We start from the raw sequence: 114,579 nt of genomic DNA, 5'->3' as shown, positions 1-114,579 counted from the left end.
GTTGGCGAAGGCGTTGACGGCGCGGGTCGAGAAGTCGACTGCCTGGTCTGCCTCGTTGGGTAGCCATGCGAGGGCGTCGGCGGCGTAGTAGAGCGTGCGAGGCTGGTTGAACGTGCAGATGCCGCCCAGCTCATCGACCTCGTCCGGCTCGACACGGTTCCACGCCTCTTCGGCTGCCCGAATCGCGCTGAGGGCCTTGGCGCTGTTGCCGAGTGCGGCATATCCACGGGCGGCGCTCACCGGCAACCACACGGAGGTCGTGCCGGCGGTGCCGGCGGCGATGTTCGTGCCCGCTTCGGCGAACCGAACGGCCTCGGCGTACCGGCCCGCCCAGTAGGCGACCATGGATTGAAGACCACGAAGCCAGGCTCTCAGCCCGTTGTGGTCGGCCTGATCGGCGCAGAGGACGGCGGTGCGGGCTTGCAGCATCGCGGCGTGTGGGTCGGCAAGGTCGTGAGAAGCCTTGGCGAGCAGTCCGCTCGTAACAGCGGTGAGGAAGTGCAGTTGCCGGGCCTGCTGCGGCGTCTGCCTCCGCTCCAGCAGGGCGAACAAGGTGTCTTGGGTTTCGACCATGTCGCCGAGCAGTTCGGTGAGTGGGCGCTGTGGATAAGCCAGCGCCAGCCGCTGGACGTCGTCGCGGAGTTGCTCGACCGCCTCCGGGGTAGTGCTCTCGGCGGCGAGGAGGGTGAAGCGACGGGCTCGTTCGGCTGCCATTCTGATCAGACTCCTTTCGTTGCCGGGTGACGGCAGCACCAATGAGCCGTCGTCGGTAGCCGGCTGGGCTATGGCAAGTTCCGGAGTCCAGGGCCGGAGAAGATCATCAAGCGGCATGCCGAACATCGCCTGTAGCGCTCGCCTCGTGGCCGGCGTCGCACCGGCAGAACCTCGCTCGCCTCTGGCTAGTCGACCAAGGTGACGAGCGCTGATCGCGGCGGGTTCGTCCAAGCGGAGGAAGGCGTCGGCCATCTCCTCGTAGGTGCGATCGCGCTGCTGGATGAAGTACTCCAGCATCGTTCGGGGTGTGCGGCGTGTGCTTGCCACCTGTTCCCCTCCTCGCTCTGGGCTCCTACGTCGACGGTCGCGCACTGCTATGGCTTCCTCAACGGATGTCCGCCAGTTGTCCGTCAGTTGTCCGTCAGAGGTCCCGGCCTGGACCTCGATAGGTCCTGGTCGATGACGCCACTCTCAGTGTGAGCCAAACAGGCACACCGTGACGAGCGAGTAGCGACGGGGAGGGCAGCGCCATGGCAAATTCTCTGCTGATGCCAGCGATCGCCATGATTGTCGGCACGACACTGCTGAGCTTGCAGATCTACATCATGATCCGCATCAACCACGGCGCTTCCCGCAATCGGCAGCAGCAGGTCCGGAGGCCGAGCGGCAGCGGGGCGAGGGGCAGTATTCGCTACAGCGCGGGTGCTGCCCCGTCCCGTATCCTCACCCGTGATGACACAGATGACGAACCCGCCCGCGCTGCCCAACGACTGGTGGACAGCGGCGGAATGCGCCGCCTATCTCGGAATCGCGCGGGGCACCTGGGCGGCCTACGTGGCCCGCGAGCAGGCTCCCGCTCCGGAGCGGATGTTCGGTCGATCGCCGGCTTGGCGGCCCCAGACGGTCAAGAGCTGGGCGGAGTCACGCCCCCGCCACGGCAAGTAGCTTCGATCCTTCCCTCTACAGCATCGGTGCTGTAAAGTCGGCCTCAATACAGCACCGGCGCTGTAGAGCACTCCAGTAGATGGCCCCAGCGGGCTGCCACCCGCTGAGGCCGGGCGCATCGGTCTACCTCGCGAAAGGACCACACGATGCTCTATCAGCCTACCCGCGTCCCTGCCCCATCGACCTCGGGTCTTCACCCCGTGGCGCGTGCCGCCGTCTCGCTCGTCTCCGAGCTTCCTGGCTTGCTCGCTGCTTCGACCCCTACTGAGGTTTCTGGACTGCCGCCCGCTGTCAACTCCGTCTCCTACCCCGAACCCGTCATCCGCGCCGACGCCTGCCCGAACCCCGCCAACCCGTACTGCTGCTGTGACTCGTGCTGCCCGCCTGAGCCTGTGCCGACCCCGCGTCGTAAGACGTGGCGTGGCGTTGCCGTCTGGGACGACGGCAGTCTCGCGGACCTGATGGTCCACCAGGCCCTGATGAACAGGCCATCGACCCAGCGGGACGCGCGATGATCGCGACGACGGTGCCGACCGCGAAGGTGCTGCACCTGCCGACCTCGACCCGCCCGGTGGAGTCGGCACCGACCGATCTCGGTTCTCTGACCGAGTGGGAGCTACAGGCGGTGTTCTTCGCCGCCGGTGCCCGCTGGGCCACCCACGGAAACCTGCCCTACGAGGACATGGCCCGTCTCGTGACGGACCAAATCACCACCCTCGGCTGGAACACGGTGCGGGACATCGGTGCCCGCATCCGGAACGCCCTGGACCGCTGCCAGTGGCGGGACTGGGAGGCGCTGCTTCCCGGCCTCGACAGCCGTGGTGACGCCATGTCGATCGCGGCCAAGTTCGTGCGGATGCACCGCCGGGCCACCCGCCCGGACGCCGCGTTGACCACGTGGCAGCAGGCCACCGCTTCGGAGGTGGCGGCATGAGTCCGCTGCGCCTGGCGCGTCTGTCCCGAGGTTGGGAACCTGTTCAGCTCATCGGCCGGATGAAGATCCTCGCCGAGCGCGACGGCATGACCCTGCCCAAGGTGTACCTGCTCGTGCGGCTGGTCTTCCTCTGGGAGAACCACCGCGCCCAGGTGCCCGGCTACTACGCCGCACTGCTCACCCGCATCTACGGTGAGCTACCCACGACCACCACGCGAGTCACCGCGTGACGGTCACCATCGAACCTGTGACCCCGGGCGGCATCCGTCGCCCGGGACCACAGCCGTTCGTCTCGGGTCGCCGTGCCGTTGACGCCGCCGACTTCGGCCGGCTCCGCGCCCAGGACCCGAACTACTTCGCGTGGCTGCACCACGTCCGCCCCGCCGCCGGCTGCACCCGACCCGTGCGCCTGACCGGCGAGTCGGCCACCATCAACCCCGCCACCGGGGAACTCCTCGCCTTGGCCTCGACCGAGGACATGCCCGACGGGCAGATCTACAAGCCGTGCGGCAACCGCCGCGCCGCCGTCTGCCCGTCCTGCGCCGAGGTCTACCGCCGCGACGCCTTCCACCTCATCCGCGCCGGCCTCATCGGCGGCAAAGGCATCCCCACCGCCGTCACCGCCCACCCCGCCGTCTTCGTGACGCTGACCGCTCCGAGCTTCGGCGCGGTCCACACCCGGCGCACCAGCAAGACCGGGCAGGCCATTCCGTGCCGTCCGCGCCGTGCTGAGGTGCTGTGCCCGCACGGGGTGGACCTGCGCTGCCAACGGCTGCACGCCGCCGATGAGAAGGCTCTCGGGACGCCGCTGTGCTTGGACTGCTACGACCACCACGCCCAGGTCGTGTTCAACAACCAGGCCGGGGAGCTGTGGCGGCGCACCACCATCGCGATCCGTCGCGAGCTGGCCAAGACCGCCCGAGCGTTCGGCCTCACCGCGGGCTCCTTGCGCCTGTCCTACGGCAAGGTCGCCGAGATGCAACGACGCGGCGTCGTGCACTACCACGTCATCATCCGCCTCGACGGCAACGAACCCGACTGCCCCGGCGCGATCGTCGCGCCCCCGGCTCCGCTCGGGCTGCTGGACCTGGTCGCCGCCGTCGAGCAGGCTGCCGCCTCCACCGCGTTCACCACCGACCCCCACCCCCACCAGCCCGCCGGCTGGTCGATCGGGTGGGGCGATGAGGGCAAGGGCCGTTACGCCGACATCCGCCCGGTCCGGCTGGCTGGCGACGGTGAGATCACCGATGGCATGGTTGCTGCCTACCTGGCGAAGTACGCCACGAAGAGCACCGAGGCCACCGGCCACGCCTCCGGCCGGCTCAACGGCGACATCATCGACCTGTATGCCAACCCCGACGGCACCCACACCGAACGACTCATCGACGCCGCCTGGACCCTCGGCGGCGCACCCGACTGGACCGGGCTGCGGCGGTGGGCACACATGCTCGGCTTCGGCGGCCACTTCCTCACCAAAAGCCGCCGCTACTCCGTCACCTTCCGCATCCTGCGCGACGCCCGCGTCATATGGCGCCGCACCGTCGAGCACGACCAGGACGCCGCCGAACACGACAGCGAAACCACCGTCGTCATCAACACCCTCGCCTACACCGGCTCCGGCTGGCTCACCACCGGCGACGCACTCCTAGCGAACACCGCCGCAGCCATGGCCCGCGAACGAGCAGAAGCCGGCCGCGAAGCGATGCGCGAACTCGTCGGCTGACACGTACGTGTCAACCAACCCACACGCCCTTGACACGTACGTGTCAAAAAACCGCCGCCCCAAGTAGGAAGGACCACCCCGTTTGACCGCACCCACGATCGACGCGCCGGGCAAGGCTCTCTACCGGATCACTGAGGCCATGCGACTGCTCAGCCTGTCGCGGACCGTGATCTACGAACAGATCCGCGCCGGCCGACTGCGCACCGTCCGACAGGGCCGGTCCCGTCTCGTCCCCGCCGCCGCGATTACCGCCTACGTCGACCTGCTCGAACACGAAGCCCAGAAAGGAGGCACCCGATGACCACACGCCGCGCCCGAGGTGAAGGCGGCCTGCACTGGGATGAGTCCCGGCAACGCTGGATCGCCACCATCACCGTCGGCTACACCCCGGCCGGCAAACGCATCGTGCGCAAAGGCAGCGGCAAGACCAAGACCGAAGCCCGCGCGAAACTGCGGGAGAAGATCCGCGACTACGAAGACGGGCTCGCCATCGCCGAGCACCACTACACCGTCACCGAAGCCGTCACCGACTGGCTGACCTACGGACTCAACGGCCGATCAGACCGCACCAAGACCAAGTGCGAGATCCTGTGCCGTACCCACATCATTCCGGCGTTGGGCGCTCGGAAGCTCCGCGAGCTTCGCGCCCAGGACGTCGACCGCTGGCTAGCCGACAAGGCCACCACCCTCAGCACTCGCACCCTTCGTGACCTCTACGGATGCCTCAACCGCTCGGTGAACCGAGCCATGGCCCGGGACAAGGTGAAGCGCAACGTCGTCGCGCTGTGCACCGTCCCGCGCGGCCAGGAGGGTCGCGCCTCCAAGTCCCTCACTTTGGACCAGGCGAAGGCCGTCCTCGGCGCGTCCGAGGGAACTCGCCTGCACGCCTATGTCGTGCTCTCGTTGCTGACCGGCGCGCGCACCGAAGAACTCCGCGCCCTGCGCTGGGGCCACGTTGACCTTGACGGCCAACTCGACATGGATCCGCCGCTACCGCCTTCGATCCAGGTGTGGCGCTCTGACCGGGACGGCGGCGATACCAAGACCCGCAAGTCCCGACGCACCCTCGCTCTACCTGCCCGGTGCGTCACCGCCTTGACTCATCACCGGGAACGCCAGGAACAGGAGCGCAAGACTGCCGGCAAGGACTGGCAGCCGCTTGGGGTGGTCTTCGCCTCGACTGTCGGCACTGCCCTCGATGCGGCCAACGTCCGCCGGGCCTTCCGCCGAGTTCTCGCCCTGGCTGGCCTTGATCCGGCTGCCTGGACACCTCGTGAGCTGCGGCACAGCTTTGTGTCGCTGCTGTCCGACAGCGGGGTGAGCCTGGAGGACATCGCCGACCTGTGCGGGCACTCCGGCACCACCGTCACCGAGCTGGTCTACCGTCACCAGCTTCGGCCGGTGCTGCTGCAAGGGGCGGCGGTCATGGATCGCATCTTCGCGCCGTCTGCTGAGGCGTAGTCACTCAGTTGGTCACCCAGGAAGCACTAGAGGGCACATCCATGGATCGGATGTGCCCTCTGACCTGGTCGGGGTGGCCGGATTCGAACCGACGACCTCTTCGTCCCGAACGAAGCGCGCTACCAAGCTGCGCCACACCCCGAGGCGTGCCGACAAATAGTAGCCCACCCGCCCGGATGGTCAAACTCGGTACCCCCGCCGCCCTGGCCCCGCCCGGGGTAGCCAAGATCCGCACAACTTCCGGGATGTTGCTGCCTCACGACGGGCCGAGGCAGCAACATCCCTGATGCTGCCCGGATCTTGAAGCGGAGCGGCGGCGGAGCGGCGGCGGGGTGGCGGTCAGGTGGCGGCGGGGTGGCGGTCAGCGGGGGATGAGGGTGAGGATGCTGGCTTCCGGGGGGCAGGCGAAGCGGACCGGGGCGGTCGGGTGGGTGCCGAGGCCGGCGGAGACGTGCAGCCAGGAGTCCGAGCCCGGCCACCGGTGCAGACCGCGCGCCATCGAGCGGGGCAGGCCACAGTTGGTCACCAGCGCCCCGAAGCCCGGTACGCAGACCTGACCACCGTGGGTGTGCCCTGCCAGCAGCAGCCCGAAGCCGTCCGCCGCCATCTGGTCGAGCACCCGTGGTTCGGGTGAGTGCGTCAGCGCGATGGATAGGTCCGCCGAGGACGACACCGCGCCGGCCACTGACGGGTAGTCGTCCCGGTCGATGTGCGGGTCGTCCACGCCGACCAGGTCGAGTTGTCGGCCGCCAGCCTTCAGCGTGGTCCGGGCGTTGTTGAGGTCCGCCCAGCCGGCGCCGGTGAAGACCTGACGCAGTTCCTCGTAGGGCAGCTCGACGCCTTCGGTGTACTCCCGGTCGGGCAGGAAGTAGGTGAAGGGGTTCTTCAGCACCGGCCCGGTGTAGTCGTTGGAGCCGAACACGAACGCGCCCGGGTAGTCCAGCAGCGGTTGCAGGGCCCGCAGCACCCCGGGCACCGCGCCCGGGTGCGCCATGTTGTCGCCGGTCACCACCACCAGGTCGGGGTCGAGGGCGGCCAGCGACGCCACCCAGCGCTGCTTGCGCGCCTGGTCGGGCATCATGTGCAGGTCCGACAGGTGCAGCACGCGCAGCGGCTCCGCGTCGGCCGGGAGCACCGGCACGTCGTACCGCCGCAGGGTGAACATGTTGCGCTCGACGAGCGACGCGTACGCGAGGGTGGCCGCGCCGATCGTGGCGGTTCCGGCGGCGAGCCGGAATAGTGTGCGCTTTCGCATGGCGTTCAGGGTAGTTTGACCGTCCATGAGCACGCTGAAGGACCGCCTCACTGCCGACATGCGTTCCGCGCTCAAGGCGCGCGACGAGCTGACCACCTCCACGCTGCGGATGGCCCTGGCCGCCGTTGGCACCGCCGAGGTCGCCGGCAAGGCCAAGCGCGAGCTCACCGATGACGAGGTGCTCGCGGTGCTGACCAAGGAAGCCAAGAAGCGTCGGGAGGCGGCGACCGCCTTCGCCGACGCCGGCCGCGCCGAGCAGGCCGCGAAGGAGAGCGCCGAGGGTGAGGTGCTGGACCGCTACCTGCCCAAGCAGCTCTCGGACGCCGAGCTGACCGAACTGGTGTCGGGGGCGCTCGCCGCGGGCGGCTTCACCGGCAAGGCCCAGATGGGCCCGGCGATGAAGGCGGCCCAGGCTGCGGTGGCGGGCCAGGCCGAGGGTGGCCGGGTGGCCGCCGAGGTACGCCGACAGCTCGGTCTCTGACTCAGCGGGTCAGCGGCGCGCAGGACGTTGCGCTGCCGCTCGCTGGTCCCGGACAGACGAAACGGGCGGGCACCCGAGGAGGGTGCCCGCCCGTTGTGTCCTACCGGTCGGCTCAGCCGTTCGGACGGCCGTTGCCGGGTCGTCCGGGTTGGTTGCCGGGTTGGCCGCCCGGAGTGCCGTTGGTGTTGCCCGGCGTACCGCCGCCGCTGCTGACCTGGATGGTGACCACGCCACCCTTGATGGTGCGTCCGTCCGGGCTGGTGCCGGCCGCCTCGCCCGCCTTGCAGGAGGACGGCACCTTGGCGCTGGAGACGACGGGCTCGAAGCCGGCGCCCTTGAGTCGGGACTTCGCGGCGTCCACCGAAACGCACTTCACGTTGGGGATGCTGCGCTGGTCACCCTCGGAGATCTTCTGGCCCGGCGGCTCGAACTTGATCCGCGGTTTGCCCTTCATGGCATCCCGCAGCGTCTCGTACACCGGCGGGTTGATGCCGTCCTTCTCCTTGTGCTTCATCTTGACGTTCGTCTGCGGCCAGTCCGGGTCGGCCATGATGCCGGCCACCGAGTACTGCTTGGTCATGGCGACCAGGGCGGCCGTCTTCTCCGAGTCGGTGGTGCCGGACTTACCGGCCACCGGCGCGTCGACGATGCTCTTCACGACGCCGGCCGTGCGGCTGCCACCGCACTTGCTGGTGCTGGAGTTGTCGCCGACCGGGCAGCGGGCGGCGTCGACGGCGGCCCGGGCCACCTCGGTGCTGAACCGCTTCTCACACCGCGGGTTGGCGATGTCCAGCTTGTTGCCCTCCGGGTCCCGGATCTCCTGCACCGGGATCGGCTCGCAGTACTTGCCGTCCGCCGCGAGGGTCGCGTACGCGTTGGCCAGGTCGAGCGGCGTGGTGGAGGAGACACCCAGGGTGAAGGCGCCCCACTGGTGGGCGGCTTCCTTGGTCGCGGCGAACTTGGCGTCGTTGCTCGCCCGGAACTGGATGCCGGCGCGTCGGGCGGCGTCGACGACGTTCTCCGCACCGACCTGCTGCTGGAGCGGCACGAAGTAGGTGTTTACCGACTGGGCGAAAGCGCTCCACATGTTCTGCACGCCGCCGGGCTTCAGGTTCGAGTTGGTCGGGCAGTAGAAGTGGGTGCCCTTGCAGGCCGCCGGGCTGCTGCTGTCGATGATGTATTCCGACTTGAACTGCTGCGGAGCGTTCATCGAGTAGCTGAGCGGGATGCCCTTCTCCAGCGCGGCGACGATGCTGAAGATCTTGAACGTCGAGCCGGCCTGGTAGCCGGTGATGCCGTTGCCGCCGGTGAGCAACGGGTTGACCGTCGCCGGGTAGTTGCCCCGGATCTTCTTCCTGCTCTTCGCGGGATCGCTGGAGATCTTGTTCTTCGGGTTCTTCGGGTCGTCGAGCTTGAACTGCCGGTTGACCGCGAGCGCCCGCACCCGGCCGGTGCCCGGCTCGACCACGGCGACCATTGCCGCTTCCTTGCTGTTGATGCTCTTGGCCTTACGGACCGCCTTGTCCGCGCCGCGCTGTGCCTGGACGTCGATCGAGGTCACGACGGTGTATCCGCCGCTCTTCAGCCGGCGCTCCCGGTCGTACGTGGTCTTGCCGAACGTCTCCTGCTCCATCCACCAGCGGTAGAAGTAGTCGCAGAAGAAGCCCCACTCGTTGACGTTGGCGGCGACGCAGCCGTTCGGGGTGCGCTTGTCCTTCACCACCAGCTTGGTCGCCTTGGCGGCGTCCGCCTCCTGCTGGGTGATGGCCTTGATGTCGACCATGTTCTGGATGACGTAGTCGCGACGGTCCTTGGCGAGCGGGTAACCGGCCTCGGTGGTCGGGTCGTTCGTCGTCGGCGCCTTGACCATGCCGGCCAGCAACGCCGCTTCCTCGATCTTCAGCTTGCTCGGCGGCTTACCGAAGTAGACCTGGCTGGCGGCGTAGATGCCGTACGCGCCGTTGCCGAACGAGGCGAGGTTGAGGTAGCGGGTGAGGATCTCGTCCTTGGAGAATTCCTTGTCGACCTGGAGGGCCAGCCGCATCTCGCGGAGCTTGCGGGCGCTGGTGTCCTCGGTCGCCGCGACGACGTCGGCCGGGTGGGTGGCCGAGTAGGCGATGGCCAGCCGGACGTACTGCATGGTCAGCGTCGAGGCGCCCTGCCGGCCGGAGCCTTCGCTCTGGTTGTTGACGAACGCGCGGGCGACACCGTTGATGTCGACGCCGTTGTGCTTGTAGAAGTCATGGTCCTCGGCCGCGATGATGGCCTTCTGCATGGGCACCGAGATGTCGGCGAGCTTCACGTCCCGTCGGTTCTCGTCGTACATCGTCGCGAGCGGTGTCTTGCCGTCCGATGCCAGCAGGTAGCTGATCTGTGGCGCGCGGGCCACCGTCAGCTCCGTGGGCAGGGCACCGAATGTCTCGGCGCCGGCCTTCGCGGCCAGGCCGGACATCGCTACCGCGGGGAAGGCCGCCGCAGCGACCACCACGCCGGCCAGCAGGCCACACACGAGTAGCGATGCGGCGTTGGTCAGCACATTGTGGTCACGTTTCCGCATCCAGGTCACCTCGACAGGGTACGCGAGTAGGGAACGAGGGGCGCTGGGGCGTTCTTTCCCCATTTCCTGCGCGCGCTGCCCTCGTTGTGCTAAACGCACGACCCCCGGTACTTGGTTGCGTGTGACCCGGCGTGAGTCTCCTCCGATTTGGTGAGGCGGCGCAGCGTTATCGCCGAGCTCGGCGGGGTAACCGGCGGTCGAAGGCCCGGGAAGCCGGGAGTGTCCGGAATGATGGATTTCGTCGACAACGTTGCGTAATCAGTCGACTACAGAGCATGATGGGGGCGGCGACAGCGCCACATGTCGTCCGCGCCGCCTTGGGGAAGGCAGGCCGGGCGATCGGGGGGAATTGCCGGCTGGCGTGCATCGACGAGGTCGGTAGGTACTGCAAGGGGGGACGTGTACACATGGGCATGATCACTGACTGGCCGTCGCAGGCGGCATGTCAGAACGGGGACCCGGACGCGTTGTTCGTACAGGGCGCCGAACAGAACGTGGCGAAGCGGATCTGCCGGAGCTGCCCAGTTCGGTACGAGTGCCTGGCCGACGCGCTGGACAACCGGATCGAGTTCGGTGTGTGGGGCGGCATGACCGAACGCGAACGGCGGGCGCTCCTGCGTCGTCACCCGCAGGTGACGAGCTGGCGCAAGATGTTCGAGGCCGCGATGAAGAAGAACAGCAAGGACAAGGCTGGCAAGGACAAGATTCTCGTCAGCGCGGCCAACTGACGCCGGTCACTGCCGGCTGATCGCCGCGCCGATCGTCCGTAGCCCGTCGACGTCGTGCACGTCGGCGGGCTGCGCCGTAACCGAAACCGCCGGCACGGCCGGGAACGCCTCGGTGAAGCGCGCGGCGACCTGCTGCTCGCGTACCGCCTGGCGGGCCAGCGTCGCGTGCGCCCGCAGCACGTCGGCGGTGGCCTCATGCCCACCCAGCTCGGTCAGCCGCTCGGCGGCGACCCGGCTCTGCTCGGCGTCCAGCTCCGGAACCGCCGGGCGGTGCACCCGGTTGAGCACCAGGCCGGCCAGCGGCATCCGCTCGTCCCGCAGCCGGCCCGCGAAGTAGGCGGCCTCCCGGACCGCGTCCGGCTCCGGCGTCGCGACCAGCAGGAAGGCCGTCTCCCGCGCCTGCAGGATGCGGTACGTCTGCTCGGCGCGCTGCCGGAAACCACCGAACATCGAGTCCAGTGCCGCCACGAAGCCGGACAGGTCGGTGAGCAGTTGCGCGCCGAGCACCTTCTGCACCACCTTCGAGAACATCCCGAACGAGGCCGTGACCAGGCTGAACATGCTCCGGCCGCCACTGCGCGCCGGGGCCAGCAGCAGTCGCAGCATCCGGCCGTCGAGGAAACGGGAGAGTCGAGCCGGCGCGTCCAGGAAGTCCAGTGCCGAGCGGGACGGTGGCGTGTCCACCACGATCAGGTCCCACTCGCCCCGGGCATGCAGCTGACCCAGCTTCTCCATCGCCATGTATTCCTGTGTGCCGGCGAAGGTCGAGCTCATCGCCTGGTAGAACGGGTTCGCGAAGATCTCCGCGGCCTTCGTCGGGTCGGTGTGCTGCAACACCACGTCGTCGAAGGTGCGCTTCATGTCCAGCATCATGGCGTGCAACTCGCCGCCGCTGCTCTCGACGTCGATGCCCTTGACCTGGCGAGGCGTGTTGTCCAGCTCGGTCAGGCCCAGCGACTGGGCCAGCCGGCGGGCCGGGTCGATGGTGAGCACCACAGTTCGCCGACCGTGGTGCTCGGCGGCCCGCAGCGCCAGCGCCGCGGCCGTGGTCGTCTTTCCCACTCCGCCGGCACCGCAGCACACGACGATCCGCACGCCTGGGTCGGCGAGGATCTGGTCGACGTCCAGCTGCGGCGCCGCGTCTTCGGAAGGCACCAATCGAGCGTATCGGGCCGGTGGGTCCGCGCGCCCGTGCTGCGCTCAGGTGTGAGTCATTCGGCGCGAACGAGGGCCTGGGCCAGCGCCGAGAGCCCCGCCCGGTCCACCCCGTCGGGCAGCAACGGCAGCTCGATCATCGGCAGCCCCAACTCCACCAGGTCGGCGCGGAGCGAATCCTCCAGTTCGCGCCGGATGAGCTGGTCACGTGCCTCGTCGTGCAACCCGGCCACGATGTCCCGATCGGCCGGCAGCCCGGCCGCGACCAGCCCGCGCTCCAACTCAGCGGTGGTGACCGCCGGTCCGGCGGGCAGCGGGGCTCGGACCCCGTTGACGAGCACCTTCCCGACGCCGAAGCCGAGGGCGGTCAGGTCGGCGATCGCGTCCACCGTCTCCTGGATCGGCATCTCCTCCAGCAGCGTCACCACGTGCACAGCAGTCATCGGGGACCGCAGCAACGCGGCGACCCCCTCGCTCTGGGTCTTGATCGGGCCGACCTTGGCCAGCCGGGCGGTCTCCGCAGTCACGTTGAGGAACCGGCCGATCCGCCCGGTCGGCGGGGCGTCCAGCACCACAGCGTCGTACGCGCGCCGCTGCCCGGTGGTGCGGGTGGTGGCCTCCTTCACCTTGCCGGTGAGCAGGACGTCCCGCAGGCCGGGGGCGATGGTGGTGGCGAAGTCGATGGCACCCAGCTTGCGCAGTGCCCGGCCCGCCGCGCCCAGTTTGTAGAACATGTCCAGGTACTCGAGCAGCGCCTCCTCAGCGTCCACCGCGAGCGCGCGCACCTCACCGCCGTCCGGCGCGTCGGCGAGGTGCCGTTCCTCGTAGGGCAGCGGGTCGATGCCGAACAGTTGGGCGATGCCCTGCCGCCCCTCGACCTCGACCAGCAGGGTGCGCCGGCCACCGGCGGCGAGCGCCAGGGCCAGCGCCGCCGCCACGCTGGTCTTACCGGTGCCGCCCTTGCCGGTCACCACGTGGAGACGGGCGGGCCATCCGGTACCGGCCGGGTCGATCGGGCGCTCAGCTGCACACACCCGTCGAGCCTATCCAGGCGTGGCGGTCAGGCGACCTCGCAGACCCACCAACCCGTCTTCTGCACCACAGTGAATCGCAACTCCTGGTCGGCGACCTTCTCGTCGGCGGTGGTCATGGTGAGCCGGGTGGAGACGGTGGCCCGGTCCCCGGTCTGGTTGTCCACCTTCGGGGTGGTCCACCGGAAACGCGGGTTCTGGTACGTGGAGGCGTACTTCCCCACCTCGGCCACCTTCGCGGCGATCTTGTCGTCGTCGCGGGAGGCGGCGCAGACCCTACCGGCCGCCGCCGTCGCGTCGCGGTCCTTGTAGACCGCTGTGAGGAACTCGTCGACGGCGATCGCCGGCTCCTTGGCGCCCTGGCCGGTCTCGGCGTCGCGCAGGGTCAGGAAGGCCACCACACCGCCACCCACGCAGAGCACCATGATCACGATCAGGGCGATCGCCGCGATCAGCAGGCCGCGCTTCTTCTTCGGTTCGGGGGAGCCCTGGTAGGGCGGGTAGGCCGGCGGGGCCGGAGGGATCGACGAGGGGTTCGGGGCGCCCGGCTGCGTCGGCGTGGCGGCCGAGGTGCTGCCGCCGGACCCTTCCGGCTGCCCGGCACCGCCGGGCTGCCCGGGAAACGCCGACTGCCCGGGGCCGGTCGACTGCCCGGGGAAGGCCGGTGGGCTGGGGGCGGCGGGGAGCGCCGGCTGGGCGGGGGAGGCGGGAAGAGCGAGCTGCCCGGGCGGCGGGGCGGGGGTTGGCTGGCTGGGGATGGCCGGCACGCCGGACTGGCCCGCGGGATCCGGGTGGGCCGGCGGGTGAGCGGGTGTGCCGGCCTGGTCGCCGCTGGGCGGGTGGGTCATGTCGTTCCCCCAGGGGTGCGGCGCCCGCCGCCACCCCTGGCGCCGAGCGTGATCGAGCGGGCGGCCGGGCGCAGCGCGACCGTCCGACCGGAAGGGTAGCGGTCGATGACCGGGTAGGTATCGCCCCTGCCGGCCGGGAGGCCCGGCGATCCGGTGAGTGGTACCGGCGTCGGTTCCGGTGTCGGGCCCCCGACCTGCGGTGTGTCGCATATGTGACTGTTGGTGACCTGTTGTGCGCGTCCTGTTGGCGGGACTGCGGCCACAGACCTACCTTCGTCCCGGTGCGGGGGCCGGAACGGACGAATGGGTCCGGGCCGGAAGCATGGTCCGAGAGGTACGACCGGAGGCAGTGCATGCGCGACGCGGACAACATCCCTCGCACCCAGTTCCCGACGAACGACCGGCCCCGCCGGCCCGGGTCCGTGGTCGAGCCCGGCGGGCAGGTCACCAACCAGCCGATCAACGAACGGTCGTACCGCCGGATGCCGGAGCAGTCGGAGACGGCCCGGGTGCCGAGCCAGCCCGCCGAGCGGACCCGCGAGGACGACGAGCCGGGCTTCGTGATCCACCTGCCGATCCGGGTGCCGAATCTGGCGGCGGCGACAGTGCTGGCCGGGCGGGTGGCGGTGTCCCTGGGCTTCCTGCCCGAGTTGGACGCCGGCGAGACCACCGTGTCCGACGCCGACGACCAGAACAACCGGCACCGGGTCTTCTGTGACCTGCTGCTGCCCGACCGGTCCCGCTGCCCCCAGGGGTACGAGCACGAAGGGCGCTGCGGGGAGCTGCCGGCCGCGCCGGAGCAGCGTCCCGTACCTCGTCCGGGCAGCGGACCGTAGGCTGTCCCTCGAACAATTCCGCACCGAGAGGGAGCCCTTCAGCGATGCAGAAGTGGGAATACTCCACGGTCCCGCTGCTGGTCCACGCGACCAAGCAGATCCTCGACAACTGGGGCGAGGACGGGTGGGAGCTCGTCGCCGTGGTCCCCGGCCCGAATCCGGACCAGCTGGTCGCCTACCTGAAGCGGCCGAAGGCGTGAGCGCGAGGAGTGCAGCGAAGCGGAGCCCCGCAGTCGCGAACCACGAGGTGGCGCGGTGAGCAACGGTCCGCACGCGAAACTCGCCGAGCTCGGTCTCGACCTGCCCGAGGTCGTACCGCCGGTGGCCAGCTACGTCCCGGCCGTGCAGTCCGGGCAACACGTGTACGTTTCCGGCCAGCTGCCGATGGCCGAGGGCAAGCTGCTCGCGACCGGCAAGGTCGGCGCCGGGATCTCCGCCGACCAGGCGAAGGATCTGGCCCAGCGCTGCGCGCTCAACGCGCTGGCCGCTGTCGACTCGCTGGTCGGCCTGGAGAACGTGGTCAAGGTGGTCAAGGTGACCGGTTTCGTGGCCTCCGCGCCCGGCTTCACCGGTCAGCCCGCCGTGATCAACGGTGCCTCCGACCTCTTCGGCACCGTCTTCGGGGAGGCCGGCCGCCACGCGCGCAGCGCGGTGGGCGTGGCCGAGTTGCCCCTCGACGCCCCGGTGGAGATCGAGCTGATCGTCGAGGTCGCCTGACCCGTCCCCATCGCCCCGCGATCTTGCACTTCCGCCCCGGACGAAAGCCCTGAACGGGGATGAATCAGGGGCCGCAAGTGCAAGATCGTGGGGTGTGGCGGGCGGGGTCGTACGATCGCAGCCATGAGCGGGCACGTAACGGGGGCGGTGGCGGCGCTTGCCGACGAGTTACCCCGCTGGGTTTCACTGCTGCGTGCGCCGAACCCGGGGCCGATGACCCTCGACGGCACCAACACCTGGGTACTGCGCGCCCCGGCAGCCGAGTACGCCATCGTGGTCGACCCGGGGCCGGCGGACGAGGGGCACCTGACCCGGATCGCCGAGCACGGCCCGATCGGGCTGATCCTGATCACCCACGGCCACCCCGACCACACCAAGGGCGCCGCCCGCCTGAGCGAGCTGCTCGGCGGGACGCCCGTCCGCGCCGTCGACCCGGCGCACACCATCGGTGCCGAGCCGCTGACCGGGCCGGGCGAGGGCTTCGGTGACCTCGGTCTGCACATCAGTCTGTTGCCAACGCCGGGGCACACCGCCGACTCCGTCTGCTTCCTGGTCGGGCACGACGACGAGCGGGTGGTGCTCACCGGTGACACCATCCTCGGCCGGGGCACCACAGTCGTCGCCCACCCCGACGGGCACCTGGGTGACTACCTGACCAGCCTCGAGCTGCTGTCCGCGTACCGGGGGATTCCGGCGCTGCCCGGACACGGCCCGGCGCTGGCCGACTGCGCCGCCGCCGCCGATTTCTACCTCGCCCACCGCCGGGCCCGGCTCGACCAGGTCCGGGCGGCGGTCGCCGCCGGCGCCCACACCCCCGCCGACGTGGTGGCGACGGTCTACGCGGACGTGGACCGCTCACTCTGGTGGGCGGCGGAATGGTCGGTCCGTGCCCAGCTCGAGTATCTGGGCGTCGACACCGGGGAATCCGCGCCCGGGGTCAGTGGGTTGGAGCACATGTGACCTGCCCCGTGTGTGGAACCGTTGCCGTTCCCGGCGCGCGGTTCTGCCACAACTGTGGCGCCGCGCTGCCGGCCGCCGCCACGTTGCCGGCGGCCGAGCGCCGGGTGGTCACCGTGCTCTTCGGTGACCTCTCCGAGTTCACCTCCTGGTCGGAGGACCTCGACCCGGAACGCGTCGGCGCGGTCACCGACCGGGTGCTCGCCGCCCTCGCCGGTGCGGTGAAGACGTTCGGCGGGCACGTCGACAAGCTGACCGGTGACGGCATCATGGCGGTCTTCGGCGCCCCGGTTGCGCACGAGGACGACGCCGAACGCGCCGTCCGGGCCGCCCTGTCCATGCAGCGGGCCGTCCGCCGGGTGCTCGACGACGAGCGGGGCGGCGGCGCGCCGCTCGGGCTGCGGGTCGGGCTGAACACCGGCGACGTCATCGCGGGCATCCAGGCCGCCATCGAATACACGGTCATCGGCGACACTGTGAACACCGCGGCCCGACTGGCCGACGCCGCCGCGGTCGGGGCCGTCTACGCCGGGGGGCGCACCGCCGCGGCCACGCGGCACGTCTCCTCCTGGCGGGCGCTGCGCCCGCTGCGGCTCAAGGGCAAGCGTGAACCGGTCGAGGCGTACGAGCTGCTGGGTCTGCTGGACGCGCCGGGCACCCGCTCGGGGCTCGGCGACGAGGCGCCGTACGTCGGCCGGGAGACGGAGATCGGTCGGGTCGCCGGCCGGCTCGCCGAGGTGATCGACCAGGGCGACCCGCGGGTGCTGCTGATGACCGCCGAGGCGGGCATCGGCAAGTCCCGGTTCGCCGCCGAGGTGGAACGCCTCGCCGCCGGGTACGACGTCGGCGCTGGCCGGTACGCGGCGCACACCGGGGCCCGGGTGCTCTCGGTGCGCTGTGCCGCGTTCGGTGAGCGGCGACGGCTCGCGCCCCTGGCCGACCTGGTGCGGGCCGCCGTCGGGCTGCCCAGCGACGCGTCCACCGCGCTGACCCGCCCGGCGGTGGAGGAGCGGCTGCGCCGGCTCGGGCAGCGGCTCGCCCGCTCGGGTGCGGAGACCGCGCCGATCGCCACGGAACAGCTGCTCGCCCTGCTCGGCTACGCCGAACTCCCGGCGCACGGCGGCACCGACAGCGGCGAGTGGGGCGGCTCGGGCACTCCGGCCGCGGATGCCGAGGTGGTGCCGAACGCGGTCGCCGACCTGCTCAGCGGGCTCGCCTCGGAGGCGCCGCTGGTGATCGTGGTGGACGACCTGCACGATGCCACCGCCGAGACGATCAGTGCCCTCGGATTGACCCTGTCCAGGCTCACCGGCCCGGTGCTGGTGCTGCTGCTCGGCCGCCCCGAGTTGGTGCGTACCGCTGGCGCGCTGACCCGGGTCGCGGACGCCGAGGTGCATTCGCTGCCGCCGCTGCGCGGTGCCGACGCGGCCCGGCTGCTCACGAGTTACCTCGGCGGCGGCAAGCTGCCGCAGGCCGACACCGACCGGTTGCTCGCGACCGCGCAGGGCAATCCGTTCTACCTGGCTGAGCTGGTCACCCTGCTTATCGAACGCGGGGCGCTCACCACCGAATCAGTGCGCGGTGCCGCCTCGACCCGTGGTGCCGCGGTGGATCGGTCCGGCTCCGCCGAGCGGGAGCAGAGCGGGCAGGCCGGTTGGCGGTTGGTACCGGGTTCGCTGGGAAGCCGGCTGCTCTCCCGGGACCTCGCCGCCGTGCTGGCGGCCCGCATCGACGCCCTGCCGCCGGACGCCCGGTCGGTGCTGCGCGACGCGGCGGTCACCGGAGACACGGTGCCGATCGGCGCGCTGGAGGCGATGCGGGAGCAGCGGAGCGGTCGTGACGGCCGGCCGTCCGCAGTGGTCGCCGTCGAGCTCGACCGGGCGGTCGAGGAGTTGCTGCAACGCCGCATGCTGCACCGTTCGCGTGCCGGCTACTCGTTCGCGACACCGCTCATGCGGGAGGCCGCGTACGCCGGGGTGAGCAAGGCCGAGTTGGCCGAGCGGCACGCCGCGTTGGCCCGCTGGGCGGCGCCGGTGGACGAGACCACGGCCGGCACTGTGGGCGGGTTCACCGACGAGGCCCGGGACGACTTCGTGGCGACGCACGTCGAGCGGGCCGCCAGGCTCGCCGACGCGGTGAAGCTGCGCCCGGACGCGCCGGCCCGGGCGGTGGTTCCGCTGGGCGTCGCCGCGCTCGGCCGGGCCGCCCGCCGGTCGCTCTCCGCCGGCGAGCCGGCGATGGCCGTGGAGTACGCCGAGCGCGCCACCGAACTGGCCCGCGACGGGGTGCCGGCAGCCGATCGGGTGGTGCACGCGCGGGCGTTGCTCCAGGTCGGCCGGGTCACCGACGCGTTGGCGTACGCCGAGAAGATCGCCGCGAACGCGGGGGACGAGGTCACCCGGGTCAGCGCCCTGCTGCTGGCGGGGCAGGCCCAGGAGACCCTCGGCGACCAGGGTCGGGCGGTGACCGCCTGGCAGGAGGCGTTGCAGGTGGCCACCGAGGGGCGGCTGCCCACGCAGCGCGCCACGGCGATGCGCCGGCTTGGCATGGCCGACTTCGTGGCGGGGCGGCTGAGTCAGGCGAGCAGCCGGTTGGCGGCCGCGTACCAGGTCAGCCTCGGCGCGCAGGACCGACGCGGGCAGGCGTGGTCCCTGCAGAACCTGGCCTGGGTGACCACCACCCGGGGCGACTTCGCCGGCACCGACGCGGTGCTCGGCCGGGCGGCCCGGCTCTTCGCCGAGTTGAAGGACCCGTACGGCCGGGCCTGGCTGCGCGGCACCACGGCGTTCGCCCGGCTGCTCGCCGGCCGACTGCGCGAGGCGTGTCGGATGGCGCAGGTGTTCCTGCCGTTCGGCGAGCGGGTCGGTGAGGCGTGGGCGGTGGGAACGTTGCGCGCGGTGGCGGCGTTCGCCACCGCCGAACTGGGTGACCTGGCCGAGGCGGACCGGGAGGCCAGGCGGGCGTACCGGGAGTTCGCCGCCGCCTCCGACGACTGGGGCCGCGGGTTCGCCCTGGTGGTCCGGGCGGTGGTGGCGCGCGGGTTGGGCGAGCCGGAGCACGCGGCGGACCTGCTCACCGACGCCCTGGCGTACGCGGAGCGCACCTCGCATCCGCTGCTCACCGGGATGGCCGGCACACTGCGCGGCTTCGTCGCGTTGGACATGGGTGACTGCGAGACGGCCGAGCGGGTGGCCCGCGCGGTGCTGACCGCTGTGGAGCCGCACAATCCGCAGGCCCCGGCGCAGGTGGCGCCCCGGGTGTTGCTGGCGACGGCCCGTCTCGCCGCCGGCGACTCGGCGACAGCGGTCGGGCTGCTCGCCCCAGTGGCGACGGCCGCCGCGAACGCGCCGTCGCTGCTCTTCTCCCGCCGCCAGACAATGGCCCAGTACGCTGCGGCGCTGCTCGCGCACGGTCAGCGGGAGCAGGCGTTGGACTGGGCCCGCCGAGCGGTCACCGCACCGGCCGAGGACGTGCGCAGCCAGGTGATCGCGGCGAGTGTGCTGGCCGAGGCGTTGGCCGCCTGTGGGCGTCCGGCGGAGGCGGTGTCCTGCGCGGAGGAGGCGGTCCGTCTGGCGTACGCCACCGAGCAGCGCAGCGAACGCGCGGCAGCCGACGCCCTCCGCGCCCGCCTGACCGCCCTGGTCTAACGTCCAGGTTTTGCCGGTTCTGGGGATGTGGTGGTCGGGGTGAGCGGCTAGCGTGTCACCACCGCGTACGGGTCCACAGTGGTGACCGTCGCCGTGCCTGGGGAGGCCGTTCATGAAGCTGCCGCGATCCATCGCGGGCTGGACCATCGCGGTCTTCGGCGTGTTGGCGCTGGTGATGGGCGCGGTCGGGCTGCTCTGGCCGGAGGCGCAGCTGCGCATGCTCGGGTTCGAGGTGCCGGAGACGCGGGCCGTCGGTGACCACACCGGGACGTTCCTGCTGGCGTCCTCGATGGCGGCCTTCAACATGGGCGTGTACTACCTGCTCGCCACCGTGACCGAGTGGCGGGTGTTCTACCGGTTCACAGTGGTCTTCCGACTGGTCACGTTCACCGTCTTCACTATCGCGGTGCTGGCCGACATCGCTCCCGACCGGTTCTTCGGGGTGGCGGCGTGGGAAGGGCTGGGGGCAGTGGCCACCGCCATCGGTCTGCGTCTGGATGCCCGCCGGGGCATCCCGGCCGGCCGGGTCGGATCGTCCGACGGTGCCGGGACGACTGCGGTCGCCGAGGAGGGTACCGGTCCCACCGGTGCGGCTCCGGCGGACGCGGTGCGCTGAGCCATCGGTCGGGTTGGGTATTTTCGAGCGGTGACCGACACCCCGACCGGCGGCCTTCCAGTGCCGATCGTGCCCGGTCTGACTGATTTGCGGGTCTTTGCCCGGGGCGGGTACGCGACCGTCTACCAGGCCACCCAGATCTCCGTGGGCCGCGAGGTCGCCGTCAAGGTGGAGAACCGGACGCTGGACAGCGAGCGGGACCAGGCCCGCTTCCTGCGCGAGGCGCGGGCGGCCGGACGGATGTCGTCACACCCGCACGTGGTGGACCTCTTCGACGTGGGCGTCACCGTCGACCAGCACCCCTACCTGATCATGGAGCTCTGCGACGGCTCGTACGCCGAACGGATGCGCACCTCGCCGCTGGGCCCGGTGGAGGCCCGCGACCTCGGCATCAAGATCGCGGACGCGCTGGCCCACTCGCACGCCGCAGGGGTGCTGCACCGGGACGTGAAGCCCGCCAACATCCTCCACTCACACTTCAACTCGGCGGTGCTCGCCGACTTCGGGCTCGCCGTCCTCGCCGAGCACCGGGACGCCTCGGTCACCCTGGAGGTGCTCACCCCGGCGTACGCGCCGCCGGAGATGTTCAGCCACAGCCCACCGTCGCCGGCCGTCGACGTGTACGCGCTCTGCGCCACCCTCTACGCAGTGATGCACGGCCGGCCGCCGCGCTGGCAGTCCGAGCGCAACCCGAGCCTGGTCACCGTGCTGGAGATGTTCAACCAGCCGCTCCCTGCCCTTCCAGGGGTGCCGGACGAGCTGATCGACGTGCTGCGCGCCGGCATGGCCAACGACCCGGCCGAGCGTCCCTCCGCGCTGGAGTTGCGCGACCTGCTCACCAACCTGCCACTCGGCTCGCCGGCGACACCGGTGAGCGGCGCTCCGGTCAGCGGTGGCGCGACGCTCTCCGGCCCGTACGCGGCCAGCCAGCCGGTGCCCCGCCCGCCCATCGAGGACACTCAGCGGACTCTCCCCGTCGGTCGGCGTTGGCGGCGCTGGCTCTTCGGCGGCGCCGGGGTGCTCGCGCTCGCCGCCTCCGCGACCGCCGGGGCCTGGGTCGCCGACCGGGCGCCGCCACCTGCCCCGTACCCGTCGGCCACCCAGATCGCCGCACCGGCGACCGGGCCGCTGCCCGGCTGCGCGACGGGCACCGGTGCGCCCACCGCCCTGCCCGAGGGCGCCCGGTGCCTGCCCGAGCTGGAGTGCTTCGGCCCGATGCGGATCCGGGGCAGCCGCGCCGAGGCGGTTCGACTGTCCTGCGCCGGCCGACACACCTGGGAGACGTACGCGGAGGGAATCCTGCCGGTGTCACTGGTCGGCGCCGACTACGACGAGGTGGCCGCCGCTGAGCCGGTGCGGCAGGTGTGCAGCGCAAAGACGTTCCGCCTGACCACCGGGATCGCCGAGTCGACCGGCTGGCACCTTGAGGTACTACCGCCGGTCGACGGGAGTATCGACCGGGCCTACCGGTGTCTGGCGGGGCGCGGCGTGGACGCGCTCACCGCGCCGACGCTCACCGGCCGCTGAGCCCGTTCGACCCGCGTCGGCGGTCACGCACCGCACGCAACGCGTCCCGGCTGTCCAGGGCATCGAGGGTGTCCGCGTCGATCCCGTACGGCATCAACTCGGGCGGCCCGACGGCTGCCGACCGGTCCGCCGGCTCCGGGTCGTCGACCTGCCGAGCGGCGGAGACCGCGACCCCGGCGACCATCGTCATGAGCACGCAGAGCAGCGCGAGAACCACGCCGAGTAGATCCTGTCGGCGCCACACCACCAGCATGACCAGCGGCGCAAGGGCTCCCAGCGCCGCGAGCACCGCCACCGTGCGCGCATCGGGTCTGGACAGTCGGCTCACCCGTCCAGCATGTCGCGACGGAGCCCGCTGTCAACCGCAGAGCCGACCGCCGCGCCGATCGACATCGATCCGAGCGACCCGCCCGACAAGGTCCACGGCACCCACACAGATTGGACGGGAACGGCTACTCTCGGTATCCCGCAGGCTCATCCGGCAGCGAGGTCGCCCATGAACTCAGGCAGTTCGCAGTCTCGGCTCCGCTCGGTCGCATCGACGCTGGCGGTCGCCCTCACCCTCGTGCTCGCCGCCGCCGCCGGTTGCGACAGCCGCAAGGAACCTGACCTGCCCACCGTGCAGGAGAAGATGCGCGAGACGCACATCTACGGCCAGTCGAAGCTGCGGGTCGGTGTCGCCACCAACGAGCCGTTGATGAGTGAGTTGCGCAACGGCAAGCCGGTCGGCTTCGACGTCGAGATCGCCCGGTACATCGCGGCCTCGCTCGGCTACGAGGGGGACCAGCGGCTGGAGTTCGTCCCGGTGGCCACCGAGGAACGGATCCCCGCGCTACAGGGCGGGACTGTCGACCTCGTGGTGTCCAGCTTCTCCATCACAGAGGAGCGCAAGAAGGTGGTGAGCTTCGCCGGGCCGTACTTCGTCACCACCCAGGAGGTGATGGTGCCGACCCGGTTGAAGGGGAAGATCAGCACCATTGAGGACCTGCGCAACCCGGATTACAAGATCTGTACCAGCGGTGGTTCCACCTCCGAGGCCGAGTTGGGCAGTCACCAGGTCAAGGCGCTGGTCGTGAAGACCGTCGGGGACTGCGTCGCAGGCATCCGGACGGGCCGCTACGACGCGGTGAGCTCTGACGAGACGATCCTCGCCGGCTTCCTGGCCCGCCACCCGAAGGAGTTCGAGATCGTCGACATGCCCTTCGGCACCAGCGAGTTGCTGGGCATCGGAGTGCCGATCGGTGATCCCGCGCTGCGCGACCTGGTCGCGTTCTTCCTGCAGAAGAGCTACCAGCAGGGGCGCGATGACCAGGCGACCCCCTGGCAGACCGCGTACAACCGGACCCTGGGCCCGTGGCTGAAGGCCGAGAAGCGCCAGCCGCAGCCGCTGGAGGTGCCGAAGCTCGTCGACTTCGACGACAAGGCGCCCGCGAAGTGAGCGCGGCGCCGACCGCCACCGGCGGCGACGGGCCGGTCCCGCCGCCCCGCACGTCAGTGCCCGGCGGCGCCGCCCCGAGAGTCGACGGTACGACCACGGCGCCGCCGACCGGCGACGGTCCAGTGGCCGGCGTGGGGAGTGAGATTTCCTGGCCGGCCGCCGTGCCGGTCGCCGAACCGGCCGAGCCGGTCGTCGTCGACGTCGAGCCCGCGCGGGTCCGCTGGGATCCGGCCGAGCGGCGTGCCCGGGCCAGCCAGTCGTTCTGGACAGCCGTGGTGGGCGTACCCGCGATCTTCTCGGTGCTCCGCCTCGGCGTGGAGGCCGGCGGTGAACTCCAGACCACGCTGCTGCTGGTGGCCAACGTCGGGCCGGTGAACCTGCTCGCCGGCTTCCTGACCACAGCGGCCCGGCTGCTCTCCACCGGCCTGGTCGCCGTCTTCGCGCTGGGCGCGGTGCTGGCCGTCAGCGCGGACCGACTTCCGCCGGGCACGCGTCGCCGGCCGCTCTTCGCCCGCTGGGCCGACATCACCCCGGCCTGGGTGGTGCTGGCCAGCTTCCTGCTCGCACTGATCACCTGGCCGTTGCTCTATCTTCCGCTGCTGCTGCCGGCGTTCGTGGCCGCGTTCCAACTGCACCCCGGGCGGCTGCACGAGCGGGTCGTGCCTCGGCTGCTGCTGATCGGCGCGCTTCTCGCCGGGTACGGCTGGCTGATGCTGCCCACGATGCGCGACGCGATGCGGCAGGGCGACGAGTGGCTGGTGCTGGCGCTCATCGTGGTGCCCCCGCTGCTGGCGCTGTTCATCGCAGGGCCGCTGCCGGGCATGGTGATCCGGCCGCTGGCGTCGGTGACCGAGGTGGCGGTGCTGGCCACCCTGGTCTGGGCGGCGGTGCCGGTGATCAGCACCCCGGTGTTGCCGCTGACCGTCACCACCGTCGGCCCGGAGAGTGGGCCCACCGAGGACGTACGCGGGCACGTGGTCACCACCGACGACGTCAACATGGTGATCCTCCAGGAACGGGGTGGCGTCCGTTACGTCCCGGTCGATCTGGTCCGCGCCCAGGTGCTCTGCCCGAGCGAGGAGGAGTTGCCCCGCCACCAACTGCGCATTCACGACTTCCACGTCGAGGATTCCCTGTTGGAGGGCATGGGGCGTCGGGTCCGCCCGGTCCACCGCATCGACGCCGCCTGCCGCACCCCAGCCTGACCGCCGCCCGCACGTGATCGACTCGGTTTCAGGAAGTCGGGGCATCGCTGGCGCTTGGACACCGCAGGTTCAAGGAAACCGAGTCGATCATGCAGCTCGGGCGCGCGCGGCCACGACCCGCCACGCCCGAGCGGACGCGGCCCGGGTCAGTAGGACTTGTCCTGACCCAGGACGTGTTGGGCCACGAAGTTGAGGATCATCTCGCGGCTGACCGGTGCGATCCGGCCGGCCCGGACCGCGCCGAGCAGGGTCGCCACCCCGTACTCGGTGGTCATGCCGGCCCCACCGAGCACCTGGACGGCGGTGTCTACGGCGAGCGCGGCGGCCTCCCCGGCCGCGTACTTGGCCATGTTTCCGGACACCCCGGCCTCCAGGTCACGGCCGGCGTCGTACAGGGTGGCCGCCTTCTGAATCATGAGGCGGGCCAGCTCCACCTGCACCGCCGCATGGGCCAGCGGATGCGACACCCCCTGGTGTGAGCCGATGGTCCGGCCACCCCAGACCTTGCGGGTGGCGGTGTACTCACTGGCCCGCTCGATGGCGTACCGGCCGGTGCCGGCGCCCATCGCGGCCACCGTGATCCGCTCCGGGTTGAGCCCGGCGAAGAGCGCCGGCAGCCCGGCGTCCAGCGACTCGCCGAGCAGTGCGTCGGCGGGCACCCGCACGTCGTCCAGGTAGAGCAGGAACTGGTTCTCCGGAGACACGATCTCCATGTCCAGCTTGGACCGGGTCAGCCCGGCCGCGTCGGTCGGCACGAGGAACAGCGCCGGCTTGAGCCGCTGCGGAGACGTATCCCCTGAGCCGGCTGGGCCGTCATCGACGGCGACACGGGCCACCACCAGCACGTGACCGGCCTCGTCGACGCCGGAGATGTAGCATTTGCGGCCGTTCAGCAGCCAGCCGTCGCCGTCGCGGCGAGCCACAGTGCCGAGCCGGTGGAAGTTGGAACCGGCCTCCGGCTCGGTGATCGCGAAGACGATCTTCTGTGAGCCGTCGGCGAGGCCCGGCAGGTGCCGCTTGCGCTGCTCCTCGGTGCCGTGCCGGCTGAGGACGGTCGCCGCGATGGCGGGGGAGACCACCAGCAGCAGGAGCGGGCAACCCGCCGCCGCCAACTCCTCGCAGACGATGGCGAGCTCGGTGATGCCGCCGCCCCCGCCGCCGTACTCGGTGGGGATGTTGACCCCCAGGTAGCCGAGGCGTCCGGCCTCCGCCCAGAGTTCGGTGGTGTGTTCGCCGGCCCTCGCCTTCTCGACGAAGTAGGAGTGACCGTAGCGGCGGCCGAGCGCCCGCACGGCGTCGCGCAGTTGGTCCTGTTCAGGGGTGAGGTCGAAGGTCATCGGGCGTCCTCTTCTTCGATAACGGCCAGCACGGCGCCCGTCTGCACCTGACCGCCGGTCGGCACCGGCAGTTCGGTGACCACGCCGTCGATCGGGGCGAGCACGGGATGTTCCAGCTTCATCGCTTCCAGGGTGAGCAGCGGATCACCGGCGGTGACCCGCTGGCCGACCTGGACGTGTACCCGGGTCACCGCGCCGGGCAGCGGCGCGAGCAGCGACCCGGCCGCCACCGCAGCGGTGGGCAGCGGGAGACGCGGCAGCTCGGCCAGGCTCGCCGCCCCGTCCGGGCCGTCCACGAAGACAGCCGACCCCACCCGGTGTACGCGGTACCCGCGGCGAACTCCGTCGACGTCGAGCACCACCCGGTCCGGGGTGGCCTCGACCAGCGCCACGGCAGGTGCTGTCGGCCGCGCGGCGGAGTCCTCGGCAACTGACGTACTGGACCAGTCGGCGAGCCCGCCGGTCCGGTCCAGGCGGTAGCGGACCTCGATCTCGTCGCCGTCCGGCCCGACGAAGCGGGCGGTCTGGGGAACTGCGGGCACGTTGCGCCAACCGGAGGGGAGCCCGCCCAGCACCGGTGCTGTGGCCCGGCGGTGCGCGGCGCCCGCCAGCGCGGCGGCGAGGGCGGTGAGTGGGACCTGGTCGGCGGGGAGGAGCGGTGCGAAGACCTCCGGGTGCCGGTCCAGGAAACCGGTGTCGATCTCCGCCGCCGCGAACTCCGGGCTGCGCAGCACCCGGACCAGCAGATCGCGGTTGGTTGCCACCCCGTGCAACTCGGCCCGAGCCAGGGCACCCGCCAGGGCCCGAGCCGCCTCGGCCCGGGTCGGTGCCACGGCGATCAGCTTGGCGAGCAGCGAGTCGTAGTGCACCCCCACCACCGAGCCCGCCACCACGCCGGAGTCGAGCCGCAGGCCCGCCCGTTGGATCCAGCCGAACTCCCGGTCCACCCCCGGCACGTCGAAGCGGTGCAGGGTGCCAGTGGCGGGCCGCCAGCCCTGCGCCGGCTCCTCGGCGCACAGCCGTACCTCGATGGCGTAGCCGCGCGTGGCCGGGTAGAGGTGATGTGCGGGCAGCGGTGCGCCCTCGGCCACCAGCAGCTGCATCCGGACCAGGTCCAGCCCGGCCGGAGTGACCAACTCGGTGACGGGGTGCTCCACCTGGAGTCGGGTGTTCATCTCCAGAAAGAAGAACTCGCCGGTCGGTGCCAGCAGGAACTCGACAGTGCCGGCCCCCACGTAGTCGACCGCCCGCCCAGCAGCCATGGCCGTCTCGTGCAGCCGATCATGCAGCCCCGGCGGGAGATCACCCGGAGCCTCCTCGATGATCTTCTGGTGTCGGCGCTGGATCGAGCACTCCCGGACGCCGAGCACCTGCACGGTGCCGTGGGTGTCACCGAAGATCTGCACCTCGAGGTGCCGGCCGCGCTCGACGTACCGCTCGATGAAGACAGTGCCGTCGCCGAACGCGGCAGCCGCCTCGCGGCGCGCGGAGGCGACCGCCTCGGCCAGTTCGTCGGCGGTCCGGACGATCCGCATGCCCCGCCCACCGCCGCCGGCGGACGCCTTCACCAGCACCGGGAAGTCCGTGACACTGTCGGTGTCGGTCCAGCTCGGCAGCATCGGCACGCCCGCCTCGGCGAGCAGTGCCTTCGCCGCCAGCTTGTCGCCCATCGCGGCGATCACCTTGGCCGGCGGCCCGACCCAGGTCAGGCCGGCGTCGGTCACCGCCGCCGCGAACTCGGCGTTCTCGGCGAGAAACCCGTAGCCGGGGTGGACGGCGTCCGCGCCGCTGCGGCGGGCCGCGTCCAGGATCAGGTCGACCCGCAGGTACGTCTCGGCCGGCGTGGCGCCCGGCAGCCGGACCGCCTGGTCGGCCTCGGCCACGAACGGCGCGTCGGCGTCCGCGTCGGAGTGCGCGGCGACCGTCTCCACGCCCATCGCCCGGCAGGTGGCGAAGACCCGGCGGGCGATCTCGCCCCGGTTGGCCACGAGCAGTCTGTTGATCATGGTTGGCGCGCCCCCTACATCCGGAAGACGCCGAAACCGTCGGCGCCCTTCACCGGTCCGTTGTGGATCGCCGAGAGGCAGAGCCCGAGGACGGTCCGAGTGTCCCGGGGGTCGATCACCCCGTCGTCGTAGAGCCGGCCGGAGAGGACTAGCGCACCGGACTGCGACTCGATCTGCTGCTCGACCATCATCCGCATCGCCGCGTCGGAGTCCTCGTCATAGTCGCGCCCCCGGGCGGCAGCCGCCTGCCGGGCCACGATCGACAGCACCCCCGCCAGCTGCGCCGGGCCCATCACCGCCGACTTCGCGTTCGGCCAGGTGAACAGGAACCTCGGCTCGTACGCCCGGCCGCACATGCCGTAGTTGCCGGCCCCGTACGAGGCGCCCAGGTTCACCGTCAGGTGCGGCACCGTCGAGTTCGACACCGCATTGATCATCAGGGCGCCGTGCTTGATGATGCCGCGCTGCTCGTACTCGGTGCCCACCATGTAGCCGGTGGTGTTCTGCAAGAAGATCAACGGCGTGTCCGAGGCGTTCGCGAGCTGGATGAACTGGGCCGCCTTCTGCGCCTCCGCGCTGAACAGCACCCCCCGGGCGTTGGCCAGCACGCCCACCGGGTACCCGTGCAGCTCACCCCAGCCGGTGACCAGCGCATCCCCGTACGCCGGCTTGAACTCGTCGAAGTCGCTGCCGTCGAGGATCCGGGCCAGCACCTCCCTAGGGTCGAACGGCACCTTCAGGTCGGCGCTGGTGATGCCGAGCAGCTCCTCCGGGTCGTACTTCGGCGGCTGCGGCACCGCCGTACGCGGCGACGGACCCTGCTTGCGCCAGTTCAACCGGCGGACGCACTGCCGGGCCAGCCGGATGCCGTCCCGCTCGTCGACGGCCAGGTAGTCGGCCAGCCCGGACGTGCCGGCGTGCATCGCCGCACCGCCCAGCGACTCGTCGTCGGTGACCTCACCGGTTGCCATCTTCACCAGCGGCGGACCGGCCAGATAGACCTGCGACCGGTCCCGAATCATGATCACGTGGTCGGACATCCCCGGCACGTACGCGCCACCGGCAGTGGCGTTGCCGAAGACCACGCTGACAGTGGGGATGCCGGCCGCCGAGAGCCGGGTGAGGTCACGGAACACCCGACCACCGGGGATGAAGATCTCCGCCTGGGTGGGCAGGTCCGCCCCGGCCGACTCGACCAGGTTGACCATGGGCAGCCGGTTGGCCAGGGCGATCTCACCGGCCCGCCGGGTCTTCGCCAGCGACCACGGGTTGACCGCGCCGCCGCGTACCGTCGGGTCGTTGGCGACGATCAGGCACTCCACGCCCTCGACCACCCCGATACCGGTGACCACGCTGGCCCCGACCGGGAAGTCCGAGCCGTACGCGGCGACAGGCGACAACTCCAGGAAGGGGCTGTCCGCGTCCACCAGCAGCTCGATCCGCTCCCGGGGGAGCAGCTTGCCGCGGGCGTGATGCCGGGTCACGTACTTCTCGCCGCCACCCGCCCGCGCCTGGTCCAGCGCGGCGTCCAGCTCGCCCAGCCGCTCCAGCAACGCCGCCCGGTTCGCCAGGTACGCGGGCGCGGACGGGTCGACAGCACTGTCCAGGGTGGTCACCGTGCCTCCTTCGTTCGCGACTGCGGGGCTCGCAGACCCGGCTCACTCCTCGCGCTCACAGACCCATGCCTTTCGCGATGATCTCGTTCATGATCTCGGTGGTGCCGCCGCCGATGCCGAGGATCCGCGCGTCGCGGTAGTGCCGCTCCACCTCGGCGTCGCGCAGGTAACCGAACCCGCCGTGCAGCTGCAACGCCTGGTCGACGACGTGGTCGCAGGCGGCCACCGCCACGTTCTTCGCCATCGCCACCTCGGTCACCACCGGCTCGCCGGCCGCGACCCGACCCGCCACCGCGTGCACGTACGACCGGGCCGCCTCGGTCCGCGTGTGCATCTCGGCCAACCGGTGCCGGATCAGCTGCCGGCTGGCCAGCGGACGCCCGAAGGTCTCCCGGTCCCGGCACCAGCGCACCGCCAGCTCGACACAGCGCTGCGCTGTCGCGTACGCCTGGGTCGCCAGCGAGAGACGTTCCGCCGCGAAGTGCTGCATGATCGCCAGAAAGCCGGTGTTCTCCGCGCCGATCCGGTTGGCGACCGGCACCCGTACGTCCGCGAAGGACAGCTCGGCGGTGTCCGAGCAGTGCCAGCCCAGCTTCTCCAACCGGCGTCCCACTGTGAACCCGGGCGACCCCTTGTCGATGACCAGCAGGGTCAGTTCACCGCTGCCGGGGAAGTCGGTACACACAGCGGTGGTCACGAAGTCGGCCCGGTGGCCGCTGGTGATGTACGTCTTCGACCCGTTCACCACGTAGTGGTCGCCATCGCGGCGGGCGGTGGTGCGGATGCCGGCCACGTCCGAACCGCCGTCCGGCTCGGTGATGGCCAGCGCCCCGATCATCGTGCCGGACAGGGTGGGGCGGACATACCGCTCGATGAGGCTGTCGTCGGTCGGGGACGCGGTGCCGCCGAGCCGACCGCCCAGCGAGCCACCGGTGCGGGCACCGGCCGCCGCGACCATGTGCGGCAACGCGATCCCGTGCGTGAACAGGGCCGCCACCAGCCCGGACGAGCCGCCGGAGCGGATCAGCTCCTCGGTCACGATGATCGAGTCGAGCAGGTCCCCGCCGCTGCCACCGACCGACTCCGGGAAGCCGATGCCGAGCAGGCCGAGCTTCGCGGCTGTCGCGTGCAACGCCCGCGGCACCTCGCCGGCCCGCTCCCAGTCGTCCAGGTGCGGCAGCACCTCCCGGGTCACGAACGCCCGGGTCAGCTCGCGCAGTTGCCGGCGCTCCGGGGTGTCCACAATGGTCATGGGGCCACTCCTGCCGGCAGTTCGACGATCCGGGCGCGCAGCAACTCGCCGAGCGCCTTGGCCTGCGGATCGAACCGGATGGACGCGGCCACCCCGGCGCCGAGCAGGCCCTCGATCACGAAGTTGACCGCGCGCAGGTTCGGCAACTCGTAGCGGCGCACCGACAGCGGCGCGGTCTCCGGCAGCAGCTCGGCCAGCCGTTCGACTGTCAACCAGGTCCGCAGCCACGCGTACCCGGCGTCGGAACGCGCCCAGACACCGAGGTTGGCGTCCCCGCCCTTGTCCCCGGAGCGTGCGCCGACCACCTCGCCGAGCGCCCCGCGTCGGGTCGGGCCGTCGACCGCGGCCCCGCCGCCCGGGTCGGACTGGTCCGGGGAGGTGCTGGCGGTGCGGATCGGCGGGGCGATCGGCACCCGCTCGCCACCGGGTAGCACCGCGACGTGCGCCACCGCGTCCTGCGGCACCGCGTCGGCGGTGAAGACACCGTACGGTGTCGCGTCGCCGGGCAGTGTGGTCAGCGTGCAGCCCGGGTACGAGGCCAGGGCCAGCTCCACCGCGGCGGCCGAGAACGCCCGCCCCGCCCGCGCCTTGTCGCCGTCGCGCAGGTGTACGTGCAGCAGGGCGCTGGCCGTTTCGGTGTCGGCGGCGTCCTCGTGGTCGGTGCGGGCAAGCGTGAACTCCAGCCCGTCCTTGCCCACCGCCTCCTCGATCTGCCCCCGGACCACTGCCGCCTTCGCCTCGATGTGCAGACCGCAGAGGACGAACGTCATCGAGTTGCGGAAGCCGCCGAGGTTGTTGACGCCCACCTTGAGCGTGGCCGGTGGCGGTGTGCCCCGGACGCCGGAGACCCGGACCCGGTCCGGCCCGTCGGGGCGCAGCGTCACAGTGTCCAGTCGGGTGATCACGTCCGGCCCGAGGTACGCGGGCCCGCCGATCTCGTAGAGCAGTTGGGCGGTGACCGTCTCCACTGTGACCGCGCCACCGGTGCCCGGATGCTTGGTGAGCACCGACGAGCCGTCGGGGTACACCTCGGCGATCGGGAACCCGGGCCGGTGCCCGCCGTCGGGCAGCTCGGTGAAGAAGCTGAAGTTGCCGCCGGTGACCTGGGCGCCGCACTCGACGAGGTGCCCCGCCACGGTGGCCCCGGCCAGCTCGTCGAGGTCGTCGCGGCCCCACCCGTACCGGGCGATGGCCGGGCCGACCACCAGCGACGCGTCGGTGACCCGGCCGGTGACCACCACGTCCGCACCGGCGTCGAGGCAGGCGGCGATCCCGAACGCGCCGAGGTAGGCGTTGGCGCTCAACGCGTCCGGCCGCTGGATCGTGTCGCCCTCGACGTACCCGATCCGAGCCGGCAGGCCGAGGCGGGTGGCGAGCTTCTCGATGGCGGTGGCCAGGCCGGCCGGGTTCAACCCGCCGGCGTTGGTCACTATCCGCACCCCTCGGTCGAGGGCGGTGCCGAGGCAGGTCTCCAGTTGCCGCAGGAACGTCTTCGCGTAGCCCAGGTCGGGGTCGCGGAGACGGTCCCGGGCCAGGATCAGCATGGTCAGCTCCGCCAGATAGTCGCCGGTCAGCACGTCCAGCTCACCGCCGTCGAGCATCTCCCGCCAGGCGGTGAACCGGTCGCCGTAGAAGCCGGAGGCGTTGCCGATGCGGATCATGCCCGTACCCCGTTCCGGCCGGCCGGCTGCCGGCCGTCGCCCGGCGGCCCGGCGAAGGCCTGTGCCACGTCGAGCCACTCGTCGGCGACCGGGCCGGTGGCGACCAGGGCGAGGTCCGCGCGGTGCCGGCGCTGGGTGACCAGCTGGCAGAAGTCCCGAACCGGGCCGGTGACCCGGTCGGCGGCGTCCGCCGGGCCCCAGCTCCACGTGTCGCCGCCGGGCCCGACCAGCTCGACCCGGACCGGTGCCGTCGGTGCCTCCCGGCCGTGCGCAGTGAAACCGTGCCCGAGGGTACGCACGCCCAGGTGCGCCACGTGCCGAAGCCGGTCGCTGTCGGGGCGGACCACGCCGAGGGCGTCGGCCACGTCCGCGCCGTGCGCCCAGGTCTCCATGATCCGTGCGGTGGCCATCGAGCTGGCCGACATCCGGGTGCCGTACCAGGGCAGTTTGCCGCCGGCCGGAACGGCGGCCAGTGCGTCGACGAGCGCGGTTCGCCCGGCCCGCCAACGGACGAGCAGCTCGGCCGGTGGGGCGAGGAACTCCTCGGCGCCGACGTCGACGAGCCGGGTCACGTCCGGTGCGGCGGTCACCGTCGCGTAGAACGCCTCGGGATCGGTAGCGGCCAACAGCGCGACGTGGTCGGTCCAGGCGAGGTGGGCGATCTGGTGTCCGATGCTCCAGCCCGGCGCGGGGGTCGGCCTCGCCCAGTCGGCGGTGGGCAGTGGCGCCACCAGGGCGTCCAGCTGGGCGGACTCGTCGGCCAGGTCCGTGAGCAGGTCGCTGATGTCGACCATGGTGCCTCCGGTCGGTGGTGGCCGGTGCGGCCGGCGGTCAGGGCGTGAGCAGGGTGGCGAGCTGGCGCTTCCAGGTGGTCAACAGGGCGCTGCGGCGGGCGGAGTCGTCGCTGAGCAGGTTGGCCACCCCGAGCCCACGGAGCAGATCGAGCGTGGCCTGCACCGCCTCGCGGACACCGGGTCGACGCTCGTCGACACCGAGCAGGGCCACTGTGAGCCGGTGCATCTCCCGCCCGACCGTCGCCTCCAGTGGCACCAGGGCGTCCCGGAGTTCCCGATCGGTGCGGGCGGCGACCCAGAGTTCGAGCGCGGCCACGAACAGCGGCCCGGTGAACGCCACGGCGAGCAGGTCGACGACCCGGTCCAACCGTTGTGGGCCAGCCGGCAGCGCGTCGGCCTCGGTGCGCAGCTCGTCGGCACGCCGCTCGGCCAGGTGGGCCACGGCGGCCGTCACCAGCGCCGCCTTCGTCGGATAGTGGTGCAGCTGAGCCCCACGCGACACGCCGGCCCGCGCCGCGACGACTGTGGTCGTGGTGCCGGACCAGCCGTGCTCGATCAGGCAGTCGACTGTCGCCTCCAGCAGCCGGGCCTGAGTGGCGCGGCTGCGCTCCTGCTGAGGGATGCGTGTCGATGCGGGGGGCACGGGGACAGCTTGGTGCCTACAAAACAAACAGTCAAGACTGACTTTTTCTGAGCCGCGAGGCTCGCGGTGGGCTCGCGGTGGGCTCGCGGTGGGCTCGCGGTGGGGCGGCGTGGGAGGTGGGCTTGGGTGCTTGGTCTCGCTTTGGAGCTGATGCCATAAACGAATCGCACTTCGACCGCGCCAGTCGACCGGGCCCTTCGACCGCGCCAGTCGACCGGGCCCGTCGACCGGGCCCGTCGACCGGGCCCGTCGACTGCGCCCGTCGACCTCGTTGAGGATCGGCCTGCCGATCACCTCTGGCTGATGCCGCAAACGATTCAGCTCCAAAGGCTCCCTGACGGGTATCCCGCCTGCCGCCGCCCGTCCGCCTGCCGCCGCCCGTCCGCCTGCCCCCGTCCGCCCGCCGCCCCCGTCCGCCTGCCGCCGGCCGCCGGCCGCCCGGCGGCCGGCTCAATGCCGGCTCAGCGGCCGTCGCGGGGGCCGAAGGCGATCAGCGCGTCGACGTCGCTGTGTTGGGAGCGCAGGTACTCGTCCGCCCACGCGGCGGCGTCGGGGAAGCTCGACTCGGCCGCCACCCGGGCGCAGGCCGCGTCCACGTCGAAGGCGGTGCGGCGCAGCTGGACGCCCGGCCCGAGTAGCGCCCACCACGCGCCAGCGCCTCCGTACGGCATGCCGATGCTGCCCGGGTTGACCACCAGACGACGGTCGACCAGTCGGGCGTAGGGCATGTGCGTGTGCCCGCAGACCACAGTGGCGACCTCGGCGGGCAGACCGTCGAACACCTCCGCCCAGCGCGCCAGCCGGGAGTCGACGAGCACCACCTCCTCGTCGTCCCGGGGGGTCGCGTGGCAGAACAACGTCCGGCCGAGGCCGTCGATCTCCAGCGTCGCCGTCGCCGGCAGCGCGGCGAGCCGAGCCACCTGGTCGTCGCGCAACTGCCCGGCGGCCCAGTTCGACACCTCGATCGACGCCGGCCGGCCGGCCCGAGCCTCGACCAGCTCGCGGTCGGCGTTGCCGCCGACCCAGCACACCCGGTCACCCAGGCTGGCGAGCAGGTCCAGCACCTCGACCGGCTGCGGGCCCGCGGCAATGTCACCGGTGAGCACGATCAGATCGGCGGCGACGACGTCCGGCTCGGCGAGTACGGCCTCCAGCGCCGGCAGGACGCCGTGGATGTCGGAGAGCACGGCAACACGATTCACCATGGCCCCACCCTCACCGCCGGCGCCGCCGGAAGGCCAGCGATTCTGCGCCAGGCAGATGACAACGTCCCCGCCCACCGTCGGTGACGGCAGGCGGGGACGTTGGGTGCTGCTCAGACGCGGGCGCGGCGGGCCAGGCGCTCCGGGTCCAGGATGATGATGCTCTTGCCGTCCAGCCGCAGCCAGCCGCGCGAGGCGAAGTCGGCGAGCGCCTTGTTGACGGTCTCCCGGGAGGCGCCGACGAGCTGGGCGATCTCCTCCTGGGTGAGGTCGTGGGTCACCCGCAGAACGCCGCCGTCGCGGGTGCCGAAGCGACCCGCCATCTGGAGCAGGTTCTTGGCGACCCGGCCCGGCACGTCCGTGAAGATCAGGTCGGCCAGCGAGTCGTTGGTCCGGCGCAGCCGTCGGGCGAGCACCCGGAGCAACTGCTCGGCGATCTCCGGGCGGTTGTTGAGCCACGGCCGCAACGCCTGCTTACGCAGTCGCACCAGCCGGGTGTCGGTCACCGCGGTGGCGGTAGCCGTACGCGGACCCGGGTCGAAGAGCGACAGCTCACCGACCATGTCCGACGGCCCCATCACCGCGATCAGGTTCTGTCGGCCGTCCGCGGCGCGGCGACCAACCTTGATCTTCCCGGACAGCAGGATGTAGAGGCTGTCACCGGGCTCGCCCTCATTGAAGACGATCTCGCCCTTGCGGACCTCGATCGTCTCCATCTCCTTGGCAAGCGCCTCGGCAGCTTCCGGGTCAACACCCTGGAAGATCCCGCTGCGGGCCAGTACCTCGTCCATTGCGCACCTCCGGTTGCGCGTGCCGTCCGTCGGCCGGGGCCGCCGTCCGCTGATCCCCTCGCGCGCCGCCAAGTCTAGGCGCACGTGAGCTCGAATCAGAGGTCGCCCCTGGAATCTTGATCGGTGGGCGTAACCTGCCCGACGTGCTGAGCGACCCGACTCTGACCAGCCGCGCCGAGGACGGGCGGCACGCGCCGCTGCTCGTCTGGCGCGCGGACGTGCCCCTGCGGGCGATCAGCAGCGGCCCACTGGGCGGTGGCATCGGGCTCCGGCGATGGGTGCTGAACGCGACCGTACCGATGTCGTACGACCGGGAGGACCCCGCGGCGCACCTGGCCGCGCTCGCCGCTGAGCTGTCCCTCGACGGGCCCGGGATCGGCCTGCTGACCGGCGTCGATGTGACGGAGGTGGTGGCGCGGACCGACGCCGGGGTGCGGGCCTGGGCGACGGTCGGGCTGGGCACGCCGGTGCCCGCGGCCGCGCCGACGCCGACCGCGCTCGCCCACCGCGTCGGCACTGTCAACATCGTGGTGTACGTGCCGGCCCGGCTCGCCGACTCGGCACTCGTCAACGCGGTGGCCACCGCGACCGAGGCGAAGACCCAGGCGGTCACCGAGCTGGGGGTGCCGGGGACCGGCACGCCCACCGACGCGGTCACAGTGCTCTGCCCGGTGGACGGGGCGGAGGCCCCGTACGGCGGGCCGCGCTCCACCTGGGGCGCCCCGCTCGCCCGAGCGGTGCACGCGGCGGTGCTCGCCGGCGGTGCCCGGCCGGTCGTGCCGTGGTCTGAGCAGCTCACGGGCCCAAAGTCCAACCGATCGGCTGTCGTCGGCGCGTTTAACGACCGGTAGCGTCGCGGGCGATGTACGCTCCCGCCCCCCTCGCGTCCCGCCCGCGCCGCCGCGTCGCCCTCGGCCTCGCCGCGCTGCTGGCCGCCCTCCTCGTGGCCGGCTGCTCCGACTCCGCTGGCGAGGCACCCGTCTGGCAGCCCGGCGCGGGAGGTGGTGGCACCGGCGCACCGGTCTCCACTGCCGGCCCCAAGGCCACCGGGCCCGCATCCTCCGGTCAGGGTGGCGCGATCTCGCTCTCCGCCACCGGGGACATCATCATGGGCAACGCGCCCGGTCGGCTGCCCGCAGCCGGTGGCAAGGGCTTCTTCACCTCGGTCACCCAGGCGCTCAAGGCCGACCTGGTGATGGGCAACCTGGAGGAGCCGCTGACTGTCGACACCGGCACCGGCAAGTGCGGGGCCAACTCCACCCGCTGCTTCCAGTTCCGCGCCCCGCCGGAGTACGCCGCGCACCTGCGCGACGCCGGCTTCGACGTGCTCAACCAGGCCAACAACCATGGCTACGACTACGGGCCCAAGGGCTACGAGAACACCCAGAAGGCACTGAAGAAGTACGACCTGGAGCACACCGGCGCACCGAACGAGATCACCGTTGTCGACGTCAAGGGCGTCAAGGTCGCCGTCGCCGGCTTCTCGTCGTACGTGTGGTCCAACAGCCTGGTCGACATCGCCAAGGCGAAGGCGGTGGTCGCCAAGGCCGCCACCATGGCCGACCTGGTAGTGGTGCAGGTGCACATGGGCGGCGAGGGTGCGGACAAGACCCGGGTGAAGCCGGGCACCGAGATGTTCCTGGGCGAGAACCGGGGCGATCCGGTGAAGTTCTCGCACGCCATGATCGACGCTGGCGCCGACCTGATCGTCGGGCACGGCCCGCACGTGTTGCGCGGGATGGAGTTCTACCAGGGGCGCCTGATCGCGTACAGCCTGGGCAACTTCGCCGGAGGCGGCAACTCGCTGAGCAACGACGGTCGGCTCGGCTGGGGCGGCGTGCTGAAGGTGTCGCTCAAGCCGGACGGCAGTTGGGCCGGCGGCTCGTTCACCTCCACGTACATGAACTCCGCTGGCAAGCCGACGATGGACCCGGACGACCGGGGCCTGGGTCTGGTCACCGAGTTGAGCCGCGCCGACTTCCCGAAGGGTGGCGCCCGGCTCGACGGGCAGGGGAAGATCTCGCCGCCGACCGCCGGCTGACCCGAGCAGGACCGTCCGGGGTGCGACGTAGGCTGACCGTCGTGACCAGTAGCCCTCCCGGTGCCAGCGAGACCGATCTCGGGCGCAAACGCCGCGCCCGCAAGATCGGCCGGGTGCTGACCGAGACGCATCCCGACGCTCACTGTGAGCTGGACCACTCCAACGCTCTGGAGTTGGCCGTCGCCACGATCCTCTCCGCGCAGTGCACGGACAAGAAGGTCAACGAGGTCACCCCGAAGCTCTTCGCCCGCTACCCGAGCGCAGCCGCGTACGCCAGCGCCGACCGGGGCGAGATGGAGGAGCTGATCCGGCCCACCGGCTTCTACCGCAACAAGACCGACTCACTGCTCAAGCTCGGCCAGGCCCTCCTCGACCGGTACGACGGCGCGGTCCCGGGCCGGCTCGTCGACCTGGTGACGCTCCCCGGCATCGGCCGCAAGACCGCCAACGTGATCCTCGGCAACGCCTTCGACGTCCCCGGCATCACTGTCGACACGCACTTCCAGCGACTGGTCCACCGGTGGCGGCTGACCACCGAGACCGACCCGGTCAAGATCGAGCACGCGATCGGCGCGCTGTACGACAAGCGCGACTGGACCATGCTGTCGCACCGGATCATCTTCCACGGGCGACGGGTCTGCCACGCCCGCAAGCCGGCCTGTGGCGCGTGCACCCTCGCGAAGCTCTGCCCTTCGTACGGCACCGGCCCGACCGAGCCGGCGGCCGCCGCCAAGCTGCTCAAGGGCCCTCGGGCGCGCGACCTCGCGGTTGCCGCCGGGGTCGACCCGGAGTTGGTGCCGGCGCAGGCGATCACGGCGGAGGTGCCGTGAACCGCCGCCTCGCCCTCGCCGTCCTGCCGCTTCTGCTGGCCGTCACCGGTTGCACCAGCGGCACTGCCGACGACGAGCCAGCCCCCCGGCCGGCCGCAGCTGAGCGTCCATCCCCCTTCCGGGACTGCACCGCGCTGAGCACGGCACCCGCGGCCACGTCCCCCGGCTCCGGCACGGCGACGGTGACCCCCGCGTCGCCCAGCACGCCCGGCACGACACCGCCCGCTGGCGGGTCGGCGCTGCCGGAGCTGACGCTCTCCTGCTTCACCGGCGGTGCCCCCGTCGTACTGCGCGAGGTGGCCGGGCCAGCGGTGATCAACGTGTGGGCTTCCTGGTGCCCGCCGTGCCGCAAGGAACTGCCCGCCTTCCAACGCCTCAGCGAGCGAACCGCCGGTCAGCTCCAGGTGGTCGGAGTCAACAGCCGGGACAGCCGCAGCGGCGCCCAGTCCATCGGTGAGGACTTCGGCGTCCGGTTCCCGATGCTCGTGGACCAGGGCGAGGCGCTGCAACGCGAGCTGAAGCGCAACGCCATTCCGCTGACCCTCTTCGTCGCCGCCGACGGCCAGGTCCGGCACATCGACGCCACCGGGGCTCTCGACGACGCCAAACTCGCCAAGCTGGTCCGCCAGCACCTCGGCCTGGCGGTGCCGGCGTGACCCGTCGGCCACCCAACTGGATCGAGCCGTTGCTGACCCGGCTGGGCACCGCCCGCGCCGAGGACTTCACCCGGCTGACCACCCCGGCCGAGGGCGGTCGGGAGAGCGCCGTGCTGGTGCTGCTCGGCGAGCAGCCCGGCGCGGGTCCCGACGTGCTGGTCCTGCAACGCGCCGCCACCCTGCGCAACCACGCCGGCCAGCCCGCCTTCCCCGGGGGCGCGGCCGACCCGGAGGACGCCGACGTCCGCGCCACCGCCCTGCGCGAGGCGAACGAAGAGGTGGGCCTCGACCCGGCCAGCGTGACAGTGCTGGCCGAGCTGCCGAAACTGTGGATCCCGGTCAGCGACTTCGTTGTCACGCCGGTGCTGGCCTGGTGGCACGACCCGCACCCGGTGCACCCCCGGGAGCCGGCCGAGGTGGCACACGTCGCCCGCCTGCCGGTCAGCGAGCTGGTCGACCCGGCCAACCGGCTGCGGGTCCGCCACCCGAGCGGCTGGATCGGGCCGGCGTTCTCGGCCCGCGGGATGCTCGTCTGGGGCTTCACCGCCGGGGTTCTCGCCACCCTGCTCGAGATGGGCGGCTGGGCCCGTCCGTGGTCGCCCGGCCGGGTCGTGGAGCTGCCGCCGACCGGGGCGACACCGGCCCCGTCCGCCGGCACCGACGAGGCTGACGAGAACGCCCTGCGCTGACCGCACGGTCACCATCCGCAAGCGATGGTCATCCAGTGGGCACACTGCCCGTACGCTTGACCCGTGTCCGTCGTGGATCTCGTCCTGCTGCTGCTCATGCTCGTGTTCGCGATCAGCGGATACCGCCAGGGTTTCGTCATCGGCGTCACGTCGTTGTCCGGCTTCTTCCTGGGTCTGCTGCTGGGTCTCCAGCTCGGGCCGCTGTTCGCCAGACAGTTCGTGGACGCCGGCACCCGTGTGCTGATCTCGCTGGTGGCCATCTTCGGGCTGGCGGTGGTCGGGCAGGCACTCGCCGGTTGGCTCGGCTCGCACCTCCGTAAGACGATCACCAGCGACGTGGGCAAACGGGTCGACGACGTCGGCGGGGCGTTCGTCTCGCTGTTCGCGGTGCTCCTGCTCGCCTGGCTGGTCGCCGTGCCGCTCGGCTCGTCCTCGGTGCCCTGGCTCGCCGCATCGGTCCGCAACAGCGCGTTGATCACGGTGGTCAACCAGGTCCTGCCGGAGCGGGCCCACCAGTTGTCCACGGCGTTGGAGGACACCGTCGACACCGACGGGTTCCCGGACGTCTTCGGTGACCTCGCGCCCACCCGGGCGCGGCAGGTCGACCCGCCGGACCCGGCGCTGGCCAAGTCGCAGGTGGTGGTCAACGGCCGGCAGTCGGTCGTCAAGGTGCTGGGCTCCGCGCCCAGTTGCTCACGCCGGATCGAGGGTTCCGGTTTCGTGTACGCCGACGACCGGGTGATGACCAACGCGCACGTGGTGGCCGGCACCCGCTCGGTCGCCGTGGAGTTGGGCGGCGAGCGGTACGACGGCAAGGTGGTGGTCTACGACCCGGACCGGGACCTGGCGGTGCTGCTCGTGCCCGGGCTGCCCGGGCCGTCCCTGCGGTTCGCCGCCGGCAACGCGGGCAGCGGCTCCGACGCCATCGTGCTCGGCTTCCCGCTCGACGGCCCCTACAACGCGCAGTCGGCGCGGGTCCGCGACGTCGACCGGATCAACGGTCCGGACATCTACGCCTCCACGAAGGTGACCCGGGAGGTCTACACGATCCGGGCGCTGGTCCGCAGCGGCAACTCCGGGGGTCCGCTGCTCTCCGCCAACGGCCTGGTGCTCGGCGTGATCTTCGCGGCGGCGACCGACGACCCGAACACCGGCTTCGCTGTGACAGCGGCCGAGGCCCGCCCGGTGGCGTTGGCCGGGGCCGAACGCAACCGGCCGGTCGGCACCGGCGAGTGCACCTGAGCGTCGCCGCGGGTCGGCTCAGCCCTGAGCCGGCAGGACGCGCCGCCCGACGGTCGGTAGCTTCGCCCGGCCCCACCGCAGCCCCCGGTCCAGCACGGCACGGGCCATGATCGCGACGCACGTGCCGCCGTTGACGAAGGACGCCACCACGTCGCTCGGGTGGTGCATTCCCCGGTACATCCGGGTCATCGCCACGCCCAGCGGCACCATCAGCAGCAGCGTCCACCAGGCGACCTTCGCTCCGGTGCTCCGTGCCCGCAGCGCCATCAGCACGGCGATGCCGACGTAGAGCGCCACCGCCGCCGAGGTGTGCCCGGACGGAAAGCTCGACGTGGGTGGCGAGACGTCCATGTGTTCCACCGCCGGCCGTCGCCGGTCGATCGCCAGCGTGGTCAGCAGGAACACCAGCGCCTGGGCGGTCACCGCCGCGCACAGGAAGAGCGGCTCGCGCCAGCGCTTCAGCCAGAGCCGCAGCGCCAACGCCACCAGCACGGTGACCACGACGATCATCTGGGTGCTGGCCAGCGTGCTGAACACCAGCGAGATGTTGTTCCAGTCACCGGTGCGGTCGGCGGCCAGTTCCCGGTTCACCGCGTCCTCCACGGTGAACGGCCAGGTTCGGGCGAACACCCGGGTGACCAGCACCCCGAGCAGCACCATGAGCCCCAGCAGGAGGGACACCGGCAGCAACACCCGCCGGACGATCTGGACCACGGTCTCGGACATGGGTGGGCCAGTACCCGGCCGGTCTCGTCGTCACTCCTCAGGCAGATCCCGGGTGCCGCTCGACCTCGGGAGCGACGCCGTCGCGGGTCGGCCGAACCGACCGCAGGCCACTGTGTGCCCGCCAACTGGTGAACGCGGCGGTGGTGGCCGCGACCACCGCCACACCGAGCAGCCATCCGCCCACCACGTCGCTGGTGAAGTGCACGCCGAGCGCCACCCTGCTCAGCCCGGTCACCACGGTGAGCAGCACAGCCGCGACCCAGACCGCGACCCGCGCCGCCCCCCGCCCGACGTACGGAAGGAGCACCAGCAGCAGCACCCCGGCGGCCAGGGTGGCGTTCAGCGCGTGCCCGGAGGGGAACGAGTAGCCGGCCGCCCGGGCCACCGGGTCGAGCAACTCCGGCCGGTCCCGGCCGACCAGCAACTTGAGCAGCGGACCGATCGACCCGCCGACGACCATCGTCGTGGCCGCCCAGAGGGCCAGGCGGCGGGCTCCCCGGCGCAGCAGCCAGACCACCAGGAGCAGGGCGACGGCGCGCAGCGGCATCGGTGCGAACACCTCGGTCCAGACCCGCATCAGCAGGACCCAGGCCCTGTGGTCCTGCGCGTAGCCGTGCAGCGCGTCGGTGACCGACGTGTCCAGCCGGTGCAGCGGGGCCCAGGCGCCGAGCACCAGCACTGTGAGCAGGGCGAACGGCACCAGCACCAGGAACGCCGCCGTCGCGGCCAGAGTGAGTCGCAGCCCCAGCGCGTGGTCCCTGTCGAAGCGGCGCTGCCGCCAGGACGGCTGACCGGTGGGGGCGAGGGTGGGCGGCCACTGCGTACTCATGGGTCCGTTCTACCCGGCCGGGCGGTCGGTCAGGCCTGCCGGGTGGCCGCGATCAACGGGTCCGTTGGCGGAGCCGGCGGACCATCAGGGCCGCACCGGCGACCAACGCCACGAGAAGTACGACGGTGGTCCACAACTGCTCCGGCGCCGACGTGTCCTGACCGCCCGCCGCCCGAGCCGTCCACCGGCTCTGCTGACCGGATGCGGCGAGACCGAGTGGGTCGCTACCAGCACCGGCCACCGGATTGTCATCGACCGAGCCGGGCGCCGGACCGAAACCGGTGACGCCCGGCGACGTCTGGTCGTCCAGTGGGTTGGCGATCACCGGCGGCACCTGAGCGGTCAACGCGGCAACCGGGTCGACCACCCCGTACCCGAAGCGGTCGTCCCGACCGGTCGGGCCCAGGTCCCGGGCGGTCGCCAACAACCGGTTCACCACCTCACCCGCGGGCATCTGCGGATAGCGGGACCGGACCAGCGCGGCGGTAGCGGCCACCAGCGGCGCGGCGAAGCTGGTGCCCTGCACCCGCCAGTACCCACCGGGGGGCTTGGCACCGACCAGCCCGCTGGCGGGAGCGGTGAGCACCGTCGCCCGGCCGGTGATCGAGCCGGACCACATGTTGTCGCTGCTGCGTTCGAGACCGGACACGGCGATCACACCCGGCTCACGAGCCGGGTACCAGACCTTGGTGCTGCTGGAGGTGGCCAGGTTGCCGGTGCAGGCGATCACCACCACGTCCCGGACGAACGCGTAGTCCAGGGCGGCGGCCAGGGCCGGGCTGTCACCGCTGCCGCCCAGCGACAGGTTGATCACGCGGGCGCCGTTGTCGACGGCCCAGCGGACCCCCTGGGCGACGATCAGCGCGTCGTCGTAACGGTTCTCCTCGTCCAGCACGCGGACCGGCAGGATCCGGGCGTCCGGTGCCAGGCCGACCACGCCCCGCTTGTCGTCGCTGCGCCCGGCGATCAGGCCGGCGACAGTGGTGCCGTGACCCACCGGATCCGGGCCCGGCGCACCGCCGGGGCCGACCAGGTCCTTGCCGGGCAGCACCTGGCCGACCAGGTCGGGGTGGTTGCCGTCCACTCCGGAGTCGACCACCGCCACCGTCACGCCCCGGCCGGTCGAGCTGCGCCACGCCGTCTCGGCCTGCAACTCGTCGAGCTGCCACTGCTCGTCGCGGACCTGGTCGGTGCGGGCGACGGCGTCACCGGGGGCGAACGCCATCGGCGCGCCGGCGAGCTGTCCACCGTTCGTGGGCGCGGCGACGGGCACTGCCGCCGCCGTCGGGGCCACGACGGCAAGCGCCGCAGCCACACCGAGCAGCGCCCGGCCGGTCGCTCGTCGGGCCGCTGACGGACCGCTGTACCGCACCCCAGTCACATCCCCAGCCATTCATCCCGACGGAACCATGACGATCGGAGATTACCGGTTTCCCCACCCGTCACGGGAAGAACCGGCGAGTCAGGTCACTGCGGCGGCAGTTGCGCCAACTGAACGAGGCGTACGCCCTCCCGCCGGGTGACCAGCCGACCACGCCCCGGCGGCAGCGGTCCGGGTCGTACCGGCCCCACGAGTGCGCCCTCCTCGGGGCTGCCCGCCATCACCAGGCCGGCGGTGGACAGCTCCCGCAGGCGCTGCACGATCGGCTCGTACTGTGCACGTCCCGCCCCACCGGAACGGCGGGCCAGCACCAGGTGCAGCCCGATGTCCCGGGCGTGGGGCAGGTGCTCCTCCAGCGCGCGCAACGGGTTCGCCGGCCCCGCCGCCACCAGGTCGTAGTCGTCCACAAGCACGAACAGCTCCGGCCCGGACCACCAGGACCGGTCCCGCAGTTGCTGCGGGGTGACCTCCGGCCCGGGGGCCCGCCGCTCCAGGTAACCGGCGGCCGACTCGACAAGGTCGGCGGTGTGCGCCGCCGCGGTGCCGTACCCGATCAGGTGTGGCGTCTCGATGGCGCCGAGCAGACTGCGCCGGTAGTCGACGAGGATCACCCGGGCCTGCTCGGGAGTGAACCGGGTGATGATCGACGTGGCCAGCGCGCGCAGGAACGACGACTTGCCGCACTCCGAGTCCCCGAAGACCACGAAGTGTGGCTCGGTGGCGAAGTCGAGCAGCACCGGGCGCAGGTCCGCCTCCGCGATCCCGATCGGCAGCCGCAGCCCGGTCGTCGAGGTGAGGTCCAGCTCGGCGTACGGCAGCACCGGCGGGAGCAACCGCACCCGGGGCGCCGCAGGACCCGCCCACCCGTCCGCGGCCCTCTTGACCAGGTCGGCGGTGTCCCCGCCGGCGGTACCGAGCTGAGGCAGCGCGGTGAGGAAGTGCAGGCCCTCCGCTGTCACCCCTCGGCCGGGGCGCTCCGGCACGTTCGCGGCCGCGCGCCGGGCCACCAGCGAATCGGCCGGGTCGCCGAGGCGCAGCTCCAGCCGGGAGCCGAACAGGTCCCGGATCGCCGGGCGGAAATCCAGCCAGCGCAGCCCGGTGGCGACCACGTGCAGACCGTACGACAGACCCCGGGTGGCCAGGTCGGTGACGAGTGGCTCCAGGTCGTCGTACTCGCCGCGGATGGTGCTCCACCCGTCGATCACCAGAAACACGTCGCCGTACGGGTCGGCGCCCGGCTGGCCGGCTGTCCCCGCTGCCGCTCGGCGCTGCCGGTACGCGGCCATCGACTCCACGCCCAGTTCGGCGAAGCGGCGCTCCCGGTCGACCAGCAGGGTGGTCATCTCGCCGACGGTGCGTCGGACGGCGGTCGGGTCGGCGCGGCCGGTCACCCCGCCGACGTGTGGAAGGTCGCGCAGCGCGGCCAGCCCGCCGCCGCCGAAGTCGAGACAGTAGACCTGCACCTCGGCCGGGGTGTGGGTGAGCGCCAGCGCGCAGATCAGCGTGCGCAGGGCTGTGGACTTGCCGCTCTGCGGCGCACCAACCACCGCGACGTGCCCGGCGGCGCCGTCGAGGGCCAGCCAGAGCAGGTCCCGGCGCTGCTCCAACGGTTTGTCCACCACCGCCATCGGCACTCCGAGCGCGCCGTGCAGCTCCGGGTTGCCCACTGTGAGCCCGCGCTTCGGGTGCACCTCGACCGGACCGAGCAGCTCGTCGAGTGCCGGCGGCTGACCGAGCGGCGGAAGCCAGACCTGGTGCGCCGGCGGCCCCTGCCCGACGAGCCGGTCCACCAGTAGGTCGAGCAGGGTCCTGCTGCCCTCCTCCTCCGCCACGACGGGCACGACCGGAGTGGCCGGCTCCGGCACCGGTACGACGTGGGTGGTGAAGGTGAGCAGCCGTGCGCCCCCCTCGGCGGCGACGCCGCCCGACGCGGCCCGACGGCGGACGGCACCGGAGACGTACGCGGCCTTGAACCGGGCCAGTGGGTCGGTGCCGGCGCGCAGGTAGCCGTGGCCCGGCGAGCGGGGCAGCTCGTGCGCGTCCGCCACGCCGAGCACCGTCCGGGACTCCAGGGCCGAGAAGGTGCGCAACCCGATCCGGTACGAGAGGTGGGTGTCCAACCCGCGGAGCCGACCCTCCTCCAGGCGCTGGCTGGCGAGCAGCAGGTGCACGCCGAGCGACCGGCCCAGCCGGCCGATCTGCACGAACAGATCGATGAAGTCGGGCTTGGCGGAGAGCAGTTCCGAGAACTCGTCGCAGATCAGCAGCAACGACGGCAGCGGGGCCAGAGGGCTACCGGCAGCCCGGGCCCGCTCGTAGTCACGCACGCTGGCGAAGTTGCCGGCCCGCCGCAGCAACTCCTGCCGGCGGACCAGCTCCCCGTTGATCGCGTCCACCATGCGGTCGACCAGGGGCAACGCGTCGGCCAGGTTGGTGATCACGGCCGCGGTGTGCGGCAGCCGGTCGAAGGAGGTGAAGGTTGCGCCACCCTTGAAGTCGACGAGCACGAAGTTGAGCTGCTCGGAGCTGTGCGTGGCGGCGAGCCCCAGCACCAGCGTGCGCAGCAGCTCGGACTTGCCGGAGCCGGTCGCCCCGATGAGCAGGCCGTGCGGACCCATGCCGTCCTGGGCGGACTCCTTGAGGTCCAGCTCGATGGCGCCGCCGTCCGCGCCCACCCCGATCGGCACCCGCAACCGGTCCCGTGCCGAGCGCGGCAACCAGCCCTGTTCCGCTGTGAAGCTCTCCGGGTCACCGAGACCGAGAAGCTCGGGCAGGCCCAGGTCGGCCTGGAGTGGAGCGTCCGGCCCGCGGGCCGCACCGGCGAGGCGCAGCGGCGCCAACCGTCGGGCGACCGCCTCGGCGTCGGCCAGGTCCAACTGGTCGGCGGTGCCCACCTCGGCGTGCCCGTCGGACGACAACGAGTGCAGCCGTCGGCCGTGCAGCTCCAGCAGCAGCGCGTACCGGTCGAGCAGTCGGGGCGGCGGGGTGTCCAGGTCCAGCACTGTGACCGCGTCGATGCCGCCGTCGCCGGTCAGGTCGCTGGCACCGGTGAGGTCGCCGCCGTCGAGGACCACCACCACGTGTGGACCGTCGGTGGCCGGGCCGGCCGGGCTGAACCGGGACCGGGTGGCCAGCACGTCGGCCAGCAGCGACTCCAACTCGGCGGCGGAGCTGGTGACCAGCCGTACCGGGCCGAGCGCGTCGCTGCGGCTGGGATGGTGGGCGTGCGGAAGCCACTTCACCCACTCCCAGCAGGCGCGGCGCTCCGGCCCGGCGCAGACCGCGACGAGCAGCTCGTCGGGGGCGTGGAAGACCGCCAACTGGGTCAGCACGGCCCGGACCAGCGCCTGCGCCGCCGGGTCGCCGGTGGGTGGCCCGCCGGTGGTCGGGGTGGTCGACCGGCCGCGACCGGCCTGTCGCACGTGCACCCGGGCGAAGCTGCGCAGCGACAGCGCCACGGGCAGGTCCGGCACCACGGAGTACGCGTCCAGGAAGCGGCGCAGCGCGCCGGCGGTCATCGGCTCGAGTTCCTCCAGCGGCCTGGTGACCGGTGGGACGAGGGGGGTGGCCAGGGTCTGCGGCCCGACGGCGACCCGCACCACAGCGAAATCGCTGTCGGCGGGGCGCCGCTCCCAGACCCGGTGGCTGTCCACCGTCGACCAGAGCCGCCCCGGATCCGGGTGCCGGTAGTAGAGCCCGGCCCGTTGCTGGCCCGCGGTCCGCCGCACCCGCCGCCGCAGCGTGGCCAGGTGGCGCAGGTACTCCCTGCGGGCGGCCATCATCTCGGACTTCTTCGGGGTGCCGGAGGCGCTGCCCCAGGACGTCACCAGCATCGCCAACGAGGACAGCCCGAACATGCCGCCCACCACGTACGAGTAGGCGCCGCCGCCCCGGCCGAACATCATCGCCATCGCCACAGTGCCGCCGAGCATGGGCAGCAGCATGAGCATCTGTTGCCACCGTCCGCCGGTCACCGCGGGGATCTCCGGCGGTGCCTCGACCGACAGCTCGCCGGCGGGGATCTCCGGTGCTGGTCGGCGCGGGGGGCGCTTGATGACGACTGTGGACACTCGGCCTCCTGACAGCGCTGGGTAACCCGAGCCTGGCTCATGGTAGGTAAAGTCCTGTCGTCCGCGCAGCCTCCGATCCCCCTCGATATGGAGACCAGTCGATGACTACCGGGCTGGCACGCGTCACCATCAGCGCGCCGCAACGACGGGTGGACGTCGCCCTGCCGGAGCAGGTGCCCCTGGCCGAGCTGCTGCCCGACGTGCTCCGGCACGCCGGTGTCGGGCTGGCCGACGACGGCGAACAGCACGGCGGTTGGGTGCTCCGCCGCGCCGACGGGGCGTTGCTGGTGACCGCGCAGGCCCTGCTGCCGCAGGGGGTCCGCGACGGTGAGGTTCTGCACCTCGTACCGGCCCGCGCGCACTGGCCAGAGTTGGAGTACGACGACGTCATCGACGCGATCGTCGACGGGGCCCGCCGCCGGGGTGGCGCCTGGTCGCCCACCGCCACCCGGGCAGCCGGTCTTGCCGGTGCCGCCGTACCGCTCGCGGTCGGACTGCTCGCGCTGCTCGCCGGTGGCCCGACGCACCGGGCCGGTTGGCCGGCGGCCGTCGCTGTGGCGCTGGTGCTCACAGTGGCCGGCACTGTGGCCTCCCGCGCCAACGGCGACGGCGCCGCCGGTGCGACGCTCGGTGGCTACGCGCTGCCCTACGCGTTCATCGCCGGCGCCCTGGCCGTCGGCTCCGGCGACCCGGTCGGGCCGGTCGGGCCGGCCCGCTGGGTGGGCGCCCCCGAGCTGCTGGCCGGCTCGGTCGCGCTGCTGCTGGTGGCGTTGATCGGTCTTCTCGGGGTGGCCAGCCGGCTGCGGGTCTTCGTCGCCGGTGTCACTGTCGGCCTGCTCGGCGCGGGGGCAGCGCTCGGCGGGCTCCTGATGACCACGGCAGGTACGGCGGCGGTGCTGCTCAGCGCACTTGTCTTCGCCGTCGGCGTGATCCCGCTGCTGGCCATCCGGCTGGGCAAGCTGCCCCTGCCGCCGATCACCCTGCCGGCCTCGACCTCCGCGGCGGAGCCGGAGCGGGCCCGGGACCTGCCGGACCGCGGCCGGGTGCACGCCGCGGTGATCCGCACCGAGGAGATGCTCACCGGGATGCTGATCGGCCACGCCCTGCTGGTGGTGGCCACCGCCGTCGTCCTCGTGGTCGCCGGTGGCACTGCCGGTCGGGTGCTGGTGGCTGTCACCTCGGCGGTGCTGCTGCTCCGGTCGCGGCTGTTCGTGGCGATGCGACACCGGGTGCCGACGGTGCTCGCCGGGCTGGCCGGCTACGCGGTACTGGGCGCGGTGCTGGTCGGTCGGGCCGACGACACCGGGCGGTTGGTGCTGGTCCTCGGCGGGGCGGCGCTGGCCCTGGTGGCGGTCGCCAGCGGCACGGCATACGCCCGCCGGCCGGTCTCGCCGTACCTCGGGAGGGTCGCGGACCTCACCGACACGGCCCTGGTGGTCGCCGTGGTGCCGATCGCCTGCGCGGTGCTCGACCTGTACGACCGGGCCCGAGGGCTGCTCGGTTGAGCGGCCCCCGGGCCCGGTGCGTCAGCGGTCGTCAGTGGGCGGATTCGCCGCGCGCCTCGGCGTCCCTGGCCCGCTTGTACGAGGCGTGGATCTCGGCCTCGGCCTCGGTGCGGCCGACCCAGGTCGCGCCCTCCACCGACTTGCCGGGCTCCAGGTCCTTGTACACCTCGAAGAAGTGCTGGATCTCCAGGCGGTCGAACTCGCCCAGGTGGTGGATGTCGCGCAGGTGCTCCTGGCGGGGGTCCTCGTAGGGCACGCAGAGGACCTTGTCGTCCCCGCCCTTCTCGTCGGTCATCCGGAACATGCCGATGGTGCGGCAGCGGATCAGGCAGCCCGGGAAGGTCGGCTCGGGGACCAGCACGAGGGCGTCCAACGGGTCGCCGTCCTCGCCCAACGTGCCCTCGATGAACCCGTAGTCGGCCGGGTACTGGGTGGAGGTGAAGAGGGTGCGGTCCAACCGGATCCGGCCGGTCTTGTGGTCCACCTCGTACTTGTTCCGGTGACCTTTGGGGATCTCAACCGTCACGTCGAAATCCATCTGCACGCTCCCTCGTCTGCCCACGCTGGCTAACGGAACCAATGGCGGCCCTCCGGACAGGTGAATGCCCACCCGCCGACTCCGGCCGCCGCATAGTCTTCGGACCGAAGTAGTGTCACCCAAGCCGTTTTTCGCTGGGGGAGGAGGGGGTCGTGGGGAGGGAAGATTCACACTACCGCCCGGATGGGGGCTCCGCGCACGGTACCGGACGATCCGGCTCCGGCAGTGCCAAGGGGCGGGTCCCGGTGCCGGAGGCGCACCTCCCACGGGCTCCCGAACCAGCGCCCCCGACGCCGGAGACGGTGCCTGAGCGGCCCCCGCCGCTGCCCTGGCGCCCGCCGGCCGGGTCGGCGTCGCCCACTCCGAACACCGGTCACTTCCCGGTGGCGGGCGGCGAGTGGCCGGTGAGTGGCCCGCCGCGCGGCAGCGCCAGCGTCCCGGTCAGCCCTGCGCCGGTCAGCCCGTCGTTCGGTCCCGGGCCGACCGCCCCCGGCCAGGTCCCCCCGTTGGGCCCGCCGATCTCCGCGTTGCCGGCGCCCGCCGGCGCCGCACCCGCACCCCCACCCGCCGCGCCGCCCCGCCGGAGGCGGCTGCCGGTGCTGCTGGCCGCCGTGCTCGTGCTGGTGCTCGCCAGCGTCGGAGTCGTGATCACCCGTCCCGGTCCCGTCGCCGGGTGGCTGGGCGACGAGGTCGGGTCCGGTCCGAACGCGGCCGGCGTGACTCCGGAACCCGCCCCGTCGGACGTGCTGGCCGGGCCGGATTCGAACGCCCCGGTGCCCACCCCGGACGAGGTCCGTGCCGTGCTCGATCCACTGGTCGGCGTCGCCGCCCTGGGCGACCGGGTGAACGTCTCGGTCGCCGACGTGATCACGGGTCAGACGCTGTTCGCCAAGGGGGCGGACGACGGCACGGTCCCGGCGTCGGTGACCAAGCTGGCGACCGCTGTGACAGTGCTGGCCGCCCGGGGGCCCGGCTACCGGATTCCCACCCGTGCGGTGGCCGGCGCGAAGGCCGGCGAGGTGGTGATCGTCGGTGGCGGCGACCCGACCCTCGCGATCGACAAGAAGGGCTACTACCCGGGTGCGGCGCGCCTCGACGAGCTGGCCGCCCAGGTGCGCACAGCGCTCGGCGGCACCCCGCCGACCAGTGTCACAGTCGACGGCTCGGTCTACTCCGGCCCGGTGTACGGCCCCGGCTGGGACGACGACATTCCGACCGGCGGGTCGGGCGGCGCGGTGACCGCGTTGATGACCGACGGCGCTCGGGTGGACCCGGGCGTCGCACACGGATCCGCCCAGCGGTTCGTCGAGCCGGACCTGGCCGCCGGCAAGGCGTTCGCCCGGTTGCTCGGGGTGCCGAACGACGCCGTGAAGCGGGGCGCCGCCCCACCTCAGGCGGCGACCGGTGCCAGCCCGGCACCGGGCACCGAACTGGGCGTGGTGCAGTCTCCGCCGATGATCCGGCTCGTCGACATCATGATCAGCGAGAGCGACAACCTGGTGGCGGAGGCGCTCGCCCGGCAGGTCGCGTTGGCCCGCAACCAGCCCGCCTCGTTCGACGGGGGCGCCGCCGCCATGGACGCCGAGGTGGCGGAGTTGGGCCTTCCCGCCGACGAGATCAGCGTCTCCGACGGCAGCGGCCTGTCCCGCCTCAACCGGATCAGCCCGTCGCTGCTGACCGATCTGATCCGCTTGGCCGCCAGCCCGGACCATCCGGAGTTGGCCGGCGTCTTCGGTGGTCTGCCGGTGGGCGGTTGGTCCGGGACGCTGAACGAGCGCTACCGCAACACCGCGGGCACCGCCGCGGGCGCGGGCAGCGTCCGGGCCAAGACCGGCACCCTGACCGGCGTGCACTCGGTCGCGGGCCTGGTCACCACCGCTGATGGTCGGCTGTTGACCTTCGCGGTGCTCACCGACAAGGTGCCGGGTGACCGGGAGACCGCCCAGCCGGCGCTGGACCGGATCGCCGCCGCGCTGGCCGGCTGCGGCTGCGGCTGACCGTCGCCGGTCCGGGGTGACGCGGCCTCCATCGGTGTCGATCGAGGGCGCGAGCCCGGGCCGGGGTGTCGCGGCGCGGGTACGGTGGGTCCATGGCGCAGTTCGTGGACTGGGATCTGGCCGCCGCCACGGCGGGGGCGTTGAGCAAGTCTGGCCCCCGCGTGTCGTACGCCGAAGCCACCGACGTGGTCGGCGACCTGCGCCGGCTGACCGAGGAGGCGGCCGGGCACGTGGCCGACTACACGGGGCTCCGGGCGCAGGTGTCGCATCCGCCGGTCCGGGTGGTCGATCGCCGCGACTGGGCCGCGACAAACATCGCCGGGCTCCGTGAGGTGATCACTCCGCTGGTGAGTCGGCTCTCCGGCGACAAGCAACCGGGCGCGTTGACCGAGGCGATCGGCTCCCGGCTGACCGGGGTGCAGGCCGGCACGGTGCTGGCCTACCTTTCCGGCCGGGTGCTCGGCCAGTACGAGGTCTTCTCGGCCGACCCGGGTCAGCTGCTGCTGGTCGCGCCGAACATCGTCGAGGTGGAGCGGAAGCTCGGCGCCGACCCTCGGGACTTCCGGCTCTGGGTGTGCCTGCACGAGGTCACCCACCGCACCCAGTTCACGGCCGTGCCGTGGATGCGGGCCTACTTCCTCAGCGAGGTGCAGGCGTTCGTCGACGCCTCGTCCAGCGGGAGTGAGCACCTGGTCGAACGGTTGCGGCGCGGGGTGGCCACGTTGTCCGACGCGGTCCGTGACCCGGAGAGCCGCACCAGCGTGCTGGACATCGTGCAGACCCCGGCGCAGCGGGCCGTACTGGACCGGCTCACCGCGTTGATGACCCTGCTGGAGGGGCACGCCGAGTTCGTGATGGACGGCGTCGGCCCGCAGGTGATCCCGAGCGTGGAGCGGATCCGGGCGTCCTTCAACCGACGCCGGGAGGCGGGCAACCCGCTGGAGAAGGCGATCCGCCGGCTGCTCGGGGTGGACGTCAAGATGCGTCAGTACGCCGAGGGGCGCAAGTTCGTGCACGGCGTTGTGGAACGCGTCGGCATGGAGGGCTTCAACTCGATCTTCAACTCGCCGCTGACCCTGCCTCGACTGTCGGAGTTGGGCGACCCGGACGCGTGGGTCGCCCGGGTGCACGGCCCGGCCGGCACCATCCCGGCTGCTGGCTGACCACCCGCCGGTGGCCGCGCTCGCTCCGCCGGTGGCCGCGATCCGGGTGGCGGTCCGCCGCGCCCTGACCGGTCTGCCGTCCGGCGGGCCGGTGCTGGTCGCCTGCTCCGGTGGCGCCGACTCGCTCGCGCTCGCGGCGGCCACCGTTTTTGTGGCACCTCGGCTGGGCCGCGCCGCGCTGCTCGTCACAGTTGATCACGGCTTGCAGGACGGCTCCGCGCAGCGCGCCGAGGCGGTGGCCGCATGGGGACGGGACGTCGGGTTCGACTCGGCGACGGTGGTCCGGGTGGAGGTTGCCGGGCGTCCCGGCGGGCCGGAGGCGGCCGCCCGCGAAGCCCGCTATGGGGCGCTGACCGAGGTGGCCCGGCAGCAGGACGCGGTAGCGGTGCTCACCGGGCACACCCGCGACGACCAGGCGGAGACGGTGCTGCTCGCGCTCGCCCGGGGCGCCGGCCCACGCGGGCTGGCCGGGATGCCGGCCCGACGCGATCTGGGCGGGGTGGCGCTGCTGCGCCCGCTGCTGGAGATCGGTCGGGAGCAGACGCGCGCCGCCTGCGCGGTGCTCGGGCTGAGCCCGTGGCAGGACCCGCACAACACCGACCCGTCGTACGCCCGGTCGAGGGTGCGGGCCGACCTGCTGCCGGCGTTGGTGCGGGCGCTCGGGCCCGGTGTGGTGGACAACCTCGCGCGTACCGCCCGGCTGGTGGCCGCCGACAACGCCGCGCTCGACGAGTTGGCGGGGAGGGCCCTGGCGGCGGCCCGGTGCCCCGAGGGAGGGCTGTCCGTACCGGCGCTGCTCGGCCTGGTCCCCGCCGTGCGCGGCCGGGTGCTGCACTCCTGGGCCCGTGAGCTGGGCGCGCTGCCCGGTGCCCTGTCCCATCGGCACGTCGCCGCCCTGGACGCCCTGGTCACCGATTGGCACGGTCAGGGCCCGGCCGACCTGCCCGGCGGTGTCCGGGTGCTCCGTCGCAACGACCGGCTGGCTCCCGGCTGAGGCCCCTGGTCAGCCGCTGTGCGCCCGGTCCCGGAAGGTGGTCCGGTAGCTGTGCGGGGTGGCGCCGACCCGGCGGCTGAAGTGGTGGCGCAGCGCGGCGGCGTCGCTGAAGCCGGACTGGTCGGCGACCGCCTCCACGCTCAACGGGGTCTCCTCCAGCAACCGCCGGGCGAGCAGCACCCGCTGGTTGGTGAGCCAGTCGTGCGGGGTGGTGCCGGTCTCGGCGCGGAACCGGCGGGCGAACGTGCGGGGCGCCATGCCGGCGCGGGCGGCCAACTCCTCCACTGTGATCGTCCGGTCCAGGTGACCCATCAGCCACTCCAGCACCGGTTCGAGGGTGGGCGCCTCGGGCGCCTTCGGGATCGGCGCCTCGACGTACTGGGACTGGCCGCCGTCGCGATGCGGCGGGACCACCATCCGTCGGGCCAGCCGGGTCGCGGTGGCCGAGCCGTGCTCCTGGCGGATCAGGTGCAGGCACGCGTCGATGCCGGCCGCCGTGCCGGCGCTGGTGAGCAGCCGCCCGTCCTGGACGTAGAGCGAGTTGCAGCGCACCCGGGCGCGCGGGTGCCGGCGTTGCAGCTCGTCCACGTAGCGCCAGTGGGTCGTGCACTCGCGGTCGTCGAGCAGCCCGGCCTCGCCGAGCAGGAAGGCCCCGGAGCAGACGCTGAACAGGTGCGCTCCACGGGCGTCGGCCCGGCGGAGCGCGTCGAGCACCGGGCCGGGGACGGTGGTGCCCTGGCTGTGCGCGGGGATGGCCACCAGGTCGGCCTCGTCGACCGGGCCGAGGTCGGCGTGGGGGGTGAGGTGGAAGCCGGACGAGGTACGTACGGGAGCGCCGTCGGGGCTGCACACCTGGAAGCGGTAGGCGGGAAACCCGTCGGCTGTCCGGTCGGTGCCGAACACCTCGGCGAGTACGCCGAGCTCGAAGGGAGCGACCTGATCGAGGGCGAGGACGGCAACGGACCGCAGCATGTGACGAGGGTAACCCGACAGGTGGCAGTAAATCGATGACCAATGGCATTCCTGCCACTGTCCGCTCGCTTCGTCTGGTCGCAGACTGTTCTCAGTCCGGTGCGCACCGGCGGCGAAACCGACAGCAATCATGCGAAAGCGAGCGCCGCCATGGAGTTCCTGCTCTTCCTCCTGTTCCTCGTCCTGCTCGTCGCCGCCTCGGCGGCCGGCCTCACCGTCGACAGCCACGATTCGGCCGACTGGAAGCCCAGCGACGACGGCCGCCGCTGGCGGTCCCGCACCAACTGATGTGATTAGCGTTGTTTGCGCAGAAAATCCTTGGCGGGACCGCGCCAAAAGGTGCGGCCCCGCCGACGGAGGCCATCCGACGTACGGCAGGCTAGGAGTCATGGCTGACGGCTCCTGGTACGACGCCGACATCGACCACGTGATCATCTCCGAGGCGCAGATCCGCGAGAAGACGGCGGAGCTGGCCAAGCAGGTCTCCGCCGACTACGCCCACGTGGGCGACGGGCTGCTGCTGGTGTGCGTACTCAAGGGCGCGGTGATGTTCATGGCGGACTTCGCCCGGGCGCTGGGCCGCAACGGCCCCCCGGCGGAGCTCGACTTCATGGCCATCTCGTCCTACGGCCAGGGCACCACCTCGTCCGGGGTGGTCCGCATCCTCAAGGACCTGGACCGGGACATCGCCGGGCGGCACGTGGTCGTCGTCGAGGACATCGTCGACTCCGGGCTCACGCTCTCCTGGCTGCTGCGCTACCTCGAGTCGCGTTCGGCGGCGAGCGTCGAGGTGGTCGCCCTGTTCCGCAAGCCGGACGCGGTGAAGGTGCCGGTCCCGGTGAAGTACGTCGGCTTCGACATCCCCACCGAGTTCGTGGTCGGGTACGGCCTCGACTTCGGCGAGCGCTACCGCGAGTTGCCCTACGTCGGGGTGCTCAAGCCCGAGGTCTACGCCCGCTCCTGACGCCGGGACAGACCCGTCGGGACGGCCCGCCGGCCGGCATGAGCCCGACTCGCATCGGTATCCATCAAGCCGACGTTCAGCGCGCTCTCAGCTGATGCGGTTACCGTGTAACCCGGTGGCCCGGAGGTAACTCCGTGCTCGACCCTCTCGATCGCGTGACCGGGCGCTCGGGTGGCCGAGCCGGACTCCCCGCCACACCGGCTTTTGATGGTGCACGACTGCGGGGCTCGCAAGCTCACTCCTCGCGTACACGGTGTACCGTCGAATGACCGCGGCGCGGCAGTTTTCGCGCCTCGGGGTCGAGGCCGGCCCGCACGGCGGCTCCGGCCGCCGCTCAGCGCGGCGACACCATCAGACGGTCAGGACGTCGATCAGGAGGATGCGGGCGCTCCGGCGCTCGACAACAGTATGGAACGTACGCGTTTCTTCCGCCGACCGGTGGTCTGGATCATCCTGGTCATCCTCGGCGCCGTTGTGCTCAGTCAGCTGTTCACGAGTGGTCCCAGCTACCACCGCGTGGACACTTCCGTTGCGCTCGATCAGCTGCACACCGCCAAGATCAACAAGGTGGTCTTCCAGGACAAGGAGCAGACGCTCCAGCTGGACCTGGCCCAGAAGACCAAGTTCGGCAAGACCGAGACCAACAAGATCGAAGCCCAGTTCCCGTACCAGGCTGGCGACCAGATCTGGAACGAGGTGCTTGACGCCAAGGCGAACAACCGGGTCACCGGCCCGGCCGACGCCAAGGTCTCCTCGGACAGCATCTGGGTGAGCCTGCTGGTCAACCTGCTGCCGATCGCGCTGCTCGTCCTCCTGCTGCTGTTCTTCATGTCGCAGATGCAGGGCGGCGGCTCCCGGGTGCTCAACTTCGGCAAGTCCAAGGCCAAGATGATCACCAAGGACACTCCGAAGACGACCTTCGCGGACGTCGCGGGTGCCGAGGAGGCCGTCGAGGAGCTGTACGAGATCAAGGACTTCCTGCAGAACCCGGCGAAGTACCAGGCCCTGGGCGCCAAGATCCCGAAGGGTGTGCTGCTGTTCGGCCCGCCCGGCACCGGCAAGACGCTGCTGGCCCGCGCGGTCGCCGGCGAGGCCGGGGTGCCCTTCTACTCCATCTCCGGCTCCGACTTCGTGGAGATGTTCGTCGGCGTCGGCGCCAGCCGGGTCCGTGACCTGTTCGAGCAGGCCAAGACGAACGCCCCGGCGATCGTCTTCGTCGACGAGATCGACGCCGTCGGCCGGCACCGTGGTGCCGGCATGGGCGGCGGCCACGACGAGCGGGAGCAGACGCTCAACCAGCTCCTCGTCGAGATGGACGGCTTCGACACCAAGGGCGGGGTCATCCTGATCGCGGCCACCAACCGGCCGGACATCCTCGACCCGGCGCTGCTGCGCCCGGGCCGGTTCGACAGGCAGATCCCGGTGGACGCCCCCGACATGGAGGGCCGCAAGGCAATCCTGCGGGTGCACGCCAAGGGCAAGCCGTTCACCCCCGACGTCGACCTCGACGCGGTGGCCCGGCGCACCCCGGGCTTCAGCGGCGCCGACCTGGCCAACGTGATCAACGAGTCGGCTCTGCTCACCGCCCGTAAGGAGCAGCGCGCGATCTCCAACGACTCGCTCGAAGAGTCGATCGACCGGGTGGTCGCCGGTCCGCAGCGACGGACCCGCGTCATGAGCGACAACGAAAAGAAGATCACCGCGTACCACGAGGGTGGCCACGCGTTGGTCGCCTGGGCGCTGCCGCACGCCGCGCCGGTGCACAAGGTGACGATCCTGTCCCGTGGCCGCTCGCTGGGCCACACCCTGGTGCTCCCGACCGAAGACAAGTACACCCAGACGCGCGCCGAAATGATCGACACCCTGGCGTACGCGCTGGGCGGTCGCGCCGCCGAGGAACTGGTCTTCCACGAGCCCACCACCGGTGCCGGCAACGACATCGAGAAGGCCACCCAACTGGCCCGCGCGATGATCACCCAGTACGGCATGAGCTCCAAGCTCGGCGCGATCAAGTACGGCACCAGCGGGGACGAGCCGTTCCTCGGCCGCAACATGGGCCACGAGCGGGACTACTCGGACTCGGTGGCCGCCGAGATCGACGGCGAGATGCGGGCACTGGTCGAGCTGGCGCACGACGAGGCCTGGGAGATCCTGGTGGAATACCGGGACGTCCTGGACAACATCGTGCTCGAGCTGATGGAGAAGGAAACTCTCTCCACTGCCGACATGGCGCGGATCTGCTCCCGGGTGGTCAAGCGCCCGCCGCTGGCCCCGTACAACGGCTTCGGCAAGCGCCAGCCCTCCACCGAGCCGCCCGTGCTCACCCCTGCGGAGAAGGACAAGCTCAAGGCGCAGGCCGAGGCCGACGGCGCGCAGGCGTCGGTCGGCGGCGGCGCGCCGTCCAACAACTCGGACGGCACGCACTGAGCAACGACCCGACGGCCAGCTCCCCACACGGGGAGCTGGCCGTCTCCGCGACCGAACCCGACGGCGACGACGAGCTGGACTACGTGGCCGCGCGGCTGATCAGCGGCAAGCTGACCGGCCGCCCCGTCGAGGACGCGGTCGACCTCGGCCGGATCGAGAAGGCCGTCCGCGAGATCCTGATCGCTGTCGGCGAGGACCCGGACCGCGACGGACTCCAGCAGACCCCGGCCCGGGTCGCCCGCGCGTACGCCGAACTCTTCGCCGGCCTGCGGGTCGACCCGGCCCAGGTGCTCAGCACCACCTTCGAGGCCAACCACGAAGAGCTGGTCATCGTCCGGGACATCGACGTGATGAGCCTCTGTGAGCACCACCTGCTGCCCTTCCGCGGTAGCGCGCACATCGGCTACATCCCGGGCCCCGACGGGCGGATCACCGGCCTGTCCAAGCTGGCCCGACTCGTCGAGGTCTTCGCCCGTCGACCCCAGGTGCAGGAGCGGCTCACCTCGCAGGTCGCCGACCTGCTGATGAGCAAGCTCGCACCACGCGGCGTCGTGGTCGTGCTCGAATGCGAGCACATGTGCATGGCGATGCGCGGCATCCAGAAGTCCGGTGCCAAGACCATCACGTCGGCCGTACGCGGCATCCTGCAGAGCGACTCCAAGTCGCGGGCCGAGGCGATGGCGCTGATCATCCCCCGCTGACACCCGACGCACCGCGGCCGGCCGATACCCATCCGGGACGGCCGGCCGTCGCGTTCCCGCAGGGTGTCTGTCAGCCAGCGAGCAGCGCCAGCAGCAGGCCGGCCGTGGCCAGCACCGCCGGCACCAGGCACACCAACGCGCCGAAACGCACCGTACGGTCCAGCCGCTCCGTGGGGCTGACCCGGAACAACCGCCCGATGCCGATCCAACCGGCGACGAACGCGACCGCCGGCATCGGCAGCCCGCAGATCAACGCCGCCACGGTCGCCGGTCCCACCCCCGTCGCCGCCAGAACCACGACCTGGATCAGCGGCACCAGCAGCGCGAACGGCCCGTACACCAGGAGGTTGCGCGCTCGCGCGGGCCAGGACCCCGGCCGGAACCGGCGGCGCGCGGCCAGCGCCGCGTCCGCCGCCTCGGCCCAACCACGCGCGGTCCGCAGCGCCGCCAACACGGCCGCCGGGCCACCCGCCATCGACCGGGCCGCCTCGGTCAGCTCCGGCGGCGACGGCACCAGGGAGATCGCCGGTACGCCCAACTCACGCAGCCGTTCCTGCTGACTCGCCAGCCCGGTACGGACCACAGTCAACTCCTCCCGGGCGGCGTCCGCCGACCGGGCCTGCTCACCGGCAGCGGCAGCCGCGCTCCGGCGTACCCCGTCCAACTGGCGGGCGGCCGCAAGATACTCCACCCAGGCCGTGCTGGGCTCGACCGCCCGCGGCGTGGCGTCCCCGGTCGCCGCAGCGGCCCGCTGCCGCCCCGGCCCGGTCACCGTCGCGATCGGATCCACCTCGACACCCTCCACGCGCGCCACCCGATCAGCCCGCCTCGTCGGCGAACGGCACCAGGACCGTGCCCCGCTCGTCCGGGCCGTCCCAGAGCACCGCGCGGTCGGGGCGCACCTGCCACTCGACCGGCCGACCGAAGACCGCGGTGAGCTGCGCGACCGGCACGTCCAGCACGGCCACCGCCGCCAACTTGTCGACCTCGCCCGCCGGCTCGAACAACGCGGCGAACGGCGGCACCGCACGCCACCAGCCCAGCAGATGCCGCCCCGCCGGCGGCCCATCCAGCAGGAGCGCCCGCAGCCGGTCCACCGGCAGCTCCCGAGGACCCGGCCGGTCCAGCCCGAAAACCACCAGGTACGTGGGCAGTTCGTCGGCGGTGTCCGCGAGCAGCGTCGGCAGATCCACCAACTCGGCCGGATGCCGGACCGCCAACTCGGCCGTCAACGCCTCCGCCAGAGCCCGGGAACCCGGGTCCGGTGCCGCCACCAGGAAGCGGGCGCCACCCGGCGCGTGATGCGCCGACGTGCTCCGCGCGGCCGTCGCCAACAACCCGCCCGCCGCGGTGCCCGAGCCCAGCACCGCGAGGTTGCGCCCGGCCGCCGGCCCCAACGGCACGGCGACCGTCGAACGGGCCACGTCCACCGCCCGGCCCAGCAGGGCGGCCGGCCCGTGCGCCTGCCCCGCCAGGGCCGCCCGGTGGCGCGGATCATTGCCGAGCAGCGGCCGGGCGTAACCCGCGAAGACCACCGGCGGCACCGACCCCGCCGGACGAGCCGCCCACAACTCGTGCCGCAGCGCCTCCACGACCTCCGGATGATCCAGTGGATCCGGGTGACGGATCAACCGTTCGTGACCGCGGATCGCACCGCGAGGGCCGCCGAGCCCACCGGCCGTGTTCACCACCGCGCTGCCCACCGGCAGACCGGCCGCCGAGTCGTTCGTCGGCTCCAACACCGGACTGCCTCCCGGCAGCGCCACCCGCACCGGAAACTGCCCGAGCACCGAATCCCGATGACCAGCATCGGCGCGCGCACTCAACCCCAACTCGCCCGCGCCCGCCAGGACCAGGTGCACGCCGTACGCCCGACCGGCCCGGGCCAGCCCGTCCAACTGGGCGGCCACCTCGGCGGCCAGCCTGTCCCGTTCGGCGAAGAGCAGTGGCACATTGTCCAACACACAGACGATCCGCGGCAGCGGCTGGTGCTGACGCAACTCCGAGAAGCGTTGCCCCCCGGCCCGGGCACCCGCCTCCGTGCGGCGCTGCACCTCGGCCGTCAACTCGTCCAGCAGATCCCGGACGTACTCCCGGTCGGCGGCCATCGCGGCCGCGCGCACCTGCGGAACCCACGACCGGTCCCGCTCGGTCTGCAGGAACTCCACGAAGGACTCACCGTCGCCGAGATCCGCCAGGTAGAACGCCAGGTCGTCCGGGCCGTACCCGGCGGCCAGCCCGAGCAACGCGGTCGTCAGGAACGCCGCACGCCCCGCCGCGGACCGGCCACTCACCAGCCAGTGCGGGGTCAACTCGGTGAAACCCAGCGGCACCGACCGGCCCCCGGCATCGCCGACGGTCGTGGTCAGCCCGTCGGCGGAGTCCGACTCCCACAGTCGCTCACCCGTCGGCGGCAGCAGAGCACCCAACGCCAACCGGGAACCCGCCTCCACCTGCTCGGCGAGCCGCCGACAGACCGCGTCGACCAACTCGGCCGGCGGATCCGACTCGACGAAGACCGGCGAGTTCAAACCGCCCGGCGGATCGGCGCCCGGCCCGGCGAACGACGCCCCCGGCGGATCACCCAACAGCGCGTACGCATTACGCAGCGCCAACGGTGTGGCGTGCGGCAGCGGCGCCCGGACCGAATACGGGCCGGCGGGCGGCCAACCCGCCACCACCAGGTGCAACCCAGCGGCCGGCCCCTGCTCGGCCAACGCCTCGATGCGGGCCAGATCACTCGGACCCGTCGACTCCGGTAGCGCGGCCACCACCAGCAACAACGTCCGATCGTGACGGCGCCGCCCGCTCGCCCCCGGCGTCACCCACTGCTCCGCCTCGGTCAGCACCGCGCGCAGACCCGCCACGTCCACCGCCGGTGGCGGCAACAGACCAGCATCAGCGAGCGCCCCGAACGGCGTCAGCACCGCACCGGTGGCATCCACAGCGCGGATCAGCAGAGCACCTGCCGGTGCCGCAGCCAACAACCGCAAAAGTACGGCCCGGAGCAACCCGGCCACCCGCGGCTCCCGCGCGTCAGCGTCCACACTGAGGTGACCGCTGCCGACAAGAGGCACCAACGCGGGGAAACGAGCATCGTCCAACGGCGCCGCGGTACCGACCCGAACGAACGGCGGCGGACCATCACCCGCCGGCGAATTCACGGTGAGCGAGTCCAGTGCCGCACCGGCCCAACCCGGAGCCAGCACGGCCGCAGCCGTGCGCAACCGGTCGGCCACCTCATACTGACGGCGCTGATCGGCCGGAGCCGGCCGCGTCTCGTCCAGGATCCCGGCAGCAGCGGTCGAGACCGCCGTCGCCCGACGATGCAGGGCTGCGGCGCGGTTCGTACGAGCCTTCGGACCGGCCACCGCGTCCACCCCCTCTACCCGAGGTTGGCAACCCCTCCCCAAGCAGAGACGGTATCCCAGCCGAGGGCGCACCTCCGGGAGGTGCCTCGGCGCTGCGCCGGTGATGTCGTGGATCTCACCGGTGGGGAGGGGTCCGTCACGATCCGCTCGATCTGAGGCATTGGCTCCTGGCCGTCCAGCCGTTAACTTCAGGAGGTGGAATCAGTGCAGCCCCCCGCCGGTTCCCAGGTCTCCCGCGTACCGGCCCAGCGGACACCGTCCGAGCAGCTGCCGCCCGCCCCGGCAACGCCGGCACCGCAGCCGCCACGCCGCCGGATGCGGACGGTTCTCACTGTCGTCGCCGGCGTACTCGCCCTGCTCTGCATCGGCGGCGTCGCAACGGCCTACGTGTGGTACACCCGCGCCTCAACCCCGGACCGCAGCGCACCCGATGTGGTCGTGGACAACTATCTGCGCGCGTTCCTCGTGGATCGCAATGACACGAGAGCAGACCTCTTCACCTGCGAGAGCGGGGCCGAGCTACAGGCCATTCGAGACTTGAGAGCTGAAATTGAGCAGCGTGAGGCGAAGTTCGACGTCACGGTTCGAGTCAGTTGGGGCCAACTGACTCGCACGCCATCTAGCGAGGGAGAATCAGTCGGCACCACGTTGACCATTTCCGGGTCTGCCGAGGGTGTTGTCCGGAGCAGCCGCCGAGACGACTGGACGTTCACCGTCGTCGAAGATGACGGTGGTTGGCGAGTATGTGGCGGCACGCCGGCTAGCTAAGTCACTCGATCCAAAGCAGGTGAACCGGCACCTCCAAGGTGGTGGGTGACTGGCCTCGCCAGGCCCAGCGGTACCACTCGACCTCGGGTGTGATCCGCACGCAGATGTCCCCTTCGGCACCCGAGTAGGTTTCGGTGACCGCTCGAAGGTCGCGGTGCTCCAGGCCGCCCTCGACGTGCACCACCCGCCGACCGGTGACCGCGTCCGCTTCGAAGACCGGTGTGGGGGCCCGGTGTGCCGGGCCGTCCAGCGAGACCAACCGGATGCCGCTGTCACGGGTGCCGTCCACCTCCGGTCGGCTGCCGACGGTCTCCACCCAGACCCGTTCCACCGGCACCAGCGGCGCGAACACCTCGACCTGGTCGGCTTCGGCCCGGTACCACTCGTGCTCGGGGATCACCGGCACGTAGGTTCGAGCGCTCTGCACCACCCGGTCGTCCGCGCGCAGGTCTCCGCGCCAACCCATCCCGGGCAGCCCGACCAGCACCCGTTGCCCGCGAAGCTCCACCCGCTCAGTCGCGGGGACGATGGCCAGCGGTCTCGGCGGTTGCGGTGCCCAGTCGGGCTGGTCGGCGAACGGATCAGGCAGTGGTCCGGTCATGACCGCAACGGCCTCACTCAGCGGCGCGCAGCGGAGCACCCCGCTCGCGCATGAACGGGACCGGATTCACCGCGCCGGACGCGCTGCGGTTGTTGCGCAGGTGCACCTCGAAATGCAGGTGCGGGCCGGAGGAGTTGCCACTGCTGCCGACCTTGCCGATCACCTGACCGGCCGTCACGATCTGATCCTTCTTGACGAAGGGCTGGACCACCATGTGGCAGTACCGGGTGATGTAGCCACCGGCGTGCAGCAGGTCGACGAACCAGCCGCAGCCCCCCTTGCCGGGGAATCCGTCCACGTTGCAGTCTTGGCGGCCGCGATGGTCCTCGTCGCAGGTCGAGACCAGCACCCGACCGGTCGCTGCCGCGCGGATCTCGGTGCCCTTGGCCGCGCCGATGTCGACTCCGTTGTGGCTGGGTCGGCTGGCGGTGCGGAAACCGGAGCCGACTCCGCCGGGGATTGGCGCGGTCCAGCCGGAGGCGGCGATCTGGCCGCGCTCGGCCGCGTTGCACACCGCCTTGCCGTTGATCTCGACGGTGCGGGCCGCGCCACCGGCCAGAGCGTCCACGATCCGGCTGGCCACCTCTTCGTGTTTGGCGTACGCGTCCGGGTATGCGCTGACCTGCACCCGCTGCGCGACTGCGGTCAGCGGCCGGCGTTGCCAACTCTCCACCTTGACGAGCTTCTCGTAGAACTTGCGGGCCGCGTACGCGGGGTTCAACCGCTCGGCGACTGTGCCCCACCCCGGCCGCTGCTGGAACAGGCCCAGCGAGTCGTGGTCCGCGCCAACCCCCTCGTGTGGCAGCGCCAGGGACGCGGGTACGCCGCTGTTCGCCAGGTTGCGTAGGGCGGACTCCTGCATCGCTGTGGCGAGGGCGACTACCCAGCCTCGGGAGGGCACGCCCATGTCCTGGCCGACCTTGATGATGATTGCGGCATTGCGGATCTGGGTGTCGCCGTACTCGGTGAACCGCGGCAGCTTGCCCGCGACGTTCACCGCTCGGACCGGTCCGCACTCCATGCCCAAGGCATCAACGTTCTCGGCGTCGTCGCCGCCGAGCCCGGTGAGAAAGAACGCAGCTGTGCCGCCGGTACAGCAGAGCAGGAGCAGCATCCCGGTGAGCACCGCGGCGACCAGCCCCAGCCGGAGGGGCCCGCGGCGGGTTTCGGCCTTACCAACGTCGTTCATGGCCGCTCCCAGTCCAGAACGTCGACCAGCCAACCATCGTCGGAGGTGACCAGTTCCAACCGGAGCCCGCCGGCATCGAGGGGGAGCAGCAACTCGACGAACGTCTCGGTCCGCTCTCGCATGGACGGAGGACCCGTGATCTTCTCGGCGGGCACGCTCTCGGGCTCGGCACCGGTCAACTTCTCCCTCAGGGCCGGAGTGGAGAGCGGCCGTAGGCCGGCCTGCCACTCTTCGGCGGTCATCCCGGGACGGCCCAGCCAGGCCTTGGCGAAGCGATCGGCGGTCTGTTCGGGCGTGCGGGCGCCGGGCGATGTGATGGGTGACGGCGGGGCCGCGCTGTTGAGTAGACCGTCGTCGCCGGCCGTCGGGTCCACGGTGATGATCGGCCCATCCGGACGGCTACTCAACCCATCCGCTGAATCGACCGGGTTGGAGATCAGCCGGGTCGCCCCGAGCACGCCGACGACCACCACCCCGATCGCCAGCGCAATGCCCAGCCGGGACCGCAGCGCCCGAGTGAAGAGGAATTCCAACGCCCGTCGCATGACCGTCACCTCGCTTCTGAGCGCACCCGAGGTCCGGTGCGATCCGGTGCCCGCTCGGTGGAGCCCGGGCGGTAGACCACGAACGACGGATTCTCAGCCGGTACATCCGGCTCGGTCCAGGTCGCTGGCTGTCGGCGTCGGGGCTGCGGGGCGGTTGGGCGCCCCCGACCTCTGCCCTCCTCCGCCGGCGCTTCGTCGGGCCGCTCTCGACCGTCCGGGCGCGCCGCGTCTGTGCGCCGGCCCTCGGCCACTGCGGTCGGCACCGGGGCCGGGTCCTCCCGCCGCGCCTCCGGACGTAGCCGGGTCTGCGTTGCGTCGGGGGACCGTCGGCGTCCGCCCACCGGCTCGGCGGTGCCGCCGGGCTCGGCCACGTCCAGCCGCGCGGCGGTCCGCATGTCGCGGAAGAACCGGCGGTGCCAGGATCCGGCCGAACTGACCGCTTCGCTGCTGTCCTTGCCGCCGAGTTGGGTGATCCGCCGGTACGGCCGCAGCAACAGCCATCCGACCACCCCGCAGAGCCAGACCAGCACCACCTGAAGCCAGCCTGGCAGGGTGGGTGTGCTCATGATCAAATCAACAGCGAAGAGGTAGATCGCGGCGCCGGTGCCGAAGATGGCAATGTTGAACACAGCGGCAACGACCGCGTTAGCCAGCCGGCGTAGCCCGGCGCTGGCCGGTCGGAGCAAACCAATGGTGCCCAGGATGGGTGCCGCGATCACCGCCCACCGGAAGATCAGGAAGCCCAGCAGTACCAGCACTGACGCGGTCAGGTCGAACATCGCGAAGAGCACGGCCGCGAGCACGGCGATGAACCCAGAGCCGATTCGGTCCATGTCGCGAGATCCCGTCAGGAACTCGTACGCCTCCGGGTCTTCGGTCTCGATCTGCTCCGCGATCGTCATCCACTGCTGCTGCTTGGCCTTGATCGTCGCTCCCCGGGTGCCCGGGTTGGCACGCAGCTTCTCGGCCTCCTCCCAGGAAAACGCCTTGGCGTCGTACAGGGCGGGGCCATACTTGCGGGCGGTCTCGCTATCCGCCGAGCCGAGCACTCCTCGCAGCCAGTTGCGGTAGAGCATGGCCTCGGTGGCAGTGTCGCTGGCCCGAACGGCGGGCGGCCGGTTGTCCTTGCATGCCTTGGGATCCGGATCATCGCACTGATCAGGCGGGGTGTCTCTGGAAGCCGGGCCTATGGCGTCGTGCACGACGCCGAGTGAGGTGATCAGGGTGCCGTCGGCGATGTTCGCCGACTTGACCGGCCAGGCCGCCAGCGCGGTGACCGCCACCATCACCAGTAATGCCCACCCGGCCGTCGTCATCGCATTGCTCATGTCCGACTGGCGGGAGCGCCAGAGCAGGTAGAGACCCACCACGCAGAGCGTGACGATCCCGAAGACGCTGAAAACCTTCTGGTAGATGGCTTTGGTGGCCTTCTCCACCAGCGGGTCGGCCCAATCCCACATCGAGCGAGGGTCCCAGGCCCGTTCCCGCAGGGCGTTCGAGGCGCCCACGACCGCCGTGGCGATCATGAGCTCCCCGTTGGCGACGGTGGTGGTGAACTTGTAGTCGGGATGGAGGACGGCGGAGGCACAACCACCATCCGGTCGATAAGTGTTGAAGCTGTAACCGCCGTAGCCGTAGTCGCTGTAGATGCCCTTTGGCCCAGGCAGCTTGGACGAGTCCGGGCGGGAGGCGAACCAGCCGGCGAGGCCCGAGTCCGGCGCGGACGGTACGGGCGGCTTCCGACACTCGATCTCCCCCTCACCGACCTGCTTCAGCTTCCCCACGCAGGCGCGGAAGTCGGCTTGCCATTCGGCGGTCGTGCAGAGGTCGGCGCGGGCCTGGGCGGCGGGCGGTGCGGCGGCTGCGGCCTCCGCACCGATCAGCGGCCAGGTGAGGGTGGCCCCGGCCAGTACGCCAAGGGCGAGCAGGAACGACGCAGTCCTTGCCCAGGCCCTAGCCATGTCACGCCTCCAGATCCGGCAGGGGGATGCTCGGCAGGACTCCGGCCGCCGCGGCGATCGCGGCGGGCGTCGTGTCGAGGTGGTCCAGCAGTCCTTCGACGTACGAGACGTCGACGCGGACCTTCTGCACCCGCCCGTCGACGTCGCGCATCACGAACTCGCGGAAGCCGAGCCGGCTGGACGAGCTGGTGTCGGCGGCGGAGAGGGAGGCGAGCGTGGCCTCGTATCCGTCGTTGACCGGCACTCGCAGCAGCCGCAGGGCTTCGGAGGCGATCTCGGCGTCCTCGGCGATGCGGCCGACGAAGACGGTGGAGACGAGGTTCTGCACGTCGAGGCCGAGGATGTCCTTGGGGTTCTGCGAGGCGACAAGCGCGGCCAGGTTCCACTTGCGGGAGTCGCGGGCGAGGCGGACCAGGAAGGATCGGCCGGACCGCCAGCCCTCCATGAAGTGCGCTTCGTCGAGGCCGACGAGTTTGCGCGACGACATCGAGCCGCCGTAGCAGCGCCGGACGGCGAGCCGGTGCGCGGTGTGCAGCATCGGCAGGGCCAGGGCCTCCTCGGCTGACCAGTACTCCCGTTCGATCTTGAGGTCGGGCAACCGTAGCCCGGCCATGGTGATGACGGTGAGGGCCGCGTCGGCGCCGAGTAGCCCCTCCGGCGGTCGGCCGAAGAAGAGCATGGCCAGTGGCATCTCGGCGGTGTCCAGCAGGAGGTTTGCCAGTTCCTTGCCGGCGTCGTCGTCGAGCCGCCCGAGGCAGCTCACCACGTCGTCCAGCGTGGAGGTTTCCTCGGCGGGGACCTGGCGGACGGCGTGCCGGAAGAGCGTGGCGGTCGACGCCTCCCTGGCCACCTGCGGCGGGACGAGCATCATGCAGATGTCCTGGACCAGCATCCGCCGCTCGGCTCGGGCGTTTGAGACGGCGATCTCGAACTCCCGGTCACCGGCGGCCCCGGTGCCGAACTCGGAGCGCAGCGGCGTCGGGATGAGCGAGTAGGGCGCCAGGGTGCCGTGCTCCGAGCCGGTCAGGTTCAACACCCGTGAGTACGGCCGCAGCTCGGGCATCGCGCAGAGGCGGGCCAGCGGGCCGGACGGGTCGAGCAGGGTCACCTGGACACCTCGACGGGCGGCCAGGTAGCCCAGGGCGCCGAGCAGTGTCGACTTGCCACCACCCGGTTCGGCGACGAAGACCGCGAGCCCGGAGCGTTCCCGGACCTCCATCGGGAAGTGCAGGTCGAGGAAGACCGGGCGGCGGCAGGTTCCGGCGGTTCGGCCGATCAGGTCGCCCCGCCGGTCGCCCACGTTCGATGCGGCCTGGGGGAGCGCGGCGGCGAGCAACGGCACCGGCATGCGGCGGACGTAGCCGGTGTTGGCGATCGGCTCGCCGGGGATGAACTCGCGGGCCAGCCAGTCCTGGTTTTTCGGGTGCTGTAGCGAGATGCGCAGTTCCCGGGAGTAGAGCTGGATGAGCCGGCGGGCCCGCTCCAGGCATTCCTCTCTGGTCCGGCCGCCGACCGCGATCCGGTGCCAGCCGTGCGCACGGGCCGAGTCGACAGGCAGCCCGGTGGTCATCTCGTCGCCGATCACCAGTGCGCGCTTGGCCAGTCGTTCCAGCTCCGGGGGCGCGTCGATGCCGTGCTCGGCGTAGTCGAGCTGCTGCGAGCGGATCATCCGCAGTCGGTGTTCGAGATTACGGAAGGAGTCGCCTGAACCGAGGATGTCGACCCGGGTGGAGATTTCCATCGGCCAGGGCAGCCGCTCGTGGAAGTGCAGCCACGGCTCGTGCCGTTCCGGGATCTCCAGCGGCTCCATCCGGCCGACCGCGAGGACTGCGACGTGCCGTTCCTCGCCGGTCATCCGATTGACCAGCTTGACCGTCGAGCCGTACGGGGTGCGGTAGCGCTCGACCTGCTCGGTCATGGCGAGCAGGTCGCCTCGCTCCCACCGCCCGTCGGTGACCGGGGAGAGGGTGCTCGGCGGCGACATGCACAGCGCCACGGAGCGGTAGAGCAGCCACTCCAGCTCCTGGGCGGTGACCCGCCGGCCGCGCATGCCGAACGCGCCGAGCACCTCGTCGAACTGCTCCACGGTGCGGCCCAGCTTGCGGCGTTCACCATCGGCGGTGCCCCGGCCGAAGGTGCGCAGCACCCGCTCGGTGAGCGAGTCGCCGAGGGAGCGGCGGGCGAAGGTGACACCCAGGTAGGTCTGCCCCTCGGCGTGGTTGACCGCCATCAGGTGCCGTTGGGCGGCGACCAGGTGATCGGCCCAGCCGGTGGTGCCGGGTACGTCGGGCAGCGGTGCCGAGGTGTGCGTGTCGATGGTGCGCGCCCACTCGTCGGCGGGGAACGGCCGGGTGGTGCGGCGCAGGTGCAGTCGGAAGCCGGCCAGGCCGGCGTACTGCTCGGAGATCGCCGACAGCAGCGCCTCGCGTTCGGCGTCCGGTCGGAACGCCCAGCGGACCTCGGGCAGCCAGTACCAGGCGGTGACGGTGTTCGGTGTGAAGGTCAGGTGACCGGCGATCTCGGTGATGGCCAACTCGACTGACGGATCCCGATCCCCGAATTTGATCTTCGGAGCGCGAACCCGGGTCGGCTTGACCGGTCGGTCCGATCGGCTCGCGGCGCGTTGGCGGGACGGGGCGACTTCCCTGCCGGTGGGCTTGGACCGATCCGGGTCGGTGGGCCGGTGCGCCGTGCGCTCCAGGGCTGGCCGATCCGATGCGGTGATGCTCGCCGGCTGCTCGACCGGTGCCGTGGGCCGGGCCGGCTGAGCTGCCGGCGTGGCGGTGGGTCGGCTGCTCGGCAGCGTGCCGGCTGCCCGGCCGGCGGTGCCGGTGCTCGTCGCCGACGAGCCGCGGCCGGTGGACGGGTCGGGCTCGTCCGGTGGACGGAGCATCGGCCGTCGATCACCGGCCTGGTGCGGCACCCGGGACTCGGTGGGCGGGTGGCCGCCGCCGTGCCGTGGCTCGACGGGTCGGCCACCGCTGCCGGGCTGGTCGGCGGGCGTCCACGGTGGCTCCAACTCGGGAACCGCGCGGGCGGGTGCCGGGCTGGCGGTGGGCGGCGGCTGATGCGGGATCGCCGGCTGCTCGCGGGTGCTCGGGCCGGCCGTGACGGCTCGGGCCGTGCCGGGTCGCCCCCCGCCGCCGAAGAGGTCCAGGAAGGGGGAGTCGATGTCGGCGTTCTCGCCGGCCGACACGGCGGTGGGCTCGGCCGGTGGCGTCCGGCGGGAAACCGGCCGGGGCGCCTGGAACACGCCGACGGCACCGTGGCCGGGCGACGTCACAAGCGCGGGGTCGAGGGCGACCTCATCTTCGTCTTCGGTGTAGTCGAATGAGTGCGCACGGTGACCGGCCGGCGCGCCCGGCCGGCCGGCCGGGGAACCCGGCGTGGAGGAGCGGCTCATGCGATCGCCTCGGTGACCGTCGGCAGACCCTTGCCCGCGTCCTGCGACGGACCGTTCGACGTACGTCCGGTCATGCCAGCTCCTCCCGAATCCTGATCCGGCTGCCGACCAGGCGCGGATCGCGCTGCTCGATCGCCGGCTCCCGGGTGCGTCGCCAGTCGGTCAGCGCGGTGCGGATGACCACCCGCGCCGGCCGATCGGGGTCGACGTGCCGGAAGATGAACGACGTGGTCACGATGGCGAGCGCGATCTCCCAGGCTGGGAAGAGCTCGACCGTCAACGTGAACAGCCAGTGGATGAACATGTAGAGGGGGACCAGCAGCATGAAGAGCCCGTACTGGGCGTAGGGCAGGTGGACCGGAAGGGTGTAACCGGGCGGCCCGAGGTAGACCAGGCGGGCCCGGTAGATGTCGTCGTCGGTGCGTAGCCGCATCTGGTGAACGCGCCTATTCGAAGATCAGGTCGATCAGGTAATCGCCGACGAAGAAGAGTGTTGCCGCGCCGGCGATGAAGGCGAGCCCGACGATGGCGATCGCGGAGCTGGTCAGCACCTTGGAGATCTCGCCTCGGCTGGCTCGGCCGATGAAGATGACGCCGAGGACGGCGAGCAGGATCGGCGCGATCTTGCTGGCGAAGAAGGTGACGACACTGTTGGTGTCGATCCCCTTCGGTGCCGGCTCCGCGAGTGGAGCCGACGCCAGGGTGGAGAGCGCGTGGGCGACGCCGGACGACGCCGTCTCCATGAGCTCGAAGGCGATCACTGGAACCTCCCCATAGCGCGGCCGGCGGTGCCGCGGCGGTGCAATAGGCAAGCCTGGCGGGAAAAGTGCTCCACAGGGCATGGCGTTCTTGACCCTGTGTTCGTTACTCACCACGGAGGGTGGCGAGGTTTGGGCGGTTTTCCCCCGCTTCGGCCCTCCCTCCAAGCTTCGCCATCTCGATGCTGGCCAATTCCAAAGCGTACGGGCCGCCCCGGATTGCGACAAGCCGCGAAGGGGCTGCCCGATACTGCCCGGATGACCGATCGTACACCTGTTCGAATCGGCACGTCAGGGGCAGTGGTGCGGGGCCGACCCGGGTCGCTGGGCGCCGCTGCCGCGACCGGTACCGTCTAGTCGTGACCGATCTGGTGCGGGCTTCGGGCCCGGTGGTGATGGGCGTCCTCAACGTCACACCGGACTCCTTCTCCGACGGCGGACGGTACGCCGACCTGGACGCCGCCGTCGGACACGGCGTCCGTCTGCGCGACGCCGGTGCGCACCTGGTCGACATCGGCGGCGAGTCGACCCGCCCGGGCGCCGAGCGGATCGACGCCGCGACCGAGGCGGAGCGGGTGTTGCCGGTCATCCGCGAGCTGACCGCCGCCGGCGTGACGGTCAGCGTCGACACCAGCCGCGCCCGGGTGGCGGAGGCCGCCCTGGCCGCCGGTGCGGCGGTGGTCAACGACGTCTCCGGTGGCCTGGCCGACCCGGACATGGCCCGCGTGGTCCGCGACGCGCACTGCCCGTGGGTGCTGATGCACTGGCGCGGGCACTCCCGGGGGATGCGCGAGCTGGCCACCTACACCGACGTGGTGGCCGAGGTCCGGGCCGAGTTGGCCCAACGGATCGACGCGGCGCTGGCCGCCGGGGTGGCCCCCGACCGCCTCATCGTCGACCCCGGGCTGGGCTTCGCCAAGACGGCCGCGCACAACTGGGAGCTCAGCGCCCGCCTGCCGGAGCTGCTGGATCTCGGCTACCCGCTGCTCTTCGGGGCCAGCCGCAAGTCGTACCTCGGCAGGTTGCTGGCCGATGCGGACGGCACGCCGCGACCGACGGCCCAACGGGAGGCGGCGACAGTGGCCACCAGCGTGCTGGCGGTCGCGGCCGGCGCCTGGGGCGTACGTGTGCACGACGTGCGGGCCACCGCCGACGCGCTCGCCGTCTGGGCCGCGACCGGCCGCCCGCGCCTCGCCGTGCCGCCGAACGACAGGAACCGAGCGCACCACGATCACGAGCAGGGGGTACGGCGATGACGACGGACCGGATCGAGCTGACCGGCCTGCGGGCGCGCGGCCGGCACGGGGTGTACGACTTCGAACGCGTACAGGGGCAGGACTTCGTGGTCGACGCCGTCCTGGAGTTGGACCTCGGCCCGGCCGCCGCCAGCGACGACGTCGCCGCCACCGTGCACTACGGCGAACTGGCCGAACGCCTGGTCGCGGTGGTGACCGGCGAGCCGGTCAACCTGATCGAGACCCTCGCCGACCGGCTCATCGCGGTCTGCCTGGCAGACGTTCGGGTCGACACCGCGACGATCACAGTGCACAAGCCGGAGGCTCCGGTGCCGCACACCTTCACCGACGTGGCCGTCACCATGACCCGGGCGCGTACCCGGTGACCCGGGCGGTCCTGTCGCTCGGCAGCAACCTGGGCGACCGGCTGGAGCACCTGCGCACTGCCGTCGCCACCCTCGGCGACGCGGTGCTGGTGCTCTCCGGGGTGTACGAGACTCCACCGTGGGGCGACACCGACCAGCCGGCGTACCTCAACGCGGTGGTGCTCGCCCAGGACGAGAGCGCGACCCCGCGCGACTGGCTGGAGCGGGCCCGCGACGCGGAACGCGCGGCCGGCCGGGCCCGTGACCCGCAGCGGCGGTTCGGGCCGCGCACCCTCGACGTGGACGTGATCGCCGTCTGGGGCGACGACGACGAGCCGGTGCTCAGCGACGATCCGGAGCTGACCCTGCCGCACCCCCGGGCGCACCTGCGCGCCTTCGTGCTGCGCCCGTGGATCGACATCCAGCCGTACGGTCGGCTGCCCGGTCACGGCTGGCTGACCGACCTGCTGACCACCGGCCCCGCGGCGGACGAGGCGTTGGAACTGCGTCCCCGGCCGGAGTTGGCGTTAGAGTCGACGGCATGACCGAGCGGAACCGGCCGGCATGACGCAGGCGAAGCCCCCACCCCGCGGGTCGGGCCCGGACGGGTCCCGAATGGGCCCCACCCGGATCTCGACCCTGGTCGTGGCCGGCCTGGGTGCGGCGGCGGTGGCCTGGCTGCTGATCAGCACCCTCTACTACAGCGGCATTCCCCGGCTGCCCTGGCTGCCGGTGGTGACGCTGGCCGGGCTCGCCGTGCTGGAGGCGTACGCCGCGATCAACACCCGGGGCCGGATCGAGCGCAAGCCCGGCCGGGACCCGGTCAACCCGCTGTTGGTCGCTCGCTTCGTGGTGCTGGCCAAGGCGTCGGCGTTGGCTGCGGCGATCTTCGCGGGCTTCTACGCGGGGCTCACCGGCTGGCTCTTCGTGGAGACCACCCGTGCCGCCCTGGACGATCGACCGGCCGCTGGCGGAGGCCTGCTCGCCTCGCTGGCCCTGGTCGGTGCAGCGCTCTGGCTCGAGCGCTCCTGCCGGGTGCCGGAACGCCCTGACGACGAGCGCGAGCAGGACCCACGGGAGAGCCGCCCCGGCCAGCGCTGAGCAGGGGGTTACGCCCAGCTGCGGGCGCGGGTACGGTGCCTGCGATCGGAGAGCAAGGGCCGCCCAGGGTCCGTCCGCGCGCCGGACTGGGGACGGCCGGCCACTGGGGAGGCGGCGTCATGGGGTACGAAGAAGCGGGCCGGGACCGGTCGGCCGAATCCTCGTCGGGGGTGCCGGCCGCCGTACTGGAGAACGTCTTCGACGACCCCACCCACGGCGAGCCCGGTCGGGACCGGATCGGCGTGCACCTGTGGTGGGAGCTGCTGCTGCTGGCCGGGCTGGTGGTCGTGAGCTGGCTGCTCTGGCAGGAGGATCCGGGCGCCGTGCGCGACGGCAACCTGCGCACGCTGCTGATCGACGCGGTCGGGTTGGGGTTGCTCGTCCTGGCCGCCGGGCTGAGCCTGCGTACGGCGGCGCCGAACCTGGCCGTCGGCCCGATCGCGGTGGCAGCCGCCCTGCACTACGCCGAGCAGGGTGACCGGGGTCTGCCGGAGTCGATCGGCCCGGCCGTGGCGGTCGCCGCGGTCGGTGGGCTCGCGCTGGCGTTGGCCGTGGTGGTGCTGCACGTGCCGGGTTGGGCCGCCAGCCTGGCCGGCGCCGCCGCCGTGGTGGTGTTCATCGAACGCCGTTCGGCGCCGGTGCTGGTGCAGGGCGACTACGACCCGACCAGCAGCGCCGGTTACCTGTTCGCCGGCTTCGCCGCGGTGGCGGTCCTCGGCGGGTTGTTCGGCGCGGTCCGGGCGATCCGTCGGCTCGTCGGCCGGTACCGACCGATCGCGGACCCGGCCGGTCGGCGGGGCGCGGTGGCCGCCGTGGTGACCGCCGTCGCGCTTGTCGTCTCCACGGTGCTGGCCGCTCTCGCCGGCGTGCTGCTCGCCGCCAACGATCCCGGGCCGGTGGCGCCCACCTCGGGGCTGGACTGGACGGTGCTGGCGATCGGCGTGGCGTTGCTCGCCGGTACCAGCGCGTACGGTCGCCGGGGCGGCGTGTTCGGCACGCTGCTGGCGGTCGGCCTGGTCACCGTCTTCCAGGTGTACGCGCCAGAGCGCGGGTGGACGTTGAGCAACTGGGTGGTCGGCGGGGTGGCGTTCGGCGTCGGGCTGCTGGCGACCCGGCTGGTCGAGACACTCGGGCGGCCCCGAGCGGGCGGCCCCGAGCGGATCGAGCCGGTCAGCGACGGCACGATCAGCTCGGGCTGGACCACGCCGCAGCCGCAGTCAGTCGACAACTGGCCTCCCACGCTGCCGACCCAGGCCGCACCCCAACCGGTGGACCCGTGGCGGGATCCGCGGTGGGAGGACAGCCCGCGGCGGTGGGACACCGATGAGCGGTGAGCCGCGTCGCGTCCGCCGAGCCGGAGCTGATCTCGACCGTTAGGCTCGGCGACATGACCGACACACCTGCCGCCACCCCGGGCGGAACCTCGTTCGAGGAGCTTGACGCGCTGTCCACCGACGAGCTGCGGGAGCGGGCGTTCGCCCGGGCCCGGGAGCGTCGGGACGTGGGCTTCTACTGGTCGGTGCTGCGCCACCTGCCGAACGCGGACGAGGCCACGGTGCTGGACGGCGCCCCGAACTCGATCGGTCCGACGATCGACGAGGCCAACGCGCTGTGGCGGGAGCTGACCGGTCACGGCTATGAGGAGTCGGCGCCGCTGCTGCGGGCCGCCTTCATCGACTACCTGATGAAGCACTGAGCCGCTCGGGGCAGCTCAGGTGGGCCCGAGCCACCGGTTCGGGGCCTGGGCGGATCGCGTCGCTCATCCACCGCTCCGGCCCGGTCAGCCGCTACGGCACGGCCGCCGGGACCGGCGCGCTCGCCGTGTTGCTGCTGGTCGGCATCTGCGGCAGTCCGGCGTACACCCGCTGGGCCGGCACCCTGACCGACCCGGAGTCGGCCGGCGCCTTCTACGCGCGCCTGCTCGCCTGGCCGGCCTGGCGGCTGGACGCGGACGGGCAGGACGGCGGGCTGTTCGCCGCCGACCTGCGGGCGGTGCTGCTGGTGGTCCTCGCGGTGGCCCTGCTCTACCTGCTGCCCGCCGCCCAGGTCGCCCGGGTGCCCGGCCCGGTGAGCCAGTTCTTCTCCGGCTGGGCCGCGTACGTGCTGGCCGGCGGGTTGGCCGCCGTGCTGGCGGCGCTGCTCGGCCCGGCACCGTCGCTGCTGGGGGCACTGCAGGACGCCAGCACCGGCGCCGGTTACGGCTTCCTCACCGGGTGGATCATCGGCATCGCCAGCCTCGGCGGTCGCGCCTGACCCGACCGGTGCGGGCCGGGCGCGATGGGCGTGCCCGACCCGACCGGGCCGGGTCAGCTGGTCGGGCGGCCGAGGTCGAGGAGGCGCTGTCGGCTCAACGTACCCACCGGCCGGCCGGCGTCGGTCACGAGGAGCCGGTCCCGACCCGAGGTGAGCAGGACCGCCAGCGCGTCGTACGCGGAGCCGTCCACCGCGACGGTGGGCAGATCCGGTGCGGTGTCCGCGGGCACCGGCTCCAGCGTCTCCCGGTCGAGTGGGGTGACCGCCAGCCGGCGGATGCCCCGGTCGGCGCCGACGAACTCGCGTACGAACGGGGTGGCGGGTGCGCCGAGCAGCGCGGCAGGGGTGTCGTACTGCTCCAGGTGCCCGCCCTCGGAGAGCACAGCGATCCGGTCACCGAGTCGGACCGCCTCGTCGAGGTCGTGGGTGACCAGCACGATCGTCTTGCGCACCTCGGCCTGCAGGCGCAGGAACTCCTCCTGGAGGCGGGCGCGGACGATCGGGTCGACGGCCGAGAACGGCTCATCCATCAGCAGCACCACCGGGTCGGCGGCGAGCGCGCGGGCCACCCCGACCCGCTGCCGTTGGCCACCCGACAGCTCGTGCGGGTAGCGACCGCCGAACTCGGCCGGGTCCAGCCCGACCAGGTCGAGCAGTTCGTCGACCCGGGCCCGGGTCTGGGCCTTGGGCCAGCGGAGCAGTCCCGGCACTGTGGCCACGTTGGTCCGCACCGTCTGGTGTGGAAAGAGACCGACGTTCTGGATCACGTACCCGATTCGACGGCGTAGTTGCACCGGGTCGCCATCAGTGACGTCCTCGTCGCCGAGCGTGATGCGGCCGGCGGTCGGCTCGATCAGGCGGTTGATCATCCGCAGCACTGTCGACTTGCCGCAGCCGGACGGGCCGATCAGCACCACCAGCTCGCCGGCCCGGACATCCAGGCTGAGGTCCCGGACAGCTTCGGTGCCGTTCGGGTAGCGCTTCTGGATGCCCTGCAGGGAGATCGACGCCGCGCGAGGGGATTGGGCCACGCCGGCAGCCTCCGGGGTAACGTCCACGTATGTCCTTCCGCCTGAGCTACCGGGCCGACCCGGGTAACCCCTGGTTCTCCTGGCAGTACGTGCGGGACAACTCTGACACGATCCTCGCCGCGGTGCGCGAACACGCCTCCCTCACCGGGCGCGCGGTGTTGATCGCGGTGTTGATCGCCCTGCCGTTGTCGGTGCTGGCGTACTGGGTCCGTCCGCTCGCCGGTCCGATCCTCGCCGTCAGTGGTGTGGTCTACACCATCCCGTCGTTGGCGCTCTTCGCCTTCATCGCTCCCTACCTGGGCACCGGGGCGACCACGGTGCTGGTCGGGCTGGTCCTCTACGCGCTGCTGCTGATCGTGCGCAACGTGGTGGCCGGTCTCAACCAGGTGCCTCCGGAGGTTCGCGAGGCCGCCGAGGGCATGGGTTACGGCCGGTGGCGGCGTCTGTTCCGGATCGACCTGCCGCTGGCGCTGCCGGGCATCGTGACCGGCGTACGGCTGGCGACCGTCTCCACGGTGGCGTTGGTCACGGTCGGGGTGCTGGTCGGGCACGGCGGGCTCGGGCAGTTGATCTTCGCGGGCTTCCAGAACAACCTCTACAAGGCCGAGATCATGACTGCCGCGCTGCTCTGCGTGGCTCTCGCGGTCGTGCTCGACCTGCTGCTCATCCTGGTCGCCCGACTGGTGACCCCCTGGTCCACCCGGAGGGCGCGGTGACCGTCGCGGCGAACCCGATCGGCCAGGCGATCACCTGGATCAACGACCCGCTGAACTGGACGAACCCCGGCGGCATGCTGGACCGGCTCGGTGAGCACCTGACGATCTCGGCCCTGGCGGTGGCTCTCGGCTGCCTGGTGGCCTGGCCGCTCGGGCTCTGGCTGGGGCACCTCGGCCGAGGCGGTGGCCTCGTGGTGCTGATCTCCAACGCGACCCTGGCCATCCCCACCCTGGCGCTGCTGACCATCCTGCCGGTGGCCTTCGCCAGCGGCTTCGGGAAGACGCCGGTGGTGGTGGCACTGGCCGTCTTCGCCGTGCCGCCGCTGCTGGCCAACGCGTACACAGGGGTGCGGCAGGTGGACCCGGAGGCCCGCGACGCGGCCCGGGGAATGGGTCTGTCCGGCGCGCAGCTGCTGCGCCGGGTGGAGCTGCCGCTCGCGGTGCCCTATCTGGCGGCCGGCTTCCGGACCGCGGCGGTCCAGGTGATCGCGACCGCGGCGCTGGCGTCCTTCGTCAACGGCGGCGGCCTGGGCCAGATCATCCGGACCGGCTTCGGAATCGGTATCGCGGCCGGCGGCGGGCAGATCGTCGCCGGCGGTGTGCTGGTGGCCGGGCTCGCGCTGCTGGCCGAGGTGGTCCTCGGCGGCGTCGAACGGCTGGTCACCCCCAAACCGCTGCGGCGCGGACGGCAGCGCCTCGGGCGGCCACGGGCCGCCGACGCCACCGGGAGCGCCTGACCCGTCCGGGTGAGCCGGCGTCGACCTGGCGACCCAACCCCGTCCAATCGGTGACGATGGGGTGACGAAGTCCATCCCAAGTTGTCGGTCGGTTCCGGAGCATGTTGGGTGGACATTCGCGGGCGACCGACAGTCAGGATCGCCCGTCGGACACGCGGCCGGCCCGGGACGGGCCGCGCCGGGACACGGAAGGCGGGCACATGCGCGCACGTACACGTCTGGCGATCGGGGCGGTCAGCGCCGTCGCCGGGGCAGCGCTCCTCACCGGCTGCGGTGACGCCGGTTCGTCCGGCACCGACGCACCCCAGACGAGCGCCTCCGGCGCCGGGTGCGCCCCGGTCGCCGGTCAGCAGCTCATCGCTCTGCAGGACGACAAGAAGCTCCAGAACTCCGACAACGTCATCCCCGCGGTCAACACCAAGGCGGCGAATCCGCAGCTGATCGCCGCACTGGACAAGGTCTCCGCCGCGCTCGACACCCCGAAGCTGATCCAGCTCAACAAGGCCGTCAACGAGGACCGCAAGACCGCCAAGGTGGCAGCCGAGGAGTTCGCCAGCGCGAACAACCTCACCGCGGGCATCGCCAAGGGCCCGGGCGGCGACATCACCGTGGGCGCCGGCAACTTCGCCGAGAGCCAGATCCTGGGCGAGCTGTACCGGATCGCGCTCACCGCCGCCGGCTACCAGGTCAAGGTCCAGCAGATCGGCAACCGGGAGCTCTACGCGCCGGCTCTGGAGAAGGGCGAGATCCAGGTCGTCCCGGAGTACGCGGCGACCATGGCCGAGTTCCTCAACACCAAGGCCAACGGCCAGAACGCCCAGCCGATCTCCTCGCCGGACATCAACACGACGGTGACCGCGCTCAAGGCCGAGGGCGACAAGGCCGGCCTCACCTTCGGCACCCCGGCCGCCGCGCAGGACCAGAACGCCTTCGCGGTGACCCAGGCCTTCGCCGACAAGTACGGCGTGCGGACCCTCTCCGAGCTGGCGGCGAAGTGCTCCGGCAGCGCGACAGTGCTGGGTGGCCCGCCGGAGTGCGAGCAGCGTCCGTTCTGCAAGCCGGGCCTGGAGAAGACGTACGGGCTGTCGGTCGGCAAGTTCTCCTCGCTGGACCAGGGTGGGCCGCTGACCAAGAGTGGCCTGCGCGACGGGTCGATCAGCGTGGGCCTGATCTTCTCCTCGGATGGCGCATTCGCCACCAGCTGAGCACTCTCCGCACAAGCTGAGGACGCCCCCGCCCCGACCGGGCGGGGGCGTCCGTGCGTCCCGGGGACCCCGTTCCCTCCGATGGTTGTCGTGGGTAGGCTGCACATCCATGCCAGCCCCGGCCACCTCTGAAGCCCGGCGTCAACCACCGCTGCTGACCGTGCTCTTCTGGGCGGGCGTCGCTCTCGCGCCAGTGGCGGCGCTGATCCTGCTGGTGGCCGACGGCAACGGCCCGCTGCGCTTCGCCGCGGTGCTCGCCATCCTCGCGGTGGTGCTGATCGGCCTCTCCATCGCGCTGCGGCCCGACGGCGAGGGCGACTCGGTGCGCGCCGACGAGTTGCAGGACGAGATCGAGGAACTGCGCCGGGAGCTGCGTAGCGAGATAGTGGCCGCCGCCCAGCGCGGTAACCACGCTCTCGACCAGGCGCAACGGGCCCAGGAGGGGATCGCCGCGGTACGCCGCCGCCTCGACGCCAGCGGTGCCGCCCTCGCCGGTGCCGCCCCCGCTGTCGAGCCGGCAGGTGCCGGGCGGGCCCGGGTGGCTGCCGTCGAGCCGCCGGTGGACGACGCGCCGCTGGCCCGTAGCCGGGTCCAGGCTGACGCGCCGGCCGGCCGCGCCCGGGTGTCCGGGCCCGACGACGCGCACCGATGGGGGCGCCCCGAGCACCCGGACGACGACGAACCGGCGTACGCACGGGAGGCCCCCGAGCCGCCGGCCGCCGCCGGGATGTACGGCGGGGAACGGCCGGCCGCCACCGCGTACGGCTCAGCCCGCCCCCGGGAACACGACCGCCCCGAGGCCGCACACCGGCCGGGTGGCGTGGTCCGACACACCGAGACGGTGCACGTCACCACCCGGCACACAGTTGTCGACGGCGGCCCGGCCGAGCCGGCCGGGCGCTACGGCGGCGGGTACGCCGGCCAGTGGACCCCACCCGCGCAGGAGTGGACCCGGGGCGGCGACGCGGACGAGCACCCCCGCCCGGCCGGCAGGGCGAGGAGCGAGCCGGACGAGCGCCCCAGGGCCGGGTACGGCGACGAGCCGGGCTGGACGGGCCGCCGCGACGAACCGGAGTGGACCGACCGGCGCGACGGGTACGCCCAGCGCGACGAGCCCGCCCCGGCGGCCCGGTCGCACCGCACCCCGGAGCGGCCGGCGGCGGAGTCCTGGGACAGCCCGGACGATCAGGGCTGGTCGGAGCAGCACGACCGGGCGGCGGCCGCCGCACCGCAACCCGGGCCGCCGCTGCGGGCCGACGACACCGGCGAGTACTGGTCGCAGCTGCGGGCCGGTGACCGTTGGGCCGCCGTCCGCGACGACGAGAACGGCCGCGAGTTGCGGGTCGGCGAACGCCGGGCCGAGGTGCACGCCGACGCCACCGGCACCGAGTACCGGGTGGCCGACCGCTGGGCCGCCGTCCGCCACGAGGAGCCGCGCCGTCCCGAGGACGCCGGCCGGTACGAGGAGCCGCGTCGTCATGAGGACGCCGGCCGCTACGAGGACGCCGGCCGTTACGAGGAGCGGGAGTCGTACCCCCGGGACGAGCCGGCGCGCCGCCACGACCGCGACGGCGGCCGGCGGGCCGAGCCGGGACTGCCCGCGCTGCCGGTGGGCGGTGTGCCGGTGCCGGACGAGTGGCGCCCGCCGCGACAACGCGGCCACCAGGCGGAACCCGAGCCGGAGCGGACCGGCCGGCGGCGGGTCGACGAGCGCTACGGCTACCCGCCTCAGGACGACGTACCGCGTGCCGGCGGCGCGCCGCCCGCCGACCGCTGGCGGTGACCGGTCAGGCGGCCCCTGTCACTTGTCGATGTCGCCGACCACGAAGAACATCGAGCCGAGGATCGCGATCAGATCCGGGACCAGGCAGCCGGGGAGCAGGGTGGCCAACGCCTGCACGTTCGCGTACGAGGCGGTGCGCAGCTTCAACCGCCACGGCGTCTTCTCGCCCCGTGACACCAGGTAGTAGCCGTTGATGCCGAGCGGGTTCTCCGTCCAGGCGTACGTGTGCCCCTCCGGCGCCTTCAACACCTTCGGCAGCCGGGTGTTGATCGGCCCGGTCAGCCGGTCCACCCGGTCGAGGCACTGCTCGGCAAGGTCCAGCGACGCGTACACCTGGTCGAGCAGCACCTCGAAACGGGCGTGGCAGTCGCCTGCGGTCTTGGTGACCACCGGCACGTCCAGCTCGTCGTAGGCCAGGTAGGGGTCGTCGCGGCGCAGGTCCAGGTCGAGCCCGGATGCCCGGGCCACCGGCCCGGACGCGCCGAACGCGGCGGCGTCCGCGGCGGAGAGCACGCCCACGCCGACGGTGCGGGCCAGGAAGATGTCGTTACGCCGGATCAGGTGGTCCAGGTCGGGCAGTCGCCGGCGTACCTCGCCGATGGCAGCGCGGGCCCGCCCGGTCCACCCGTACGGCACCTCCTCCTTGAGGCCACCCACCCTGTTGAACATGTAGTGGATCCGGCCGCCGGAGACCTCCTCCATCACCGCCTGGATGGTCTCGCGTTCCCGGAAGGCGTAGAAGATCGGCGTGATCGCCCCGATCTCCAACGGGTACGAGCCGAGGAACATCAGGTGGTTGAGCACCCGGTTCAGCTCCGCGAGGGCCATCCGCAGCCAGGTGGCCCGCTCCGGCACCTCCATGCCCATCAGGCGTTCCACAGCGAGCACCACACCCAGCTCGTTGGAGAACGCCGAGAGCCAGTCGTGCCGGTTCGCCAGCACGATGATCTGCCGGTAGTCGCGTACCTCGAAGAGTTTCTCCGCGCCCCGGTGCATGTAACCGACGATCGGTTCGCAGGCGACCACCCGCTCACCGTCGAGCACCAGCTTCAACCGCAGCACACCGTGGGTGGAGGGGTGCTGGGGGCCGATGTTCAGCACCATGTCGGTGCCGAGCTGCTGATCACCGGTGCCGGCGATCAGCCCGGCCCCGGTGCCGACGGTCAGTTCACGGAGGTCCCCGGCGTCGGTGGTCATGCCCGTCATCGTGCCACGGCCGGCCCGAGCGGGATGCCGACCGGCTGGCGCAACCACCAGTGCCCGCCGAGCCCGGCCGGGTCGGTGAGTTCGGCCACCGCCGACGCGGCGGCCAGCGCCCGCACGTAGCCGACCGGGTCGGTGCCGGCCAGGCTGAGCGGCGGTCGGCCGCCGTCGGCCCCGAGCGCCCGCAGCGCCTCCCGCTGCAGGACCAGGGAGTACGCGCACCGGGCGACCGCCGCGCCGGCGGAGGCGACCGAGTCCATGGCCACGTGCGCGGTCACGTCACTCGACCCGTCGGGCACCGGAGGGACCTGCCGCCCACCCCGGTACCCGGTCAACGTCCCGTCGACCGGCCTGCTCTCCCGCAGGTGCCCGTAGTCGACGGCTACTGCGAGGCCTCGGCTGATCTTCCCCACCGCGTGTGCCCAGGCTTCGTCTCTGCTTCGGCCGATCTCGGCTCGTCTGTGGTCGCTGTGGGGGGTTTCGGGGCAGCCCGGCCGGCTCCGGGCGGTCAGGCTTGATCCCTCCGCCGGCCGGGCTGCCCCGAAACCCGACTCGCCTTCGCTGGTCGCGTCCGTCCAAGCCACCCCCAGACTCGGGTCACCGTCCGTACTGAGCGGGCTCGCAGGGCTGGGCCACCAGGTGGTGAGCCAGTCGAGATCATCGGCGCTGACCGGCCCACCAACTGATTCGGCACCGGTATGGGGGTCGACCAGCACATATCGCCAGCCGTCTTCGGTGTGTACTGCCACGTCCAGCGGGACGTTGTCGAGCCACTCGGTGGCCAGCAGCACTCCGGTGATTCCGGCGGGGATCTCGGACGTCCAGTCGATCTCTTCGGGCAGGCTTTCGGGGCGGTGGGCGTACTCGACTGCTGTGAAGCGGATTCGTTCCGCGAGAGACGGACGGGCGGTGACCAACGACGGCTCGTCCGGCGACCGACGGGCGGAGGCCGTGGACGTCAGGGTTTCCGGGGAGCCCGCCCGCGGAGGGATCAAGCCTGACCGCCCGGAGCGGGTGGGCTCCCCGGAAACCCCCACAGCGAGCCCGGCGAGTGACCTCAGCAGCTCCCCCCGCCCCGCGCCCACGTCGACGACATCGAGACGGGGAGGGTGTCCAAGGGCCGTGTCGACCTCTGAGATCAGCCGCAGGAGCGCGGTGGCGAAGGCTGGGGAGGCGTGCACGCTGGTGCGGAAGTGGTCGGCTGGCCCGGTGTCGGCGACGAAGAAGCCGCCTGGCCCGTAGAGGGCGCTGGCCATCGCGTTCCGCCACAGGATCGGCATCAGTGCGTTCCGCGTTGCGCGTGGGTCACCGTGCCGACCCTACGGTCAGGGCCGCCGTTCGTGTTTCAGGCCCGGAAGTAGTGCCCTTCGTGCAGGTCGGCGATCAGGCCGGGGTGGGCCGGGGTCCAGCCCAGCAGTTCGCGGGTGATGGCCGACGACGTCGGGTTGTCCATCTGTACGAACGACCCGAGAAAGCCGAAGTGGTCGTCGGCCTCGGCGGGGCTGATGCTCCGGACCGGGATGCCGAGGTTGTCGCCGATGGCTGCCGCGATCTGCCGGAAGGGGACGCCTTCGTCGGCGGCGCCGTGCAGACGCGTACCGGTTGGGGCCTTTTCGAGGGCGAGTCGGTAGAGCTCGGCGGCGTCGAGCGTGTGGACGGCCGGCCATCGGTTGGTGCCCTCGCCGACGTACGCGGCGTACCCCTTCCGCCGGGCCGCGGCGATGATGGCGGTGATGAAGCCGTAGCGGTCGAGTGAGCTGTGCACAGTGGGCGCGAGCCGGACGACGGAGGAGCGCACACCGCGGGAGGCGAGGCCGGCCACGAAGTTCTCCGCGTCGATCCGGTAGCCGCCGCCCGGGAAGGTGTCGCGTTCGGTGCCGGGGCGACCGACGATGCCGCCCATCGCGAGCATGGCCGTCCCGCCGGTGCCGACCAGCGGCTTGCCGGAGCCGGCCAGGCCGTCGGCGAGTGCGGTGAGGGCGTCCAGGTCAACAGTGGCGGCGCCGGCCAGGTCGCCGTCGACCATGAGGTCGTGGCGGAACGCCAGATGGATCACTCCGTCGGCGGCGGCCGCCTCTTCCCGAAGTACGTCGAGGTCGGACAGGTCCCCGCGGTGTGCCTGGGCGCCGAGCTTCTCGATGGCGGCGGCGGACGTGTCGGAGCGGGCGAGGCCGACGACCTCGTGCCCGGCGGAGAGCAGTTCCGGGACGACTGCGGAGCCGAGATGGCCGGACGCGCCCGTGACGAATACGCGCATTGTGGTTCCTTCGTGAGTGCTAATGTCACCTTGCGACATCACCGTACCTCGCGCGATGTCACACTGCGACATGCAGACGGAATTAATGTCGCAGTGTGACGTCGGATACCATCGCCGCATGGCCCGCTGGCAACCGGACGCGCGCGGCCGCCTGGAGGCGGCCGCCTTCGAGTTGTTCCGCGAGCGCGGCTTCGAACAGACCACCGTCGCCGACATCGCCGCCCGTGCCGGCCTCGACAAACGCACCTTCTACCGGCTCTTCGGGGACAAGCGTGAGGCGCTCTTCAGCGGCAGCGGGCGCGTGGAGGAGGTCCTGGTCCGGGCGGTGACCGAATCCGACACAGGTCCCTTCGAGGCGGTCGTCGCCGCCTTCCGCCGGGTGGCGGAGGAACTCTTCGCGGATCGTCTCGAGCTGGTCCGGGCGCGGCAGGTCATCATCGAGAGCAGCCCGGAACTACAGGAGCGCGAACTGCGCAAGACGGGCTCACTGGCGGCCGCCGTCACCGCCGCCCTGCGGGCCCGCGGCCTCGATGAGACCACGGCCACCCTGGCCACCGAGTCCGGTGTCACTGTCTTCCGGGTCGCGTACGCCCGCTGGGTCGCGCCCGACAGCGACGCGCCGCTCAGCGACCTGATCGCGGAGGTGGCCGCCGAGTTGCGCGCCATCACGTCGGCCCCAACGCCCTGACCGCGGGCGACCCTGACGAGCCGTCTCGTCGGTGGTGAAGGTTTTCACACATGCTTGTCCCGGTTCGGCGGGCCGGGCGCATACTTGCGATCGACCGGTACCCCTTCTCGAGGACTGGATCGTCGTCATGAGCGCACCGTTGCGCCCGCGTCCGGCCGCCCCGCACGGGCCTGCCGCCTCGTGGGATCGCGCCGTTCCCGGCGCCCGCGCCACCTCCCGTCTGCTCACCGTCGGTGTCGTTGGCGCCGGTCGGGTCGGCACCGTGCTCGGTGCCGCGCTCGCCGCCGCCGGGCACCGGGTGGTCGCCGTCTCCGGCAGCTCCGGCGCCAGCCGCGCCCGCCTCGCCCTGCTCCTCCCCGAGGTGCCCCGCCGCCCGGTCGCCGCCGTGGCCCACGCCGCCGCCGACCTGCTGCTGATCGCCGTGCCGGACGACACCCTGGCCGGTGTGGTGACCGACCTCGCGGAGCGGGGCGCGCTGCATCCGGGCCAGATCGTCGCGCACACCTCCGGAGCGCACGGCCTGGCCGTGCTGGGGCCGGCCGTGGCGGCCGGCGCCCGGCCGCTCGCCCTGCACCCCGCGATGACCTTCACCGGTACGCCGGACGACCTGGCCCGGCTGGACGGCATCTCGTACGGGGTGACCGCACCGGCGGAGTTGCGCCCGCTGGCTGCCCGGCTGGTCGCCGACCTCGGTGGCGTGCCCGAGTGGGTGGCCGAGTCGGATCGCCCGCTCTACCACGCCGCGCTGGCCCACGGCGCTAACCACCTGGTGACCCTGGTCAACGAGGCGACCGACCGGTTGCGGGACGCCGGGGTGTCCCGGCCGGAGAAGGTGCTCGCCCCGCTGCTGCGGGCCGCCCTGGAGAACGCGTTGCGGCTCGGCGACGACGCGTTGACCGGCCCGGTCTCCCGTGGCGACGCGGGCACCGTGCAGCGGCACCTGGCCCGGTTGGCGGCCACCGCACCGGAGTCCGTCCCCGCGTACCTGGCGCTGGCCCGTCGTACCGCCGACCGGGCGATCGCCGCCGGCCGGCTGCGGCCGGTGGACGCACAGTCGCTGCTCGGCGTGCTGGCCGACAGCGGTCGGGAGGTGGCTGCGTGAGCGTGAGGAGTGAGCCGATCTTGCGAGCCCCGCAGTCGCGAACCGAGGTGTCGCTGTGAGCGTGAGGAGTGAGCCGATCTTGCGAGCCCCGCAGTCGCGAACCGAGGTGTCGCTGTGACCCAGTTGGTGCACACGCGCGCGGAGTTGGCCGAGGCTCGGACCGGGCTGAAGGGCACGGTCGGGGTGGTGATGACCATGGGCGCCCTGCACTCCGGGCACGAGACGTTGCTGCGCGCGGCCCGGGAACAGGCCGACCACGTGCTGGTGACGATCTTCGTGAACCCGTTGCAGTTCGGGCCGAACGAGGACTTCGACCGCTACCCGCGCACCCTCGACGCCGACCTGGAGGTGTGCCGGCGGGCGGGCGCGGATCTGGTCTTCGCCCCGTCGGTGGCGGACATGTACCCGGACGGTCAGCCCCGCGTACGCCTCGATCCGGGTCCGCTCGGCGCCGAGTTGGAGGGGGCGAGCCGCCCCGGCTTCTTCCACGGCGTACTGACAGTGGTGCTGAAGCTGCTCCAGCTCACCCGGCCGGACCTGGCGTTCTTCGGCGAGAAGGACTACCAGCAGCTCACCCTGGTCCGGCGGATGGCCCGCGACCTGGACGTGCCGGTCGAGGTGGTCGGCGTGCCGACTGTCCGGGAGCCGGACGGGCTGGCGCTCTCCAGCCGCAACCGTTACCTGAGCGAGCCGGAGCGGGCGGCCGCGCTGAGCCTGTCCGCCGCGCTGCGGGCCGGTGCGCGGGCCGCCGACGACGGCCTGGACGCGGGGGCGGTGCTGACCGCCGCGCACGCCGCGTTCGGCGCCGGTACGCCCGGTGCCCGCCTCGACTACCTGGTGCTCACCGATCCCGAGTTGGAACCGGGGCCGGTGTCCGGGCCGGCCCGGCTGGTCATCGCCGCCTGGGTGGGCGTCACCCGGTTGATCGACAACGCGGCGATCCACCTCGCCCCGCGCCCCTGACCCGGCCGCACCTCCCTCCACCAATCCCGCGAAAGGCCACCCCGATGTTGCGGACCATGCTCAAGTCGAAGATCCACCGGGCCACTGTGACCCAGGCCGACCTGCACTACGTCGGTTCGGTGACTGTGGACGAGGATCTGCTCGACGCCGCCGACCTGCTCCCCGGCGAGCAGGTGGCGATCGTGGACATCACCAATGGCGCCCGCCTGGAGACGTACGTGATCCCGGGCGAGCGGGGCAGCGGCGTGATCGGCATCAACGGCGCCGCCGCACACCTGGTGCACCCCGGCGACCTGGTCATCCTGATCTCGTACGGGCAGATGGACGACGCCGAGGCCCGGTCCTACCGGCCACGGGTGGTGCACGTCGACACCGACAACCGGGTGATCGAGTTGGGTGCCGACCCGGCGGCGGCGGCGCCCGGCACGGCCGGGAACCCGGTGCCCAGCCCGCTGGCCGTGTCCGGAGTCTGATCCCGCGTACCACGATTCCGGTCTGTCACCAGAAGGTCATTTCCGGTTACCCTGGGCACGCTGGCGGAAGCCGGTCGGTGGCTGGGGGAGGCCGCGATGCGCCGTGCCATGACGACCCTGTTCGCCGCTGTTGCCACGGCGGCGCTGCTGGTGGGCTGTGCCGGGTCCGGCGGCCTGGATGGTGATCTGACCGACGACTGGGCGGCGCTGCCGGCACCGTCGGCGTTCACCCCAGCCGCCGGTGTGTGTCACGCCACCGACTTCACCGATCTGGTCAGCCTGGCCAGCTACGAGCCGGTGGACTGCGCCGGGCCGCACCGACTGGAGACGGTGCATGTCGGGGCGTTCCCGGCCGAGCGGACGACCGCACCGGCGGGTGGTTCGCCGGAGTTGCGGGGGGCGTTCGCCGAGTGCGACACCCGGGCGACCGGCTACGTGGGTGACGACTGGCGGGCGGGCCGGCTGCGACTGTCCGTGGCGCTGCCCAACGGGCCGGGCTGGGCGGCGGGTTCCCGGTGGTTCCGCTGCGACCTCACCGAGTTGACCACTGTCGAGGCGGCGGCCACCGTCGTGGTCCGGTCGGGCAGCCTGCGGGACGCGTTGAAGGGGTCCACCGGGCTGCGCCTCGGCTGCCAGCAGACCCGCACCGGTGACGGCCGGGGCGTGCAGACGCTGACCCCGGTGGAGTGCGGCAAACAGCACGACGCCGAGTTCGTCGGGGTGTGGCGTGCACCGGACCGGGCGTACCCGAGCCGGGACGCCGACTGGTTGCCGCTCTACACGGGTTGTCGCAGCGTCCTCGCCCGGTACGTGGGCGTCCCGAACGACACCGAGCTGCGCGTCCGCAGCGGGGTGGTGGTCCGGCCGCCTGGCGCGGGGCGCTGGAAGGTCGGTGACCGGGGCGTCCGCTGCTATCTGTGGCTCAGCCACCGTACGGTGACGGCCTCGCTGAAGGGTGCGGGCCCGGCCGGTCTGCCGGTCCGGACGAAGTGACCACGGCCTGACGGTCGGCGCGGCGAGGCGCGCGCCGGACGGGGTCGCCCAAAACACTCGTCCCGCCCCCGCCGCCCCGGGCGAGGATGGTTCGGGTTGACTGGGGGGATGGACCTCCCGACCGTCGACCTGCCTGCCCTGCCCGCGCTGCTGGCCGCGCCCGCGCCCGGCTGGGTGGAGACCACCGACGTGATCGTGGTGGGTTCCGGCGTGGCCGGGTTGACCGCGGCGCTGCACCTGCGGGAGGCGGGTCTGCACGTCACGGTGGTAACCAAGGTCAACATCGACGACGGCTCGACCCGGTGGGCGCAGGGCGGCATCGCCGCCGTCCTCGACCCGGCCGACACCCCAGCGGCGCATGCCCGGGACACCGAGGTCGCCGGGGTGGGGCTGTGCGACCCGGCTGCGGTCCGGGTGCTGGTCGAGGAGGGCCCGACCCGGCTCCGTGAGCTGATGCGGATCGGCGCCGAGTTCGATCGTCACGCCGACGGCTCGCTGATGCTGACCCGCGAGGGCGGGCACCGGGCCGACCGGATCGTGCATGCTGGCGGGGACGCCACAGGTGCCGAGGTGCAGCGGGCCCTGCACGCAGCTGTGCAACGCGACCCGTGGATCCGGCTGGTCGAGCACGCCCTCGTACTGGATCTGCTGCGCGCCCCCGGAGACGGCCCGGACGGGCTCGGCCCAGCCTGCGGGATCACCCTGCACGTGCTGGGTGAGGGCAGCGAGGACGGCGTCGGCGCGCTGCTGGCCCGTGCGGTGGTGCTCGCCACCGGCGGGATGGGGCAGATCTTCTCGGCCACCACCAACCCGGCGGTCTCCACCGGCGACGGGGTGGCGCTGGCGTTGCGGGCCGGCGCTGCGGTGACCGACGTGGAGTTCGTCCAGTTCCACCCGACCGCCCTGATCACCCCGCCCGGCGCGGGGGTGCCCGGTGCCGGGCACGCGCAGCAGCCGCTGGTCTCGGAGGCGCTGCGCGGCGAGGGCGCGTACCTGGTGGACTCCGACGGCAAGCGGTTCATGGTGGGCCAGCACGAGTTGGCCGAGCTGGCGCCCCGGGACGTGGTGGCCAAGGGCATCCACCGGGTGCTGCTGGCCACCGGCGCGGACCACGTCTTCCTCGACGCCCGGCACCTGGGCGGCGACTTCCTGGCCGGCCGTTTCCCCACCATCGTGGCGTCCTGCCTGGCGATCGGCGTGGACCCGGCGACCGACCTGATCCCGGTGGCGCCGGCCGCCCACTACGCCTCCGGCGGGGTCCGCACCGATCTGCGCGGCCGCACCTCCATCCCCGGCCTGTACGCCTGCGGCGAGGTGGCCTGCACGGGCGTGCACGGCGCGAACCGGCTGGCCAGCAACTCGTTGCTGGAGGGTCTTGTCTTCTCCCGGCGGATCGCCGAGGACATCGCCGCCGGCCTGCCCGAGCAGGCCCAGCCGGCGGACACCGGCGCCTGGCGTGGCGGTACGGGCTGGGTGCTGCCCGCCGAGGTGACGCCGACCCTGCAACGGGCGATGACCCGGGGCGCCGGGGTGCTCCGGTCCGCGGCGACGCTGGCCGGGACGGCCGCGACGTTGACCGAGCTGGGCGTGGCCCGGGGCCGACCGCGGACCGCCGACTGGGAGGCGACGAACCTGCTCACCGTGGCGTCGACGCTTGTCGCCGCCGCGTACGCCCGTGGTGAGACCCGGGGCTGCCACTGGCGGGAGGACTTCCCGACGGCCGACGAGCGGTGGCTGGGCCATCTGGTCGGTGCGGTAGGGGCGCAGGGCCGGGTGACGCAACAGTGGGAGGGGATCCAGTGAGCGCGAGGAGTGAGCCGATCTTGCGAGCCCCGCAGTCGGGAACGAAGGAGGCGACGATGACGGAGTCGACGCAGGCGGCGTTGCGGGCGGCTGGGCTGGACCCGGCGTTGGTGCGGCAGGTGATCGAGGGTGCGCTGGTCGAGGATCTGGGCCCGGATTTCCTCGACGTCACCAGCGTGGCCACCATTCCGGCGGAGCAGACCGACACCGCCGACCTGGTGGCCCGCGCGGACGGGGTGGTGGCCGGGATGGCGGTGGCCGCCGCCGTGTTCGAGCTGGTGGGCGAGGTGACGGGCTTCGGCCGTACCGTCGAGGTGTCGGTGCTGGCCCGCGACGGCGAGCGGGTGGCCCGCGGTGACGTGCTGGCGACGGTGACCGGCCCGACCCGGTTGCTGCTGACGGCCGAGCGGACGGCGCTCAACCTGCTCTGCCGGATGTCCGGGGTGGCCACCCACACCCGCGCCTGGGCGGACGCGCTGGCCGGCACGAAGGCCATGGTGCTGGACACCCGCAAGACGACGCCGGGCCTGCGGGCGCTGGAGAAGTACGCGGTGCGGGCCGGCGGTGGCACCAACAAGCGGATGGGCCTCTACGACGTGGCCATGATCAAGGACAACCACAAGCTGGCGGCCGGGAGCATCACGGCGGCCTACCGGCGGGTCCGGGAGGCGTTCCCGGAGGTGCCGGTGCAGGTCGAGGTGACAGGAGTCGACGAGGCGGTGGAGGCGGTGGAGGCCGGGGCGAACTTCCTGCTCTGCGACAACATGACGCCGGAGGTGCTGGCCGAGGCGGTGACCGCTGTGGGTGACCGGGCGGAGCTGGAGGCGACCGGTGGGCTGACCCTGGAGGTGGCCGGCCGGTACGCGGCCACCGGCGTGGACTTCCTCTCGGTGGGCGCGTTGACCCACTCGTCGCCGATCCTGGACATCGCGCTGGACCTGCGCACCGAGTAGTTGTCTAGGCTGCGTGCGTGCTGCTCTGCATCGACATCGGAAACACCAACACCGTGCTGGCGACCTTCGACGGCGACAAGCTGGTGCACTCCTGGCGGATCAAGACCGATGCCCGTTCGACGGCGGACGAGCTGGGCCTGATGTTCCGGGGCCTGCTCGCCGGGGACAACGTCGAGATCACCGGTGTCGCCGCCTGCTCCACGGTGCCGGCCGCGCTGCGGTCGCTGCGCACCATGCTCAGCCGTTACTACGCCGACCTGCCGAGCGTCGTGGTCGAGCCGGGGGTGCGGACCGGGGTGCAGTTGGCGATCGACAACCCGAAGGAGGTCGGCGCCGACCGGGTGGTGAACACCCTGGCCGCGTACACCCTCTACGGCGGGCCGTCGATCGTTGTGGACTTCGGCACCACCACCAACTTCGATGTGATCAGCGAGCGTGGTGAGTTCCTCGGTGGCGCGTTCGCCCCGGGCATCGAGATCTCCTTCGACGCGCTGGCCGCCCGTGCCGCGCAGCTGCGCAAGGTCGAGGCCACCAAGCCCCGTTCGGTGATCGGCAAGAACACCGTGGAGTGCCTCCAGGCCGGCCTGTACTTCGGCTTCGCCGGTCAGGTGGACCGGATCGTCGAGCGGATGACCGAGGAGCTTGGCGAGGTGCGGGCGGTGATCGCCACCGGCGGCCTCGCCTCCCTGGTGATCAACGAGTGCCGCAGCATCACCCACCACGAGCCGATGATCACGCTGATCGGCCTGCGGATGGTCTACGACCGCAACCTGTGAACCCGGCCGCCGTCGGGCCGCCCTTCGTGCCGGCGTCAGCGCCGCCGGGCGCGCAGCACCAGCGTCCGGTACGGCAGCTCGATGGTGTCCCGGCCAGCCAGGGCGGGGTGGGTGGTCAGGAGTTCGGTCAGCTCCCGCTCGACCCGCTGTTGATCCTCTGTGGTGGCGGTGAGCCAGTACGAGCGGGTGCGGACCATGCCGAGCAGCTCGTCCGGCGTGAGCGTGGTGCGGTGCGTGAACTCGCGCTGCTCGACGGTGTCGAACGCGGGGCCGAAGTCCGGGTGCTCGCCGATGAGCTGGAGGGTCGACCTGTCCCCGAAGTGGGCGATGCGACCCAGCTCGGCCACCCAGTCGACGCTGTCGTCCCGGATGTTCCACACCGGGGCGAAGGTGCCGCCGGCGCGGAGCACCCGGGCGATCTCGGCGTGCGCGAGCTCCCGGTCGAACCAGTGGTACGCCGTCCCGACCAGCACCGCGTCCACCGTCGAGTCGGGTAGGGGCACTGCCTCGGCGCTGCCCGCCAGCGCCGTCGTGCCCGGGGTGCTGGCGGCGAGCTGCGTCCGCATCCCCGGATCGGGCTCCACCGGTACGACCTCGTGACCCAGGGCGAGGACGGCCCGGGTCAGGATGCCGGTGCCGGCCGCGAGGTCGACCACCCGGGCTTCGCTCAGCCCGTCGAGTGCCCACCGGACCGCAACCTCGGGATAACGTGGTCGAAACCGGTCGTAATTACTCGCGGCGGCACCGAACGACAGGGCGTGAGTGTGATCGACCATGACGGGCAGGTTATCCCGTAACGGCCTCCGGACCGCTTGAGTACGCTCGGGCCTGACCCCTGTATCTCCGTGACGAGGAAGCGTGCCGTGAGCGAGCAGAACCCCGTGCCAGTGGACCCCGCCGACGACCTTCCCGAGCAGATGAAGGTCCGCCGGGAGAAGCGGGACCGGATGCTCGCCGAGGGCATCGAGCCCTACCCGGTCGGCTTCCCCCGCACCGCCACCCTGGCGCAGGTCCGGGCGAAGTACGCCGACCTGCCGACCGACACCGCGACCGGCGACCAGGTCGCGGTCACCGGCCGGGTGATCTTCGTACGCAACACGGGCAAGCTCTGCTTCGCGACCCTGCGGGACGGCGACGGCACCGAGTTGCAGGCGATGCTCTCCCTGGACCGGGTCGGGCCGGAGCAGCTGGAGGCGTGGAAGCGCCTCGTCGACCTCGGCGACCACGTCGGCGTCACCGGTGAGGTGATCACCAGCCGTCGGGGTGAGCTGTCGGTGTTGGCCCAGCAGTGGGAGATGACCGCCAAGGCGCTGCGACCGTTGCCGGTGGCCCACAAGCCCCTTTCCGAGGAGGCGCGGGTCCGGCAGCGTTACGTCGACCTGATCGTCCGGCCGCAGGCACGGGAGATGGTGCGTACCCGGGCCGCCGCGGTACGCAGTCTGCGCGATTCACTGCACGGGCAGGGCTTCATCGAGGTGGAAACGCCGATGTTGCAACTGCTGCATGGCGGCGCGGCAGCTCGACCGTTCGTGACCCACAGCAATGCGTTGGACACCGATCTGTATCTGCGAATCGCTCCGGAACTGTTTCTCAAGCGCGCTGTGGTCGGCGGCGTCGACCGAGTCTTCGAGATCAACCGCAACTTCCGTAATGAGGGTGTCGACTCTTCGCACTCACCGGAGTTCGCGATGCTGGAGACGTACCAGGCGTACGGCGACTACGACACGATGGCCGAGTTGACCCGCAATCTCGTGCAACAGGCGGCGATCGCGGTGAGCGGCTCGACTGTGGTGACCCACGCCGGCGGGCGCGAGTTCGACCTGGGCGGCGAGTGGCGGTCCGTGACGCTGTTCGGTGTGCTTTCCGAAGCGCTGGGCGAGGAGGTCACGGTCCGCACCGAACGCACCCGCCTGGTGGAGTACGCGGACAAGGTGGGATTGGCCGTGGACCCGAAGTGGGGCCCGGGCAAGCTGGCCGAAGAGTTGTTCGAGGAACTGGTCGTTCCCGGCCTGGAGGCGCCCACCTTCGTACGGGACTACCCGGAGGAGACCAGCCCGCTCACCCGGGCGCACCGCAGCGAGCCGGGGCTGGCCGAGAAGTGGGACCTCTACGTGCTCGGCTTCGAGCTGGGCACTGCGTACTCCGAGCTGGTCGACCCGATCGTGCAGCGGGAACGGCTGGTCGCCCAGGCGCAGTTGGCCGCGCGCGGCGACGACGAGGCGATGCGTCTCGACGAGGACTTTCTTCGGGCGATGGAGTATGGAATGCCGCCGGCCGGCGGTATGGGAATGGGAATCGACCGGCTGTTGATGGCCCTGACCGGGCTGGGAATTCGGGAAACGATCCTCTTCCCGTTGGTCCGCCCGGAGTAGTCCCGCCCAGACTCACGCCGAGCCGTAACCGGATCCTATTGACGCGACGAGCGGCGCGGGGGTTATTGTGCTCTCGTTAGCAGGAGCACCCTGCTCGAAAGGAATGTGGGACGTGGCCAAGCAGATCATTCACAAGCTGGTCGATGACCTGGACGGCGGGGACGCGGACGAGACCGTCAAGTTCGCCCTCGACGGCGTTCAGTACGAGATCGACCTGTCGAGCGCCAACGCCGCGAAATTGCGCGATGCATTTGCCTCGTACGTGGGTGCCGGCACCAAGGTCGGCCGAGGCGGCGTGGTGATCGGTGGGCGGGCTGCCCGCGGTCGGGGTGGCGCGACAGCCGATCGGGAACAGAACAAGGCGATCCGGGAGTGGGCCAAGAAGGCCGGCAAGGACATCTCCGACCGGGGTCGTATCCCGCAGGAGATCGTGGACGAGTTCCACGCGAAGCGCTGATCCGTCAGCACCTTGGTGGCCAGCCCGCCACCGCAGGCGACACCGACGCCGGGCCGGAGGAGTTCTCCGGGCCGGCGTCGCCGTATCCGCTGCGGTACGCCGTCGTCGCTCCGGGCCGGCGTCGTTGTGCCACGCTCCCGGGCGGGCGTCGTTATGTCCGTTTCGAGCTGGCGTTGTCGTGGCCGTTCCATGCTGGGAAGCATTCCGGGCCGACCGACGTTGTCCACAACCAGTGGACCAGCTATCCACAACCTGTGGACAACCTCCCCCAGGGCCCGGCGCGGCGCTCGTCGCGACCGCCGGTCCACCCTTCCGGACCCTCCCGGAGCGCTTCCGGACCCCGGATCGGGCTTCCGTCGAGCCAGTCGGATTTCGCTCTGCGCGTAGCGACAGGGCTACCGGAACACCTCCTGAGCGCGGACGGTTGTTCAAAACGACGTGGAACCGACCCAGAGCAGAGACACACGACCTCAGCTGAGTCGGTCAGCGACGATAGAGTAAGGAGGCACGGACGCCCGTCCTGGACGTTCGTGCACCGGCCCCGCCAAGATCTTGACCATCAAGGCGCACGGCACGTGAGGAGCACGAGGGCATGTTCGAGCGGTTCACCGACCGAGCGCGACGGGTTGTCGTCCTGGCCCAAGAAGAGGCCCGGATGCTCAACCACAACTACATCGGTACGGAACACATCCTGCTGGGCCTGATCCACGAAGGTGAAGGCGTCGCGGCAAAGGCCCTGGAGAGCCTCGGCATCTCCCTGGAGGGCGTCCGCCAGCAGGTCGAGGAGATCATCGGCCAGGGCCAGCAGGCGCCGAGCGGGCACATCCCGTTCACGCCGCGGGCCAAGAAGGTGCTGGAGCTGTCGCTGCGCGAGGCGCTGCAGCTCGGCCACAACTACATCGGCACGGAGCACATCCTGCTCGGGCTGATCCGTGAGGGCGAGGGCGTCGCCGCCCAGGTGCTGGTCAAGCTCGGCGCCGACCTCAACCGGGTCCGCCAGCAGGTGATCCAGCTGCTCTCCGGCTACCAGGGCAAGGAGCCTGCCGCGGCGGGCGCCGCGCCGGGTGAGGCCGCGCCGTCGACCAGCCTGGTGCTGGACCAGTTCGGCCGCAACCTGACTCAGGCCGCCCGCGAGGGCAAGCTCGACCCGGTCATCGGGCGCGAGAAGGAAATCGAGCGGGTCATGCAGGTGCTCTCCCGCCGTACCAAGAACAACCCGGTCCTGATCGGTGAGCCCGGCGTCGGTAAGACCGCCGTGGTGGAGGGCCTGTCCCAGAAGATCATCAAGGGCGAGGTGCCCGAGACCCTCAAGGACAAGCAGCTCTACACGCTCGACCTGGGCGCGCTCGTCGCCGGTTCCCGCTACCGCGGTGACTTCGAGGAGCGCCTCAAGAAGGTGCTCAAGGAGATCCGCACCCGCGGCGACATCATCCTGTTCATCGACGAGATCCACACCCTGGTGGGTGCGGGTGCCGCCGAGGGCGCGATCGACGCCGCGAGCATCCTCAAGCCGATGCTGGCCCGTGGTGAGCTGCAGACCATCGGTGCCACCACGTTGGATGAATACCGCAAGCACCTGGAGAAGGACGCCGCTCTCGAGCGCCGCTTCCAGCCGATCCAGGTGGGTGAGCCGTCGCTGGCCCACACCATCGAGATCCTCAAGGGCCTGCGGGACCGCTACGAGGCTCACCACCGCGTCTCGATCACGGATGCCGCTCTCGTGGCTGCCGCGACCCTGGCCGACCGGTACATCTCCGACCGCTTCCTCCCGGACAAGGCGATCGACCTGATCGACGAGGCCGGTGCCCGGATGCGGATCCGTCGGATGACCGCGCCGCCAGACCTGCGTGACTTCGACGAGCGCATCGCCCAGGTGCGTCGCGACAAGGAGTCCGCGATCGACGCGCAGGACTTCGAGCGCGCCGCCCAGCTGCGCGACAAGGAGAAGCAGCTCCTCGGGCAGAAGGCTCAGCGGGAGAAGGAGTGGAAGGCCGGTGACCTGGACGTCGTCAGCGAGGTTGACGACGAGCAGATCGCCGAGGTGCTCGGCAACTGGACCGGCATCCCGGTCTACAAGCTGACCGAGGAGGAGACCTCGCGCCTGCTGCGCATGGAGGACGAGCTGCACAAGCGCGTCATCGGCCAAGAGGACGCGGTCAAGGCGGTCTCGAAGGCGATCCGGCGTACCCGGGCCGGCCTGAAGGACCCGAAGCGCCCGTCGGGCTCGTTCATCTTCGCCGGCCCGTCCGGTGTCGGTAAGACCGAGCTGTCCAAGGCGCTCGCCGAGTTCCTCTTCGGCAGCGAGGACGCCCTCATCCAGCTGGACATGTCCGAGTTCCACGACCGTTACACGGTGTCGCGGCTCGTGGGTGCCCCTCCCGGCTACGTCGGCTACGACGAGGGCGGGCAGCTGACCGAGAAGGTGCGGCGTCGGCCGTTCTCGGTGGTCCTCTTCGACGAGATCGAGAAGGCCCACCCGGACGTGTTCAACACGCTCCTGCAGATCCTCGAAGACGGTCGGCTCACCGACGGTCAGGGTCGGATCGTGGACTTCAAGAACACGGTCATCATCCTGACCACCAACCTGGGCACCCGTGACGTCGCCAAGGCGGTGTCGCTGGGCTTCCAGCAGTCGGAGGACTCCGAGTCCAACTACGACCGGATGAAGCAGAAGGTCAACGACGAGCTCAAGCAGCATTTCCGGCCTGAGTTCCTCAACCGGATCGACGACACCATCGTCTTCCACCAGCTGCGTCAGACCGAGATCCTCTCGATCGTGGACATCATGATCCAGCGGATCGAGGGCCAGCTGCGGAACAAGGACATGGGTCTGGAGCTGACCGACAACGCCAAGAAGTACCTGGCCGCGAAGGGCTTCGACCCGGTGCTCGGTGCCCGTCCGCTTCGTCGCACGATCCAGCGCGACATCGAGGACAACCTCTCCGAGCGGATCCTGTTCAACGAGCTGACCCCGGGTCAGATCGTCGTGGTCGACTGCGAAGGCGACCCGGACGACATCGACAATTCCAAGCTCGTCTTCCGGGGCTCGGACAAGCCGGTTGAAGTTCCGGACGCCGTCCCGGCCGATCTCGGTGGCACTGCCGCTGGCACCGCCGCCGCAGGCGTGGACGAGTAACACAACCAGCAAGGGGCGGGGCCCCGGTGGCGCAAGCCACCGGGGCCCCGCCTTTCTGCGCCATCCCTACAGGGCCAACACCCACCGCAACCGCCCGCGCCTCGCGCCGCCTGCGCCGTCAAGATCCGCGCAGCATCAGGGAAAGTGCTGTCTCCCGGCGTCCGGAGGCAGCACTTTCCCTGATGTTGTCTGGGGCGTGATGGCGGGCAAGGTGCTGGCGCCCCGGCGATGGCCTCGCTACCGGTGCGGGCCCCACCGGCAAGATCGCGCAACATCCTGGATGTAGTGGCCTCTGGCGCGCCCGACACCACTACATCCAGGATCGAGCACGATCTTGAGCGCGCACCGCGCCGCGCCGCGCGGCGTCCGGCGCGCGGCGTCCGCCGCGCAGGGGACGCCAGGGTGGGCGGGTCAGGTGGTGAGGTCGGCGGTTGGGAGGGACGGGCCGTCGCCGACCAGGCGGAAGGAGTCGGCGCCGGCCGGTTCGACCAGGCCGTCCTGCACCAGGCCGGCGAGGGCGCGGGCGCGTTGCACGTCGTCGGACCAGACCTGGTCCAGCCGCTGGTGCGGGACCGGCCCGGTGCTGTCCCGGAGCACTCCGAGCAGCAGCCCGCGGACCTGTCGGTCGGTGCCCGCGTACCGCTGGGGTCGGCGGGTCGGCCCCGCCGGCGCCTCCTGGCCGGATGCCCGCCACGCGCAGACCGACTCGACGGGGCAGGAGGTACAGCGCGGTGACCGGGCTGTGCAGATCACCGCGCCCAGTTCCATGAACGCGGCGCTGGCCAGCGCCGCTGCGGCCGGTTCGGTCGGGAGTAGCTCTTCGGTGGCGACCAGGTCGGCTGGTCGGGTGACCGGCCCGGCGTCCGGTTCGCCGGCCACCGCCCGGCACACCACCCGGCGGACGTTGGTGTCGACCACCGGGTGCCGTTGCCCGTAGGCGAAGGCGGCTACCGCTCGCGCCGTGTAGGTGCCGACGCCGGGCAGTGCCAGCAGGTGCTCCAGGCGGTCCGGCACCTGGCCGCCGTGCCGGTCGACGATCGCTACCGCGCATTCGCGTAGTCGGACCGCCCGACGGGGGTAGCCGAGGCGTCCCCACATCCGGATCGCCTCGGCCGGCGTGTCCGCCGCCAACGCGGCCGGATCGGGCCAGCGGGTCAGCCACGCCTGCCAGGCCGGCACCACCCGGACCACTGGTGTCTGCTGGAGCATCACCTCGCTGACCAGGATGGCCCACGGGGTGACGCCGGGCTCGCGCCAGGGCAGGTCACGGGCGTGTTGCTGGAACCACCGGCTGACCACTGTGGCGAAGTCGGGTTGTGTCATGGCGTCGTCGATGATGTCACGCTCGAGGTTCCCGTTTGGTGGGCGGCTCGGGCGGGGTGCCACGTCCTCGTTCGGCGGACGGGGGAGAATGCGCGGATGAACGAGCTCGCGATCACCGTCATCGGTCGGGACCGGCCGGGCATCGTGGCCGACGTCGCGGAGGTGCTGGCCCGGCTGGGCGCGAACCTCACCGACAGCACGATGACGCGGCTGCGGGGGCATTTCGCGATGACCCTCATCTGCACCGGCCCGGCCGCCGCCGAGGTCGAGGCCGCACTGGCGTCGCTGACCGCCGAGGGCCAACTGCTGGCGACGGTACGCGCGGTCACGCCGGACGGCGATGTGCCTCCGGCGGGTGAGCCGTACGTGATGGCGGTGCACGGTTCGGACCGGATGGGGATCGTCGCGGCGATGACGCGGGTGCTGGTGGATGCCGGGGGGAATGTCACGGACCTGAGTACCCGGTTGACCGGTGCGCTCTACGTGGTTCTGGCGGAGGTCGAGTTGCCGGCTGGTGTGGCGGACACTCTGATCGACCGGCTGCACCGGACGGCTGCCGAGCTGGGCGTGGAGGTCACTCTCCGGCCTGCGGACCCGGATCTGTTGTGACCGGCGAGGAGCGCGGGCCGGAGTTCGGCCTGGGGGACTGGACACCGGAGTCGCTGGACGTGCCGGGCGAGGTGCGGGCTGTGGTGTCCGCCCCGCACCCGGTGTTGAGTCGTGCCGCGGACGAGGTCGATCCCACGGCGAAGGAGACGGTCCAGTTGGCGGCCGACCTGGTGGCCACGATGAAGGTTTCGCCGGGCTGTGTCGGGTTGGCCGCGCCGCAGGTCGGGGTGGGTGCTCGGGTCTTCGCCGTAAACGTGACGGGGCACCCGAAGGCGGTGACAGTGCACGGCACCTTCGTGTTGTGCAATGCGCGGGTGGTCGAGGCGACGCGGTGGAAGCCGGGCCGGGAGGGCTGCATGTCGGTGCCGGACCTGACCGGGGACGTCAAGCGGGCCAGCCGGCTGGTGGTGGAGGGTGATCTGCCGGGCAGCGGCGAGCCGGTCCGGCTGGTGACCGACGGCTTCGAGGCTCGGGCGTTGCAGCACGAGATCGACCACTGCGCAGGGCTACTCTTCCTGGATCGGGTGGCCGGTGCGCACGCGGTCTATCAGCGCAAGGTCTACCTGTGATCGGGTGCCGTACCGTCCTCAGTGGACGATGGGCCGAGCACCCCGGAGCGGCTCCGGCGCGTCGCGCCGCACTGCTGAGTACGGCGCGGCTACGGTGGAGGGCATCATGCGTCTGACGGTCGGCCCCCTGCCACCCGCCGTGTACTGGCGGCGTCGCGCCGTCGTACTCGGAGCGGGGTTCCTGTTCCTGATTGTCCTGCTCTACTCCTGCACCGGTTCGGATCGTTCCGGGGGTCAGGAGCCGAAGGCGGGTGGTTCGCCGTCGGCGACGTCCGCCGCGACGCCTGGTCCCGGCGGGCCGCTGCTGACACCGCAGACCGGGGCTCCGTCATCGTCGGCGTCCGCTGATTCGGGTGCGACGAATCCGACCCCGGCGATCACCAGCAACACACCGCCGCTGGGCGCGGCGGCCGGTTCGGAGGACGACGGCACCTGCACCGACGGGGAGATCAGCGTGGTCTCGTCGGCGAGTCCGACTTCGGTGCAGCGAGGCGCTGTGGTCGAGCTGCAACTGAGGATCAAGAACACGTCGAACCGGACGTGCAGTCGCAACGTCGGTGCCGACCTTCAGGAGATCTTCATCAAGTCCGGTGCCGAGAAGGTCTGGTCGTCGGACACCTGCGGCAAGGTCCAGGGCTCGGACGTGCAGTCCTTCACGCCGAACTTCGAGCGCTCCTACGAGGTGCCGTGGAACGGGCGGGACACCAGCCGCTGTGACGGTGCGCTGGCCGGAGGGCCGTTCCCGCCGGTCGGGTCGTACCAGGTGTTCGCCCGGGTCGGCACGAAGCTCAGCGAGCCGGTGAAGCTCACCGTCACCGGCTGAGCCGGCTCAGACGTAGCGTTCCAGGATGGACGCCTCGGCGAGCCGGGACAGCCCCTCACGGACACCGCGGGCCCGGGCGTCACCGACCCCTTCGACGGCCTGCAGGTCCTCCACTGTCGCGCCGAGCAGGCGCTGGAGGCTGCCGAAGTGCAGCACCAGGCGGTCGACGACCGCCACCGGGAGCCGTGGCACCTTGGCCAGCAGTCGGAAGCCGCGCGGACTGACCGCGGCGTCGAGCGCGTCGGACGCGGCCGGGTAACCGATCGCCTTGGCCACCGAGACCAGGTCGATCAGCTCGGTGGCACCGAGCAGGTCCAGCTCGACGAGGGCCTCGTCCAGGGTGCGCGACTTGCGGCCGACGGGGAGGTAGTCCCGGATGACGAGGGTGCGGTCGGCGTCCACGCCGGCCATCAGCTCGTCGAGTTGCAGGGCGAGCAGGCGGCCGTCGGTGCCCAACTCCACCACGTAACCGGCGATCTCGTCGGCGATCCGGCGGACCATCTCCAGTCGCTGCACCACGGCAACCGCGTCCCGCACGGTGACCAGATCCTCGATCTCCAGGGCGGAGAGAGTGCCGGAGACCTCGTCCAGCCGGAGCTTGTAGCGCTCCAGGGTGGCGAGCGCCTGGTTGGCCCGGGAGAGGATGGCCGCTGAGTCGTCGAGCACGTGCCGTTGGCCGTTGACGTAGAGGCTGATGATCCGCATTGACTGGCTGACCGAGATGACCGGGTAGCCGGTCTGGCGGGCCACCCGCTCGGCGGTGCGGTGCCGGGTGCCGGACTCTTCCGTCGGGATGGACGGGTCGGGCATCAGGTGCACGGCCGCCCGGACGATCCTGGTGCCGTCGCTGGAGAGCACCACAGCGCCGTCCATCTTGCACAGCTCACGCACCCGGGTCGCGGAGAACTCCACGTCCAGCGGGAAGCCGCCGGTGCACAGGCCCTCGACCACCTTGTCGTAGCCGAGCACGATGAGGGCACCCGTGCGGCCCCGCAGGATGCGCTCCAGACCGTCGCGCAAGGCGGTGCCGGGGGCCATCAGGGCGAGATTGGCCCGTAGCGGGTCCCCGGCGCTCCCAGCGGCTCCCGCTGTCACGCTCACGCTGATCGGGCGGGCGGGCGAGCCCACGGCGCCGGTGCGGGCCTGGGGCGGCGCGCCGGCTGGCTTGGTGGTATCGCGGTCGATCGGCACGGGCACAGTCTACGGACTGCCGTGCGGTGGGTGCTGTCGTGGTTACTGTGATGTGTCACGATGCCGCCCTCTTCAACGTTTCCCGCTTGCGACGTGCTGTCCGGTTTCGCCGCCCTCGTCGGCACGGTGGGTCACTCGGCGGACGCGCGGGCCGCATGGTGCAGGGCCGAACGGACGTCGGTGACCTCGGTCACCCGCATCTGCTCGGGGCCGGCGCCGGTGCTGGTCGGGCCGCAGCCGGGCGGCACCAGGGCCACCTTGAACCCCAGCCGGGCCGCCTCGGCCAGCCGGCGCGGCACCGCCCCGACCCGACGCACCTCGCCGGTCAGCCCCACCTCACCGATCGCCACCAGGTGCGGCGCGATCGCCAGGTTGAGCCCGCCGGAGGCGACCGCCAGCGCCACCGCCAGGTCGGCGGCGGGCTCCACCACCCTGATCCCGCCGACGGTGGCCGCGAAGACCTCCCGGTCGTGCAGGGTCAGCCGCTCGGTGCGCCGTTGCAGCACCGCGAGCACCATCGCCAGTCGCGCCGAGTCGAGGCCGGAGACGGTGCGTCGGGGAGAGCCCGCCACTGTCGCGCCGATCAGTGCCTGCACCTCGGTGACCAGGGCACGACGCCCCTCCATTGCCACTGTCACGCAGGTGCCCGGGACCGGCTCCGCGTAGCGGGTCAGGAACAACCCGGACGGGTCGGCCAGGCTGCTGATGCCGCCCTCGTGCATCTCGAAGCAGCCGACCTCGTCGGCAGCGCCGAACCTGTTCTTCACGCCGCGCACCAGGCGCAGCGACGAGTGCTTGTCGCCTTCGAAGTGCAGCACGACGTCGACCAGGTGCTCCAGCACCCGAGGCCCGGCCACCTGGCCGTCCTTGGTGACGTGGCCGACCAGCACTGTGGCGATGCCCCGCTCCTTGGCGACCGAGACCAGCGCGGCGGTGACCGCGCGGACCTGGGTCACCCCACCGGGCACCCCCTCGGTGCCGGTGGTCGAGATGGTCTGCACCGAGTCGAGCACCAGCAGGCCCGGCTTGACCGCGTCGAGGTGACCGAGCACCGAGCCCAGGTCGCTCTCCGCGGCGAGGTAGAGCTGCTCGTGCAGGGTGCCCATCCGCTCGGCGCGCAGGCGCACCTGACTGACCGACTCTTCGCCACTGACCACCAGCGAGGGGCTGCCGGCGCCGACCGCCCACTGCTGCGCCACATCGAGCAGGAGGGTCGACTTGCCCACGCCGGGCTCGCCGGCGAGCAACACCACGGCGCCGGGGACCAGGCCGCCGCCGAGCACCCGGTCGAGCTCGCTCACCCCGGTGGGCACGGCACGGGCCGGAGCGGCGCTGATGGTGGCGATCGGTCGGGCCGGCTCGGACGGCATCCGGGAGCTGACCACCCGACCGGAGACGGTCGGGCCGGTCACCGTGTGCTCGACCACCGCCCCCCACTCGCCGCACTCCGGGCAGCGCCCCACCCACTTGGGCGGCTGGTGCCCGCACGCGTCGCACTGGTAGGCCGGCCGCGGGTCGCGGGCGGCGGACCGACCACGGGCGGCACCGGCCGCACCGCCACGCGGAGGAGTCGATCGGGAGGTGGTCACATCAGGACGCTAGCCCTCGCGTACGACGAAAACACCCCGGCGTGGTGGTCACCACGCCGGGGCGTTCGTCGATGTGCGGATCGCGGGTCACTCGTGGGTCGTGCCGCCCTCGTTGCCCTCGTAGCCGCCCTCGCGCTCGATGATCGGCGACGGAGGGGCCGCCGGGGTGAGCGGCACCGCGACCGGCGCCTGGCCGGTGACCGTGTTGCCGTTGCCGAAGTCGAAGGTCACGACGACGTTCTGGCCGGAGCGCAGCGCCTCGGTCAGGCCGATCAGCCGGAGCTGGGTGGTGGCCTCGGAGTTGAACTGGATGTAGCTCAACGGCGCCAGCTCGATCCGGGCCGGCTGGCCGGGAGCGGCGGGGCTGGCCGAACCGGACGCCCGCGCCGACTCCGGGGCGGACGGGGTGGCCGAGGACGACCCGGTCTCGGAGGGCGTCACCGACGGGCTCGGCGAACCGGAGGTCGAGTTGGACGGGCTGGCCGAACCGGACGGCGACGGGCTCAGGGAGGCGGACTCCGAGGCGGACGGCGACGGGCTCGCCGAGCCGCCGCTGATCACCACCTCGCGGGCGCTCTCCGTGGTGACGGTGACCGTCACCGTCTCCTTGGAGTCGTTGTAGATCACCGCGCCGAGCCCCGCGTCCTGCCCGGCCTTGTAACCCTCGGTGCCCGGGAAGTCCACGAGCAGGCCTCGCACGGAGAAGGAACCGTTGCTGGTGGTGAGGTTGACGCCTTGGACCGACGGCTCCTTCAACGCCGTCTCGGCGATCTGACCGGTGCCGCATCCCGAAGCCAGCAGGCTGGCCGCCGCAATCCCGGACAGCAACAGGGCCGCCCGCCGGGATCCCCTGATCGAGCGCGTCACGTCGGTCCTCCTCGTCACAATCCCCACCCGGGCCGTACGCCGGGCACGGTGGCCATACCCGCGCAGACCGCGCTCCAGGGTAGTTGGGACTGATCGAGGCCCGCACGCGGACCCGGCAATGCCACCTGCCCGGGTGGCGTTCACACCACCCGACCGCTCGCCACCAGCAGAACCACGTCGATCAGGGCCACCAGCATCACCGCCCGGAAGGCCGCCACCGGCCGCCGGCCGGCCCGGATCGCCGAGCGCCCGGCGTACCAGCTCAGCGGCGGCACCACAGCGGCCGTGCCGACCGCCGCCCAGCCGATCGCCGACGGCGGCCCGGGTGGTCCGAGGACCAGGGTCGCGGTCGCCGCGAGGAGGAGACCCGCCGCGGCCAACCGGCTGCCGGCCGCGCCCAGCCGGTGGGGCAGGCCACGCACGCCGGTGCGGGCGTCGTCGGCCAGGTCGGGCAGCACGTTGGCGAAGTGCGCGCCGGCGCCCAGGCAGGCCGCCGCCGTCACCAGCCAGACCGGCGGGGCCGGCTGGCCGGGCAGTGCCAGCACCACGAAGGCGGGCAGCGCGCCGAACGACACGGCGTAGGGCAGCACCGAGAACGCGGTGGCCTTGAGCGGCCAGTCGTAGAGCAGGGCGGAGACCAGGGCGAGCGTCAACCAGAACGCCGCCGTCGGGTTCGTGGTCAGCGCCAGCAGCGGGCAGGCGACCGCGGCCGCCGCGGCGGCCCAGGCCGTGACGCGCCGACCGACCGCGCCACTGGCGACCGGTTTGTCGGTACGCCCCACAGTGGCGTCCCGCTCGGCGTCCAGCGCGTCGTTGGTCCAGCCGACGGCGAGCTGGCTGGCCAGCACGGCGAGCACCACCGAGACGATTCCGGCCGGCCGGTGGCCCACCCCCCAGGCCAGCAGACCGGCCACCGTGGTCACCGCCGCGGCCGGTTCCGGATGGCTCGCTCTGACCAGCCCTAACACCCTCGACGACATAAGGGAAGTCTGGTCGTTACCGAGCAGTCGTGCCACGCTCGGTTCCATGCGAGACGTGGCTGCGGCCGGGGCGTCCACTGGCGCGAGGGTGCTGCCGCGAAACGATCCGCGTCAGTACGACGATCTGGCCGGTGAGTGGTGGCGGCCGGATGGCGCGTTCGCGATGCTGCACTGGCTGGCGGAGGCGCGTGCAGCGCTGGTGCCGCCGGCCACCCGTCCGGACGCGTTGCTTGTCGACCTGGGCTGCGGTGCCGGCCTGCTCGCGCCGCACCTGGCCGGCAAGGGTTACCGCCACGTCGGGGTGGATCTGACCCGCTCGGCGCTCGTCCAGGCGGCCGAGCACGGGGTGCGGGTGGTCCAGGGTGATGCCACAGCGGTCCCGCTGCCTGACGGCTGCGCCGACGTGGTCTCGGCGGGCGAGTTGTTGGAGCACGTGCCGGCCTGGCCGCGCGCGGTGGCGGAGGCGTGCCGCCTGCTGCGCCCCGGTGGCGTGCTGGTGCTGGACACCCTGAACGACACGGCGCTGGCCCGGCTCGTCGCGGTGCGGATCGCCGAGCGGCTGCCGACGGTGCCGCGCGGCATCCACGATCCACGGTTGTTCGTGGACGCGCGGGCGCTGGTGGCCGAGTGCGCCCGACACGGTGTCGACCTGCGGCTGCGGGGCATCCGTCCGCAGGTCGGCGGGGTGCTCGCCTGGCTGCTGCGCCGCGCCCGCGCGGGCCGGACGCCCGGCGCGGTGCCCGCCGGCCGCGCGCCGCGCATCGTGCCGACCCGGTCCACCGCAGTGCTCTACCAGGGCCGGGGGGTCCGCAAAGGATAGTCAGGCCGTGGCGGGGGTATGGAACGCCAAGGAGGGGACGAGATGACGGTGCACGCGCTTGAGGCAGCACGCCGGTTGGCGCCGCGGTTCGCCGCGCGGGCGGCCGAGCACGACCGGGACGGTTCCTTCCCCGTGGACGACTTCGCCGACCTGCGCGAGGCCGGCCTGTTCGGGCTGATGGTGCCCCGGGCGCTCGGCGGCCTGGGAGCCACCTTCGCCGAGTACGCCGCGGTGGCCACTGAGCTTGCCCGGGGCAACGGTGCGACCGCCCTGGTGTTCAACATGCACGCCTCGGTCACCGGCGCGCTGGGCGCGGTCACCGAGGAGTTGGCCGAGGCGCTGGGCGTACCGGACGAGGCGCTGGCCGCCCGCGACCGGTTGCTCAGCGCGGCGGCACAGGGCTCCTGGTACGCGGTCGCGATGAGCGAGCGTGGCGCGGGCGCGCGGCTGTCCCAGCTGACCACCGCGTACGAGCCGACCGACGAGGGCTGGCACCTCAAGGGCAGCAAGACGTTCTGCTCCGGCGCCGGGCACGCGGACGGCTACCTGGTGGCGGCGCGCAGCGCGGCCGACCAGTCGGTGGTCTCACAGTTCCTGGTGCCGGCCGGCGACGGGCTGACAGTGGAGCCGACCTGGGATTCGCTCGGCATGCGCGCCACCTCCTCCCACGACCTGCACCTGGACGTCACGGTGCCCGCCGACCGGCTGCTCGGTGGGGTGGAGGGGCTGGCGCTGGTGGTGGCCCAACTGATGCCGCACTGGCTGGTGGCCAGCTACGCGGCCGTCTACGTGGGGGTCGCCCGCGCGGCGATCGACGCTGCGGCAGAGCACCTCAACGCCCGCAACCTGGCCGGTCTGCCGGCGGTGCGGGCCCGGCTGGGTCGGGCGGACGCGGCGACGGCAGCCGCACAGTTGGTGGTGGCGGAGGCGGCCCGCCGGGTGGACGAGGCGCCCGGTGACGAGGAGACCAACCGCTGGGTGTGGCGGGCGAAGCTGCTCGCCGGCACCACGGCCGCCGAGGTGGCGGCATCGGTGCTGGAGGCGGCGGGCACCTCGGCCACCCGCCGTGGTCATCCGTTGGAGCGGCTCTACCGCGACGCCCGCTGCGGCTCGCTGCACCCGGCCACGTCGGATGTCTGCGCCGACTGGCTCGGCATCGCCGCGTTGGGCGGCGACCCGGATCGTGACGGATCGGCACCGCGTTGGTGAGCCCGCCGCACCGGGCTCGCACGGAAGGACGACCGGCCGAGGCGGCTGGTGGGACGGCCAGGGGGAGGACAGCATCTGACGAGAGGTGGGGATCGTGTCCGTACCAGTGATCGCGGGGCTCGGGACAGCGCAGCCGCCGTCCGCTTCGCAGGACGAGTTGTGGGAGGGCTTCTTCTCCCGGCACTTCTCCGGCACCACCCGGTCGTTGGCCCAGCGAATCTTCGCCAACTCGGGGGTGACCCGGCGGCAGGCGGCGGTCAACCCGCTGCTGGAGGACGTCTCGGACTGGCCGACCGAGCGCCGGATGCGCCGCTACCAGGTGGAGGCGCTGCCGCTGGGCAAGGAGGCGGTGGGTCGCGCGTTGACGGCGGCCGGGCTGAGCGCCGGCGACATCGGGCTGTTCATCGTCTGCTCCTGCACCGGGTACGCCACCCCGGGTTTGGACATCCTGCTCGCCCGGGACCTGGGCATGGCCGCGGACACCCAGCGGATGTTCATCGGCCACATGGGCTGTTACGCGGCGCTGCCGGGGCTCGGCGCGGCCAGTGACTTCGTCGCCGCCCGGGGGCGTCCGGCGCTGCTGCTCTGCGCGGAGCTGACCAGCCTGCACATCCAGCCGTCCAGTGCCCGGGTGGACACCCAGCAGATCGTCTCCCACGCGCTCTTCTCGGACGCCGCGGTCGCCGCCGTGGTCGTGCCGGGTGGCCGGGGGTACGCGGTACGTGAGGTCACCGCCGTCACCGACACCTCGACCGCCGACCACATGACCTGGGACGTCACCGACGCCGGGTTCCGGATGGGGTTGTCGCCGAAGGTGCCGCAGGTGCTGTCGAGGCACGTCCGCGGGCTGGTTGACGACCTGTTGGCCCGGCACGGCGTGGCCAGCTCCGAGGTGGACGGTTGGGCGGTGCACCCGGGCGGGCCGCGGATCCTCAACGTGGTCGAGCGGGAATTGGAGTTGCCCCCACTGGGGCTGGCGGCGTCCCGGGCGACGCTCGACGAGCACGGCAACTGTTCGTCGCCGACCGTCCTGCTGATCCTGGACCGGTTGGGTCGGGCGACCCCGGCGGCTCGGCGCATCGTCATGCTGGCCTTCGGCCCCGGCCTCACCCTGTACGCCGCCCTGCTGGATCGACAGGACTGAGCCTCCGGCCGGTACGCTCACGGGGTGGATGCGACCTCGGACGACCGGCTGCGCTCGGTGGTCCTGTTTGGCGCGGCGGTGGCCGTCCTGGTCGCCGGTGGCTGGTGGTGGCGTGCCGCCGCGCCCGCGTCGACGGCCGGGACGGCTGTCCCTTCGGCGGCGGCGGTGCCGTCGGTCGGGCCGAGCATCAGCACCCCGATGGAACGTCTCCTCGCTGCTGAGGAGCCCGATGAGCGGGTGACGGTGAGGTTGGACCCGAACACCGGCGAGGTCCTTCGGGTGCGCAAGGGCTCGCACGTGGTGCTCGACCCGGCGACGGGCTCGATCACCGACATCGAGGGCGATCCTGCGGTGCTCTTTCCCGCGGGTGAGCTGCCCTCGTTCCAGATGACGATCTGGCGGGAGGAGCGGGAGCTCGCTCCTGGCCAGGATGTGACCCGGCAGGCCAGCGACGACGGCTCCCGCTACCTGCTCCAGTACCGGTGCACCCGGCCGGGCACGCTGGCGGTGACGAGCGACGAGGCCAAGATCAACGGTCAGCCGCGCATCGACTGCGACGGCACGGTCGCCAGTGCCGAGGTGCTGCCCGGTGGCGGGCCGTTCCGGCTGTCGCTGTCGGCCGTCGAGCGGCCGATCGACATCCAGGCGCAGCTCGTCGCGCTGCCCCGGTAGGCGCGCCGGTCAGGCGGCCAGGGCGCTGAGGTCGTTCCGGTAGGACTCGACAGTGCCCAGGTCGGGCAGCACCCGGGTCACAGTGCCGGCCCGGTCGACCAGCAGGGCGGTCGCGGTGCCGGGGCGGGCCGGCTGGCCGAGGAACGAACGCAGACCTCCGGCGGGGTCGGCCAGGGCGCGAGCCTGTCGCTCGATGGTGGGCCTGGCCGGTGCCGTCCGCCCTGGGCTGACGGTGACCACGGAGACGCCGGCGGGCGCGGCCGCCAGGGCGTCGGTGACCCGGTCCGGGCAGGGGCAGCCGTCCAACAGAATGATCATGGCGGGTAGCAGGCCGCGCAGTGGCACGGGTGCGTCGTCGGCGTCGACCAGGTCCAGTGCGGGCAGCGCCCGACCGGTGAGGGTCGCGGGTGGTGAGTAGGGGGCCGGGTTCGGCCGGTCGGCGCCGCGGTTGGCGCGCGGCCAGGTGACTGCCAGCAGGCCGGCCAGCGTGGTGAGGACCGCCACCAGCAGGACCACCAGGGGCAGGCCCAGGGCCCGGTGGCCGCCCGGGAGGCCACTGGCCCGGCGCAGCTCACGGCGGACCTGAGCGGCCTCGGCGGCCAGTGCGGAGGCGTCGTCGGGAACCACCACGCGGCCCCATTCGGGCGGTAGGCCGGGCAGGCCGTCGGCTGGCCCGTGACCCTCTGCGTCCGGCTTGCCCATCGGACCTCCTGGAAGCGTCTCGAGAGCGGAGTGCGGCTCGGTCTCCAGGGTCCCGCACCAGGGGCTCCTCGCGCTACATCTGGGCGCGGTCCTGCTGGCCGGGCTACCATGGAGGAGCGCATAGCCCTTGATCTCGACGTTCTGTTCACCCGTACCGGGCAGTCATTTGTGCGTTACGGAGCGTGTTCGAACCATCGGTTTGACCGCCTGTCAAGCTGAAGCAAGACCTCTCACAGGGCCCCTGAGCTGCGCCAACGGTCAGGACATCGGTGAGACATCGGTGCCTGAGCGTGTTACCCTAGACACAGCGAAAGGGGTTTCGAACCTATGGTTTTCAGTGTCGGCGAGACCGTTGTTTACCCCCACCACGGGGCCGCACTCATCGAGGCAATCGAGACTCGGGTCATCAAGGGCGAGCCTAAGCAATACCTCGTCCTGAGGGTCGCGCAGGGTGACCTGACGGTCCGGGTGCCGGCCGAGAACGCCGAGATCGTGGGCGTCCGTGAGGTGGTCGGCGAAGAGGGCCTCGGCAAGGTCTTCGACGTTCTGCGGGCTCCGCACACCGAGGAGCCGACCAACTGGTCGCGGCGTTACAAGGCCAATCTGGAAAAGCTGGCTTCCGGCAACCCGCTGAAGGTCGCCGAGGTCGTGCGTGACCTGTGGCGCCGGGAGCGGGAGCGGGGCCTCTCTGCGGGCGAGAAGCGGATGCTCGCCAAGGCCCGCGACATTCTCGTCGGCGAGGTCGCGCTGGCCGAGAAGAGCACCAAGGATGAGGCGGAGACGCTGCTCGACAAGGTCCTCACCGAGGCCTAGTCCGCACAGCATCGTCGTACCCACTTCGTAGTGAAGAAACCACCGAGGACCGCGACGTGACCGCGCAGCTCAATCCGCGCGGTGACGTCGCGGTCCTCGTGCCTGCGGCGGGTGCCGGCGTCCGGCTCGGCCCCGGCCGACCCAAGGCGCTGCGCCTGCTCGCCGGTGAGCCGCTGTTGGTGCACGCCGTGCGTCGACTGGCCGCCGCGCCTTCGGTGCACACCATCGTGGTGGCCGCGCCGGCCGCCGAGGTGCAGGCCGTCCGCGAGCTGTTGGCCCCGATCGCACCGGTGATCGTGGTGCCCGGCGGTGCGGAACGGCAGGCGTCGGTGGCCGCCGCGCTGGCAGCGGTGCCCGCCGGCCCGACGATCGTCCTGGTGCACGATGCCGCCCGGGCGCTCACCCCACCCGAGCTGGTCGAATCCGTCGCGGCGGCGGTCCGTGGCGGGTGTGACGCGGTGATACCGGTCCTGCCGGTCGTCGACACGATCAAGGAAGTCGGGGCCGACGAGGTGGTCCTCGGCACCGTCGACCGTTCCGCCCTGCGCGCGGTGCAGACCCCGCAGGGTTTCCGGCGGGCCGTGCTCAACGCCGCGCACGCGGCCGCCGGTGACTCCCTCACCGACGACGCCGGGCTGGTCGAGAAGCAGGGCGTCGCGGTGAGTTGCGTGCCCGGCTCGGAATACGCCCTCAAAATCACCCGACCGTTCGACCTGGCTCTGGCCGAGCATCTGCTTGCCGCAGCCGGCTGACGCGTACCCTCTGATCATGATCGTTCCCCGGGTGGCCATCGGCACCGACGTGCACGCGTTCGAGCCGGGTCGGCCCTGCTGGGTGGCCGGGCTGCTCTGGCCCGACCAGGACGGCCTCGCCGGGCACTCGGACGCTGACGTGGCCGCGCACGCCGCCTGCAACGCGCTGCTCTCCGCCGCCGGTCTCGGTGATCTCGGTTCCGCCTTCGGGGTGGGCCAGCCGGAGTGGGCCGGCGCGTCCGGGGTGGCGCTGCTGACCGAGACGGCCCGCCGGGTGCGGGCCGCCGGCCTGGAGATCGGCAACGTATCCGTGCAGGTCATCGGCAACCGCCCCAAGATCGGCCGGCGTCGCGCGGAGGCGCAGGAGGTCCTCTCCGCCGCGGTCGGCGCCCCGGTCACCGTCTCGGCGGCGACCACCGACGGGCTCGGCTTCGCCGGGCGTGAGGAAGGCTTGGCCGGGGTCGCGGTGGCCCTGGTGTACGACGCGCCGGCCGCCTAAGCTCGCCGCGATGTCCA

General features: G+C 71.9%; 107 protein-coding genes and 1 tRNA gene (2 of these 108 cut by a window edge). 65 read left to right on the top strand and 43 right to left on the bottom strand.

The features are described from left to right. Positions 1-1,011, bottom strand: the 5' portion of a protein-coding gene (locus IW249_RS07985; protein WP_231392447.1) for an NsdA family TPR-like regulatory protein. Its footprint begins 273 nt before the window's first position; the window shows 1,011 of its 1,284 coding nt (coding positions 1-1,011); it begins with the start codon at positions 1,009-1,011; its stop codon lies off the left edge, out of view. Between the two features lie 435 nt (positions 1,012-1,446). Here IW249_RS07985 and IW249_RS07980 point away from each other — a divergent pair, with 435 nt between their 5' ends. The 6 genes from IW249_RS07980 (at position 1,447) to IW249_RS07955 (ending at position 5,777) form a co-directional block, all read left to right on the top strand. Next, entirely contained in the window at positions 1,447-1,659 is a 213-nt protein-coding gene (locus tag IW249_RS07980; RefSeq protein ID WP_196920159.1) for a helix-turn-helix transcriptional regulator, read from the top strand. Between the two features lie 511 nt (positions 1,660-2,170). Next, on the top strand, positions 2,171-2,593 hold the full coding sequence (locus IW249_RS07975) for a hypothetical protein (protein ID WP_196920158.1): 423 nt from the start codon (positions 2,171-2,173) through the stop codon (positions 2,591-2,593). Beyond that, positions 2,590-2,823, top strand: coding sequence for a hypothetical protein (locus IW249_RS07970; RefSeq protein ID WP_196920157.1), 234 nt, complete (start codon positions 2,590-2,592; stop codon positions 2,821-2,823). The genes IW249_RS07975 and IW249_RS07970 overlap by 4 nt, the downstream gene beginning before the upstream one ends. Continuing rightward, positions 2,820-4,316, top strand: coding sequence for a replication initiator (locus IW249_RS07965; RefSeq protein WP_196920156.1), 1,497 nt, complete (start codon positions 2,820-2,822; stop codon positions 4,314-4,316). The genes IW249_RS07970 and IW249_RS07965 overlap by 4 nt, the downstream gene beginning before the upstream one ends. An 82-nt stretch (positions 4,317-4,398) precedes the next feature. Continuing rightward, positions 4,399-4,617 (top strand): helix-turn-helix domain-containing protein, encoded by a 219-nt coding sequence (locus IW249_RS07960; protein ID WP_196920155.1) that lies wholly within the window; start codon positions 4,399-4,401, stop codon positions 4,615-4,617. Further along, positions 4,614-5,777, top strand: coding sequence for a site-specific integrase (locus tag IW249_RS07955; RefSeq protein ID WP_196920154.1), 1,164 nt, complete (start codon positions 4,614-4,616; stop codon positions 5,775-5,777). Before IW249_RS07960 ends, IW249_RS07955 begins: the two co-directional genes overlap by 4 nt. A gap of 65 nt (positions 5,778-5,842) precedes the next feature. Here the strand turns inward: IW249_RS07955 and IW249_RS07950 are convergent. Together IW249_RS07950 and IW249_RS07945 are read right to left on the bottom strand one after the other, a co-directional pair. Then, a tRNA-Pro gene (locus tag IW249_RS07950) sits at positions 5,843-5,919 on the bottom strand. 219 nt (positions 5,920-6,138) lie between these two features. Continuing rightward, positions 6,139-7,032 (bottom strand): metallophosphoesterase, encoded by an 894-nt coding sequence (locus IW249_RS07945; protein ID WP_196920153.1) that lies wholly within the window; start codon positions 7,030-7,032, stop codon positions 6,139-6,141. 25 nt (positions 7,033-7,057) lie between these two features. On the opposite strand from IW249_RS07945, the gene IW249_RS07940 reads away from it, so the two are divergent. Continuing rightward, positions 7,058-7,513, top strand: a complete 456-nt coding sequence (locus tag IW249_RS07940; protein WP_030328082.1) for a GatB/YqeY domain-containing protein — start codon at positions 7,058-7,060, stop codon at positions 7,511-7,513. Between the two features lie 112 nt (positions 7,514-7,625). Here the strand turns inward: IW249_RS07940 and IW249_RS07935 are convergent, their stop codons facing one another. Beyond that, positions 7,626-10,070 (bottom strand): penicillin-binding protein, encoded by a 2,445-nt coding sequence (locus tag IW249_RS07935; protein WP_196920152.1) that lies wholly within the window; start codon positions 10,068-10,070, stop codon positions 7,626-7,628. 407 nt (positions 10,071-10,477) lie between these two features. On the opposite strand from IW249_RS07935, the gene IW249_RS07930 reads away from it, so the two are divergent. Further along, positions 10,478-10,798, top strand: coding sequence for a WhiB family transcriptional regulator (locus IW249_RS07930; RefSeq protein WP_030489908.1), 321 nt, complete (start codon positions 10,478-10,480; stop codon positions 10,796-10,798). 6 nt (positions 10,799-10,804) lie between these two features. Here IW249_RS07930 and bagB read toward each other — a convergent pair whose 3' ends face one another. From bagB to IW249_RS35185, 3 genes are read right to left on the bottom strand one after another with little or no spacing between them, the layout of a single operon-like run. Next, a complete protein-coding gene (gene bagB / locus IW249_RS07925; RefSeq protein ID WP_196920151.1) occupies positions 10,805-11,956 on the bottom strand; it encodes an ArsA family ATPase in 1,152 nt (383 codons plus the stop codon). A gap of 53 nt (positions 11,957-12,009) precedes the next feature. Next, positions 12,010-12,987, bottom strand: coding sequence for an ATPase BagA (gene bagA / locus IW249_RS07920; RefSeq protein ID WP_196920150.1), 978 nt, complete (start codon positions 12,985-12,987; stop codon positions 12,010-12,012). A 26-nt stretch (positions 12,988-13,013) separates the two neighbouring features. Continuing rightward, positions 13,014-13,742: an Rv0361 family membrane protein gene (locus IW249_RS35185; protein ID WP_372433029.1), complete on the bottom strand. Its 729-nt coding sequence runs from the start codon at positions 13,740-13,742 to the stop codon at positions 13,014-13,016. Positions 13,743-14,185: 443 nt separating this feature from the next. Here IW249_RS35185 and IW249_RS07910 point away from each other — a divergent pair, with 443 nt between their 5' ends. From IW249_RS07910 to IW249_RS07880, 7 genes are all read left to right on the top strand, one after another. Next, positions 14,186-14,668, top strand: a complete 483-nt coding sequence (locus IW249_RS07910; protein ID WP_196920148.1) for a hypothetical protein — start codon at positions 14,186-14,188, stop codon at positions 14,666-14,668. A gap of 44 nt (positions 14,669-14,712) precedes the next feature. Further along, positions 14,713-14,868, top strand: coding sequence for a Sp36 family protein (gene sp36, locus IW249_RS07905; protein ID WP_007466198.1), 156 nt, complete (start codon positions 14,713-14,715; stop codon positions 14,866-14,868). Between the two features lie 55 nt (positions 14,869-14,923). Next, entirely contained in the window at positions 14,924-15,385 is a 462-nt protein-coding gene (locus tag IW249_RS07900) for a RidA family protein (protein WP_112677298.1), read from the top strand. 123 nt (positions 15,386-15,508) lie between these two features. After that, positions 15,509-16,345 carry an MBL fold metallo-hydrolase gene (locus IW249_RS07895; protein WP_196920147.1) on the top strand — a complete coding sequence of 279 codons (837 nt, stop codon included), beginning with the start codon at positions 15,509-15,511 and terminating at the stop codon, positions 16,343-16,345. Continuing rightward, a complete protein-coding gene (locus tag IW249_RS07890; protein ID WP_196920146.1) occupies positions 16,342-19,989 on the top strand; it encodes an adenylate/guanylate cyclase domain-containing protein in 3,648 nt (1,215 codons plus the stop codon). Before IW249_RS07895 ends, IW249_RS07890 begins: the two co-directional genes overlap by 4 nt. A 112-nt stretch (positions 19,990-20,101) precedes the next feature. Continuing rightward, positions 20,102-20,605, top strand: a complete 504-nt coding sequence (locus IW249_RS07885) for a hypothetical protein (protein ID WP_196920145.1) — start codon at positions 20,102-20,104, stop codon at positions 20,603-20,605. A 30-nt stretch (positions 20,606-20,635) separates the two neighbouring features. Then, the gene (locus tag IW249_RS07880; protein ID WP_196920144.1) at positions 20,636-22,132 is read left to right on the top strand and encodes a serine/threonine-protein kinase; all 1,497 of its coding nucleotides are present in this window, start codon (positions 20,636-20,638) and stop codon (positions 22,130-22,132) included. Here IW249_RS07880 and IW249_RS07875 read toward each other — a convergent pair. Continuing rightward, a complete protein-coding gene (locus tag IW249_RS07875) occupies positions 22,119-22,460 on the bottom strand; it encodes a hypothetical protein (RefSeq protein ID WP_196920143.1) in 342 nt (113 codons plus the stop codon). The genes IW249_RS07880 and IW249_RS07875 overlap by 14 nt on opposite strands. Before the next feature lie 168 nt (positions 22,461-22,628). Between IW249_RS07875 and IW249_RS07870 the strand changes: the two genes are divergently transcribed. Together IW249_RS07870 and IW249_RS07865 are read left to right on the top strand one after the other, a co-directional pair. After that, positions 22,629-23,570, top strand: a complete 942-nt coding sequence (locus tag IW249_RS07870; RefSeq protein WP_196920142.1) for a transporter substrate-binding domain-containing protein — start codon at positions 22,629-22,631, stop codon at positions 23,568-23,570. Beyond that, positions 23,567-24,775, top strand: coding sequence for a hypothetical protein (locus tag IW249_RS07865; protein ID WP_196920141.1), 1,209 nt, complete (start codon positions 23,567-23,569; stop codon positions 24,773-24,775). Before IW249_RS07870 ends, IW249_RS07865 begins: the two co-directional genes overlap by 4 nt. Before the next feature lie 146 nt (positions 24,776-24,921). On the opposite strand, the gene IW249_RS07860 is transcribed toward IW249_RS07865, so the two are convergent. From IW249_RS07860 to IW249_RS07820, 9 genes are all read right to left on the bottom strand, one after another. Beyond that, on the bottom strand, positions 24,922-26,112 hold the full coding sequence (locus tag IW249_RS07860) for an acyl-CoA dehydrogenase family protein (RefSeq protein ID WP_196920140.1): 1,191 nt from the start codon (positions 26,110-26,112) through the stop codon (positions 24,922-24,924). Continuing rightward, on the bottom strand, positions 26,109-28,118 hold the full coding sequence (locus IW249_RS07855) for an ATP-binding protein (RefSeq protein ID WP_196920139.1): 2,010 nt from the start codon (positions 28,116-28,118) through the stop codon (positions 26,109-26,111). The genes IW249_RS07860 and IW249_RS07855 overlap by 4 nt, the downstream gene beginning before the upstream one ends. A gap of 14 nt (positions 28,119-28,132) precedes the next feature. Beyond that, on the bottom strand, positions 28,133-29,734 hold the full coding sequence (locus IW249_RS07850) for an acyl-CoA carboxylase subunit beta (RefSeq protein WP_196920138.1): 1,602 nt from the start codon (positions 29,732-29,734) through the stop codon (positions 28,133-28,135). A gap of 55 nt (positions 29,735-29,789) precedes the next feature. Beyond that, complete coding sequence (locus IW249_RS07845) at positions 29,790-30,986, bottom strand: acyl-CoA dehydrogenase family protein (RefSeq protein ID WP_196920137.1); 1,197 nt, start codon at positions 30,984-30,986, stop codon at positions 29,790-29,792. Continuing rightward, entirely contained in the window at positions 30,983-32,647 is a 1,665-nt protein-coding gene (locus IW249_RS07840) for an acyclic terpene utilization AtuA family protein (protein WP_196920136.1), read from the bottom strand. Before IW249_RS07840 ends, IW249_RS07845 begins: the two co-directional genes overlap by 4 nt. Then, on the bottom strand, positions 32,644-33,441 hold the full coding sequence (locus IW249_RS07835) for a TIGR03084 family metal-binding protein (protein WP_196920135.1): 798 nt from the start codon (positions 33,439-33,441) through the stop codon (positions 32,644-32,646). The genes IW249_RS07840 and IW249_RS07835 overlap by 4 nt, the downstream gene beginning before the upstream one ends. 37 nt (positions 33,442-33,478) lie before the next feature. Then, positions 33,479-34,084, bottom strand: a complete 606-nt coding sequence (locus IW249_RS07830; RefSeq protein ID WP_196920134.1) for a TetR/AcrR family transcriptional regulator — start codon at positions 34,082-34,084, stop codon at positions 33,479-33,481. A gap of 461 nt (positions 34,085-34,545) precedes the next feature. After that, the gene (locus tag IW249_RS07825) at positions 34,546-35,289 is read right to left on the bottom strand and encodes a metallophosphoesterase family protein (RefSeq protein ID WP_196920133.1); all 744 of its coding nucleotides are present in this window, start codon (positions 35,287-35,289) and stop codon (positions 34,546-34,548) included. Between the two features lie 110 nt (positions 35,290-35,399). Continuing rightward, on the bottom strand, positions 35,400-36,077 hold the full coding sequence (locus tag IW249_RS07820) for a Crp/Fnr family transcriptional regulator (protein WP_007466162.1): 678 nt from the start codon (positions 36,075-36,077) through the stop codon (positions 35,400-35,402). Positions 36,078-36,220: 143 nt separating this feature from the next. On the opposite strand from IW249_RS07820, the gene IW249_RS07815 reads away from it, so the two are divergent. The 6 genes from IW249_RS07815 to IW249_RS07790 all read left to right on the top strand — a co-directional run bounded on the left by IW249_RS07815 (position 36,221) and on the right by IW249_RS07790 (position 41,535). Next, positions 36,221-36,928, top strand: a complete 708-nt coding sequence (locus tag IW249_RS07815; RefSeq protein WP_196920132.1) for an adenosylcobinamide amidohydrolase — start codon at positions 36,221-36,223, stop codon at positions 36,926-36,928. A gap of 11 nt (positions 36,929-36,939) precedes the next feature. After that, positions 36,940-38,118, top strand: coding sequence for a CapA family protein (locus IW249_RS07810; protein WP_196920131.1), 1,179 nt, complete (start codon positions 36,940-36,942; stop codon positions 38,116-38,118). 41 nt (positions 38,119-38,159) lie between these two features. Then, the gene (gene nth / locus IW249_RS07805) at positions 38,160-38,948 is read left to right on the top strand and encodes an endonuclease III (RefSeq protein WP_196920130.1); all 789 of its coding nucleotides are present in this window, start codon (positions 38,160-38,162) and stop codon (positions 38,946-38,948) included. Further along, positions 38,945-39,604, top strand: a complete 660-nt coding sequence (locus IW249_RS07800) for a TlpA family protein disulfide reductase (protein ID WP_196920129.1) — start codon at positions 38,945-38,947, stop codon at positions 39,602-39,604. The genes nth and IW249_RS07800 overlap by 4 nt, the downstream gene beginning before the upstream one ends. Further along, positions 39,601-40,293, top strand: a complete 693-nt coding sequence (locus IW249_RS07795; protein ID WP_196920128.1) for an NUDIX hydrolase — start codon at positions 39,601-39,603, stop codon at positions 40,291-40,293. The genes IW249_RS07800 and IW249_RS07795 overlap by 4 nt, the downstream gene beginning before the upstream one ends. A 63-nt stretch (positions 40,294-40,356) precedes the next feature. Continuing rightward, on the top strand, positions 40,357-41,535 hold the full coding sequence (locus IW249_RS07790; RefSeq protein ID WP_196920127.1) for a MarP family serine protease: 1,179 nt from the start codon (positions 40,357-40,359) through the stop codon (positions 41,533-41,535). An 18-nt stretch (positions 41,536-41,553) separates the two neighbouring features. Here IW249_RS07790 and IW249_RS07785 read toward each other — a convergent pair whose 3' ends face one another. The 4 genes from IW249_RS07785 to eccCa form a co-directional block, all read right to left on the bottom strand. Further along, positions 41,554-42,261 carry a phosphatase PAP2 family protein gene (locus IW249_RS07785; RefSeq protein WP_196920126.1) on the bottom strand — a complete coding sequence of 236 codons (708 nt, stop codon included), beginning with the start codon at positions 42,259-42,261 and terminating at the stop codon, positions 41,554-41,556. Positions 42,262-42,298: 37 nt separating this feature from the next. Next, a complete protein-coding gene (locus IW249_RS07780; protein ID WP_196920125.1) occupies positions 42,299-43,090 on the bottom strand; it encodes a phosphatase PAP2 family protein in 792 nt (263 codons plus the stop codon). Between the two features lie 52 nt (positions 43,091-43,142). Next, positions 43,143-44,483, bottom strand: a complete 1,341-nt coding sequence (gene mycP, locus IW249_RS07775; RefSeq protein WP_196920124.1) for a type VII secretion-associated serine protease mycosin — start codon at positions 44,481-44,483, stop codon at positions 43,143-43,145. Between the two features lie 74 nt (positions 44,484-44,557). Then, on the bottom strand, positions 44,558-48,541 hold the full coding sequence (eccCa, locus tag IW249_RS07770; protein WP_196920123.1) for a type VII secretion protein EccCa: 3,984 nt from the start codon (positions 48,539-48,541) through the stop codon (positions 44,558-44,560). A gap of 101 nt (positions 48,542-48,642) precedes the next feature. Between eccCa and eccD the strand changes: the two genes are divergently transcribed. After that, positions 48,643-50,046, top strand: a complete 1,404-nt coding sequence (eccD, locus tag IW249_RS07765; RefSeq protein WP_196920122.1) for a type VII secretion integral membrane protein EccD — start codon at positions 48,643-48,645, stop codon at positions 50,044-50,046. 31 nt (positions 50,047-50,077) lie between these two features. Here the strand turns inward: eccD and IW249_RS07760 are convergent, their stop codons facing one another. Next, the gene (locus IW249_RS07760; protein ID WP_196920121.1) at positions 50,078-50,584 is read right to left on the bottom strand and encodes an inorganic diphosphatase; all 507 of its coding nucleotides are present in this window, start codon (positions 50,582-50,584) and stop codon (positions 50,078-50,080) included. A 527-nt stretch (positions 50,585-51,111) separates the two neighbouring features. Between IW249_RS07760 and dacB the strand changes: the two genes are divergently transcribed. The 3 genes from dacB to tilS all read left to right on the top strand — a co-directional run bounded on the left by dacB (position 51,112) and on the right by tilS (position 54,738). Then, entirely contained in the window at positions 51,112-52,581 is a 1,470-nt protein-coding gene (dacB, locus tag IW249_RS07755; protein WP_307788806.1) for a D-alanyl-D-alanine carboxypeptidase/D-alanyl-D-alanine endopeptidase, read from the top strand. 92 nt (positions 52,582-52,673) lie between these two features. Further along, the gene (locus IW249_RS07750; protein WP_196920120.1) at positions 52,674-53,744 is read left to right on the top strand and encodes an Rv3626c family coenzyme F420 biosynthesis-associated protein; all 1,071 of its coding nucleotides are present in this window, start codon (positions 52,674-52,676) and stop codon (positions 53,742-53,744) included. Between the two features lie 10 nt (positions 53,745-53,754). Next, positions 53,755-54,738 (top strand): tRNA lysidine(34) synthetase TilS, encoded by a 984-nt coding sequence (tilS, locus tag IW249_RS07745; protein ID WP_196920119.1) that lies wholly within the window; start codon positions 53,755-53,757, stop codon positions 54,736-54,738. 9 nt (positions 54,739-54,747) lie between these two features. On the opposite strand, the gene IW249_RS07740 is transcribed toward tilS, so the two are convergent. Further along, positions 54,748-55,710 (bottom strand): GlxA family transcriptional regulator, encoded by a 963-nt coding sequence (locus IW249_RS07740; protein ID WP_196920118.1) that lies wholly within the window; start codon positions 55,708-55,710, stop codon positions 54,748-54,750. Between the two features lie 42 nt (positions 55,711-55,752). On the opposite strand from IW249_RS07740, the gene IW249_RS07735 reads away from it, so the two are divergent. The 4 genes from IW249_RS07735 to folE all read left to right on the top strand — a co-directional run bounded on the left by IW249_RS07735 (position 55,753) and on the right by folE (position 59,802). Then, positions 55,753-55,998: a hypothetical protein gene (locus tag IW249_RS07735; protein WP_196925107.1), complete on the top strand. Its 246-nt coding sequence runs from the start codon at positions 55,753-55,755 to the stop codon at positions 55,996-55,998. Between the two features lie 100 nt (positions 55,999-56,098). Further along, positions 56,099-56,674, top strand: a complete 576-nt coding sequence (gene hpt / locus IW249_RS07730) for a hypoxanthine phosphoribosyltransferase (RefSeq protein ID WP_030328005.1) — start codon at positions 56,099-56,101, stop codon at positions 56,672-56,674. 408 nt (positions 56,675-57,082) lie between these two features. Then, a complete protein-coding gene (ftsH, locus tag IW249_RS07725; protein ID WP_091403269.1) occupies positions 57,083-59,101 on the top strand; it encodes an ATP-dependent zinc metalloprotease FtsH in 2,019 nt (672 codons plus the stop codon). Positions 59,102-59,136: 35 nt separating this feature from the next. Next, complete coding sequence (folE, locus tag IW249_RS07720; RefSeq protein ID WP_091403265.1) at positions 59,137-59,802, top strand: GTP cyclohydrolase I FolE; 666 nt, start codon at positions 59,137-59,139, stop codon at positions 59,800-59,802. A 70-nt stretch (positions 59,803-59,872) separates the two neighbouring features. Here the strand turns inward: folE and IW249_RS07715 are convergent, their stop codons facing one another. Together IW249_RS07715 and IW249_RS07710 are read right to left on the bottom strand one after the other, a co-directional pair. Then, positions 59,873-60,583, bottom strand: a complete 711-nt coding sequence (locus IW249_RS07715; protein ID WP_307788805.1) for a hypothetical protein — start codon at positions 60,581-60,583, stop codon at positions 59,873-59,875. A gap of 37 nt (positions 60,584-60,620) precedes the next feature. Next, on the bottom strand, positions 60,621-63,182 hold the full coding sequence (locus tag IW249_RS07710) for an FtsK/SpoIIIE domain-containing protein (protein WP_196920116.1): 2,562 nt from the start codon (positions 63,180-63,182) through the stop codon (positions 60,621-60,623). 195 nt (positions 63,183-63,377) lie between these two features. On the opposite strand from IW249_RS07710, the gene IW249_RS07705 reads away from it, so the two are divergent. Beyond that, positions 63,378-63,941 carry an Rv0361 family membrane protein gene (locus IW249_RS07705; RefSeq protein WP_196924682.1) on the top strand — a complete coding sequence of 188 codons (564 nt, stop codon included), beginning with the start codon at positions 63,378-63,380 and terminating at the stop codon, positions 63,939-63,941. Between the two features lies 1 nt (position 63,942). Here IW249_RS07705 and IW249_RS07700 read toward each other — a convergent pair whose 3' ends face one another. From IW249_RS07700 to IW249_RS07670, 7 genes are all read right to left on the bottom strand, one after another. Next, positions 63,943-64,542 carry a hypothetical protein gene (locus IW249_RS07700; protein WP_196920115.1) on the bottom strand — a complete coding sequence of 200 codons (600 nt, stop codon included), beginning with the start codon at positions 64,540-64,542 and terminating at the stop codon, positions 63,943-63,945. Between the two features lie 13 nt (positions 64,543-64,555). Next, the gene (locus IW249_RS07695; RefSeq protein WP_196920114.1) at positions 64,556-65,731 is read right to left on the bottom strand and encodes a M23 family metallopeptidase; all 1,176 of its coding nucleotides are present in this window, start codon (positions 65,729-65,731) and stop codon (positions 64,556-64,558) included. After that, the gene (locus IW249_RS07690) at positions 65,728-66,285 is read right to left on the bottom strand and encodes a hypothetical protein (protein ID WP_196920113.1); all 558 of its coding nucleotides are present in this window, start codon (positions 66,283-66,285) and stop codon (positions 65,728-65,730) included. Before IW249_RS07690 ends, IW249_RS07695 begins: the two co-directional genes overlap by 4 nt. Further along, entirely contained in the window at positions 66,282-68,237 is a 1,956-nt protein-coding gene (locus tag IW249_RS07685) for an MFS transporter (protein ID WP_196920112.1), read from the bottom strand. Before IW249_RS07685 ends, IW249_RS07690 begins: the two co-directional genes overlap by 4 nt. 1 nt (position 68,238) lies before the next feature. After that, the gene (locus IW249_RS07680) at positions 68,239-71,640 is read right to left on the bottom strand and encodes an ATP-binding protein (protein ID WP_196920111.1); all 3,402 of its coding nucleotides are present in this window, start codon (positions 71,638-71,640) and stop codon (positions 68,239-68,241) included. 70 nt (positions 71,641-71,710) lie between these two features. Then, positions 71,711-72,073 carry a hypothetical protein gene (locus IW249_RS07675; protein ID WP_007466101.1) on the bottom strand — a complete coding sequence of 121 codons (363 nt, stop codon included), beginning with the start codon at positions 72,071-72,073 and terminating at the stop codon, positions 71,711-71,713. 13 nt (positions 72,074-72,086) lie between these two features. Next, on the bottom strand, positions 72,087-72,401 hold the full coding sequence (locus IW249_RS07670) for a hypothetical protein (RefSeq protein ID WP_030327982.1): 315 nt from the start codon (positions 72,399-72,401) through the stop codon (positions 72,087-72,089). Positions 72,402-72,757: 356 nt separating this feature from the next. Between IW249_RS07670 and folP the strand changes: the two genes are divergently transcribed. The 7 genes from folP to IW249_RS07635 all read left to right on the top strand — a co-directional run bounded on the left by folP (position 72,758) and on the right by IW249_RS07635 (position 77,352). Further along, on the top strand, positions 72,758-73,654 hold the full coding sequence (folP, locus tag IW249_RS07665; RefSeq protein ID WP_196920110.1) for a dihydropteroate synthase: 897 nt from the start codon (positions 72,758-72,760) through the stop codon (positions 73,652-73,654). Beyond that, the gene (folB, locus tag IW249_RS07660; protein ID WP_196920109.1) at positions 73,651-74,019 is read left to right on the top strand and encodes a dihydroneopterin aldolase; all 369 of its coding nucleotides are present in this window, start codon (positions 73,651-73,653) and stop codon (positions 74,017-74,019) included. The genes folP and folB overlap by 4 nt, the downstream gene beginning before the upstream one ends. Continuing rightward, positions 74,016-74,543 carry a 2-amino-4-hydroxy-6-hydroxymethyldihydropteridine diphosphokinase gene (gene folK, locus IW249_RS07655; RefSeq protein WP_196920108.1) on the top strand — a complete coding sequence of 176 codons (528 nt, stop codon included), beginning with the start codon at positions 74,016-74,018 and terminating at the stop codon, positions 74,541-74,543. The genes folB and folK overlap by 4 nt, the downstream gene beginning before the upstream one ends. 19 nt (positions 74,544-74,562) lie before the next feature. Further along, on the top strand, positions 74,563-75,099 hold the full coding sequence (locus tag IW249_RS07650) for a DUF3180 domain-containing protein (RefSeq protein WP_196920107.1): 537 nt from the start codon (positions 74,563-74,565) through the stop codon (positions 75,097-75,099). A gap of 119 nt (positions 75,100-75,218) precedes the next feature. After that, on the top strand, positions 75,219-76,433 hold the full coding sequence (locus IW249_RS07645; protein ID WP_196920106.1) for an ABC transporter permease: 1,215 nt from the start codon (positions 75,219-75,221) through the stop codon (positions 76,431-76,433). A 53-nt stretch (positions 76,434-76,486) separates the two neighbouring features. Further along, positions 76,487-76,795 (top strand): hypothetical protein, encoded by a 309-nt coding sequence (locus tag IW249_RS07640; protein WP_196920105.1) that lies wholly within the window; start codon positions 76,487-76,489, stop codon positions 76,793-76,795. A gap of 125 nt (positions 76,796-76,920) precedes the next feature. Continuing rightward, entirely contained in the window at positions 76,921-77,352 is a 432-nt protein-coding gene (locus IW249_RS07635; RefSeq protein ID WP_372432944.1) for a hypothetical protein, read from the top strand. Between the two features lie 53 nt (positions 77,353-77,405). On the opposite strand, the gene IW249_RS07630 is transcribed toward IW249_RS07635, so the two are convergent. Then, entirely contained in the window at positions 77,406-78,410 is a 1,005-nt protein-coding gene (locus IW249_RS07630; protein WP_372432943.1) for an ABC transporter ATP-binding protein, read from the bottom strand. Between the two features lie 2 nt (positions 78,411-78,412). On the opposite strand from IW249_RS07630, the gene IW249_RS07625 reads away from it, so the two are divergent. The 4 genes from IW249_RS07625 to IW249_RS07610 all read left to right on the top strand — a co-directional run bounded on the left by IW249_RS07625 (position 78,413) and on the right by IW249_RS07610 (position 82,824). After that, positions 78,413-79,099 (top strand): ABC transporter permease, encoded by a 687-nt coding sequence (locus IW249_RS07625; RefSeq protein WP_091403225.1) that lies wholly within the window; start codon positions 78,413-78,415, stop codon positions 79,097-79,099. Then, complete coding sequence (locus IW249_RS07620) at positions 79,096-79,836, top strand: ABC transporter permease (RefSeq protein WP_196920103.1); 741 nt, start codon at positions 79,096-79,098, stop codon at positions 79,834-79,836. Before IW249_RS07625 ends, IW249_RS07620 begins: the two co-directional genes overlap by 4 nt. Positions 79,837-80,036: 200 nt before the next feature. Continuing rightward, a complete protein-coding gene (locus IW249_RS07615; RefSeq protein WP_196920102.1) occupies positions 80,037-81,041 on the top strand; it encodes a glycine betaine ABC transporter substrate-binding protein in 1,005 nt (334 codons plus the stop codon). 109 nt (positions 81,042-81,150) lie between these two features. After that, positions 81,151-82,824: a hypothetical protein gene (locus IW249_RS07610; protein WP_196920101.1), complete on the top strand. Its 1,674-nt coding sequence runs from the start codon at positions 81,151-81,153 to the stop codon at positions 82,822-82,824. A gap of 18 nt (positions 82,825-82,842) precedes the next feature. On the opposite strand, the gene IW249_RS07605 is transcribed toward IW249_RS07610, so the two are convergent. The 3 genes from IW249_RS07605 to IW249_RS07590 all read right to left on the bottom strand — a co-directional run bounded on the left by IW249_RS07605 (position 82,843) and on the right by IW249_RS07590 (position 86,284). Next, positions 82,843-84,030 carry an NADH-quinone oxidoreductase subunit D gene (locus IW249_RS07605; RefSeq protein ID WP_196920100.1) on the bottom strand — a complete coding sequence of 396 codons (1,188 nt, stop codon included), beginning with the start codon at positions 84,028-84,030 and terminating at the stop codon, positions 82,843-82,845. After that, entirely contained in the window at positions 84,027-85,307 is a 1,281-nt protein-coding gene (locus IW249_RS07600; RefSeq protein ID WP_231392443.1) for an SAM-dependent methyltransferase, read from the bottom strand. The genes IW249_RS07605 and IW249_RS07600 overlap by 4 nt, the downstream gene beginning before the upstream one ends. Positions 85,308-85,372: 65 nt before the next feature. Next, the gene (locus tag IW249_RS07590) at positions 85,373-86,284 is read right to left on the bottom strand and encodes an SDR family oxidoreductase (RefSeq protein ID WP_196920099.1); all 912 of its coding nucleotides are present in this window, start codon (positions 86,282-86,284) and stop codon (positions 85,373-85,375) included. Positions 86,285-86,402: 118 nt separating this feature from the next. Here IW249_RS07590 and IW249_RS07585 point away from each other — a divergent pair, with 118 nt between their 5' ends. The 8 genes from IW249_RS07585 to IW249_RS07550 all read left to right on the top strand — a co-directional run bounded on the left by IW249_RS07585 (position 86,403) and on the right by IW249_RS07550 (position 94,035). Further along, the gene (locus IW249_RS07585; protein WP_196920098.1) at positions 86,403-86,972 is read left to right on the top strand and encodes a TetR family transcriptional regulator; all 570 of its coding nucleotides are present in this window, start codon (positions 86,403-86,405) and stop codon (positions 86,970-86,972) included. A gap of 127 nt (positions 86,973-87,099) precedes the next feature. Further along, on the top strand, positions 87,100-88,074 hold the full coding sequence (locus IW249_RS07580; RefSeq protein WP_196920097.1) for a Rossmann-like and DUF2520 domain-containing protein: 975 nt from the start codon (positions 87,100-87,102) through the stop codon (positions 88,072-88,074). Positions 88,075-88,188: 114 nt separating this feature from the next. Further along, a complete protein-coding gene (panC, locus tag IW249_RS07575; RefSeq protein WP_196920096.1) occupies positions 88,189-89,037 on the top strand; it encodes a pantoate--beta-alanine ligase in 849 nt (282 codons plus the stop codon). Between the two features lie 44 nt (positions 89,038-89,081). Further along, positions 89,082-89,510 carry an aspartate 1-decarboxylase gene (panD, locus tag IW249_RS07570; protein WP_196920095.1) on the top strand — a complete coding sequence of 143 codons (429 nt, stop codon included), beginning with the start codon at positions 89,082-89,084 and terminating at the stop codon, positions 89,508-89,510. Positions 89,511-89,606: 96 nt separating this feature from the next. Then, complete coding sequence (locus IW249_RS07565) at positions 89,607-90,503, top strand: septum formation family protein (protein ID WP_196920094.1); 897 nt, start codon at positions 89,607-89,609, stop codon at positions 90,501-90,503. A gap of 108 nt (positions 90,504-90,611) precedes the next feature. Further along, positions 90,612-92,306 carry an L-aspartate oxidase gene (locus IW249_RS07560; RefSeq protein ID WP_196920093.1) on the top strand — a complete coding sequence of 565 codons (1,695 nt, stop codon included), beginning with the start codon at positions 90,612-90,614 and terminating at the stop codon, positions 92,304-92,306. Positions 92,307-92,362: 56 nt separating this feature from the next. Further along, positions 92,363-93,259 (top strand): carboxylating nicotinate-nucleotide diphosphorylase, encoded by an 897-nt coding sequence (nadC, locus tag IW249_RS07555; RefSeq protein ID WP_196920092.1) that lies wholly within the window; start codon positions 92,363-92,365, stop codon positions 93,257-93,259. A 17-nt stretch (positions 93,260-93,276) separates the two neighbouring features. Further along, positions 93,277-94,035, top strand: a complete 759-nt coding sequence (locus tag IW249_RS07550) for a type III pantothenate kinase (RefSeq protein WP_091403191.1) — start codon at positions 93,277-93,279, stop codon at positions 94,033-94,035. 35 nt (positions 94,036-94,070) lie between these two features. Here IW249_RS07550 and IW249_RS07545 read toward each other — a convergent pair whose 3' ends face one another. Continuing rightward, the gene (locus tag IW249_RS07545; protein WP_196920091.1) at positions 94,071-94,811 is read right to left on the bottom strand and encodes a class I SAM-dependent methyltransferase; all 741 of its coding nucleotides are present in this window, start codon (positions 94,809-94,811) and stop codon (positions 94,071-94,073) included. A gap of 87 nt (positions 94,812-94,898) precedes the next feature. On the opposite strand from IW249_RS07545, the gene lysS reads away from it, so the two are divergent. The 3 genes from lysS to IW249_RS07530 all read left to right on the top strand — a co-directional run bounded on the left by lysS (position 94,899) and on the right by IW249_RS07530 (position 100,000). Then, on the top strand, positions 94,899-96,407 hold the full coding sequence (gene lysS, locus IW249_RS07540) for a lysine--tRNA ligase (RefSeq protein ID WP_196920090.1): 1,509 nt from the start codon (positions 94,899-94,901) through the stop codon (positions 96,405-96,407). A gap of 112 nt (positions 96,408-96,519) precedes the next feature. Beyond that, positions 96,520-96,864 (top strand): histone-like nucleoid-structuring protein Lsr2, encoded by a 345-nt coding sequence (locus tag IW249_RS07535; protein WP_036392792.1) that lies wholly within the window; start codon positions 96,520-96,522, stop codon positions 96,862-96,864. 592 nt (positions 96,865-97,456) lie between these two features. Continuing rightward, positions 97,457-100,000, top strand: a complete 2,544-nt coding sequence (locus tag IW249_RS07530; RefSeq protein ID WP_196920089.1) for an ATP-dependent Clp protease ATP-binding subunit — start codon at positions 97,457-97,459, stop codon at positions 99,998-100,000. A gap of 411 nt (positions 100,001-100,411) precedes the next feature. Here the strand turns inward: IW249_RS07530 and IW249_RS07525 are convergent, their stop codons facing one another. Further along, positions 100,412-101,323, bottom strand: coding sequence for an iron-sulfur binding domain-containing protein (locus tag IW249_RS07525; protein WP_196920088.1), 912 nt, complete (start codon positions 101,321-101,323; stop codon positions 100,412-100,414). Between the two features lie 96 nt (positions 101,324-101,419). Here IW249_RS07525 and IW249_RS07520 point away from each other — a divergent pair, with 96 nt between their 5' ends. The 3 genes from IW249_RS07520 to IW249_RS07510 all read left to right on the top strand — a co-directional run bounded on the left by IW249_RS07520 (position 101,420) and on the right by IW249_RS07510 (position 103,324). After that, positions 101,420-101,932, top strand: coding sequence for a glycine cleavage system transcriptional repressor (locus IW249_RS07520; protein ID WP_196920087.1), 513 nt, complete (start codon positions 101,420-101,422; stop codon positions 101,930-101,932). Further along, positions 101,929-102,501 (top strand): peptide deformylase, encoded by a 573-nt coding sequence (locus IW249_RS07515; RefSeq protein ID WP_196920086.1) that lies wholly within the window; start codon positions 101,929-101,931, stop codon positions 102,499-102,501. The genes IW249_RS07520 and IW249_RS07515 overlap by 4 nt, the downstream gene beginning before the upstream one ends. Before the next feature lie 106 nt (positions 102,502-102,607). Then, positions 102,608-103,324 carry a hypothetical protein gene (locus IW249_RS07510; RefSeq protein WP_196920085.1) on the top strand — a complete coding sequence of 239 codons (717 nt, stop codon included), beginning with the start codon at positions 102,608-102,610 and terminating at the stop codon, positions 103,322-103,324. 6 nt (positions 103,325-103,330) lie between these two features. Here the strand turns inward: IW249_RS07510 and disA are convergent, their stop codons facing one another. The 4 genes from disA to IW249_RS07490 all read right to left on the bottom strand — a co-directional run bounded on the left by disA (position 103,331) and on the right by IW249_RS07490 (position 107,951). After that, positions 103,331-104,515 carry a DNA integrity scanning diadenylate cyclase DisA gene (gene disA, locus IW249_RS07505; RefSeq protein WP_030327921.1) on the bottom strand — a complete coding sequence of 395 codons (1,185 nt, stop codon included), beginning with the start codon at positions 104,513-104,515 and terminating at the stop codon, positions 103,331-103,333. A gap of 131 nt (positions 104,516-104,646) precedes the next feature. Continuing rightward, a complete protein-coding gene (radA, locus tag IW249_RS07500; protein WP_196920084.1) occupies positions 104,647-106,104 on the bottom strand; it encodes a DNA repair protein RadA in 1,458 nt (485 codons plus the stop codon). An 87-nt stretch (positions 106,105-106,191) separates the two neighbouring features. Beyond that, positions 106,192-106,971, bottom strand: coding sequence for a hypothetical protein (locus IW249_RS07495; RefSeq protein ID WP_196920083.1), 780 nt, complete (start codon positions 106,969-106,971; stop codon positions 106,192-106,194). Positions 106,972-107,111: 140 nt separating this feature from the next. Next, positions 107,112-107,951: a UbiA family prenyltransferase gene (locus tag IW249_RS07490; RefSeq protein ID WP_372433028.1), complete on the bottom strand. Its 840-nt coding sequence runs from the start codon at positions 107,949-107,951 to the stop codon at positions 107,112-107,114. A 46-nt stretch (positions 107,952-107,997) separates the two neighbouring features. Here IW249_RS07490 and IW249_RS07485 point away from each other — a divergent pair, with 46 nt between their 5' ends. From IW249_RS07485 to IW249_RS07470, 4 genes are all read left to right on the top strand, one after another. Next, on the top strand, positions 107,998-108,771 hold the full coding sequence (locus IW249_RS07485) for a class I SAM-dependent methyltransferase (protein WP_196920081.1): 774 nt from the start codon (positions 107,998-108,000) through the stop codon (positions 108,769-108,771). A gap of 42 nt (positions 108,772-108,813) precedes the next feature. Further along, the gene (locus IW249_RS07480; RefSeq protein WP_196920080.1) at positions 108,814-109,980 is read left to right on the top strand and encodes an acyl-CoA dehydrogenase family protein; all 1,167 of its coding nucleotides are present in this window, start codon (positions 108,814-108,816) and stop codon (positions 109,978-109,980) included. A gap of 94 nt (positions 109,981-110,074) precedes the next feature. Then, positions 110,075-111,124: a type III polyketide synthase gene (locus IW249_RS07475; protein WP_196920079.1), complete on the top strand. Its 1,050-nt coding sequence runs from the start codon at positions 110,075-110,077 to the stop codon at positions 111,122-111,124. A 24-nt stretch (positions 111,125-111,148) separates the two neighbouring features. Next, complete coding sequence (locus IW249_RS07470; protein WP_196920078.1) at positions 111,149-111,796, top strand: flagellar basal body-associated FliL family protein; 648 nt, start codon at positions 111,149-111,151, stop codon at positions 111,794-111,796. A 9-nt stretch (positions 111,797-111,805) separates the two neighbouring features. Here the strand turns inward: IW249_RS07470 and IW249_RS07465 are convergent, their stop codons facing one another. Then, on the bottom strand, positions 111,806-112,498 hold the full coding sequence (locus tag IW249_RS07465; RefSeq protein WP_196920077.1) for a hypothetical protein: 693 nt from the start codon (positions 112,496-112,498) through the stop codon (positions 111,806-111,808). Positions 112,499-112,825: 327 nt separating this feature from the next. On the opposite strand from IW249_RS07465, the gene IW249_RS07460 reads away from it, so the two are divergent. The 4 genes in view from IW249_RS07460 to IW249_RS07445 are tightly spaced (at most 56 nt apart) and all read left to right on the top strand, a layout consistent with a single transcriptional unit that may run on beyond the window. Then, the gene (locus IW249_RS07460; protein ID WP_007073334.1) at positions 112,826-113,311 is read left to right on the top strand and encodes a CarD family transcriptional regulator; all 486 of its coding nucleotides are present in this window, start codon (positions 112,826-112,828) and stop codon (positions 113,309-113,311) included. Positions 113,312-113,367: 56 nt separating this feature from the next. Beyond that, positions 113,368-114,063 carry a 2-C-methyl-D-erythritol 4-phosphate cytidylyltransferase gene (gene ispD / locus IW249_RS07455; RefSeq protein ID WP_196920076.1) on the top strand — a complete coding sequence of 232 codons (696 nt, stop codon included), beginning with the start codon at positions 113,368-113,370 and terminating at the stop codon, positions 114,061-114,063. 13 nt (positions 114,064-114,076) lie between these two features. Then, on the top strand, positions 114,077-114,562 hold the full coding sequence (ispF, locus tag IW249_RS07450; protein ID WP_196924679.1) for a 2-C-methyl-D-erythritol 2,4-cyclodiphosphate synthase: 486 nt from the start codon (positions 114,077-114,079) through the stop codon (positions 114,560-114,562). Between the two features lie 10 nt (positions 114,563-114,572). Next, positions 114,573-114,579, top strand: partial view of a tetratricopeptide repeat protein gene (locus IW249_RS07445; protein ID WP_196920075.1) — the 5' portion only. 1,022 nt of this gene lie beyond the right edge of the window; only the first 7 of its 1,029 coding nucleotides appear in the window; its start codon is at positions 114,573-114,575; its stop codon lies beyond the right edge, outside the window.

Origin of the sequence: Micromonospora vinacea (assembly GCF_015751785.1) — a bacterium.
Lineage (GTDB): Bacteria > Actinomycetota > Actinomycetes > Mycobacteriales > Micromonosporaceae > Micromonospora > Micromonospora vinacea.
Note: the sequence above shows the minus strand (reverse complement) of the source record. Positions and strands in the feature narration are given on the sequence as shown.

Bases quoted from the DNA above. Each gene is read 5' to 3' on its own strand.
- IW249_RS07930 (WP_030489908.1), top strand. From the start codon at position 10,478: ATGGGCATGATCACTGACTGGCCGTCGCAGGCGGCATGTCAGAACGGG.
- panD (WP_196920095.1), top strand. From the start codon at position 89,082: ATGTTGCGGACCATGCTCAAGTCGAAGATCCACCGGGCCACTGTGACC.
- IW249_RS07585 (WP_196920098.1), top strand. From the start codon at position 86,403: ATGGCCCGCTGGCAACCGGACGCGCGCGGCCGCCTGGAGGCGGCCGCC.
- IW249_RS07825 (WP_196920133.1), bottom strand. From the start codon at position 35,289: ATGGTGAATCGTGTTGCCGTGCTCTCCGACATCCACGGCGTCCTGCCG.
- IW249_RS07945 (WP_196920153.1), bottom strand. From the start codon at position 7,032: ATGCGAAAGCGCACACTATTCCGGCTCGCCGCCGGAACCGCCACGATC.
- IW249_RS07870 (WP_196920142.1), top strand. From the start codon at position 22,629: ATGAACTCAGGCAGTTCGCAGTCTCGGCTCCGCTCGGTCGCATCGACG.
- IW249_RS07640 (WP_196920105.1), top strand. From the start codon at position 76,487: ATGACCGACACACCTGCCGCCACCCCGGGCGGAACCTCGTTCGAGGAG.
- IW249_RS07750 (WP_196920120.1), top strand. From the start codon at position 52,674: ATGGCGCAGTTCGTGGACTGGGATCTGGCCGCCGCCACGGCGGGGGCG.
- mycP (WP_196920124.1), bottom strand. From the start codon at position 44,483: ATGGCTGGGGATGTGACTGGGGTGCGGTACAGCGGTCCGTCAGCGGCC.
- IW249_RS07810 (WP_196920131.1), top strand. From the start codon at position 36,940: ATGTACGCTCCCGCCCCCCTCGCGTCCCGCCCGCGCCGCCGCGTCGCC.
- IW249_RS07700 (WP_196920115.1), bottom strand. From the start codon at position 64,542: ATGACCGGACCACTGCCTGATCCGTTCGCCGACCAGCCCGACTGGGCA.
- IW249_RS07860 (WP_196920140.1), bottom strand. From the start codon at position 26,112: ATGACCTTCGACCTCACCCCTGAACAGGACCAACTGCGCGACGCCGTG.
- IW249_RS07590 (WP_196920099.1), bottom strand. From the start codon at position 86,284: ATGCGCGTATTCGTCACGGGCGCGTCCGGCCATCTCGGCTCCGCAGTC.
- IW249_RS07935 (WP_196920152.1), bottom strand. From the start codon at position 10,070: ATGCGGAAACGTGACCACAATGTGCTGACCAACGCCGCATCGCTACTC.
- IW249_RS07460 (WP_007073334.1), top strand. From the start codon at position 112,826: ATGGTTTTCAGTGTCGGCGAGACCGTTGTTTACCCCCACCACGGGGCC.
- IW249_RS07650 (WP_196920107.1), top strand. From the start codon at position 74,563: ATGACGCAGGCGAAGCCCCCACCCCGCGGGTCGGGCCCGGACGGGTCC.
- IW249_RS07680 (WP_196920111.1), bottom strand. From the start codon at position 71,640: ATGAGCCGCTCCTCCACGCCGGGTTCCCCGGCCGGCCGGCCGGGCGCG.
- IW249_RS07740 (WP_196920118.1), bottom strand. From the start codon at position 55,710: ATGCTGCGGTCCGTTGCCGTCCTCGCCCTCGATCAGGTCGCTCCCTTC.
- eccD (WP_196920122.1), top strand. From the start codon at position 48,643: ATGACTACCGGGCTGGCACGCGTCACCATCAGCGCGCCGCAACGACGG.
- IW249_RS07490 (WP_372433028.1), bottom strand. From the start codon at position 107,951: ATGTCGTCGAGGGTGTTAGGGCTGGTCAGAGCGAGCCATCCGGAACCG.
- folB (WP_196920109.1), top strand. From the start codon at position 73,651: ATGACGACGGACCGGATCGAGCTGACCGGCCTGCGGGCGCGCGGCCGG.
- IW249_RS07845 (WP_196920137.1), bottom strand. From the start codon at position 30,986: ATGACCATTGTGGACACCCCGGAGCGCCGGCAACTGCGCGAGCTGACC.
- IW249_RS07835 (WP_196920135.1), bottom strand. From the start codon at position 33,441: ATGGTCGACATCAGCGACCTGCTCACGGACCTGGCCGACGAGTCCGCC.
- IW249_RS07780 (WP_196920125.1), bottom strand. From the start codon at position 43,090: ATGAGTACGCAGTGGCCGCCCACCCTCGCCCCCACCGGTCAGCCGTCC.
- IW249_RS07625 (WP_091403225.1), top strand. From the start codon at position 78,413: ATGTCCTTCCGCCTGAGCTACCGGGCCGACCCGGGTAACCCCTGGTTC.
- IW249_RS07970 (WP_196920157.1), top strand. From the start codon at position 2,590: ATGAGTCCGCTGCGCCTGGCGCGTCTGTCCCGAGGTTGGGAACCTGTT.
- IW249_RS07695 (WP_196920114.1), bottom strand. From the start codon at position 65,731: ATGAACGACGTTGGTAAGGCCGAAACCCGCCGCGGGCCCCTCCGGCTG.
- IW249_RS07645 (WP_196920106.1), top strand. From the start codon at position 75,219: ATGGGGTACGAAGAAGCGGGCCGGGACCGGTCGGCCGAATCCTCGTCG.
- IW249_RS07760 (WP_196920121.1), bottom strand. From the start codon at position 50,584: ATGGATTTCGACGTGACGGTTGAGATCCCCAAAGGTCACCGGAACAAG.
- IW249_RS07735 (WP_196925107.1), top strand. From the start codon at position 55,753: ATGGCATTCCTGCCACTGTCCGCTCGCTTCGTCTGGTCGCAGACTGTT.
- IW249_RS07565 (WP_196920094.1), top strand. From the start codon at position 89,607: ATGCGCCGTGCCATGACGACCCTGTTCGCCGCTGTTGCCACGGCGGCG.
- IW249_RS07600 (WP_231392443.1), bottom strand. From the start codon at position 85,307: ATGCCGATCCTGTGGCGGAACGCGATGGCCAGCGCCCTCTACGGGCCA.
- IW249_RS07955 (WP_196920154.1), top strand. From the start codon at position 4,614: ATGACCACACGCCGCGCCCGAGGTGAAGGCGGCCTGCACTGGGATGAG.
- IW249_RS07910 (WP_196920148.1), top strand. From the start codon at position 14,186: ATGCGCGACGCGGACAACATCCCTCGCACCCAGTTCCCGACGAACGAC.
- IW249_RS07520 (WP_196920087.1), top strand. From the start codon at position 101,420: ATGAACGAGCTCGCGATCACCGTCATCGGTCGGGACCGGCCGGGCATC.
- IW249_RS07485 (WP_196920081.1), top strand. From the start codon at position 107,998: ATGCGAGACGTGGCTGCGGCCGGGGCGTCCACTGGCGCGAGGGTGCTG.
- IW249_RS07785 (WP_196920126.1), bottom strand. From the start codon at position 42,261: ATGTCCGAGACCGTGGTCCAGATCGTCCGGCGGGTGTTGCTGCCGGTG.
- IW249_RS07605 (WP_196920100.1), bottom strand. From the start codon at position 84,030: ATGACGGGCATGACCACCGACGCCGGGGACCTCCGTGAACTGACCGTC.
- IW249_RS07530 (WP_196920089.1), top strand. From the start codon at position 97,457: ATGTTCGAGCGGTTCACCGACCGAGCGCGACGGGTTGTCGTCCTGGCC.
- IW249_RS07940 (WP_030328082.1), top strand. From the start codon at position 7,058: ATGAGCACGCTGAAGGACCGCCTCACTGCCGACATGCGTTCCGCGCTC.
- IW249_RS07560 (WP_196920093.1), top strand. From the start codon at position 90,612: ATGGACCTCCCGACCGTCGACCTGCCTGCCCTGCCCGCGCTGCTGGCC.
- IW249_RS07980 (WP_196920159.1), top strand. From the start codon at position 1,447: ATGACACAGATGACGAACCCGCCCGCGCTGCCCAACGACTGGTGGACA.
- IW249_RS07895 (WP_196920147.1), top strand. From the start codon at position 15,509: ATGAGCGGGCACGTAACGGGGGCGGTGGCGGCGCTTGCCGACGAGTTA.
- IW249_RS07510 (WP_196920085.1), top strand. From the start codon at position 102,608: ATGCGTCTGACGGTCGGCCCCCTGCCACCCGCCGTGTACTGGCGGCGT.
- ftsH (WP_091403269.1), top strand. From the start codon at position 57,083: ATGGAACGTACGCGTTTCTTCCGCCGACCGGTGGTCTGGATCATCCTG.
- IW249_RS07840 (WP_196920136.1), bottom strand. From the start codon at position 32,647: ATGATCCGCATCGGCAACGCCTCCGGCTTCTACGGCGACCGGTTCACC.
- IW249_RS07615 (WP_196920102.1), top strand. From the start codon at position 80,037: ATGCGCGCACGTACACGTCTGGCGATCGGGGCGGTCAGCGCCGTCGCC.
- IW249_RS07885 (WP_196920145.1), top strand. From the start codon at position 20,102: ATGAAGCTGCCGCGATCCATCGCGGGCTGGACCATCGCGGTCTTCGGC.
- hpt (WP_030328005.1), top strand. From the start codon at position 56,099: ATGGCTGACGGCTCCTGGTACGACGCCGACATCGACCACGTGATCATC.
- IW249_RS07580 (WP_196920097.1), top strand. From the start codon at position 87,100: ATGAGCGCACCGTTGCGCCCGCGTCCGGCCGCCCCGCACGGGCCTGCC.
- IW249_RS07465 (WP_196920077.1), bottom strand. From the start codon at position 112,498: ATGGGCAAGCCGGACGCAGAGGGTCACGGGCCAGCCGACGGCCTGCCC.
- IW249_RS07820 (WP_007466162.1), bottom strand. From the start codon at position 36,077: ATGGACGAGGTACTGGCCCGCAGCGGGATCTTCCAGGGTGTTGACCCG.
- IW249_RS07610 (WP_196920101.1), top strand. From the start codon at position 81,151: ATGCCAGCCCCGGCCACCTCTGAAGCCCGGCGTCAACCACCGCTGCTG.
- IW249_RS07480 (WP_196920080.1), top strand. From the start codon at position 108,814: ATGACGGTGCACGCGCTTGAGGCAGCACGCCGGTTGGCGCCGCGGTTC.
- IW249_RS07855 (WP_196920139.1), bottom strand. From the start codon at position 28,118: ATGATCAACAGACTGCTCGTGGCCAACCGGGGCGAGATCGCCCGCCGG.
- IW249_RS07685 (WP_196920112.1), bottom strand. From the start codon at position 68,237: ATGGCTAGGGCCTGGGCAAGGACTGCGTCGTTCCTGCTCGCCCTTGGC.
- IW249_RS07975 (WP_196920158.1), top strand. From the start codon at position 2,171: ATGATCGCGACGACGGTGCCGACCGCGAAGGTGCTGCACCTGCCGACC.
- IW249_RS07525 (WP_196920088.1), bottom strand. From the start codon at position 101,323: ATGACACAACCCGACTTCGCCACAGTGGTCAGCCGGTGGTTCCAGCAA.
- sp36 (WP_007466198.1), top strand. From the start codon at position 14,713: ATGCAGAAGTGGGAATACTCCACGGTCCCGCTGCTGGTCCACGCGACC.
- IW249_RS07675 (WP_007466101.1), bottom strand. From the start codon at position 72,073: ATGCGGCTACGCACCGACGACGACATCTACCGGGCCCGCCTGGTCTAC.
- nadC (WP_196920092.1), top strand. From the start codon at position 92,363: ATGACGGAGTCGACGCAGGCGGCGTTGCGGGCGGCTGGGCTGGACCCG.
- IW249_RS07545 (WP_196920091.1), bottom strand. From the start codon at position 94,811: ATGGTCGATCACACTCACGCCCTGTCGTTCGGTGCCGCCGCGAGTAAT.